Below are 112,261 nucleotides of genomic sequence, written 5' to 3' on the forward strand. Positions count from 1 at the left end.
GCCCAGCATCAGCGAGTACAGCGGCAGGATCGTGGTGTTGCGGCGGATCACGTCGCGGCTCTTGGAGGAGAGCGTCGCCGTGATCGAGTGCGGGTACATGAAGAGCGCGAGCGCGGAGCCGAGGGCCAGGGTCGCGTACGTCCACTGACCGGGCTCACCCGGTGCGAGGCCCGCGACGGGCTTGCCCGCCGCCTCGTTCGTCGCCGTGAACTTGTCGCCCGCCGCCTGGAAGATCTCGTCGAATCCGCCCAGCTTGATCGGGATGTAGATGATCGCGACGGCGATGACGAGATAGATCAGGCCGTCCTTCACGAACGCGATCAGGGCGGGGGCCCGCAGACCCGACGAGTACGTGTACGCGGCGAGTACCGCGAACGCGATGAGCAGCGGCAGGTCCTTGATGAACCAGTTGGTGTCAGGACCGCCGCCGACGCCCATGACGTCAAGGACGGCCTGGATGCCGACCAGTTGGAGCGCGATGTACGGCATCGTGGCGAGGATGCCGGTGACCGCGACGGCCAGCGAGAGCCCCTTGGAGCCGAAGCGGCCGCGCACGAAGTCCGAGGTCGTCACGTATCCGTGCTTGTGCGACACCGACCACAGGCGCGGCAGGAAGGTGAAGATCAGCGGGTAGACGAGGATCGTGTACGGAACGGCGAAGAAGCCGGCCGCGCCCGCCGCGTAGATCGCCGCGGGGACGGCCACGAACGTATACGCCGTGTACAGGTCGCCGCCGAGCAGGAACCACGTGACCCAGGTGCCGAACGACCGTCCGCCCAGGCCCCATTCGTCCAGGCTCTCGGTCTCGGCCTTGCGCCAGCGCGCGGCGAGGAAGCCCATCGCCGTGACGGCGGCGAAGAAGAAGATGAAGACGGCGAGGGCGATGCCGTTGACGCCGCCCGTGTCCGCTGCGAGCTCGTTCATCGGGTCGCACCCCCCTGGGCCTGCTCGGCCTTGCGGGCGCGCTGGTCACGCTGCCACAGCTTGTACGCGATCATCGTGAGGAGGGTGGATATGAGCACCCACAGCATTTGGTACCAGTAGAAGAACGGGATGCCGATGAAGGTCGGTTCGACCTTCGCGTAGGAGCTCACCCAGAGCATCGCCACGAACGGCGCGACGAGACAGAGGGCAATGACCACGCGGACCGGCGTGATCACCGGTCTGCTCACTTCGGGCGCATCTGACACATCTGACACTTCGCGGCTCAGCTCCCTCGCTTATCCCACCTTTAACGTGCGGGAAATCTAAGCGAGAGTCTTGATCTATGGAACCCCCGTCCGGATAACGGACAGGTCAATGTGCCTGTTCAGCGCCGGCTCAGTGCCTGCTCAGCAGCAGCGGAACCCCTGCTTGGGGTCTGACTCCTGCTGATCCGTCCGCATTCGCTCGAACTCCCTCCGGGAGGGCACGGATGCCCCGGGATGCGTCTTCCGCGTGTGCGCGACATACCGGTCGTACGCGGATTCGTCGGTCAACTCCCGTGCGTACCACCGCACCCAGCGCAACCCCCGCAGCACCCAGGTCATTTCGTGAGCTCCGCCTTCTCTTCCTTGGTGGCGATCAGCCCGGCCGGCGCGGTCAGCTTCGACTCGACGTACTCGGCCTCGCTCAGCTCGGACGACTGCGGATTGCGGACGTGTCTGACGCACACCCGCGCCGCGTCCAGGATCACGATGACGATGAGCAGCGCGAGGGCCGCCGAAAGGACGCCGTCCACTGTGGAGTTGGTGACGACGGTGTGCATGTCGTCCATGTTCTTGGCGGGTGGCAGGACCTTGCCCGCGTCGATGGCGTCCTGGTAGTTCGAGCGCTGCTGGAAGAAGCCGACGCGCGGGTCGCTGGAGAACACCTTCTGCCAGCTCGCGGTGAGCGTCACCGTCGCGTCCCAGGCGAGCGGAATCCCGGTGATCCAGGCCCACTTGAGGCGCCCGGACTTCACGAGCAGCGTCGTGCAGACGGCGAGGGCGACCGCGGCGAGCAGCTGGTTGGCGATGCCGAAGATCGGGAAGAGCTGGTTGATCCCGCCGAGCGGCTCGTGCACGCCCACCCACAGGAAATAGCCCCACAGGCCGGTGACGACCGCGCTCGTGATGACGAGTCCGGGCTTCCAACTGACGTTCTTGAAGGGCTTGTAGACGTTCCCGAGCATGTCCTGGAGCATGAACCGGCCCACGCGCGTGCCCGCGTCGAGCGCGGTCAGGATGAACAGCGCCTCAAACATGATCGCGAAGTGGTACCAGAAGGCCCGCATCGAGCCCCCGGTCACCTTCGAGAAGATCTCGGAGACACCGATCGCGAGGGTCGGTGCGCCGCCCGTGCGCGAGAGCAGTGAGGACTCCTCGACGTTCTTGGCTGCCTGCGCCAAGTCCTCGGGGGAGATGGTGTATCCGAGGTTCGCGACGGCCTGGGACGCGGCCTGGACGTTGTCCCCGATGACGCCCGCGGGCGCGTTCATCGCGAAGTACAGACCCGGGTCGATGATGCTCGCCGCGACGAGCGCCATGACCGCGACGGACGACTCCATCAGCATGGAGCCGTAGCCGATCATCCGGACCTGCGGCTCCTTCTGGATCATCTTCGGCGTCGTGCCCGACGAGATCAGCGCGTGGAAGCCGGACAGGGCCCCGCAGGCGATGGTGATGAAGACGAACGGGAAGAGCGATCCCGCGAAGACCGGGCCGTCGCCGCGCGACGCGAAGTCGGTCACCGGGTCCATCTTCAGCGTCGGCAGGGTGACGATGACGCCGACCGCGAGCAGCAGGATCGTACCGATCTTCATGAACGTGGAGAGATAGTCGCGGGGCGCGAGCAGCATCCACACCGGCAGGATCGAGGCGATGAAGCCGTACGCCACCAGCCAGATGACCAGCGTCGACGGTGCGAGCGTGAAGGTGTCGGCGAGCGAGGACTCGGCGACCCAGCGGCCCGCGACGAGCGCGATCAGCAGCAGCGCGATCCCGATGAGGGAGACCTCGCTGACCCGGCCGGGGCGAAGCACCCGCAGGTAGAAGCCCATGAGCAGCGCGATCGGGATCGTCATCGCGATGGAGAAGGTGCCCCACGGCGACGCGGCGAGGGCGTTCACGATGACAAGGGCGAGCACCCCGAGCAGGATGATCATGATGGCGAACGCGGCGAGCAGCGCGGCGGCCCCGCCGAACGGACCGATCTCCTCGCGCGCCATCTGGCCGAGCGACTTGCCGTCACGCCGTGTGGAGAAGAAGAGGACGACCATGTCCTGCACGGCGCCCGCGAAGATCACCCCGACGATGATCCAGATGGTGCCCGGCAGATAGCCCATCTGCGCCGCGAGTACCGGCCCCACGAGCGGCCCCGCGCCCGCGATCGCCGCGAAGTGGTGGCCGAGCAGGACGCGCCGGTCGGTCGGGTGGAAGTCGATGCCGTTGTCGAGGCGCTCCGCCGGAGTGGCCCGGTTCTTGTCGACCTTGAGGACTTTGTACGCGATGAACTTGGAGTAGAAGCGGTACGCGATGGCGTACGAGCCGAGGGCCGCCGCCACCATCCAGGCGGCCGACACCTCCTCGTCGCGCGCCAGCGCGAGCACGGTCCAGCCCGAGGCGCCCACCAGCGCGACGAGGGTCCAGATGACAAGGGATCGAGGATTTGCTCTGCGCACCGGGTCGTCCTCCCGTTCATCATGCGATGACGGGAGGAACGTAGAACAGCGAAGTGATCCGCGCCAGACCTCGGACGGGTGCCGGTACGCGAGGGCGGTGAGTCAGTCCGTGGGCCGCTTGAGGCGGGCCACGAACTTGTACCGGTCGCCGCGGTAGACCGAGCGCACCCACTCCACCGGTTTTCCGCCGCGGTCGAGGGAGTGCCGGGAGAGCAGCAGCATCGGCAGGCCCACGTCCGTGCCGAGCAGGCCCGCCTCGCGCGGGGTGGCCAGGGAGGTCTCGATGGTCTCCTCGGCCTCCGCGAGATGGACGTCGTACACCTCGGCCAATGCGGTGTAGAGGGAGCTGTACTTGACCAGCGAGCGGCGCAGCGCCGGGAAGCGCTTGGCCGACAGGTGGGTGGTCTCGATGGCCATCGCCTCGCCGTTGGCCAGGCGCAGCCGCTCGATCCTGAGGACACGGCCGCCGGTGCTGATGTCGAGCAGTCCCGCGAGGGTGTCGTCGGCGGTGATGTAGCCGATGTCCAGGAGCTGCGAGGTCGGTTCGAGGCCCTGGGCGCGCATGTCCTCGGTGTACGAGGTGAGTTGGAGCGCCTGGGAGACCTTGGGCTTGGCGACGAAGGTGCCCTTGCCCTGGATCCGCTCGAGGCGGCCCTCGACGACCAGCTCCTGGAGGGCCTGGCGCACGGTGGTGCGCGAGGTGTCGAACTCGGCGGCCAGCGTGCGCTCCGGCGGGACGGGGGTGCCGGGCGGCAGGGTCTCCGTCATGTCGAGCAAATGCCGCTTCAGGCGGTAGTACTTGGGCACGCGTGCGGTGCGGCCGACTCCCGCCGCCGAGCCGGTGTCCGTGGCCTCAATGGGCGCTGACGCACCCGCTTCGGTTCCCGTACTCCCCGCCTCGGTGCCCATGGCCCGCCTTCCTGCTGCCGTCACCGGCTCCTCCGTCTGTCGCGGCTCACATCGTGGCACGTGCCGGGCTGAGCAAGCCGTGCCCGCTCAGGTGTCGGTCCGATAACGGACGCGACAGCCCTTCTTATACACCCTTGACACCCCTAAAGGTCTAGGCCAAGCTCCCCGTACTGGTCTACACCATTAAAGACCAGGTTCCAGTCCCACGGGCAGATCTCGGTCCTATTGGTCGCTGCGGGTGGGGGGTTGACTGGCATCCCTTGAGGAGGGTGACGTGAAGCGCAAGCTCATAGCGGCCATCGGTGTCGCGGGCATGTTGGTCTCGATCGCGGCGTGTGGCGACGACGGAGACAAGAAGTCCGGCGGTGCCGACGGCTTCAAGGGTGAGACGCTGACGCTCTGGGCGATGGACGGTTCGACGCCGGAGAAGTGGCAGAAGGACGTCACCGCCGCCTTCGAGAAGAAGACCGGCGCGAAGCTGAAGTTCGAAGTCCAGCAGTGGAACGGCATCCAGCAGAAGCTGACCACCGCCCTCTCCGAGGAGAACCCGCCGGACGTCTTCGAGATCGGCAACACCCAGACCGCCGCGTACGCCAAGACCGGCGGCCTCGCCGAACTCGGCGACCTCAAGGAAGGGCTCGGCGCCGACTGGACCGAGTCGATCAACAAGTCGTCCGTCGTGGACGGCAAGCAGTACGCCGCCCCCTGGTTCGTCCTCAACCGCGTCGTCATCTACAACAAGAAGGTCTGGGCCGACGCCGGCCTCAAGGACACCCCCAAGACCCGCGCCGAGTTCCTCAAGGACCTCAAGGCAATCGAGTCCAAGACGGACGCCGAGCCGATCTACATGCCCGGCCAGAACTGGTACCACTTCGTCGGCCTGACCATCGGTGAGGGCGCCGACCTGGTCAAGAAGGACGGCGACAAGTACGTCTCCAACCTCACCGACCCCAAGGTCGCCAAGGCCATGAAGACGTACAAGGAGTTCGCGGACCTCTCCAAGGCCCCCAAGAACAAGGACGAGGCCACCCCGCAGCAGGCCGAGGTCTTCGCCAAGGGCAAGACCGGCGCCTTCGTCGGCATGAGCTGGGAAGCCGCGACCGCGATCAAGGCCAACCCGAAGATCGAGAAGGACATCGGCTACTTCACGATCCCCGGCGCCACCGCGGACAAGCCCGAGGGCGTCTTCCTCGGCGGCTCCAACCTCGCCGTCGCCGCGACCAGCGAGAAGCAGGAGCTCGCCAAGGAGTTCCTGAAGATCGCCCTGTCCGACAAGTTCGAGGGCGCGCTCGCCAAGGAAGGCGGCGTCATCCCGAACAAGCAGGCCCTGGAGGACCGGCTCAAGGGCAACCCCGCAGCCGAGGCCATGGCCCCCGCCACCGCCGGCGGCGGCACGACCCCGCTGATCCCGGAGTGGGCCGCGGTGGAGAACCCGCCGAACCCGATCAAGAACTACATGACCGCGGTCCTGAACGGTAAGTCCAACGACGAGGCCGCCGAGCAGGTCGAGGGCGAGCTCAACAAGCGCCTGTCGCAGAAGCAGTAAGGACGCGCTCCTGCCGGGGACTTCGGGCCCGGGGTGACACGCACCCCCGGGCCCGGTGCCCCGGCACAGCGCTGCGTTCCGCGATGCCCACGAAAGCGCCGCGTTCCGCGATGCCCACGAAAGAGATGGCGAGCATGACCGTGCAGACCGAACGGCCGCCCTCCGGCCCGACGGACGTCGTGAAAACGGACGGACGGCCGGGAGACACCGGCAAGCCCCGCGAGCGGGCCCGGTCGCTCGCGCCCTACCTGCTACTGCTTCCCGCGATCGCGGCCACGCTCTTGTTCCTCGGCTGGCCCCTGGTCAACAACGGGATCCTGTCGTTCCAGAACCTCAACATGAGGCAGTTCATCCTCCACCTCACGGAGTGGAACGGGATCGACAACTTCAAGGAGGTCCTGTCCGGCGAGGACTTCTGGCGGGTCACCGGCCGCTCGATTGCCTTCACCGCGGTCAACGTCGCCCTGATCATGCTGCTCGGCACCCTGGTCGGCCTGCTGCTCGCACGGCTCGGCAAGCGGATGCGGACGTTGCTCCTGGTCGGACTCGTGCTCGCCTGGGCCATGCCGATCATCGCGTCGACGACCGTCTACCAGTGGCTGTTCGCGACGCGCTTCGGTGTCGTCAACTGGGTCCTGGACAAGGCCGGCTGGCACTCCATGGCCGACTACGACTGGATGGGCAGCCAGTACTCCACCTTCTTCGTGGTCATCGTCCTGATCGTCTGGCAGTCGATCCCCTTCGTGGCGATCAATCTCTACGCCGCGACGACGACGATCCCCAAGGAGCTCTACGAAGCCGCGTCACTGGACGGCGCCGGCGCGTGGAAGCGGTTCACCAACGTCACGCTCCCGTACATGCGGCCCTTCCTCTACGCGACGACGTTCCTCGAGATCATCTGGGTCTTCAAGGCGTTCGCGCAGGTCTTCGCGCTCAACGAGGGCGGCCCCGACCGGCTCACCGAAATCCTGCCCGTCTACGCCTACATCGAGGGCATGGGCAACCAGCACTTCGGCATGGGAGCGGCCATCGCCCTGCTCACCATCGTCATCCTGCTGGCCCTGACCTCCTTCTACCTGCGGATCGTGCTCAAGCAAGAGGAGGACGAGCTGTGACACGCAACGCTTCGTCTCGGCGGCTCCGCCGCATCTGGCCGGGCGCGGTGGCGGTCGTACTCTTCATCGGCTTCGTCTTCCCCGTCTACTGGATGTTCGCCACGGCCTTCAAACCGACCGGCGACATCATCAGCGAGGACCCGGTGTGGTTCCCGACCGACGCGACGTTCGAGCACTTCAAGACGGCCGTCGAGGCCGACCACTTCTGGACGATGGTCGGCAACTCCCTCACCGTCACCGTCCTCGCCGTGCTCTTCTCGCTGATCATCGGCCTCGCGTCGGCGTTCGCACTCGCCCGGATGCGCTTCAAGGGCCGGCGCGGCTTCATCATCGGCTTCATGCTGGCCCAGATGGCGCCCTGGGAAGTCATGGTCATCGCGATCTACATGATCGTGCGCGACGCGGACATGCTGAACAGCCTGGTCCCGCTGACCCTCTTCTACATGGTGATGATCCTGCCCTTCACGCTCCTGACACTGCGCGGCTTCGTCGCCGCCGTGCCGCGCGAGCTAGAGGAGTCGGCGATGGTCGACGGCTGTTCACGGATGCAGGCGTTCCGCCGGGTGATCCTGCCGCTGCTCGCACCGGGCCTGATGTCGACCTCGCTCTTCGGCTTCATCACCGCCTGGAACGAGTTCCCGCTGGTCCTGGTCCTCAACAAGGAGGCCGAAGCCAAGACCCTGCCGGTGTGGCTCTCCGGTTTCCAGACCGCCTTCGGCGACGACTGGGGTGCCACCATGGCCGCCGCCTCACTCTTCGCCATCCCGATCCTTGTCCTCTTCGTCTTCCTGCAGCGCAGGGCCGTCAGCGGTCTGACCGACGGCGCCGTGAAGGGATAACACGCCCTATGTCGACACTCATTCGCCCCACCACTGCATCTAATTCAAACGATGGCCTCACCCGGGACGCCCTGACCGTCCTGCAGCCGGGCTTCGTCGGCACCAGCGCACCGGACTGGCTGCTCCGAAGGATCGGCGAAGGACTCGCCTCCGTCGGCCTCTTCGGCCGCAACATCGCCTCGCCCGCACAACTGGCCGCACTCACCGCCCAGTTGCGCGCCGAACGCGACGACGTCCTGGTCGCCATCGACGAGGAGGGCGGTGACGTGACCCGCCTGGAGGTCCGCTCCGGCTCCTCCTTCCCGGGCAACCACGCGCTCGGCGCGGTCGACGACACGGCACTGACCCGTGACGTGGCCGCCGAACTCGGCCGCCGGCTCGCAGCCTGCGGCGTCAACCTCAACTGGGCACCCTCGGCGGACGTCAACTCCAACCCCGACAACCCGGTCATCGGCGTACGCTCCTTCGGCGCCGACCCGCTCCTGGTGGCCCGGCACACCGCCGCCTACGTCGAGGGCCTGCAGTCCGCCGGCGTCGCCGCCTGCACCAAGCACTTCCCCGGGCACGGCGACACCGCGGTCGACTCCCACCACGACGTACCGCGCATCGGGGTGGACCCCGAGGTGCTCCGGGCCCGTGACCTCGCCCCGTTCCGCGCCGCGATCGCCGCGGGCACGCGGGCCGTGATGAGCGCACACATCCTGGTCCCGTCGCTCGACCCCGAGTACCCGGCGACGCTCTCGCACCGCATCCTGACGGGCGTACTGCGCGAAGAACTGAACTACGACGGCCTGATCGTCACGGACGGCATGGAGATGCAGGCCATCTCCGCCACGTACGGCATCGAACGGGGCAGCGTCCTCGCCATCGCCGCGGGCGCCGACGCGATCTGCGTGGGCGGCGGCCTCGCGGACGACGAGACGGTGCTTCGCCTGCGGGACGCGCTGGTGGGGGCCGTCCACAGGGGCGAACTCTCCGAGGAGCGCCTCGCCGACGCGGCAGCCCGCGTCCGTGCGCTGGCCCACTGGACCTCGGTGTCGGGCGCGGCCGACCGTTCGGGGGGCGCGCCCGACACCGAGATCGGCCTGGTCGCGGCCCGCCGCGCCCTGACGGTCACCCGGGACGAGTCCTACGCCGCCCCGCTCACCGAAGCCCCGTACGTCGCCGCCTTCACGCCGATGGCCAACATCGCGGTGGGCGACGAGACCCCGTGGGGCGTCGCAGCGGAACTGGAACGCCTGCTTCCCGGCACGGAGACGGGCAGCTTCACCGGCGCCGACGCGGGGGCGCTGGCGCTGGCCGAGGCGGGGGAGCGGAGGGTGGTCGCCGTGGTCCGCGACGCCCACCGCCACGCCTGGATGGCGGCGGCCCTGCACACCCTGCTCTCGGCCCGCCCCGACACGATCGTCATCGAAATGGGCGTCCCCCAGTCTCCGCCGAAGGGCTCTGTGCACATCGCAACGCATGGCGCGGCAAGGGTGTGCGGGTTGGCGGCGGCGGAGGTTATTACAGGGGGTTGAGCAGTCCCGTGCCCCGAAGGGGCGCGGGGAACTGCGCGACCAGCCACGACGTACCAGCAGGTGGCCACAGACGGAAGGTGCCGGGCGCCCCCGGCATGGGGGCACCCGGCACCTCCGAGCAACGCCAGCTCCGCCTAAAGCCCCTGCCAGGCCGGCTTGGCCGCATACGTGGCCCTGAAGTACTCCCCAAGTTTCAACTTGGACGCCGCGGCCTCATCCACAACGACAGTCGCATGCGGATGCAACTGCAGAGCCGAAGCCGGAACCACCGCGGCAACAGGCCCCTCCACCGTCGCCGCAACCGCGTCCGCCTTACCCTCACCCGTGGCAAGCAGCACCAGATGCCGAGCCTCGAGAATCGTCCCGATGCCCTGCGTCATCACGTGATGCGGCACCTGCTCGATGTCCCCGTCGAAGAACCGCGCGTTGTCCACCCGCGTCTGCTCCGTCAGCGTCTTGATCCGCGTACGCGAGGCCAGCGAGGAACAGGGCTCGTTGAACCCGATGTGCCCGTCCGTACCGATCCCGAGCAGCTGGAGATCCACACCCCCGGCCGCCGCGAGCGCCTCGTCGTACGCGTCGCACGCCGCCTGCACATCCTCCGCGCTGCCGTCAGGACCCATGAAGGACGCCTCGCTGAGCCCCAGCGGCTCGACGACCTCACGCAGTACCACGGACCGGTAGGACTCGGGATGCCCCGCGGGCAGCCCGACGTACTCGTCGAGCTGGCAGATCCGCGCCCGCGACGCGTCCACGGCACCGGAGGCGACCTTGGCGGCAAGGGCCTCGTAGATGGGCAGCGGGGTGGATCCGGTGGCGACACCGAGCAGGGCGTCAGGCTTACGGCGCACCAAGGCGGCCATGGCCTCCGCGATGAGCTCGCCGCCTGCCTGGGCGTCCGGGACGATGACAACTTCCACGCTGGGCCTGCCGTTCTGGAGAGGGGACTCACAGGGACTATGTGGTATAGACCAATCTAGCAGAGCCGGCCCACCAGAGCCCGGGGTTCTCGAGCCCCAAGTTCCCGCGATCCGCAGTTCCGCGATCCACGCTCAGCCGCTCCCACATCCCATGCTCGACTCTCCACCCAACCCCCGCCCGTCTCCAGCTGCTCGCCTACGAGGTCACCATCGCCCGCGGCCAGGACCCGGACGCGCCCACGCCCTCGCGAAGGTGACGGAGACCCGCTGACGCCGGATGCCATGGGATGTCACAGTCCCAGCGCCGATCCTCCCGTCGCGTCGATGTACTGGCCGGTGATCCAGCGCGCGTCGTCCGAGGCGATGAAGGTGACGATGTCCGCCACATCCGCGGGCTGGCCTATGCGGCCGAAGGCCGAGTATTTCGCCATCTCGCTGTGCTGGCCGTCGGGAATCCCGGCCATCATCTCCGTCTCGATGATCCCCGGCGCCACCGCGTTGACCGTGATCCCGCGCGGGCCCAGGTCCTGCGCCAGGGTGTGCGTCAGGACGTTCAAGGCGCCCTTCGTCATCGAGTATCCGATCGTGATCGGGAAGGCGATCCGGGTGACTCCGGAGGAGATGTTGATGATGCGGCCGCCGTCGCGCAGCCGGTCCAGGCCCTTCTGGATGATGAAGAACGGCGCCTTCACGTTCACCGCGAACACCCGGTCGTAATCAGCCTCCTGGACCTCGCCCACCAGGCTGTAGAGCCCGATCCCCGCGTTGTTCACCAGGATGTCCAGGCCGTCCGCATGCCGGTCGAACTCGGCCCAGAGCGCCTCCGCGTCACCGGGCACGCCCAGCTCCGTGCCGAACGCGAAGGCGGAGCCGCCCGCGGCCTCGATCGTCGCCACCGTCTCCTTCGCGGCCGCCTCATTGCTGCCGTAGTGCACGGCGACCCGTGCGCCGTCCCGCCCCAGGCGCTCGGCGATGCCCCGCCCGATGCCTCGGCTGCCGCCCGTGACCAGTGCCGTCTTCCCTGCAAGCGCGCCCATGGGAGCCGCCCCCTCTTCCCGTCGAAGATTTATCTAGTGATCGCTACAGAAAGAAACGGTAGCCGAGCCCGATCCGTTTTTCTAGTGCCCGCTATAGAATTCACCCCATGGCGACGAAACAGCGTGGACGCCCCCGCTCCTTCGACCGCGAGACCGCGCTGGAGCAGGCCATCCGCACCTTCTGGGAGCACGGGTACGAGGCGACCTCGGTCACGGACCTCACCCGCGCCATGGGGATCGGCGCGCCCAGCATGTACGCGGCCTTCGGCGACAAGCAGTCGCTGTTCGAGGAAGTCGTGCGGGTCTACGGCCAGACGCACGGCGTCTTCGGCGAGCGGGCCTTCGCCGAGGAGTCGACCGTCCGCGGAGGTGTCGCGCGCATGCTGCACGAGGCCGCGGCCAAGTACACGGAAGAGGGGCACCCCCGCGGCTGCCTCGTCATCTACGCGGCGACGAACTGCGCGACGCCGGAGGTCGAGGAGAGCTTGCGCGACCGGCGCAACGCCAACGTGAGCTCCATCGAGGCCCGGATAAGAGCCGCGATCGCGGCCGGCGAGCTACCCTCGACCATCGACGCCCCCGCCCTCGCGCGCTACACCGGAGCCGTACTGCAGGGCATGTCCCAGCAGTCCCGCGACGGAGCAAGCAGGCAGGAGCTCGAAGCCGTGGCCGAACTGGCCATGCGGGCCTGGCCCGAATCTCTGGGGCAGCCCGGGCAGAAGTGAGAGAAATCGACAACAATAAACATCGGCCTACGCATAGACACAGGTGAATGGTCTAGTCCACAATGCGTTGGTAAAGCATCCGCCCTTCCCGCACAGGAGGGCGGACCGAGGAACCGCCACTATCTGCCCTGACTGTGCCGGATCCTCCGATCGGCCGCCGGTACCGCACATTCCGGTGGTCGTGTTCCTGAAGGGCTGCGGTGCCGAGGGTGGGTTGAGGGTCCCGCCCTGGCGCCGCGGCTCGTCGGGAATCGCCCGGGGCGGACCCGCGGTAAGTGCCAGGTACGCTCGCAGACGTGCCCTCCATGAACGACCTCGTCCGCCAGCACACCGCTCTCGGTGACTCCGATCTCGAGTGGTTGCATCTGCTGGTCTCGGAGTGGCAGCTGCTCTCCGACCTCTCCTTCGCCGACCTCGTGCTGTGGGTCCCCACCCGTGACGGCACCCGTTATGTCTCCGTGGCGCAGATGCGGCCGAACACCGGACCCACCTCCTACCAGGACGACATGGTCGGCCACCTCGTCCCGCGCGGCCGCCGCCCGCTCCTCGATGCCGCCCTGGACGAGGGCCGCATCGTGCGCGAGGGCGACCCCGAGTGGCGCGAAGAGGTCCCGGTGCGGGTCGAGTCCATTCCCGTACGCAGGGAAGGGCGCGTCCTGGGGGTCATCGCCCGCAACACCAACCTGCTCACGGTGCGCACCCCGTCGCGCCTGGAGCTGACCTACCTCCAGTCGGCGTCCGACCTGGCCCAGATGATCGCGGCCGGTTCGTTCCCGTTCCCCGGCCAGCAGGTCGACATGGACGCCTCCCCGCGCGTGGGCGACGGTCTGCTGCGGCTCGACGCGGACGGGATCGTCCAGTACGCGTCGCCGAACGCGCTCTCCGCGTATCACCGCCTCGGCCTCGCCGCCGACCTGGTCGGACATCACCTCGGCACGGCGACCGCCGAACTCGCCCCGTCCCGCGGCCCGGTGGACGAGGCGCTCGCCAAGGTCGCCAGCGGCTGGGCGCCCCGAGAGTTCGAGATCGAGGGCGGCGACGGCGTGATCCAGCTCCGCGCGATCCCGCTCAAGCCCAAGGGCCCGCGCATCGGTTCTCTCGTACTCCTTCGCGATGTGACCGAACTGCGCCGCCGCGAGCGGGAGTTGATCACCAAGGACGCGACCATCCGGGAGATCCACCACCGGGTGAAGAACAACCTCCAGACGGTGGCCGCACTCCTTCGCCTGCAGGCCCGCCGTATCGACTCCGCCACTGGACGCGAGGCCCTCGAAGAGGCCGTACGCCGCGTGGGCTCCATCGCCATCGTGCACGAGACGCTCTCCCAGAACCTGGACGAGCGCGTGGAGTTCGACGAGATCGCCGACCGCGTCCTCGCGATGGTGGCGGAGATCTCACCGGGCAAGGTCACGGGTCGGCGCACCGGACGCTTCGGCATCCTGGACGCGGAGGTCGCGACCCCGCTGTCGATGGTCCTCACCGAGATCCTGCAGAACGCCCTGGAGCACGGCTTCCAGGAAGGCGACACCGGAACGGTCGAGGTCTCGGCCGTACGCGGCGGCACCAGCAAGGACGCCCGTCTCCTGATCACCGTCCAGGACGACGGAGTGGGACTGCCCGACGACTTCGATCCGCACCGCTCGGGCAACCTCGGCCTGCAGATCGTCCGCACCCTGGTCGAGGGCGAGTTGAGCGGCACGTTCGACATGGTGCGGGCCCCGGAGCGCGGCACGCAGGTCATCCTCGACATCCCTGTACGCGCCGACAAGTAGCGCCCCGAAGGGCGTACCGCATCCGGTATCCCGCATACGGAAAGCAGTGAGCCCCGGACCGAAGTGGTCCGGGGCTCACTGCTCACGTTGCGATGCGCATCGGGGGTACTGCGCGGCTGCGGCTCGGGGGCGGGAGATGCGTACTCGCTGTACGCGCCGCCGGGCTCAGGCTCGTAGGGGGCGTGAGCGTCAGGCGCTGGCCTGGCGTGCACGGTTGCGAGCGGCGCGGCGCTTCATTGCGCGGCGCTCGTCCTCGCTGAGGCCACCCCAGACGCCGGAGTCCTGGCCGGACTCGAGCGCCCACTGCAGGCACTGCTCCATGACGGGGCAGCGGCGGCAGACGGCCTTGGCTTCCTCGATCTGCAGCAGCGCAGGACCGGTGTTGCCGATGGGGAAGAAGAGCTCGGGGTCTTCCTCGCGGCAAACGGCGTTGTGACGCCAGTCCATGGCTGCTACCTCTCCTAGGTATTACAAGCGGGTTGCTTGTGAATGTGAACGCTTTCACGAATCCCTCGACGACGGAAGGGACTTTCGTCACATACGCGACGATGTCCTGTGCGTTGAGGAGGGGGTTCTGGCTCTCTGTGGGGCCGATGTTGCGGGCCGTCCCGATCGCCATGTAGAGATTCGCAAACCTCGGCGGCGGATACAACCCCTTCAAGGAAGTTTTTTTTGATTCCTCAGTGTCGACTGGGTCACAGCCGTACTTCTATGGGGTGGACCCTGGCCTAAACGTTCGAGTGAAAGGACTTTGGCGCCTTCTGCTCACACAATCACACGCAGTGCACGGCGTACGCCTGTGAACGTCACGCTCGTCCGCAGTCCCAGGTGGTCGCCGTCCATCTGAACGGGGAGCGGCACCTTCGAATGCAAGGTGAAGTCCGTCAAGTCGTGCAGCGTAACCGCGTGCTTACCGTGCGGTCCGCGATCGGGCGTCGAGGTCAGGAGCTGGGTCCCGTACCGAGCCACCGCGGTGGTCGAGAGCTTGCTCAGACCGAGCACGTCCAGGCCGGTGTCGAAGGAGGCCTGCGGGGAGGCGTACATCGGGCGATTGCCCAGGTAGGTGTACGGAGAGGTGTTGCAGACTATGGAAAGGACCAGGTCCTTCACGGGGTCCTCGCCGGCCCGTTCCAGCGTGATCGTTCCGTGCCTGCGGTGCGGCTCGTCGAGGAACTGGCGGAACACCTGGCGCAGATAAAGCGCATGAGTGGACCGTTTCCCGCGTTCCCTTTGCTGTTCGACCCGGCCGACGACTCCCGCGTCGAACCCGAAGCCGGCGGCGAAGGTGAACCAGCGTCCGGGGACGGCTTCGTCCTCCGTGCCCGGAGTGCCCGAGACGCGGCCCAGGCTCACCGTCCGCTCGCTTCCCTCACGCAACGCGTCGAGCAGGGCGCCGGTCGCCTCCACGGCGTCGTTCGGGAGGCCGAGGGCCCGCGCGAAGACATTCGTGGAGCCGCCGGGCACGACGGCCAGGCGGGGCAGCCGGTCCGGGTCGGGGCCCTGGTGCAGCAGACCGTTGACGACCTCGTTGACCGTGCCGTCGCCGCCTAGGGCGACGACCAGCTCGATGTCCTTGCTCTCCGCGGCCTGTTTTCCCAGGTCCCGGGCGTGGCCGCGGTACTCCGTGGTGACCGCCTCGAGCTTCATCTCGCTGGCGAGCGCATGGATCAGTACGTCACGCGTGCGCGCGCTGGTGGTGGTTGCCGCTGGATTGACCACAAGAAGTGCACGCATGCGAAGCAGAGTACCTAGCGGTCTTTTCCTGGCCTAGACCGAGGGTCCGGACCGCGGACAAGACCGTGGATACGCACAGCTACCCTGCAAGGGTGAGTACTGAGCCCAAGCCCACCCCCGAAGCCCCGGAATCAGGCCCGCGCCCCGCATGCCTGACGGCCGCAGCGGCGCTCGCCGCGCTGGAGGGCCTCGCGCTCCTCGCCGGGGGTGCGTACATGCTCCTGATGGGTCTCGCGGGTGACCCCGACGACCCGCAGCAGGCCATCACCGGCGGCGGCACACTCATCGTCCTCGCACTCGTGCCGCTGCTCGCCGCGCGCGGTCTGCTGCGGCAGCGCAGCTGGAGCAGGGGCCCCGCGATCATCACGCAGATCCTGGCGCTGCCGGTGGCCTGGCAACTGCTGCAGGCGGACAGCGTGGCCATTCCGGGCGGCATCGCGCTGGCCGCGGTCGCCGTCACCGCGCTCGTCCTGCTGATCAACCCCGCCACGACCGAGGCCCTCGGCATCCGGGGCCCCGGCAACGTACAGGACGACGTGAAATAGCCGCCCCCCAGTGGTGGCCTACTCCTCGACCAGGAGCTTCTCGCGCAGCTGCGCGAGGGTACGGGCGAGGAGCCGGGAGACGTGCATCTGTGAGATGCCGACCTCCTGCGCGATCTGCGACTGCGTCATGTTGCCGAAGAACCGCAGCAGCAGGATGCGCTTCTCGCGCGGCGGGAGGTCCTCAAGGAGCGGCTTGAGGGACTCCCTGTACTCGACGCCCTCCAGGGCCTCGTCCTCCGCGCCCAGGGTGTCCGCGACCGCCGGGGACTCGTCGTCCGTGTCGGGGACGTCCAGGGACAGGGTGGAGTACGCGTTGGCCGACTCCAGGCCCTCCAGGACCTCCTCCTCGGAGATCGCCAGTTTCTGCGCGAGCTCGTGCACCGTGGGGGAGCGGCCGTGCTGCTGGGAGAGCTCGGCCGTCGCCGTGGTCAGGGCGAGCCGCAGCTCCTGAAGGCGCCGCGGGACCCGGACGGCCCACCCCTTGTCGCGGAAGTGGCGCTTGATCTCGCCGACGACCGTCGGTGTCGCGTACGTGGAGAACTCCACGCCGCGCTCCGGGTCGAACCGGTCCACGGACTTGATCAGACCGATCGTGGCGACCTGCGTCAGGTCGTCAAGGGGCTCGCCGCGGTTGCGGAAGCGGCGGGCCAGGTGCTCGACGAGCGGCAGGTGCATACGGACCAGCCGGTTGCGCAGCTCCGCGTACTCGGGGCTGCCGTCCTTCAGCGTGCGCAGCTCGATGAACATCGCGCGTGCACCGCTGCGGTCCTGCGGATCGTGCCGGGTGTGCTGCTGCTCACCGTGTTCGCTCATGTATCCCGCCCGTTGCGCGCCGCCCCGGACGGAGGGCTGCTCGCGCTCCTCCTGGGCGGTCGGCTCTGCCTGCTCCGACGCGTCGGCCACCGTCGAGGGGCCCGGCTGCTCCGGCTCCTCCGGGTGCGGCCTGGCCTGCTGCTCGGGGATGCTCGCGAGGGCCGGCTCCATGGGCGTCTCGCGCCCCCTGGCCGGCGTACCGCCCCTGCCGACCGGCAGACCTCGTGTGCCGCGCTCTTCGTCCCGCACCGGCCCGTCCCCGTTCCTCACGCCGGCCCGGGTCCCGCGCCGCGCTTCTTGTAGAGGCTGATCGAGACGGTGTTGTCCTCGGCCACCGAGGAGTCGACCTGACCCGCGAGGGCGGACAGCACAGTCCAGGCAAAGGTGTCCCGCTCCGGGGCCCTGCCGTCGGTGGTCGGCGCCGACACGGTCACCTCCAACGAGTCGTCGACGAGGCGGAAGACGCAGCTGAGCACCGATCCGGGCACGGCCTGCTGGAGCAGGATCGCGCAGGCCTCGTCGACCGCGATGCGGAGGTCCTCGATCTCGTCGAGAGTGAAGTCCAAACGCGCCGCGAGACCGGCCGTGGCCGTACGCAGCACCGACAGGTAGGCACCCGCAGCCGGAAGGCGGACCTCGACGAAGTCCTGATTCCCGGGCTCGCCTGCGATCTGGGACACCCTCACCTCCAAGGTGGTACAAGCACTTTCGGGGCTCCAGGTCCACCGCACAGCGGCAGTCCGGTACAGCGTCACACGGGTAACGCGCCACGTAGTTCAGCGGTGACGCTACCGCGCTCCCCTGTTCCGTGTCCCGGGGACCCCGCTCCGTTCCTGTCACTCATAGTAAGCCTACGGGTACGGACAGTGGCTAGGGGTCGCGCGGGCCCAATTGGAGAGTACGGGCGTCGGGTTGACGTACCCAGGCCTCAGACGATCGAACCGTCCACGAAGCACCAACGCCAGCTCTCGCCCGGTTCGAAGGTCCTCATCACCGGGTGCCCGGCGTCCTTGAAGTGCTCCGTCGCATGCCGGAACGGGGAGGAGTCGCAGCAGCCCACATGCCCGCAGTCCAGACAGAGCCGCAGTTGCACCGGGTGACTGCCGACCGCGAGGCACTCCGGGCAGGTATCGGTCAGCGGCGTCGGTTCGGGGTGCGGCAGCGCTGCGACGTGCGGGCACTCGTTCATGATTGCCAGGTTACGACGGGAACCCGTTTCGCGAAGGGCCTGGCCGATGGACGTATTGCCCCTGGTGGCGCTGATCGCGGCGAGCGCGGCGGTGGCCGGCGCCGCCCGGTGGACGCCGGTGCCCGCGCCGCTGCTCCTCGTCGCGGTGGGTCTCGGCGCCGCGTACGTGCCCGGGGTGCCGGACTACCACCTGGACCCGCACATCGTGCTGCCGTTGATCCTGCCGCCGTTGCTGCACACCGCGGCCCTGGAGAGCTCGTACCTGGACCTGCGCGCCAACATCAGACCCGTGGCGCTGCTCTCGGTCGGGTACACGCTCTTCGCCACCCTGTCGGTCGGCTGGCTGGCGTATCTGCTCATCCCCGACCTGCCGCTGACCGCCGCGCTCGTCCTCGGGGCGGTGATCGCGCCGCCGGACGCGGTGGCGGCCACGGCCATCGCGCGCAAGGTGGGGCTGCCGTCGCGGATCACCACGATCCTGCAGGGCGAGTCGCTGGTGAACGACGCGACCGCGATCACCGCCTACAAGGTCGCCCTCGCGGCGGCGGTCGGTGAGGGCGCCAGCTGGTCGGGCGGGATCAGGGAGTTCCTGGTGGCCGCGGTCGGCGGGGTCGGGGTCGGGCTCGTCCTCATGGTGCCGATCCACTGGCTGCGCAGGTGCATGAAGGAGGCGATGCTGCAGAACACGCTCTCCTTGCTGATCCCCTTCGTCGCGTACGCCGCCGCCGAGCAGGTCGGGGCCTCCGGAGTGCTCGCCGTGGTCGTCGTCGCGCTGTATCTCGGGCACCGCTCCTGGGAGGTCGACTTCGAGACGCGGCTCCAGGAGGCCGCGGTGTGGAAAGTGGTCGCCTTCATCCTGGAGTCGGCGGTGTTCGCGCTCATCGGGCTTCAACTGCCGCTCGTGCTCAAGGGGCTCGGCGAGTACAGCGGGGCGCAGGCCGTCTGGTACGCCCTGGGGGTCTTCTTCTTCGTCGTCGCGATGCGCTTCGTGTGGTCGTATCCGGCGACCTATCTGCCGCGGCTCCTTTCACGGCGGATCAGGGAGCGCGAGAGCGACATGGACTGGCGGCGGCCGCTGATCGTCAGCTGGGCCGGGATGCGCGGGGTCGTCTCGCTCGCCATCGCCTTCTCCATCCCCCTCGTCATGGACGACGGGGAGCCCTTCCCCGCACGCAACCTGGTGCTCTTCCTGACCTTCACCACGGTGATCGCCACCCTGGTCGTGCAGGGGCTCTCGCTGCCGTGGCTGATCCGTGTCCTGAAACTGCCGGGCCGGGACACCCAGGCGGAGACCCTCGCAGAGGCGCAGGCCCAGAACGCCGCCTCGCAGGCTGCGGAGCAGCGGGTGGACGAACTGATGCGGGACGAGCGCAATTGCCTCCCACAGCCCCTTCAGGACCGTCTGCGCACCGTTCTCGAACGGCGCCGCAACTCCGTGTGGGAGCGGCTCGGTCAACCCAACCCCGTGACAGGGGAGTCGGCGGACGACACCTACCGCAGGCTCGCCAGGGAGGCGATCGCCGCGGAGCGGGAGGTCTTCGTGAAGATGCGGGACGAGCGGCGCATCGACGACGAGATGATGCGGACGCTGCTGCGCAAGCTGGACCTGGAGGAGGCGGCGGCCTACCGGGAGGTCGAGGACTGAGCCTCTTCCGGCGCCTTGTCCGTTGCCGTGATCACTGCCGTGACGGTGGTGCCGCGGGGAAAAGCGCCCTCTTCGGAGAGGGCGGTCAGCGCGTACAGGAGCTTGGCCACGTAGACGCGCTCCACGGAGAGGCCGTGCCGGTCCTCGAAGTCGTCGGCGAACGCGGTGAGTTCGGGGGTGGTGCGGGCGTAGCCGCCGCAGTGGAAGCGGTCGTCCAGGCGCCAGTTGGGGGTGGGGGCGCCGAAGGTCCGCCGCTGCAGCTCCGTTATGTCGTCGCCGAGAAAGCCGCCCTTCAGTACGGGTATGCCGAGGGCCCGCTGGTCAGGGGCGAGGCCCGCGGCCAGGCCCGCCAGGGTGCCGCCGGTGCCGCAGGCGACGGCCGCGAGGTCCGTGTGGCCGCGCAGTTCCTCGCCGAGAGCCGTACAGCCCTGTACGGCAAGGGGGTTGCTGCCGCCTTCGGGGATGACGTACGAGGCGTCCGCGCCGGTCTCGTGGAGGAGCGCGGCAAGGACCTCGGGCTCCGTCTTGCGGCGATAGGTCGATCTGTCGATGAAGTGCAGGCGCATCCCGTCCGCGGCGCACCGGGCCAGGGAGGGGTTCAGGGGGCGGTCGGCGAGTTCGTCGCCGCGGACTATGCCGACGGTGGGCATGCCGAGGAGGCGGCCCGCGGCAGCCGTGGCTCTCAGGTGGTTGGAGTACGCGCCGCCGAAGGTCAGCAGGGCGGGGTGGTCCGCGGCGAGCGCCGCCTCCAGGTTCAGGGCCAGCTTTCGGTACTTGTTGCCCGGGAGATCCGGGTGGATCAAGTCGTCCCGCTTGAGCGTGAGGCGCACGCCGTGCCGGGCGAAGCGGGCGTCCTCCACCTCCTGGAGAGGGGTGGGTAGGCGCGGGTGCAGGCCTGCCGACGGGGTGGTGCTCACCCCGCCATTCTGCCTGCACCTCGGGCCGGGGCTACTTGAGGCGCTCTCCGATGCGGTCCCTCATCCAGTCCATGGTGAAGCCGCGCGGGTCGATCTTGCCCGGTTGCCATTCTAGGTGGCCGATCACCGAGCGTTCAGTCCAGCCGTGGGGGCGGCAGATGGCTGCCGAGACCCGCTCGATGGCGTCGAGCTGTTCCTCCGGCCACGGATCCTTGCCGTCGCCGAGGTTCTCGCACTCGAAGCCGTAGAAGTGACGGTTGCCGTCGGTGTTCGCCTCGTTGTCCGGGGGGAGCCTCTTTTCGGCGATCACCGCGCGCAGTACGTCGTCGTCGCCCAGGCCCGCGTGGTTGGCGCGGCCGTAGCCGACGAGGTGTACGCGGCCGTCCTTGGTGATGACGCCGTGACAGAGCGGCCCCGGCAGGGACGCATAGCCGTCGCGGCAGATCTCCACCGTCCGTTGGCTGCCGGAGGTGACGGTGTGGTGGATCATCACGCCGTGCACCGGACCCCAGGGGCCCTTGTGGTTGCGGTTGTGGTGCGGCCAGTCGCCGACTTCGACGACCGTCACACCTTCGTCCTTGAGCACGTCGAGGAACCTGCCCGCGGACATGGGTGGGGCCATGGCCGACTCCTTTGCGGAGCACGACGGCCGCCGGTCGCGGACCGTCTTGTATGTCCGCTTTTACCGGAACTACGGTGCCCGGACCAGCCGTTCGGACGGATTCCGTGGCTGTTCGGGCGCCGTGCGAGCCGATTCGGTCAGCCGCGGTGGTCGCCGCCGTGCAGGAACGCGTCCCCATGCGTCGCGATGTGGGCCTCCAACGCCTGCAGGGCCTGCTGGGTGTCCTGCGGCGAGCCGGTGCCGCGCTGCTGCGCGTAATACGCCGCGCCCAGCTTCTTCAGGAGATCGCCGCCCGCGCGCTGCGCCTGGACTTCGTCGAGCTTCTGCTTGCCCTGAGTGAGTCCCCGCTGCGCCTGTTCCTTGGCGCGGTCCAGGAAGCCTGCCATTGCCGTCTCCTGCCGATTGAGCCGATTGATGCGGGTGCCTGCGGTGGTATCTCTCGTGGTCTCTCGTGGTCTCTGTGGCGTCACTCGTTCAACGGGTGCCGGGATCTTGGAGTTCCCCGAACATCCGATACGCGGGGGTTGCCCCGTCCCCAGTGATCCATTCCCGCTCGTTTGTGTAATGGCGCGGCCACTCACCGTGCTGCAAGTGTTGGCGGTGCAGATCAGCGCTTGATCGGGAGGGCATTGCCAATGTCGGTAGGCGAAGAGGTCCGTGCGGAGCAGGCCAAGCCGCAGCAGAGTCTGGGTACTTCGGCCGCACGGAATCTGGCCACCACCACCAAGTCCGCACCGCAGATGCAGGAGATCAGCTCCCGCTGGCTGCTCCGGACGTTGCCATGGGTGCAGGTGCAGGGCGGTACGTATCGAGTGAACCGGAGGCTGAGCTACTCGGTCGGCGACGGCCGGGTCACGTTCGTGAAGACGGGGGACCGGGTCCAGGTCATCCCCGCGGAGCTCGGCGAGCTGCCGGTCCTGCGGGATTACGAGAACCTCGAGGTGCTCGGCGAACTCGCCCAGCGCTGTCAGCAGCGCGAGTTCGCCGCCGGCGAGGTCATCGCCTCCTTCGGCAGCCAGGCCGACGAGGCGTTCCTGCTCGCACACGGCAGGGTCGAGAAGATCGGCACCGGGCCCTACGGCGACGACACCGTCCTCGCGACGCTCGCCGACGGTTCGTACTTCGGCGATCAGTCGCTGCTCGACCCGGAGGCCATCTGGGAGTACACGATCCGGGCGGTGACCGCGTGCACCGTGCTCACGCTGCCCCGCCAGGACCTCGACCAGGTCGCGGAGCGCGCAGACACGCTCCGTGACCATCTGCAGCGGCTGCGGTCCGTCCCGGCCCAGCGGACGAACAAATTCGGCGAGGCGTCCATCGACCTCTCCGCAGGACACGTCGGCGAGGCCGTGCTGCCGGGCACGTACGTGGACTACGAGGCGGCGCCCCGCGAGTACGAACTGAGCGTCGCCCAGACCGTGCTGCGCGTCCACTCGCGCGTGGCCGACCTCTACAACCAGCCGATGAACCAGACCGAGCAGCAGTTGCGGCTCACGGTCGAGGCGCTCAAGGAGCGCCAGGAACACGAGATGATCAACAACCGCGAGTTCGGTCTGCTCCACAACTGCGAGTACGAGCAGCGGCTGCAGCCGCACGACGGCGTGCCGAGCCCGGACGACATGGACGAACTGCTCAGCCGCAGGCGGGGTTCGAAGCTCTTCCTCGCCCACCCGCGCGCGATCGCCGCGTTCGGGCGCGAACTCAACAAGCGCGGGCTCGTGCCGGAGACCATCGACATGGCAGGCAACCGCATCCCCACCTGGCGCGGGGTGCCGATCTTCCCGTGCAACAAGATCCCGGTCAGCGAGGCCCGCACCACCTCCATCATCTGTATGCGTACGGGAGAGGAGGAGCAGGGCGTCATCGGCCTCCACCAGGCGGGCATCCCGGACGAGATCGAGCCGAGCCTGTCGGTGCGCTTCATGGGCATCAGTGAGCAGGCGATCATCTCGTACCTGGTGTCGACGTACTACTCGGCGGCGGTCCTGGTGCCGGACGCTCTCGGCGTGCTGGAGGACGTCGAGATCGGCCGCTGGTCGTGAGTCCGTGTCTGTGGTCGCGCGTACGGGTACACCCACTCCGTACGCGCCCAAAGGCCCAGGAAACGCCACCGTCCGCCTCCTTCCCGGGGTGAGTCCATGACGGACACGACGACGGACATGACGGAGATGGTGCAGGTCACGGCCGATGCGTACGGCATTCAGGAAGGGCCCGACGGGAGCGCGGGGCAGGAAGCGGCGGAGATCCTCGCGGCGGCGCGGCTGTGCGTCGACCCGGAGCTGCGCCGGGCCGTCGACTCGCTGCCCGGATCGATGCGCCGTGTCGCCCTCTACCACTTCGGGTGGGAGCACGCGGACGGCACACCGGCCGCGGGGCACGCGGGCAAGGCCATCAGGCCGGCGCTCGTGCTCGCCGCGGTGCGGGCGCTCGGCGGGGAGCCCGCGATGGCCGTCCGGGCCGCCGCGGCCGTGGAGTTGACCCACAACTTCACGCTGCTGCACGACGACGTCATGGACCGCGACACCACCCGCAGGCACCGGCCCACCGCCTGGACCGTGTTCGGCGAGGCCGACGCGATCCTGGCCGGTGACGCCCTGCAGGCGCTGGCGCAGCGGCTGCTCGCCGAGGACCCGCACCCCGCGGCCCCGGCGGCGGCCGCCCGCCTCGCCTCCTGCGTGGTGGAGCTCTGCGCGGGCCAGCACGCGGACTGCGCCCTTGAGCGCCGGGGCCCCGACGAGGTCACGCTCGACGAGTGCCTCGCCATGGCCGAGGCCAAGACGGGGGCGCTGCTGGGGTGCGCCTGTGCACTGGGGGCGTCGTACGCGGGCGCGGGGCGCGCCGAGGTGGATGCGCTCGACGGGTTCGGCCGCGAGGCCGGGCTCGCCTTCCAGCTCATCGACGACGTGATCGGCATCTGGGGCGACCCGGGCCGCACCGGCAAGCCGGCCGGTGCGGACCTCGCCGCCCGCAAGAAGTCCCTGCCGGTGGTCGCCGCGCTGGCCTCCGGCGCCCCGGCCGCCGCCGAGCTGGCCGAGCTGTACGGGCAGCGGCCCCGCGACGGCGACCTGGACCGCATGGCCCGCGCCGTCGAGGCGGCGGGCGGCAGGGACTGGGCGCTGCTGCACGCGGCGGACCGGATGTCCCGGGCGATCAACCAGCTCGCCGGAGCGGTGCCGGTCCCGGAGGCGGCGGGCGGCCTGCTGGCCCTCGCGGAGTTCGTGACACGGCGTACGCATTGAAAGCAGCGCACGCACAGGACGTACCGAGAGGAGATCCAGGAGGCACACGAGCGACGGGCGACAAGCGAGCCAGTAGGGCCCCGCACTCCGCCGATATCCGGACAGGGTGCGGGGCCCGGCCATGTGCGGGGGCACGATCACTTAGGCTGCAACCGGTGGCGCGGGACACGCAGTTGAGCGTGGCAGGGCGGGCGTGGCCGATGTGCACTCGAGGGGTTAAGGGGCGGGCCGTGGGAGTAGCGATCCGGAGAGCCGGCGAGGGCGACAGGGCGGATGTGGTCCGGTTGCTCGACGCGGCGTTCCAGGACGATCCGGTGAGCGGCTGGGTCTTTCCCGACCGGGAGTACCGCCGCGAGCGGCACGGCGCCCTGATGGCCGCCTTCCTCGACATCGCGCTGAGCGAGGGGTACGTCGACATCACGGAGGACGGCGCGGCCGTCGCCCTGTGGTGGTCCGTCCCCGCGGGCGCACATGAGGAAGGCGAGGACGGGCCTGCGCGGCTCCGCGACGCCGTCGACCCGCGGAACACGCGGATCGAGGTGATCGGCCGGCTGACCGGCGACGCGCACCCCTCCGACCGGGCCCACCAGTATCTGCACATGATCGGCGTGAGCCCGGAGCGGCAGGGCGAAGGGCTCGGTTCCGCGCTGATCAACGACGTACTCGACCGGTGCGACCGCGAAGGGCTGCATGCCTATCTGGAGGCGAGCAACAGCCGCAGCCGTGCGCTGTACACGCGGTTGGGATTCGCTTTCACCGGGAGCGCCATCGATCTGCCGGACGGTCCGCAGCTGTGGCCGATGTGGCGGGAACCGCAGTCGCCCGATTCGGGCCGCGACAGCCGACGATTCGCATAAAGTCGCTACATTGCAGCTGTGTTGTCCGCAGGCGCGACGAAGGGTGTGAATCTCATGTCCTGCGAACTGCTTCACGAGATGCTGGTCGGCACATCCCGCGAGACGAGGGGCACTGCGTCCCGCAACACTTCAAGTACCGCATCCCGCGCACTACTTGTGGCGGAGGCCTTCGTGGAAGTGGCTGACTCCCTGGCCGATGAATTCGACGTCGCCGAGTTCCTGCACAACCTCACCGTGCGCTGTGTGGAACTGCTCGGCGCGGCGGCGGCCGGCGTCATGCTGGCCGAACCCGATGGCCGGTTGCGGCTCGGCGCGGCGTCCAGCGGGCAGCCCTGGGTGCTCGATCTGTTCTCCTTGCAGGAGGCCCAGGGGCCGAGCCCGGACTGCTGCCGGTCGGGCGCGGCACACACGAACATCGCCCTCGGCGGCCGGGAGGCGTCCGTCGTCTGGCCGGAGTTCGCCCGGAACGCGCAGGCGGCCGGATTCTCGACGGCGCATGTGCTGCCCCTGCGGCTGCGGGGCGAGGTCCTCGGCGCGCTGAACCTCTTCCATGGGCGGGGTGATGTGCTGGGCCCCGACGAGGTGGCGCTCGCGCAGGCCCTCGCGGACGTCGCCACGATCGCCATCGTGCAGCGGCGTTCCCTGGAACAGAGCGAGGCGGAGCGCGGCCAGTTGCAGGCGGCGCTCAGCAGCCGGGTCATCATCGAACAGGCGAAGGGCGTGCTCGCCGAGCGCTGGCAGTGCACGGTCGACGAGGCGTTCAAAGCGCTGCGGGGGCATGCGCGGGCGAATCGGCTGCGGCTTTCGGAGTTGGCGAGCCAGGTGGTGAACGGGGAATTTGACACGGACGGAATCCGTCCGGGCGGGCCCCGAAAGGACGGACCCGAAAGGACGGACCCGAAAGGACGCCGGGAATGAAGAGCGGCCGAAGCCGCTGAACGGCTGGACTATCCGCACCGCCCACACCGCCATATCCTGGACGTATGGGCAAGGATGGGAGCCGGTCCCGCGCCCGCCGGCAGGACGAGCCGGTGTGCCCGTCCTGCGGACGGCCCGTGGACACGGTCATCAAGCGGCGGAAGGTGCTCGGGGCGTTCGTCCCCGTGTGGGGCCCCGGCCCGTGCCACAACCCGCAGTGCGAGGCGTGCGTCGACGAAGTCGCGCAGCAGCAGGAGCAGCAGCCGCCGCCCGCGGACGCCGCGCCTGCGCGGTCCGACGAGACGTAGGCGCCGCCACGGCTGACACGTACGACCGGCCATGAGCGCCGTGCCGTACGGACTGAGAGACACAGAAGAATTTGCCGTGCTTCCACGCTGCCCGGGCCGCCCGGGCTAGGTTCGTCGCGTCAGAGTGTCGCCAGGGGAGGGACGGATCGATGAGGCTGCGGGGCGTGACCGGCTGCGCTGTTGCGGGGCTGATGGTGGTGGGACTCGCGGGGTGCGGGTCCGATTCCTCCGGGGCGGGTGCGCAGGACACGCCCGGCGTGCCGACGGTGAAGGATGAGAAGGATCTTCCCGAACTGCCGCTGGACCGCTATGAGTTCAGTCTGCGGGACAACGAGCGGCACACGGAGGCGCAGGCCCGTCTCACACAGCGGTGCATGCGGGACCTCGGCTTCGACGACTTCCCGCTGTATCCGAAGCAGGCGAAGGGCATGCCGTCGGTGACGCTGACCGCCGTGGGGGTCGCGTCGTACCCGTACGGGCCGCTCGATCTCGACGCCGCCCGGCGCTGGGGCTACGGCTACGACCCGAAGAGGTCCGGGGCCGCCGCGGGACGGCCCGAGGGCCGTGCCATGACGGACGAGGAACACGAAGTGCTGTACGGGCTGCGCGGCAAGACCTCCGGAAGCGGTGGTTGCTCCGGTGCGGGCACCAAGCGCCTCACGGCGGGCGTGTCGGACGAGGCGCGCATGTGGACGTACACGTCGGAGCGGAGCCGGCGCCTGGACAAGGCGGCCGCCAAGGACGAGCGGGTGCGCGAGGCGCTCGGCACGTGGTCGCGGTGCATGGCCGACAAGGGCGTCAAGCGCTACAGGACGCCGGGCGCCGCCTTCGGCGACAAGGCCTGGGGCCGCAAGGGCCGCAGCGACGGCAACACCACGCGTACGCGCGGGGAGCTGGCTACGGCGGTGGCCGACGTCGAGTGCAAGCGGGAGCACAACACGGCCGGCGCGTGGTGGGCCGTGCGCAAGGAGAAGCAGCGCGCCGACGTCGCCCGCCACAAGGACGCGTACGAGGCGGTCCGCGCGGACCAGGACCGGGTGCGGGGCAACGTGCGACGGATCCTCGGCGAGAAGTAGCGGACAGCTGCATCATGGGGGCATGGACATGACCGAGCTTGACGACCTGCCGTCCGCCGTCGACGTGGAACGGCTCCTCGCGCTCGCCGACGGCCATCACCCGCGCACCGCAAGGGCGTTGGGTGTCCGCGAGGCCGGCGGGCACCTCGTGAAGGTGTACGCCGTCGAGGCGCCGGGACGGAACGTGACCGGGCGGGACGAGACGGCGGCGCTGCGGATCGCCGGCGCGCACCTCGGCCTGGGCGGGGCCCGCGGATCGGCCGGACTCGCCGTGCTGATCGTGCACTTGGGCGGTGACGGCGACTACGTCCTCGTACAGAGCTGGATCGAGGGATACATGTCGGACCTCGCAGTCTTCGTCGGGCCCGCGGGGGAGCCGGACCAACTCCGGCCGGGGCGAGCCGGGTTGGCGCCCTGCGTGTGGGAGGCCGCCGTGCTCACGCACGAGCGCGACGCGTACGTCCGGTGCGTGCTCGACGGTGGCGGGACCCTGCCGGAGCGGCTCACCGCCTGGGGCAAGGACGTCATCGAGGGGGACCTGCGATGACGGACGGAACGCCTCGCGTACGCCACGCAAAGGACGGCACGCCTCGCGTACGCCATGCACGCCCCGCGGACCTGCCCCGCATCGCCCAACTCGCCGCCGAGCATGCCGTGTACGAGAAGGCCCCGCCGCTCGCCCCGGGCCTCGCCGGGCGCCTGGACGCGCTGCTCTTCGGGACGCCCGCGCCGCGCCTGCGCTGCCTCGTGGCCGAGCTGCCGGACGGCGAGGTCGTCGGCTACGCCACCTGCGCGCCGGAGATCTCCACCTGGGACGGCGCCGAGTACCTCCACATGGACTGCCTCTTCCTGCGCGACGGCCACCGCGGCCTCGGCCTCGGCGCGCTCCTGACGGACGCGGTGACCGCCCAGGCCCGTGCCCTCGGGCTCACCGAGGTCCAATGGCAGACGCCCGTGTGGAACGAGGGCGCGATCCGCTTCTACGACCGGCTCGGCGCGGCCGGTGCCGAGAAGCGCCGCTACACCCTCTCCGTGCCGGATCGCGACGAGGGAATGTGACGGATGGATCAGAACGACGCTCTGGCGGCCCGCTTCGAGGAGCACCGGCCGCATCTGAAGGCCGTCGCCTATCGCATGCTCGGCTCGCTCAGCGAGTCGGATGACGCCGTCCAGGAGTCCTGGATCCGGCTCAGCCGCTCGGACGCCGGGGAGATCGCGAACCTCGGGGGCTGGCTGACGACCGTCGTCGGCCGGATCTGCCTCGACATGCTGCGTACGCGACAGTCACGGCGCGAGGAGTCCCTTGCGCTCTCCCAGGACACCCACGTGCCCGACCCGGTGGTCAGCTGGGGCGAGGTCGTCGACCCCGAGCAGGAGGTGCTGCTCGCCGATTCGGTCGGCCTCGCCCTGCTCGTCGTACTCGAAACACTCGCGCCCGCCGAGCGCCTCGCCTTCGTGCTGCACGACATGTTCGCCGTGCCCTTCGACGAGGTCGCCCCCATCGTCGAGCGCACCCCGGCCGCGACCCGGCAGCTGGCCAGCCGCGCCCGCCGCCGCGTCCAGGGCTCGGCTCCCACGCCCGACAACGACCCCGTGCGGCAGCGCGAGGTCGTCGGCGCCTTCCTCGCGGCCGCGCGGGGCGGCGACTTCGACGCGCTGCTCGAACTGCTCGACCCGGACGTCGTGTTGCGCGCCGACACCGGCGAACTGGCCTCCGGGCTCTCGAAGCTGGTGCGCGGCGCGACGGTGGTCGCCGGGCAGGCCTCGATGTTCTCGAAGGGTGCGCCGCCGACCGCGTTCGCGTTCATCAACGGTCGGCTCGGCGTGGTCGGCGTGCCGGACGGCGAGGTCGTCTCCGTCATGGAGTTCACCATCACGGACGGGAAGATCGTCGAGCTCAACATCCTCGTCGACGCCGACCGCGTACGGGCGCTCGGCCTGCCGCGGTTCACCGCCTGACGCCGGCCACCTCCCGCAGGTACTCCTTGCGGCAGAGCGGATTCCGGTCGGTCCGCCGCCGGGCCGGGGGCTCGCCCCTGACCGGCTGGTACCGCTCGAAGGCCGACTCCAGCTCGCCCTCGCCGCGTGTCAGCGAGGGCAGCAGCTGCTCAAGATCGTGCACGCGGGCGGCCGGGATCTCTCCCTCGACCAGATACGAGGATCCCTGCGCCGTCTGCGTGTGCGGGACCGCCCGCAGCCGCGAGAGCACCGGCAGGAGCTGCCCGAACAGGTCTTCGGGCACGGTGAGTTGGAACCGGTGCAGCGGCTCGTGCACCTGGGTGCCCGCCCGCTGGAGCGCGCTCAGCAGGATCAGCGGGGTCAGCTGCCGGAAGTCACCGGCCGTGCTCGACATGCTCTTGTCGAACGTGCCGTGCGCGTGGCTCTGCCGCGGCCAGTACCCGGAGTGCGTCATGGTGACCACGCAGTCGCCGACCTCCCAGCCGTACACGCCCTGCAGCAGCGTCTCGTGCACGGTCTCCTCGACGGCGCGGAAGAACGCGTACGGCATCGAACCGAGCTCGACCTCCAGGCGGAACCGGACGCCGGAACCGGGCGGACCGGGTTCCACGCGCAGCCCGACCGTCGCCAGGAACGGGTTGTCGCCCTTGTCGATGATCTCGTGGGCGCCGCCGCTGCCGGTCACCCGCTCCACGCAGATGGTCGTCGTCTCGCGGAACTCGACCTCAAGTCCGTACTCCTCGGCGAGCGTCGCCTCGATGACCTCCTTCTGGACCTCGCCGTAGAGCGACACGTACACCTCCTGCCGGACGTCGTCCTGGCGCAGGTCGATCAGCGGGTCCTGCTCGGCGAGCTGGGCGAGCGCGAGGTGCAGCGCGCCCTTGTCGCGGGCCCGGGCGGGCACGACGACGGTCTCCAGGGTCGGCGGCGAGAAGTGGTGCGGAGCGGTCCCGCCGGTGCTCGCCCCCGTGCGCGGTACGCCGATGACGTCGCCGATCCGGATGTCGCCGAGCCCCCACAGTTTCCCGATCTGCCCCGCGGCCACGCCGTCGCGCGGCGCGGCCGACCCGCGGTCGAAGACACTGACCGCGGTCACCTTGCCCTCGCGGCCGCCGGTGAACGGCAGCCGGTCGCGGGTGCGCACCGTCCCCGCGAACATCCGTACGTAGGCGATCTTCTCCCCGGCGTCCCAGCGCTCGACCTTGAAGACGGTGCCGGATGCCGGGGCCTGCGGGTCGCCGTCCTGGGTGGGCAGCAACTCCCGGATGCCCGCGATGAGTTCGGGCACGCCCGCGCCGGTGGCCGCGGAGCCGAAGAACACCGGGTGCACCAGGCAGCGGCCGGTCTGCGCGGCCAGTTCGGCGCGGAGCCGCTCGTGGGTGAGGGCCGCCTCTTCGTCGACGTACGCGGAGAGCAGCGCGTCGTCCTGCGCGGCAAGGACGTCGACGAGCCGGTCGGTGAACGCGGGATCGCCGACGGCACGCGGAACCCACTGGGCGTCCCTGGAGCCGGGATCGCGCACCGTCCCCATGGGCACGACGGCCGCTGCGAGGCGCTCGGAGATGCTGCTCAGCAGGGACTCGTGGCGCGCACCACGCCGGTCGATCTTGTTCACGAAGATCAGCGTGGGGATGCGGAGCCTGCGCAGCGTCCGCATCAGCACACGGGTCTGCGCCTGGACGCCCTCCACGGCCGAGACGACGAGCACGGCGCCGTCGAGCACGCTGAGCACCCGCTCCACCTCGGCGATGAAGTCCGGGTGGCCGGGGGTGTCGATGAGATTGACGGTGACGTCGTCGACGGCGAAGGAGACGACGGCGGACTTGATGGTGATGCCGCGCTGTCGCTCCAGGGCCAGCGAATCGGTCTGGGTGTTTCCGTCGTCGACGCGACCGATCTCGTCGATGACACCGGCGGCGTGCAGCAGCCGCTCGGTCAGGCTGGTCTTACCGGCGTCTACGTGCGCCAGGATCCCCAGGTTCAGGGTGTTGGTCGTGCTCGACGAATGCGTATGCACTGAGCGTCATGTCCTCTGGGTCGACGGCGATTCCCTTCTGGCTGGACATGAACGAACGGCGCATTGCGTCTCCTTTGATGGCCCTGGGTGTACGCGGCAAGTGCAGCAGGGGCGGCGGAGGGCGGCAAGCGAATTAATGGGGCGCACGGCGGCGGCGTACGTCACTAGGGTCCTCGCATGCTCACCGCCACCCTCGCGTTCGCGGGCGTCGCCGCGATCATCAACATCACACCGGGCCTGGACACGCTGCTCGTCCTGCGGACGTCCGTGGCCCACGGCAGGGACGGCGGGGTCGCCGCCGCGCTCGGCATCCTCACCGGCTGCCTCGCCTGGGGCGTGGCCACGGCGGTCGGCCTGACGGCGCTGCTCACGGCGTCCCGGTTCGCCTACGACGTCCTGCGCATCGCGGGCGCCTGCTACCTGGCGTGGCTGGGCGTCTCGGCGCTGTGGCGGGCTCGGCGGAGGGGGCAGGCGCGGCAGGCGGAGCAGGCGAGGCGGCTGGAGGAGCCCGTGGCCGCCTCGCCCCGCAGCCGCCGGGCCGCCTTCCGCGCGGGGCTCGCCACGAACCTGCTCAACCCCAAGGCCGGGATCTTCTACATGAGTCTGATCCCGCAGTTCATCCCGGCCGGCGCACCCGTCTTCAGTACGACACTGCTGTTCACCGCGGTCGACCTCGTCGAACTCGCGCTCTGGTACTGGGTCGTCTCCTACGCCGCGTCGACGCTCGGCGACCGCATCAGGCGCCCCACCTTCCGGCGCCGCCTGGAACAGTTCAGCGGTGTGGCCTTCCTCGGCTTCGCCGCGAATCTGGCCCTGGCCGACCATCGCGCGTGACGTGTCAGCAGGTGAGCTTCTGCGCGTGGGCCGGGTCGAGGGCGTTCAGGACGAAGCGCATCGCCGTCTGGTTGTAGCTGAGGCCGATGTGTTCGGTCAGGTCCAGGGGGCAGTGGTCCTGGAGCTTGCTCTGGGTGACGTTGTCCGCCTTCGCCAGGTAGGACGAGGTGTAGGGGGTGACCACCCAGTCCGTCCTGGTCGCGAGCACCGAGTAGGCGACGGCCGGGTCCGTCTCACCGCCCTCGTTGAGTGCCGTGACGAAGTCGGAGCCGGTCATCTGCTGCCTGCACGCGGGGCAGGCCGCGCCGGTGAGGTCCTCGGCGCCCGGTATGGCCTTGGCCAGTGTGGCGAGGCCGGAGAGCGTCGTGCCGTGATTGTTGGGGGCGAGCGCGACCAGCTTGTCGACCTTCGCGGCGCCGCCCAGTTTCTTGATGTAGTGGCGCGGCACCATGCCGCCCTGGGAGTGGCCGACCAGATCGACGCGGGAGGACCCGGTCCGCTCACGGACCTTGTCGACGAACGCCGAGAGCTGTCCGGCGGACGCGGCCATGTCGCCGATGCCCTGGAGGAGTTGGCCCTCCTTGCCGCCGTAGTTGAGCGCGTAGACGCAGTAGCCCGCGTCCTTGAGCTTCGGGGCGAGGGCGGCCCAGTTCATATAGCGGTTCTCGAAGGTGCCGTGCACCAGGACGACCGGCCTGGGGTGTTCGGTGCTCGGCCGGCACGCCCAGTCGTTCGCACCGGTCGGCACGGCCGCCGGGTGGGCGAGCGCGTACGCGGTCGCTGCGGCGAAGGTCTTCTGCGGCGGGCCGACCTGCTCTTCGGCTGCGGGCGCCGCCGGTGTCGCGGTGGCCTGGTGCGTCACGATGCCGAACGCGCCGAGGCTGACGGCGGCGGCGATCCCGGACACCGCGGCGACGAGGCGGCGGCGTGATGAACGGCCCCTGTGCTTGGGGGAGTTGTGGGTGCTGCGGGAGGTGCGGGTACTGACGGACATGCGGCTCTCACCCTTCACTTCCGTACGGGTCGGGCTCGGTGTTACCGGCGCGTATCGCCGGGCGGCACACGCTGGTTCAGCCGCCGGGCGCGCGCCACGGGCCGGGCCGCGGGGCGCCGAAATCCTGAACGCGCGTGACACTTCCGCGCCCCGGCCACTCACGCCCGTGAGCCCTCGGGAGGCCCGTACGTCACGGGACTGGACCCCGGCGTCCGCCTCCCCACAGACTTACTGCTCGGTAACCGCCGGGTGCCGGGGGAGGGATGGGCTGTGCAGAGCATCGTGGGTACGTTCTCCCGCCGGCCGTGGCACGAGATCCCCGAGGTCTTCGCCGATGTGCTGCGGCCGCGCATCGAGGAGATCGCCGCGGAGATGCTCATGGCGATCCGCCGTGACGTGCGCGTCTACCAGCAGCCGACCGGATCCGCCGTGGGCCGGGACGTGACGGCCGCGGTGCACCGCGCCATGCGCCAGTTCGTGGAGCTCGTCGACGACCCGGAAGGACCGCAGGGCGACCATGAGCTCTTCTTCCAGCGCCTCGGCAGGCTCGAGTTCCTCAACGGCCGCGGCACGGACGGGATCCAGGCCGCCTACCGCACCGGCGCCCGTGTCGCCTGCCGCCGGTACGTCGCGCTCGCGCAGGAGGCCGCCCTGCCTCCGGAGGCCGGTATCGCGGTCACCGAGGCCGTGCTCGTGCACACCGCCGCGATGTCCGACCTCGCGGTACGCGGTCATGCGGCGGCCCGGGCCCGCGCCACAGGACCGACCCAGCGCAGCCGCAGGGCGCTGGCCGCGCAGCTCCTGGAGCAGTCGGCGCAGCCCCGCGGCGAATCGCTCACCACCCTTGCCGAGCAGGCGAGTTGGCGGCTGCCCGAAGCGGTGGCCTGTCTGGTGATGCGGCAGGCGGGCGGTGGCGGGCAGGTGCTCGCCGCCGGTCTCGACGAGGACGTACTGATCCTGCCGAGGGGTGGTGAACTGCTCCTGGTCGTACCCGATCCGGAGGAAGGCGGCCGCGTGGACCGGCTGCGGGCGGCGGTACGCGATCACGCGGCGGCCATCGGCCCCACGGTCGCGCTCGGCGACGCCTGGCTCTCCTCGCACTGCGCGCGGCTCGCCCTCAAGCACCGCCGCAGGCTCGACGCCCCCAGGGGCGAACTGCTCGCTGCCGCCGACCACCTGCTCGACGTACAGCTGCTGTCCGGCGCTCCCATCGGGCGGCTGATGGCGGACCGCGTCACCGACGTGCTGCGGGGCCTGCCACCGGGGAAGGCCGCCCGGCTCGCCCAGACGCTGGAGGCGCTCCTCGCGTCCTGGGGCCGCACGGCCCCCGAGGTCGCCGACGCCCTGGGCATCCACCCGCAGACCGTACGCGGCAGGCTCCGCCAGCTGGACGACCTCTTCGGTGCACAGCTCACCGACGCAACGTTCCGTACCGGCGCGCTGCTCGCGCTGCGCACCCGTGCGCTGACGGGCGCGGATGCGGGGCCGGGCAAGCGGCGGGATCCTGAAAGGGAGGAGTGAGTGCCATGAGGGTCATGTTGAGAGCACGTCTGGACACCCAGATCGCGAACGAGGCGGTCAAGAACGGCACACTGCCCAAGCTCATCCAGGAGATGTCGGCACGCATAAAGCCCGAGGCCGCGTACTTCGGCCCCAGCCAGGGCAAGAGGTGCTGCACCTTCGTCTTCGACATGCAGGAGAGCCCGGAGATGCCGGCGATCGCCGAGCCGCTTTTCGAACTGGGCGCGGAGATCGAGATCCACCCGATCATGAACGCCGAGGACCTGGTGAAGGGTCTCGCGGCGGTTCGGAGCTGACGGAACGCCGAGAGCACCCGGCTCCGCGCGGATGCCGGGTGCTCTCGTCTGCGCAAAAAGCGCTGACCGGAGGGGTCAGGCCTTCTTCGTCTCCCAGAAGATCTTGTCGATCTGGGCGATGTAGTCCAGCGCCTTCTGGCCCGTGGCCGGGTCCGCCGAGGCCTTCGCGGCCGAGAGGGCCTTGAGGGTGTCGTTGACCAGCTGGTGCAGCTCCGGGTACTTCTCGAAGTGCGGGGGCTTGAAGTAGTCGCTCCAGAGCACCGAGACGTGGTGCTTGGCGAGCTCTGCGCGCTGCTCCTTGATGACCACGGCGCGCGTCTGGAACTGCACGTCGTCGTTGGCGGCCATCTTGTCCTGGACGGCCTTGACCGACTCCGCCTCGATGCGGGCCTGGGCCGGGTCGTACACGCCGCAGGGCAGGTCGCAGTGGGCGCTGACCTTCACCTTGGGGGCAAACAGGCGGGAAAGCATGTAGCTGTCCTTCCTCGTGATCGTCTTCTCAGGTGGGACATTACTCCGTGAGGGACGGGTTTTCGCGAGTGCCCCCATGGGCTTAGGACAAAAGTCCAGGGTCAGACTGGGACTGGTGGAGGATAGGACCGGGGAGGTGCCGGTGATGCCGGAGCTGTCGCAGGAGAGCGAACGGAGAAGGGCCATCGTGCCGTTGGGCGTTGCCGAGGTGACCGGGCCGTCGATGGTGCCCACGCTGTACCACGGTGACCGGCTGATGGTGCAGTGGGGCGCGCGGGTGCGGGCCGGTGACGTCGTGGTTCTTCGCCATCCGTTCCAGCAGGACCTGTTGGTCGTCAAGCGGGCCGCCGAGCGGCGCGACGGCGGCTGGTGGGTGCTCGGGGACAACGCGTTCGCGGGCGGGGACAGCACGGACTACGGCACCGTGCCCGAGGAACTCGTCCTGGGGAAGGTGTGGTTCCGCTACCGCCCGCCCCAGCTCAAGTCCGCTCAGCGTTCCCCGTTCGCGCTGCTGCGCTGGGCCGTGTCGGCCGCGCGGCCGGTGCTGTCGGACCGCTCCGTCTCCAAGCGCTTGCGGGCCCGGTAGGCGGCGACGTTGGCGCGGGTCGCGCAGCGGTCCGAGCAGTAGCGCCGGGAGCGGTTGGTCGATGTGTCGAGGTAGGCGTTGCGGCACGGCGCTGCCTCGCACAGGCCCAGGCGGTCCACGCCGTGCTCGGTGAGGTGGAAGGCGAGGCCCATCGCGGCGATCGCGGCGTACCCCGCGGTCGCGTTCGACGGGTGGTCCGCCAGGTGCATGTGCCACAGCGGGCGGCCGTCGTCGTCCCGGTGGTCGTGGCCGGAGATCTGCGGGCTGACCGGGAACTCCAGGAGCAGCGAGTTCAGCAGGTCCACGGCGAGCGTTTCATCGCCCCCGTCGGCCGCTTCGAAGACCGCCCTGAGCCTGGCCCGCACCGAGCGGAAGCGCGTGACGTCGGAGTCCGTGGCGCGCCGTGCCGCCTGCTGATTGGCGCCGAAGAGCTCGCGGACCGCCTCGACCGACGTCAGCGCGTCCTTGTTGCGACCCGGCTCCTCGCTGTTGACCAGACGTACGGCATAGTCCGAGTAATAGGCCAGTTCCACTTGTAGTCCTTACCGGGGCGGGCTATCTTCGTGAGTGCGTGAGTAACGGCTGCGCGTGCTTCGAGGGTATTACGAGAGCGTATTACGTACTGGAGGGGTTCTGATGACGGAAACCGCGCCCGCGACCGACTGGCGTGCCTGGCAGGACAGCTGGGACCGGCAGCAGGAGTGGTATCTGCCCGACCGCGAGGAGCGGTTCCGGGTCATGCTCGACATGGTCGAGGCCACCGTCGGCCCCGAACCGCGCGTGCTCGACCTCGCGTGCGGTACGGGGAGTATTACGGACCGGCTGCTCAAGAGGTTCCCGAAGGCCGTCAGCACGGGCGTCGACCTCGACCCCGCGCTCCTCGCCATCGCCGAGGGCACCTTCGCCGGGGACGACCGCGTCACCTTCGTCACCGCGGACCTCAAGGACCCGGAGTGGACGGCCCAGCTCCCGTATGACACATACGACGCCGTCCTCACCGCCACGGCCCTGCACTGGCTGCACAGCGAACCCCTCACCACCCTGTACGGCCAGCTCGCGGGCCTCGTCAGGGACGGCGGCGTCTTCCTCAACGCCGACCACATGCCCGACCCGGCGACGCCGCGCCTGAACGCCGCCGACCGGGCCCAGCGGCACGCCCGCATGGACGCCGCCAAGGCCGAGGGCGCCCTGGACTGGAAGGACTGGTGGGACCTGGCCGCCAAGGACCCGGTCCTCGCCGAGCCCACCGCCAAGCGCTTCGAGATCTACGGCGAGCACGCCGACGGCGACACCCCGCCGCCGGAGTGGCACGCACGGACCCTGCGCGATGCGGGCTTCGGGGAGGCACGGACGGTGTGGGCTTCGCCGTCGGATGCGATGGTGTTGGGGCTGAAGTAGCGAGAACACAAAGGGGCGGTACGGATCCAGGATCCGTACCGCCCCTTCCACGTATGCGCGTTACAGCACCTTCGACAGGAACGACTGCGTCCGCTCGTGCTGCGGATTGGTCAGTACGTCGCGCGGGTGACCCGACTCGACCACCACGCCCTCGTCCATGAAGACGAGGCTGTCGCCGACCTCGCGTGCGAAGCCCATCTCGTGCGTGACGACGATCATCGTCATGCCGGACTCGGCGAGGTCGCGCATGACGTCGAGGACGTCACCGACCAGCTCCGGGTCGAGCGCGGATGTCGGCTCGTCGAAGAGCATCAGCTTCGGGTCCATGGCGAGTGCGCGGGCGATCGCCACGCGCTGCTGCTGGCCGCCCGAGAGCTGCGAGGGGTAGTTCTTCGCCTTGTCGGCGAGGCCCACGCGCTCAAGGAGCTGTCCGGCGCGCTCCCGCGCCGCGGCCTTCGTCTCGCCCTTGACCTGGACCGGCGCCTCCATGACGTTCTCGAGGGCCGTCATGTGCGGGAACAGGTTGAAGCGCTGGAAGACCATGCCGATGTCCCGGCGCTTGAGGGCGACTTCGCTGTCCTTGAGCTCGTACAGCTTGTCCCCCTTCTGCCGGTAGCCGACGAGATCGCCGTCGACGTACAGACGACCGGCGTTGATCTTCTCCAGGTGGTTGATGCAGCGCAGGAACGTCGACTTGCCGGAGCCGGAGGGGCCGATGAGGCAGAAGACCTCACCCGACTTGACCTCCAGGTCGATGCCCTTGAGGACCTCGACGCTGCCGAAGGACTTGTGGACGCCTTCGGACTTCACCATCGCGGTCATGCGACGCCTCCCTTCGGGCGGCTCAGCCAGAGCATGTTCGCCTTGATCTTCTGGAACGGTGTGGGCGGCAGGGAACGGGACGAACCGCGCGCGTAGTAACGCTCCAGGTAGAACTGTCCGACGCTGAGGATCGACGTCATGATCAGGTACCAGGCGGCGGCGAGCAGCAGCGTCTCCACCGTCGCGCCGGACGAGGTGCCGATGTCCTGGGCGTATCGCAGCAGTTCGTAGTACTGAACCGCGGCGACCAGGGACGTCGTCTTGAGCATGTTGATGACTTCGTTGCCCGTCGGCGGCACGATCACGCGCATCGCCTGCGGCAGGACGACCCGGCGGAGCGTCTTGCCGTGGCTCATGCCGAGTGCGTGCGAGGCCTCGGTCTGGCCCTCGTCGACCGAGAGCAGACCGGCGCGGCAGATCTCCGACATGTACGCGGCCTCATTGAGGCCCAGGCCGAGCAGCGCCGTCAGGAACGGCGTCATGAACTGCGACCACTCGTCCTTGTAGATCGGACCGAGGTTGATGGTGTCGAAGACGAAGCCGAGGTTGAACCAGACGAACAGCTGGACCAGGACCGGCGTGCCGCGGAAGAACCAGACGTAGAACCAGGCGATCGACGAGGTGACCGGGTTCTTCGACAGGCGCATCACGGAGAGGAGTACGCCACCCACGATGCCGATCAGCATCGACAGGAAGGTCAGGACCAGGGTCTCGCGGACGCCCCTGAGGATGCGCTCGTCGAAGAAGTTGTCGGGGATCGCGTTCCAGCTGATGTCGCCCTGCGCGAACGCGAACACGATCGCGCCGAGAGCGGCGATCGCGAGGATCGCGGCGACGTACCGGCCGAAGTGGCGGACCGGGATGGCCTTGATGGCCTCGGGCGAGGAGGACGGTGGGGTGTCCTCAGGGCCCTTCTTGGTGATGTCGGTGGTCACGTGTGAGTGGCCTTTCAGCGACTGAGAGGGGACGCGGTCACTTGCCGCCGTTGATCTTGGCTTCCTCGACCGCGCCGTCCTCGACGCCCCACTTGGAGATGATCTTGTCGTACTCGCCGTTCTTGATGATCGCGTCGAGCGCTTCCTTGATCGCGTCACGCAGCTCGGGGTTCTTCTTGGAGATCGCGATGCCGTACGGGGCGGCCTCGACCTGCTCGCCGACCAGCTCGAAGTCCTTGCCGCCGCCTGAGGTCTTCACCGCGTACGCGGCGACCGGGAAGTCCGAGGAGCCCGCGTCCGCGCCGCCGGAGCGCAGTCGGGTCTGGGCCTGCTGGTCGTTGTCGAAGGACTCGATGGCGATCTTCTTGCCGGCCTTGCACTTCTTCGACTCGGCCTTGGCCAGGTCGTGCGAGACGGTGCCGCGCTGGACGACGATCTTCTTGCCGCACAGGTCCGCCCAGGTCTTGATGCCCTGGTCGTCGCCCTTCTTGGTGTAGATCGAGACGCCCGCCGTGAAGTAGTCGACGAAGTCGACGCCGGTACCGATCTTCTTGCCGGTCTCCTCGTCGACGCCTTCCTGGCGGTTCTTGGTGTCCGTCATGGCCGACATGGCGATGTCATAGCGCTTGGAGCGCAGACCGCCGAGCAGGGTGTCGAAGGTGCCGTTCTCGAACTGGAACTCCACGCCGAGCTGCTTGCCGAGTGCTACGCCGAGGTCGGGGTCGATGCCGACGGTCTTGCCGGACTTGTCCTTGAACTCGACCGGCGGGTACGCGATGTCGGAGCCGACCTTGATGACACCCGCGTCGCGGATGTTCTCGGGCAGCTTGTCGGCGAGCGGCGCGTCCTTGACCTTCTCGCCGCCGTTGTCCTTGGTCTGGTCTCCGCAGCCGGTCAGCAGCAGCGCGCCGGCGACCGCGATCGCGCCGACCGCTGCCATCCGGGACTTCGCGGACTTCCGAGCGGTCGTACGACAAATGGAGCGTGCGGTCATGAGGGTCCTCCGGCGGATGAGGGAGTTGCCGAGTAGGTCGTGCACACACCTCTTCGGGTGTCGCGACCTCGTGTGATGACGGCATCTTGCCATTCGGACCGTCCGATTCTGGGTGCTCGAGATGTCAAAATCGGATAACGGGTGAACCCCGAACCCCAACGGGCCCGCACATCACGGCCGTACCGGCCGGTAGGCGAATGGCCACTATCTGAGATTCTCCGTGAATCTCGCCATCTGGACCGGCGCAATGCACTATTCGGGAAATCCGGACATGGGCCTGGCGTCCGGTCCTGCTGGGCTTCCTGCCGGGGTCGTGCGGCTCTCTAGCGCTCAGTTGTTGGATCAGTACAAGGACCGCGGTCCTTGTGGGTAACCAATCCCACTCGCCCGTGCCCGGCGCTTTCAGGTAGAAAGGCTCTTTACACCCCTCATCCGGGGCCCAGGGCGCGTGTGCGGCGCGCCCGCGTGTCTGTACCTCCCTCCGCCGACAGGCGGGGAACAGACGCGGTGCCCGCCCACTTCTCAACCAGGAGTGGACACCCTCAACTGATGATTTAAGACTTAAGGGGTAAGACAAGTGGCAGCGGAGATCGTCAATCCTCGCAGCGACAGCAGTACGGGTCACGAAGGCGCTGAAGAGCCCTTCGATCCGGCGTTTGCGCTGCACCGCGGCGGCAAGATGGCCGTGCAGGCCACCGTGCCCGTGCGGGACAAGGACGACCTGTCCCTGGCGTACACGCCCGGCGTCGCGAAAGTGTGCACCGCGATCGCCGAGCAGCCGGAGCTGGTGAACGACTACACATGGAAGTCGAACGTCGTGGCCGTCGTGACCGACGGTACGGCCGTGCTCGGTCTCGGTGACATCGGTCCCGAGGCCTCCCTCCCCGTGATGGAGGGCAAGGCCATTCTTTTCAAGCAGTTCGGTGGCGTCGACGCGGTTCCGATCGCGCTCGCGACGACCGATGCGGACGAGATCGTCGAGACCGTCGTGCGGCTCGCCCCGTCCTTCGGCGGCGTGAACCTCGAGGACATCTCGGCCCCGCGCTGCTTCGAGATCGAGCGCAAGCTCCAGGAGCGGCTCGACATTCCCGTCTTCCACGACGACCAGCACGGCACGGCCGTCGTGACGCTTGCGGCGCTGCGGAACGCGGCGAAGCTGACCGGGCGCACGCTCGGTGATCTGCGTGCCGTGATCTCCGGCGCCGGTGCGGCCGGTGTCGCCATCGCCAAGTTCCTGCTCGAGGCGGGCATCGGCGATGTGGCGGTCGCGGACCGCAAGGGCGTCGTGAGCCGGGACCGGGACGACCTCACCCCGGTCAAGCGGGAGCTCGCGGAGATCACCAACCGGGCCGGCCTCAGCGGTTCGCTCGAGAGCGCGCTCGCGGGTGCCGACGTGTTCATCGGCGTCTCGGGCGGCACCGTTCCGGAGCCCGCGGTGGCCTCCATGGCCGAGAACGCGTTCGTGTTCGCCATGGCCAACCCGAACCCCGAGGTGCATCCGGACATCGCCCACAAGTACGCGGCCGTCGTCGCGACGGGGCGTTCGGACTACCCGAACCAGATCAACAACGTGCTGGCCTTCCCCGGCATCTTCGCCGGTGCGCTGCAGGTCAGGGCCTCGCAGATCACCGAGGGCATGAAGATCGCCGCGGCGAACGCGCTGGCCGATGTCGTCGGCGACGAGCTGTCCGCCGCGTACGTGATTCCCTCGCCGTTCGACGAGCGCGTCGCGCCCGCGGTTACCGCGGCGGTTGCGGCTGCGGCTCGTGCGGAGGGTGTCGCGCGTCGCTGAGCGGTGCGAGTGAAGGTGTGACCGCGCCCCGTTCCGTACGTCCTGCGTACGGAACGGGGCGCGGCGCGTGTCACAGCCGTACCTGGTTACGTATCGGCACGCCCCCGGCCTATCGTCGGCCCATGTTCGCCGCCTACGCCGCCCGCATCGACCGTGACCAGCCGCTCAGTGGCCTTGAGTTGGGGGAGCGTCCCGCCCCCGATCCGCGCCCCGGCTGGTCGACCGTGAACGTCAAAGCCGCTTCCCTCAACCATCACGACCTGTGGTCCCTTCGCGGGGTCGGTCTCGCCGATGACAAGCTGCCGATGATCCTCGGCTGTGACGCCGCCGGGATCGACGAGGACGGCAACGAGGTCGTACTCCACTCCGTCATCGGGCAGACCGGGTACGGGGTCGGGCCCCGCGAGGGCCGCTCGATCCTGACCGAGAAGTATCAGGGGACCTTCGCCGAGCAGGTCTCCGTGCCCACGTGGAACCTGCTGCCGAAGCCGAAGGAACTGTCGTTCGCCGAGGCGGCCTGTCTGCCGACCGCCTGGCTCACCGCGTACCGCATGCTCTTCACCAACGCCGGGGTGCGCCCCGGTGATTCGGTCCTGGTCCAGGGCGCCGGCGGCGGTGTCGCCACCGCCGCGATCGTGCTCGGCAAGGCCGCGGGGCTGCGGGTCTTCGCGACCAGCAGGGACGAGGCCAAGCGGAAGCGGGCCCTGGAGCTGGGCGCGGTGGAGGCCGTCGAGTCCGGTGCGCGGCTGCCACAGCGGGTGGACGCCGTCATCGAGACGGTGGGGGCGGCGACGTGGTCGCACTCGATCAAGTCCCTCAAGCCGGGCGGCACCGTGGTGATCTCCGGTGCGACCAGTGGTGACCGGCCCTCGCATGCCGAGCTGACGCGGGTCTTCTTCCTGGAGCTGAAGATCGTCGGCTCGACCATGGGGTCCAAGGAGGAGCTGGAGGATCTGCTCTCCTTCTGCGCCGCCACGGGCGTACGTCCCGTCATCGACGAGGTGCTGCCGCTGGACCGGGCGCGTGAGGGCTTTGAGCGGATGGAGTCCGGCGATCAGTTCGGGAAGATCGTGCTGGAGGTCTGATCCGCGCCGCCTCCCTCTGACTTCCCCTAGCCTCCCCCTGCCTGTCAACTGTGGTTGACATCAGGTCTCCTGTCAACGTAAGTTGACATGCATGACCGAAGCAACGGATCTCGCCGAGCGTGCGGGTGATCGTGATCCACGAGTCGGGCTGCGAGCCGTCACCGCGCTGCGGAAGCTGGTGGAGCAGCTTGAGGCCGTGCAGGTGCGCAGTGCGCGTCAGCAGGGCTGGTCGTGGCAGGAGATCGCCGCGGAGCTCGGAGTGAGCAGGCAGGCCGTGCACAAGAAGTACGGGAGGCAGTGATGTTCGAGCGGTTCACGAAGGACGCCCGCGCCGTGGTGGAGGGCGCGGTCGAGCACGCCGAGCGGACGGACGCCGACGCCGTCGACGACGGGCACATGCTGCTCGCGCTGCTCGACCGCGAGGCGAGCCGGGCGTCCTTCGCCCTGGCCTCGCTCGGGGCCACGCGCCGCCGGGAGTCGATCGAGCGGGCGCTGGGCGATTCGCGCCGCCGCGGCGGGCTCTCGCAGGCCGATACGGAGGCGCTGGCGGGGCTCGGCGTCGATGTGGCCGAGATCGTCTCGCGGGTCGAAGAGGCCCATGGTGTCGGCGCGTTGGCCGGCGGTGGCAAGGGTGGCAAGGGCGGTAGGGGTGGCAGGGGCAGGCGGGTGTGGGCCGGGCATCGGCCCTTCACCCGCGAGGCCAAGGACACCCTGGTGAAGTCCCTGCGCATCGCCACCGCCCGCCGCGACCGGATCATCGGCGACGAGCACATCCTGCTCGCCCTCACCACCCGCCCCGGCACCGTCGGCGAGGTGCTCGCGGACCATGGGGTGACTCATGAGTCGGTACAGCGGGTGCTTTTCGGGGGCGAGGCCGGTGGGGCTGACGGACCCGGCGGAGCCGTGTAGGGCATCGATCCTGAGTAGGTGACTGAGCGGGGGCCCGGAGAACTCCGGGCCCCCGCTCGGCCGTCAGCCCTTAGGGGTACGCAGCGCCGCGCCGATGTGGGCTGCCGCTGCTGACAAGTGGCGGCGGGCGTCGCGGAGTTGGTTCTCTGTTACGCCGTGGTCCCGGGCCGCGTCGCGGATGTCGTCCCGGAAGCGGTCCAGGAGGCGATCCAGGTCGCGGGCCGGGTTGCCGGTGCCGTCCTCCTGGGACCAGTCGGGGACGTACTCGGCGGGGACCGCGTCCTCGCGCTCCACGGTGAACTTGGGCTCCTCGGTGGTGGGACCGGCGCCCTCGCGGCTGCCGGACGTCTTTGCCGTGCCGGATCCCTTCCCGGAACCCTTGCCGAAGTCCTTCCCGAAGTCCTTTCCGAACTCGCCGAACTCCTTGGCCAGTTCCGACAAACCCTCGCGGACGCCCGTCGGCCAGTCGCCGCGCGTGAAGTGGTCCTGCACCTGGTCCTGGACGAGCCGTGCGATGCGCTGCATCTCCTCCTGCGCCTGGGCGCGGACCCGGTCCTGCGCGTCCTGGGCCTGGCGGCGGGCACGCTGGGCCTCCTCGCGGGCTCTGCGGGTCTCGTCCTTCGCGCGGCGCGCCTGCTCCTTCCACTCCTGCTTGGCGCGCTTGAACTCCTCCTTCGCCTGGCGCCAGCTCTCCTTGCTGTCGCCCCAGGAGCTGTCGAAGAAGTCGGAGGGGTCGGGGAAGGCCTTGCCGCCGGTGCCTGAGGTGCCGTTCTTGGTGCCCTTGCCGTCAGATGTGCGGGCCTCTTCTGCGGCCGCGCGCATCTCACGGCGGAGCTCGCCCGCCGCGCCCCGGACGCCGTCGCGGATCTCGGCGGCGAGCTCGGCGACCGACTCGCGGATCTCCAGCTCCAGATCGGCCAACTCGCCGCTGCGGTCGGCCAGTTCGGCACGGCCCGCGTCCGTGATGGAGTAGACCTTGCGGCCGCCCTCCGTGGTGTGCGTGACCAGGCCCTCGGCCTCCAGCTTCGCCAGGCGCGGGTAGACCGTGCCCGCCGAAGGTGCGTAAAGACCCTGGAAACGCTCTTCCAGGAGGCGGATCACCTCGTAGCCGTGGCGCGGGGCCTCGTCGAGGAGCTTCAGCAGATACAGGCGCAGTCGGCCGTGGGCGAACACGGGGGCCATCTCAGAGCACCTTCTTGTCGTTCGGGGCGGCGTCGCTCTGAGCGGTCTCATTCGGAGCGGTGTCGCTCGGGGCGGCGTCGTCGGCCCGGGGAGTGTCCGCCGGAGGGGTGTCCGTCGGAGGCGTGGCCGGTGTAGCCGGTGTGGCCTCGCCGCACGGATTTTCCCCTATCGGATCGTCCTCCGTCGGCGGCCTGCGCAGCAGCGCGATGGACCCTGAGATCGTCGTCGCCTTCAGCTTTCCGCTGCCCGAGCCGAGCCGGCCGGTGATCCTCTTCGCCCCCCACTGTCCGCTGACCCGCAGATCCTCGAACGCGTTGGAGACGGCGCCGCTCGCGGTGTTCGCCTCCACCTCCGCGTCCGCCGGATGGGGCAGCCGGATCGCGATCTCCCCCGATACGTTCGTCAGGCCGATGTCGGTCGGGGCGCCCGCCGGGTCGATGTCCACGATCATGGAGCCGCTCACCGATTCGGCCCGAACGGAGGAGCCCGCTCCCTCGAAGACGGTCAGGTCGCCGGAGACCGAGTTGAACCGCAGGTCGCCGGTGATGCCCTGCGCCTCCACGTTCCCGGAGACCGTGTCGGCGCGGACCGGGCCCGAGAGGCCGACCAGGGTCGTGTCGCCCGTGACGCCCTTGACCTCCGTACGCCCCTCTATGCCCGAGACGACGGCGCCCGCGCCGACTACGCCGACCTCGACGCGCGTGCCCGCGGGGACGGCCAGGGAGACCACCGCGCTGCGCCGCCAGCCCTTGCGGTCGAGCCACTTGAGGAAGCCCTTCCAGGGCAGGTCGTCGTACGCGACGGAGAGGGTGCCGTCCGACTGTGTGACGGTCAGCGGCGGCCCTTCGATCTCGGAGACCTCCAGGCGCGCGGAAACTTCGTCGGTGCCCACGACGTTCACCGTTCCGTTGACGACGCGGACATGGAGTGTCGTCACGGGGGCGTCGAAGGTGAGCTTCTGGGGCTCGGCGACGGACCACTCTGACATCGGGCTGACCTCCTCGGGCGGGCCGGGGGCGGGCAGGCCGGGCGGCCCACGAGCTCCGGACGGAACGCGCCATATCGCGTCTCTGCTACACACGATATATCGCGGATACGGAAAGTCAAGACCGGTCGCGATATCGGCCGCGATGCCGACCGCGATGCCGGCCGTCCGGGCTCGGCCGGTGGCCCACTCCTCTGCGCCGAATGCGCCGTTGTGTCCTAGCGTGGGGCCATGTCGTCCGATGCCTCTGAGCGCGCCGCGGTCGGTGCGCTGCTGCTCTGCCGGGCCGAACCCGACGTCGTCGAGCCCGCCGCCCGGCTGTTGCGCGAGCGGATGCTGCTGGCCCCGGCGGGGCGCGAGTGGAGCGTGCTCGTGCCCGAGGGCAAGCCCTGGGTGCACGGGGACGAGCCGGTGGACCGGGTGCTCACGGGATGGGCGACCGCGCTCGCCGTCGGGGCGTCCTGGCCGGTGCTCGCGCTGTGGTGGGACGCCGACCGTTCCGGCTACATCCTCGCGGCGGGCTTCCGGCGCACGGTCGGATACGTATGGCTGGCGAACGGGACGCCCGTCGGCGAGAGCGAGGCGATGCGAACGTTCGCCGCCCGCCTCGGACTCGACCCCGTCCTGGACATGCAGGCACTGGAGGCTCTGGGAAGGCCGGACTCGGAGGCGGACGCACGAGCGAGACTCCGAGGTCTGCTCGCCGTGCTGACCAGGGCGGGTGTGGCCCTGCCGGCCGGACTGGGCCCCGGGGAGCCGGCCGACCGGCTACGGGCGGTGGCGCACGTGCTGCCGGGTGTCCGCGAGGTCGAGTGGTCGGGGTGGCGGGACGCGGTACGCGCGGAGTTGGACGTCGTGGAGCGCGGCCCCTTCGGCCCGTGGCTGCGGGGCCCCCGCGCTCGCGCCCTGGCCGCCGTCCAGGTGGCATCCGGAGTGCCACTCGCCGTGTGGGGCGTGCGGCGGCGCAGCGGGGGGTGGGTCGTGGCCGGTGTGCTGCTGGTCGTGCATGGGGCTCTGGGTTTCGCGTACGACCGGGTGCGGGCGGCTGACGCCGGGTCTTGGCGGGGGTGAGGGGGCTGGCCGCCGGGACTGTCCGGCACTGGGCGGGACGCGTGGCTCGCGTGCAGGGGCAAGGTCCGGGGGCGGGATCGCGCCCCCTGGGTTTGGGCCGGGAGGTGGGCAGCGTCGGGGACCTGGGTGCCTGGGTGGCAGGCGGGAATGGCATGCAGGGCCGGGTCGGGGGCCGTAATTGAGTCCGGGATTTGGGTGAGAGGCGTGGATCGCATGCCGGGGTTGGCGTCGGGGCGCGGGAGTCGCTTCAGGGTCGGGGTCGGAAGGCGGTAGTGCGTGTGGGCTGGGTGCTGGACGTGGAGCGTGTGCCGGGGTCGGCGTCGCGCGGCGGGAGCCGCTTCAGGGCAGGGTCGGGAGGGGTGGGGCGCGTTCGGTGTCGGTGTCGCGCGGCGGGAGTTGCTCCAGGGCTGGGGGTAGGGGGGGCGGAAGAGCATCTGGAGTGGGTGAGAGGCGTGGACCGCGTGCCGGGGTCGGCGTCGCGCGGCGGGAGTTGCTCCAGGGGCAGGGTCGGGAGGCGCGAAGCGTGTCCAGGTTGGGCGTCGGGAGGCGGAAGCGGATCTGGGATCTGGGTGAGGGGCGTGGATCGCGTGCCTGGGGCGGCGTCGGACGGCGGGAGTCGCCCCAAAGCCGGGCGTCAGGCGGCGTGGATCGCATCCAAGGTCAGGGTCGGGCGGCGTGGATCGCATCCAAAGTCAGGGTTAGGAGGCGTTCCGGCTGGGTCGGGTCTGTTTCTGAGTGGGGGGTTGAAACGGCGATGCCCACCACCAGTTGGACCATGTCGGCGGGCAGCAGGTCCTTGCGGGCCGTGCCCTCCCTCTGGGCCCGGGTCAGCAGGCTCGATGCCGTGTCGCGGATGCGTTGGTGGCAGTCGAAGCCCAGGGCGTCCGGGGTCTCCAGCTCCTCGATCAGCAACGCGCCGCCCAGGCCCTGGTTCACGCGCGCGTGCGCCAGGAATGCGCGGAGCCAGTCGTCCAGGGCCTCGTCTGCGGAGTCTGCCGCCAGGAGTTCGTCGGTGCGGCCGCACAGTGCCTCCACTCGGTCCTTGAGCACCGCCGTCAGGAGCGCGGCACGGCTGGGGAAGTGCCGGTAGAGCGTGCCGGGGCCCACGCCCGCGCGGCGGGCGATCTCGTTGAGCGACGTTTCGGGGCCCGCCTCCGCGTACGCCTCCCGCGCCGCCTCCAAGATCCGTTCGCGGTTCCTGCGCGCGTCCGCGCGGGGCTGCCTCGCGGACCCGTGTGCCTTGGTGTCGTCGTCGTCAGGCATGGACCCATCCTCTCCTCCTGCGCGGAGCCTCCGGGGTGGAGCCTTCCAGGTCGCGGCGGTCAGGGCTAGCTATGCGGAGAGCTTCTCCGTATCGTAGCGCCAGGATCAAATCCGGAGAGGTTCTCCGGATGGTGGGTGATGGGCAGGGGAGTGCGGGATGAGCGGTTCGCCGGGGCGTGTGGGGATCTGGACCTTCGACTTCGAGGGGCAGCCCGCCGGGCGGGTGCGTGAAGCAGCCGCGGAGATCGAGGAGTTGGGGTACGGGGCGCTCTGGTACGGGGAGGCGTTCGGGCGGGACACGGTGGGGCAGGCGTGGCTGCTGCTCGGGGCGACGCGGCGCATCGTCGTCGCGTCCGGCATCGCCAACATCGCCTTCCGGGAGCCGCTCGCCATGGCGACCGCGGAGCGCACCCTGGGGGAGGCGTTCCCGGGGCGCTATCTCCTGGGGCTTGGGGGCCACCGCGTCGACGACACCGTGCCTGAAGTGGACGGCTTCCCCATCCCCACGCGCGGGAAGGCGCTGACGACCATGCGCCGTTACCTGGATGCCATGGATGCTGCCCCCGCGTACGGCCCTGTCCCCGACCCAGCCCCGCGCCGGGTCCTCGCCGCCCTCGGCCCCAAGATGCTGGGTCTCGCCGCGGAGCGCACCTGGGGCGCCCACCCCTATTTCGTGACCGTCGAGCACACCGCGCTCGCCCGCAAGATCATGGGGCCGGACGCGTTCCTGGGTGTTGAGCAGGCCGTCGTGCTCGACACGGACATCGAGCGGGCGCGCGACGTGGCCGCCCAGCATGTCGCGGGCTACATCGCCAACGCTCCCCACCAGGCCGCGAACGTACGGCGGATGGGCTTCGGCGACGAGGACACGGTGGGCGGGCCGAGCCGCCGTCTGGTCGACGCGATCGTCGCCTACGGAGACGTCGACGCCCTCCACGCGCGCGTGCAGGAACATTTCGCGGCGGGCGCGGACCACGTCTGCGTACAGGTGCTCACGGGGCAATCGGGTGCGCTGCCGCTGCCTCAGTGGCGCGAGCTCGCCCCCGCGCTCACCGGATGACGATTACTGGATGCGTACTGGCTGACGCGTACCAGCTGACGCGTACTACTCGTCCTCGTCCTCGTCGTCGAGCCGCGCCAGCCACGTCGCGAGGCGCTCGACCGGCACCTCGAAGTCCGGGTTGAGGTCCACGAAGGTGCGGAGCTGCTCGGCGAGCCACTCGAAGGTGACCTCCTCCTCGCCGCGCCGCTTCTCCAGTTCCTCGATGCCACGGTCGGTGAAGTACAAGGGGGGCTCCGCTGGACTCGAAAACGCTCTGTCTCAGCCAGGATAGGCGTCATTCCCTCGCCCTTGCTCCCTGCATGGAGTTAGCCTGCTCCTCCTTGTCATGGGGGAACGGGGGTCTTTGTGACTAATGGGATCGCGCAGATTCGGCTCGACGACGGCACCGCCGTCTGGGCGCGCATCACCGAGGCACAGGAAATCGACGGCGGCAGCGGCTTCCGGGACACCGGGGTCGGCGACCGCGTCATCGACATGGCGAGCGGACTGAGCGACGTCGTCAGCGGGGTGGTGTGCTCCCTGCGCGCCGGGCTCGCGCCCACCGCCCCCGTCGAGGTCGCCGTGAACTTCGGCATCGAGCTGTCCGCCCAGTCCGGCAAGGTCATCAGCGTCCTCGCCGACGGCGGCGGCAAGGCGTCCGTCTCCGTGTCACTGACCTGGACGGAACCCGCGACAGAACCCGCGACAGAACCCGCGACAGAACCCGCGACGGAACCCGCGGCCACCGCGACTGGCGCGGAATGAGCGCCTTCCAGGGGACAGTGCGCCCCTCACTCGCGCGCATCGTGGAGCCCGGCGAGGGGTATGAGCAGCACGGTGACCACTACTGGGGCTCGGGCTTCTTCATCGCCCCGGAGTGGCTGCTGACCTGCGCACATGTCGTGGGAAAGGGGGGAGCCGCAGTGTGGCGGAGCGAGCAGGCCGTCGGCGTCGTCTGGCAGGGCGGCACCGCCACGGGCAAGGTCGTCCTTGCCAAGCCCCGCCCTGCGGTCCCCGAAGAGAACCGGTCGCGCTGGGAAGTTCCCGACATCGCCCTGGTCCATGTCCCGGACGCGCACGACGCCCCCTGCGTCTGGCTGAGCGAACGGCCGCCGTCCATCCCCGCCGAGATCAGCCTGCACGGCTGGTCACGGGAGACCGGTGACCTCGGAGTGCGCGACGGACTCGGACAGGCCCAGGCGCACGACACCAGGACGCTGCTGCTGACCGGCGTCCTGCCCGTCGAGGGAGTCTCCGGCGGGCCCGTCGTCGACCGGGAGTCAGGAGCCGTCATCGCCGTGGTCAAGGCCGTCGGCCGCACAGAGGGTCTCGCCGTCCCGGTCACCGCGCTGCACGAGCTGTACGACCTGCCGGGCGGCGACGTCCTGCCCACGGTGCTGCGCGAACACGACCGCCACCACCTGCGGCGCTACCGCGATGGCGGCTCCGACGACTGGACGCGCACCCAGCTCAAACTGCGCGCCCGTGGCGCGCCCGGTCTCACCCCGGACCTGCGGGTGCACCTCTACGGCCTGCTCGCCGAGCTCCCGCCGCCCAGCGGTCCCGGCGAGGTCATGAAGCTCGTAGAAAAGGTCAAGTCCCGTGTCCTGGCGGAAGATTTCCGCTCGCCCATCGAGCAGGACCCGCGCACCTGGCGCGAAGGGGCCGGGCTCCTGCACGACCTGCCCGACATCCGGGGAAAGGCGAAGCCGCACGAACTCGACCTCGACGCCGTGCTGTTGTACGCCGCGAAGGTCGCCCGGCACACCGCGCTCACCCGCCGCGAGATGGCCGCGCCGCAAGCGCTGCGCGACCTCGCCGACTGGGTGACCTTCCGGTCCGAGATGGCCCGCGGCCCGATCGCCGAGGAGATCGGCCGCGCCCTAGCCCCGATCCTGAACGGCAACGGCAACGGCAACGGCAACGGCAACGGCAACGGCAACGGCAACGGCAACGGCAACCGCACCGGCACCGGCACCGACGTCGAGCCCCCGCCGAGCGTGACCGTGCGGGAGAACCGCAGCCGGGCCAGGGCCGACGTCCTCGTGGAGGTCGGCGAACCCGACTACGGCGGCCGCTACCCGTGGCGGGTCAAGCTGCTGTTCGACGGCCGCGACGTGAGCCCCTTCGCCGGCGACGACCGCGGCGTGCCGCGCTCCCAGCTGCGCAGGACCCTGCGCGAGCCCCTCGCCGGCGCGCTGCGCCAGGGCGACAGCGGGGAGAACCTCGCCGCCGTCGAGGCCCTGCTGCCACGGCAGTTGTTCGACGAGCCGATCGACGCCTGGCGCCTGATACCCGATGATGCCGACGAGGACGACTACGACGAGTGGGACCCGCCCTACATGCCGCTCGGCCGACGCCGGGTCGTCGTCATCCGCGACCGCAAGCGCAACGCGAGAGAAGCCATACCCGAGTGGCGGCGGCTGTGGAACGCCGCCGACGGGCAGCTGGCCGCCGTGCCGCTGCGCGACGAGGCCGCGGTGTCGGGGCACGGCCCGTCCGTACGTCGCGAGAGCAGGCCCGCGGCGTTCGGCAGGCTGATGGGGGCCGAGCGCGGATCGGTGCCGGTCTACTGCGGGCACGTCGAACACGGCGACGGCTTCGCCGCGATGTCCACCGCCCTCGCCGCCGGACACCCGCTCGCCCTGTGGCGGCGCAACGGCCAGAATCACGACGACTGCCAGGAGTTCCACCACCGGGCCGGGCGGTTTCTGGCCAAGGCCGGCAGTGCCTCCGGACTCCGCGACCGCATCAGGGAACTGCGCGTCCACGCCAGCACCCCGGAACTGGCCGCCGACTCCGGATGGGCCGACGGAATCGCCGTTCTGTTCGACCCGCCGGACCGTCCGCCGTATGGTGCAGAAGCCATCTCGCCGCCACCCATGGAGACTTGATGGACCGTCAAATTTCGGAAGGAGGCCGGAAGGGGACCGGAATCAGGGTCGAAAGACGAGGCAGGTCGGCGGTAGTGTCATCGTCGCCTGTACCCGCTGCGCGGCCTCACCAGAGCCGGGAGGAGCCCAAGGTGAATGACTGGCGGATCTACCGCGGTGTCGGTGAGCCGCACGACGGTGTGCAGCGGTTACCCGCCCCGCCCCCCTGGCGCGACTTCGCCGCATCGGGGCGTGACGCGGATCCGGGCACCGACCCGAGCACCGCCCGCAGGCTCGGCTTCCAGCGCACCCTCGTCGAGAACTACGCACCCAGGCCCGCCGAGACCGACGCCGTCAACGCCGCGCTGTACCTGCGCCGCCCGCTCCTCGCGACCGGCAACCCGGGCACCGGAAAGTCGACCCTCGCCTACGCCGTCGCCCACGAGCTGGGCCTGGGCCGGGTCCTTCGCTGGCCCATCGTGAGCCGCTCCACCCTCCGGGACGGGCTCTACCGCTACGACGCCATCGGCCGCCTCCAGGACGTCCAACTGGAGCGCGCCCAGGGCGAACCGGGGGGTCACGCGGCGGCGCCCGGCATCGGCTCGTACATTCGGCTCGGACCGCTCGGCACCGCGCTGCTCCCCTCCGACCTGCCGCGCGTGCTGCTCATCGACGAGCTCGACAAGAGCGATCTCGACCTCCCCAACGACCTCCTGAACGCCCTGGAAGAAGGCGAGTTCGCGATACCGGAGCTCGAACGCATCGCGGACCGCGAACCCGCCGTCCAGGTGCTCAGCGACGACGGCCGCAAGGTGACCGTCACCGGAGGCCGGATCGCCTGCACCACGTTCCCGTTCATCGTGCTCACCTCCAACGGCGAGCGGGACTTCCCGGCCCCGCTGCTCAGGCGCTGCGTCCAGCTCGAACTGGAGCCGCCGGGCGAGGAACAGCTCAAGTCGATGGTCGAGGCCCATCTCGGCGGCGCGGGCGCCGCCGAGGGCCGGGATCTGATCGACCGGTTCCTGGAACGCGAGCCCGGCGAGGTCATCGCCGCCGACCAGCTCCTCAACGCCCTCTATCTCACCCAGCACGCCCCGAACACCGAGCGCCTCACCCGGGAGCGGATCGCCACCTTGCTCATGCGGCCACTCGACCGTTCGAGGTGATGGCCGGATGCACCGGATGCATCTGGGAGAGCTCATCGGCAGGCTCCGGGACGGCGGCCTCGACCCCACCGCCGAGGAGGTCGCCGACGCCGTCTGGCTCGCCCAGTGGCTCCCGCACGCCGCCGGTCCCGGCGAGCCGGACGCCCCGCCTGCCACCGCCCCGCCGAGGTCCGGCGACAACCGGGAACCAGCGGGGGAGCGGGCCGACGGGACCGCCGCCGAAGCGCCCGAACCGCCGCTCCGGGCGGCGGGATCCGCGGACGTGCCCCTGCACCTGCCGGGCGGCACGGCGGACTCCCGTGACGCGGGACCCGGCCTTCCCGTGCGCGCCCCGGCGGCGGCCGCACTGCCCGGACTGCTCGGCCTGCAACAGGCCCTGCGCCCCCTGCGCCGCTACGCCCCGTACCCCGTCCGCCCCGTCGGCGGCAGTCTCGACGAGGACGCCACCGCCGAACGCTTCGCCATGACCGGCCTCCTCGTCCCTGTCCTGCGCGCGGCCCGCCACCGGAGCGTCGACGTCCAGCTGCTCATGGACACCGGGCCCGCGATGGCCGTGTGGGAGCAGCTGGTCGAGGAACTGCGCCAGGCCTGCGAGCAGTCAGGTGTCTTCCGCGACGTCCAGGTCCACCAGCTGTACGACAACGGCGACGGCGTCCCGCTCGTCGGCACCACCACAGGACCGCACAGCCGCACCCGGCTGCGCTCGGCCGACCAGCTGCACGATCCGGCGGGCCGCCGACTCACCCTGGTCGTCAGCGACTGCGTGGGCCCGTTGTGGCAGAGCGGCGCGGCGCAGCGACTGCTGCGCTCCTGGCCGGGCGGTTCGCCGATCGCCGTGATCCAGCCGCTGCCCTCCAGGCTGTGGGCGCGTACGGCGCTGCCCGCGGAGCCGGGACTCCTCACGCGTACGCCGGAACCGGGCGGCCGAACCGTCTTCGACCCCGACGACGAGCCGTGGGAGCCGCTGCCCCGCGGAGCCAAGGCGATCCCCGTACTGCAGCCGACCCCCGATGCGTTCGCGGCCTGGGCACGGCTCCTTGCCGGTCAGGGCGGACCGGTGCGCGGCTGGGCGGCCTGGGTGACCCCGGCGTCCGACGGCTCCGGAGCCCCGCTCGCCCCCGTACCGCCGGCGGGGCGCAGCGACGACGAACTGCTGCGGGCCTTCCGGGCCACCGCGTCGCCCGGCGCGATGCGGCTCGCCGTCTGCCTCGCGGCGGCCCCGCTCTCGCTGCCCGTCATGCAGCTCGTCCAGCGCACGATGCTGCCCGACACCGGGCCCATGGAGCTGGCCGAGGTCCTGCTCGGGGGGCTGCTCAGGCAGCTGCCGGGAACGGAGGCGCGGCCCTGCTTCGTCTACCCCGCACGCGTCCAGGAGCTGCTCCTCAGCTCCCTCGACCGGGCCGCGGCCGGTCTCGTGCTCAAGCACTGCTCGGCCTATGTGGAACGCCACTTCGACCGTGGCACCCGTAACTTCGCCGCCCTCGCGGCGGCCCGTCTCGCCGGGCACGACGAGCAGGACGGCGAGACGGACACCGCGTCCGGCGCCGACGAGGACACCACGGACACGACGACTTCCGGAGTCGAGTCCGAGCTGTTCGCCACGGTCCCCGCGCGCGTCCTGCGCTTCTATCAACCGGACCTCGTGGCCGCCGAGCCCCTCCTGGAGGCCGAGCGGCTCCTCGCCCGGTGGCACGACCAGGCGGACCCTTCCGTGCTGCTCCGCGCGCGGGCACAGGCCGAGGCGGCGCTGCGGGGCAGCGGAGACGGCGCCGCCGAGGACGCCGAAAGCTCCGTACGGGCCCGCCTCGTCCTCGGCCGGGTGCTGCGCGCCGAGTCCACGACGGCGCGCGTGCGCGGGACCGAGCGCCGCCTCACCCTGCTGCACGAGGCCGCCGCCGTACTCGACGAAGCCCTCCGCACGGCCGCCGACGGCAGCCAGGACCACGCCGACGTGGCGCTCGAACTCGCCGCCGTTCAGCACGAGTTGTGGCGCGCCACGCAGGACGCGCACTTCCTTCGGCGGGCGATCGCCGCGCTGCCGGGGAATCCCGCGCAGTGGCCCGCCGACCGCCGCCGCGCCCTGCTGCTGCGCCGCGGACGCCTCCTGCTCGCCGACGGGAATCCGGCCGCCGCGGCCCGCGAACTCCGCGTCGCCTGCGACATGCTGGACGCCGACGGCGCCCCTGACGGCGTACGCTGCCCGGCCCTGCTCGACCTGGCCGAAGCCCTCGCCGTCGTCGACACCCCCGAAGAGACCGCCGCCGTGTTCGCCAGGGCGGAGCAGGCCGCGGGCACCGACCCGGCGCTGCGCCTGCGCTGCCTCTCCGCACGGGCGGCCTTCCACGAGGCGAACGGCGACCACCTGAACGCCGACCGCGCCTACGAAGCCGCCGCCCGCCTCGCGCCGCCCGACAGTGAGCGCCGCAGCGGACTGCTCACCGTCTGGGGCGAGTCGCTGCTGCGCCGTGCCGCCGCGGAGACCGGCGCGGCGATCGTCGACCGCGCCGAGAACGTGCTGCGCGAGGCGCTCACGGCGCTGCCCGCGCGCGCCCCCGACCGCGGCAGGCTGCTCGGCCTGGTGGGCAGCGCGCTCGCCCAGCGCTTCCGTCATCTCGGCTTCCTGCCCGACCTGTTCGAGAGCCGCCACCTCCTCGGCCAGGCGATCCGGGGTGCGCGCGACGCACGGGTCCGCGCCGAGGGGCGGCTCCAACTGGGTCGCGTCATCGTCGAGTTGAGGCGCCGCACCGGAACTCCTGTGCTCGCTGAGGCGTTGCAGGCGTACGAGCACGCCGAACAGGAGGCCCGGATCGCGTACGGCCGCGCGCCGGGCTCGGTGACGGCCGCGCGTGCGCTGCACGGGCAGGGCGGCGTTCTTGAACTGATGGGCCGCTCGGCGGCCGCGCGCACCGCCTACCGGTCGGCCGCGGACGAGTGGCGGCAGCTGACCGGCGAACTGCGTGAAGTGGACTGGCGGGAAGTCGAGTTGACCCGCGCCAGAGCGGCGGCCGTCGATGCCGACGAGTTCGCCCTCCCCGGTGTCGACCGGCTGTCCGACGAGGACTGGGACCGGGCGTCCCCGCCGTGGTGCACCTGGGGAGGGGCGCGGGCAGTACTCACCGCGTAATACGTGGGCGTGTGGATACGCCGACGTGTGGCCGGAGTTAAGTCGAACAGGTTTCTGTTTCACCGGCCTCGGGAAGAACCGTGCAGCCGTGACGGCCGTACGGGACGGGTGTCGTGAGAGAGGAGCTGATGGTGTCGGAGCAGGTGAAATGGGTGACAGGCCCCGAAGGGGGCCCCGGGCGAGCTCCGCTCCTGCTCGACCTGGCCCACGTGGACCTGCGGACATTGCGTGCCATGGACGATCCACGGCTCGCCGATGCGGTCGAGCGGGTCCTCGGTCAGTCACGGGAGCTCGGCGAGTCCTGGTACGGCCCCACCGACCCCGACCCTGTCCACAGAATCCCCGCCGACCACCAGTTTCCGGCCGGAAGCGGTCGATTGTCGCCCGGTGAGGAAAGGGCGGGGTGACGCTGGCGCCGGTATCCTCCGCGGTCTTCGCAGAGCTGGCCAGGACCAGACCCCTCCCGACGGGTGCGACGGCACTGCGTGCCGGGCTGCACACCCGCCGCATGGTGCTCCTCAAGGCCCTCCTCGCCCGGGTCGACCGGATGGTTCCTGGCGACCGGATGGATCCTGCCGTACGCCGACGGTTCGACCGTGACTGGAAGGTGCTTGAGCAGGCCGAGCGGGCCCGTCCCGCCGTCGTCCGGGACGTCCTGGACTACCCCATGACCGGCGCCTGGCTCGCCGCGAACCTCGCCGCGCCCGACGGGCCCGCGTTCGAACGGCATCTCGCGCACTTCGGCGCCGTCGCCGCCACCGCCGCCGTGCGCGCGGGCTGTCAGGTCACCATGGCCGTCGAGGTTCCCTCGGGGCTGCTCGCGCTGCCGGGGCTCGGGGTGCTTCGCTGCCCGGCGGGCCGGGCCCGGCTGCGGATCCGGGCCGGGCTGCTGCGGGCGGAGGGCGGCGGAATCCCCGGTGGCACCCTCCTGCATGTTCCGCCGGGGGGCCGGCGGCCGCGCGGCGGTGGTCGTGGCTGGTCCGGGCTGCGTGACCTGCCCGACGACGCCGTCGTCCTCGACGACTTGGACCCCTACCGCGTACCGGCCTCCGGCATCGGTCCCGCCGCGCTCCCCGCCGCCGAGCGACGCCACGCGCCGTACCGGTCCTGGGCGGAGCGCTGGCGCGGCGCCCGGCGAATCCTGCTGGCCACCGACCCCGGCCGGGTCGGCGAGATCAGCGCCGTCCTGCGAGCCGTGGTCCCGCTCGGACCCGGTGTCCGCCACAGCGCGCGGCAACCGATGAGCGCCACCATGCGGGCCGCCCCCGGGGCGGTCCTGACCGAACTGCCCGTCAGCGCACAGGAGATGGCGGAAGTACTCGTCCACGAGGCGCACCACACCAAACTGGCCGCCCTGCAAGAGCTCGTACCGCTGTGCGAGCCGGGTGGGGGTGCCGTGCACCGGGTGGGCTGGCGTCCGGACCCCCGCCCCATAGCGGGCGTCCTCCAGGGGGCCTATGCCCATCTGGCGCTCACCGATCTGTGGCGGCGGGCGGGCGCCGGCACGGAAACGCCCCGGTCGTGGCGGCGCCGGTCCACAGAGCAGTTCGAGGCATACCGCGATCAGGTCGAAAGCGCCTTGTCGATCCTGCTCGAATCCGATGAACTGACCTTTGAGGGGCGGGAGTTCGCGCGAGAAATGGGCAAACACCACGCGAGCCTTGGCCGGTACTCACGGCTTCTCGGATGACACTGTGTCCACGATTAGTGGCATTGGGTACGTGCAGGTGCAGAGGGAGTGCAGATGGCGGATGAACGGCGGTCGGGCGGGTCCGGACGACGGACCTCGGACCGGGGCGGCGCGGAAGGGCCGGAGCGCTTCTTGGTGGTCTTCCCCGGCTACCACCGGCCGTGGGCCGCTTGGATCGCCCACCGGCTGGAGAGCCACGGCCACCAGGCCGTCCTCCAGCGGTGGGACCCGCAGCGCGAGGCGCCCCTGGAGGACGCGCTCGGAGACCTGTTGCTCGCCCGTGGGCGGGTGCTCCTCGTCCTCAACGACTGGTTCTTCGAGCTGGGCCCGCGACCGGCCAGCGAATGGAATGACGTACTGCGCGGCTTCGTGGCGGCCAACGCCGACCGGTTCGCCGCCGTCAACCTGACGAACCGCCCCCTGCTTCCGGCCACCGCCGTCCTCGAACCGGCCGCGCTGTGGGGCCTCGGCGAAGAGGAGGCCGAACAGCGTCTGCTCAGTCGGCTCGGCCTGGAGGTCGGGCCCGTCTCCCGCCGGGCCATCCCGGGCCGCGGTGTCCGCTTCCCCGAGGCCCAGCCCGAGATCTGGGGCGAAGTCCCGCGCCGGAACCCCCGGTTCACCGGTCGCGACGACCTCCTCCTCGAACTCCACCAGCGGCTCACCGACGCCGAGCGGGGCAACGCGGCCTGCACGCTCGTCGGCATGTCCGGCATCGGCAAGACCCAGATCGCCGCCGAGTACGCCAACCGCTTCCGCCCCGACTACGACGCCGTCTGGTGGGTCAACTCCGACGACCGCAACATTCAGCGCGACCGGTTCGGTGAACTGGCCGTCGCGCTCGGCCTGAACAGCGGAAACGAGCCCGGCGAACGCATCCGCGCGGTGCGCGACGCGCTGCGGCGCGGCCGGCCGCACTCCCGCTGGCTCGTCATCTTCGACGGCTGGGACGACATCGACGGCGCGAACGTCCTGCTGCCGAACGGCCCCGGCCACGTCCTGATCACTTCGCGCAACCGCGGCTGGGGCGAGGACACCGACCTGCTCGACGTGCCCAGCTTCGACCGGTCCGAGTCCACCGGCTATCTGATGCGCCGCGCCCCGCACGTGACCGCGGAACAGGCCGACGAGGTGGCCGCCGAGTTCGGCGACGTCCCTCTGCCGCTCGTCCAGGCCGCCTCCTGGCTGGGCGAATCGGGCATGGAGGCGCCCGAGTACCTGCGCATGGTGCGGGAGCGGCGGCTTTCCACCGCCGATGAACTCTCCACCGGCGACGGCCTGCCCCACTCGTCGCTGACCTCCTGGTCGATACTGATCAACCGGCTCCGCCGCTCCCAGCCGCAGGCCATCGACGTACTCAACCTGTGTACGTCCTTCGCCCCCGGCCGCATCCCGCTCGGCCTGATCCGCGCCTACCCGCAGGCCGATCTGCCCGAGGAACTGCGCTGGATGGCCACCGATCTGCCCGCCTGGACCAGGGCCCTGGACACCCTCGTCAACTACTCGGTCCTCAGCCGTGAGAACCGGGGCCCGGCCAATGCCGACATGGGCCCGCACCAGGAGTCGGTGCACATGCACCGGCTCGTCCACGACATCGTCACCAGGCTCACCGACGACGAGGGCCGGGAGACCTACCGCAGGGCCGTCCGCAGGTTGCTCGCCGAAGCGGATCCCGGCAACCCCATGGACAGCAGGAACTGGCCGCGGTACGCGGAGCTGCTGCCGCATCTGGAACCCTCGGGCACCCTCGAAAGCACCAGCGACCGGGTCCAGTTGGCCGTACTCAACTGCCTGCGCTACTGCCTGAACAGCGGCGAGTTCAAGGCCGGGCTCGAACTGGCCGAACAGATCCGCCACCGGTGGTCCGGGTTCATGGACCCGCTGGCCCAGCCGATGCTGGACCTGACCAGGCAGGAGGGCAACATCCTGCGGGCCAGCGGCCGCTTCCGGGAGGCGTACGAGCTCGACAAGGGCCAGCTGGAACGGCTGCGCGCCGCGACCCCGCGCAATGATCTTGGCGAACTGCTCACCAACAGCGCCATGGCCGCCAGTCTGCGCCACCTCGGGCAGTACGAGGAGTCCATCGGGCTTCAGGCGAACGTCCTTGAGGAGGCCGGGCGGCTCCTCGGCCCGGACGAGCTGGTCTCCCTCAACGCCCGGCACAACCTGGGCGTCGGCCTGCGGCTGCTCGGCCGCTATCAGGAGGCGTACGACCTCGACGTCGAGACCCTCGCCCGGCGCGAGAGCGTCCTGCGCGCCCGGCACGTCAACACCCTCAACTCCGGCAACGCCTGCGCCCACGACCTGCGGCTGCTCGGCCGCTACCGCGACGCGGTGGCCCGCCAGGAGTCCGTGCTGCGCCTCCATGTGCAGGTGCTCGGGCCGCAGCACCCGCAGACCCTGACCGCGCACGCCCAACTGGCGCTCTGCCGACGCCGCGAGGGCGGCTTCCAGCAGGACGTCGGGGCCACGATGGCCAGCCTCCTCGACCAGCTGGTGCAGGTGCACGGCCGTGGCCACTACCGCACGCTGTCGTTCATCACGGACTACGGCAACTACCTGCGCGAGCACGGGGATCTGAGCCAGGCCAGAGACCTGATCGCCGAGGCGGAGGCCGGCTACCGCGCCCTGCTCGGACCCGCGCACCCCGTCGCCACCGGCATGGTCGCCAACACCGGAATGATCATGCAGGCGGCGGGTGAGCGTGCCGAGGCCCTGTCGATGTTCGAGTCAGCGCTCGGCGGCCTCACGGCCACGCTCGGCGCCGACCACCCCTGGGTGCTCGGCTGCGCGCTCAACGCCACCGGTGCGCGCAACTTCAACGGACGCATCGTGGAAGCCTCCGAGCTCAGCCGCGAAACCCTGCGGCGGGCCCGCAACACCCTCGGCGACGAGCATCCGCTGACCCTGTCCTGCCAGGTGGCGCTCGCCGCCGACCTGCGGGCCCTGCGGGAGCAGGAGGAGGCCGAGAAGCTGGAGGAAGACGGCCTGCTTGCGTTGACCCGGACGCTCGGCGCGCAGCATCCGCACACCATCTCGGCGCGCCAGCGCAACCGCCCGTACTGGGACTTCGAGGCGTACTTGGGATAGCGCCGCCGGGTAGCGCCCCAAAGGGGCGCGGGGAACTGCGCGCTCAGCCACAAAGCACCCGCAGACGAAAAGGGACGGGCCCCGCGGATGAAACTCCGCGGGGCCCGGCCCTCTGCTCACGTCAGCGCGCAGCGCCTACGCCTCGAAGACCTCGTTCACAAGCTGCTCCTGCTCCTGCTCATGCCGCTTCTTCGAACCGACCGCCGGAGACGAACCATGCGGCCGCGAGATGCGCCGCAGACGCTCGCCGTGCGGGATGTCCGCGCCGACCGCCAGGTCCAGGTGGTCGATCAGGTTGAGGGCGATGAAGGGCCATGCGCCCTGGTTCGCCGGCTCCTCCTGCGCCCACAAGTACTTCTCGGCGTTCGGGTACTTGGCGATCTCCGCCTGGAGCTCGGCACCCGGCAGCGGGTACAGGCGCTCGATGCGGATGATGGCCGTGTCCGTGACGCCGCGCTTCTGGCGCTCCGCCTCGAGGTCGTAGTACAGCTTGCCCGCGCAGAAGACGACCTTGCGGACCGCCGCCGGGTCGACCGACGCGTCGCCGATGACCGGGCGGAAGCCGCCCGTCGTGAACTCCTCCGTCTTCGAGGCCGCCGCCTTGAGGCGCAGCATCGACTTCGGAGTGAAGACCACCAGCGGCTTGTGGTGCGGGTTGTGCACCTGCCACCGCAGGAGGTGGAAGTAGTTCGACGGGAGGGTGGGCATGGCCACCGTCATGTTGTTCTGCGCGCACAGCTGGAGGAAGCGCTCGATGCGGGCGGACGAGTGGTCCGGGCCCTGGCCCTCGTAGCCGTGCGGAAGGAGCAGCGTGACGCCGGAGTGCTGGTTCCACTTCTGCTCGGCGGCCGAGATGTACTCGTCCACCACCGTCTGCGCGCCGTTGACGAAGTCACCGAACTGCGCTTCCCACATGACGAGGGACTCGGGGCGGGCCAGCGAGTAGCCGTACTCGAAGCCCATCACCGCGTACTCGGAGAGGAGGGAGTCGTAGACGTTGTAACGCGCCTGGTCGTCCGAGAGGTACAGGAGCGGCGTGAAGTCCTCGCCCGTCTCGCGGTCGATGAGCACCGCGTGGCGCTGACCGAACGTGCCACGGCGCGAGTCCTGGCCCGACAGGCGGACCGGGGTGCCCTCGAGGAGCAGCGAGCCGATGGCGAGGGTCTCGCCCATGCCCCAGTCGATCGTGCCCTCTTCGACCATCGACATGCGGCGCTGCAGCTGCGGAAGCAGACGCGGGTGGACGGTGACCCGGTCGGGGATGTTGACCTGCGACTCGGCGATCCGCTTGACGACCTCCTGGGAGATCGCGGTGTCGACGTTGACCGGGAACTCGGGCTGCGCGGCGGGCACTTCGGCCTGCGCCGGCTGCGAGATGGCCTCACGGACCTCCGTGAAGACCTTCTCCAGCTGGCCCTGGAAGTCCTGCAGGGCCTGCTCGGCCTCTTCCAGGGTGATGTCGCCGCGACCGATGAGGGACTCGGTGTAGAGCTTGCGCACCGAGCGCTTCTTGTCGATCAGGTCGTACATCAGCGGCTGCGTGAACGCCGGGTTGTCCGACTCGTTGTGACCGCGGCGGCGGTAGCAGATGAGGTCGATCACGACGTCCTTGTTGAACGCCTGGCGGAACTCGAAGGCCAGACGCGCGACGCGGACGACGGCCTCGGGGTCGTCGCCGTTCACGTGGAAGATCGGCGCCTCGATCATGCGGGCCACGTCCGTGGCGTACATGGAAGAACGCGACGACTCCGGGGCGGCGGTGAAGCCGACCTGGTTGTTGATGACGATGTGGACCGTGCCGCCCGTGCGGTAGCCGCGCAGCTGCGACATGTTGAGCGTCTCGGCGACCACACCCTGGCCCGCGAAGGCCGCGTCACCGTGCAGGGCGACGGGCAGGACCGTGAAGTCCGTGCCGCCCTTGTTGATGATGTCCTGCTTGGCGCGGGTGATGCCCTCGATGACCGGGTCGACCGTCTCCAGGTGGGACGGGTTCGCGGCGAGCGAGACCTTGATCTGCTCGCCGTCCAGGCCGGTGAAGGTGCCCTCGGCGCCCAGGTGGTACTTCACGTCGCCGGAGCCGTGCATGGACTTGGGGTCCATGTTGCCCTCGAACTCGCGGAAGATCTGGGCGTACGACTTGCCCACGATGTTCGCCAGGACGTTCAGGCGGCCGCGGTGGGCCATGCCGATGACGACCTCGTCCAGACGCGACTCGGCGGCGCTGTCGATGACGGCGTCGAGCAGCGGGATGACGGACTCGCCGCCCTCCAGGGAGAAGCGCTTCTGGCCGACGTACTTCGTCTGCAGGAACGTCTCGAAGGCCTCGGCGGCGTTCAGCCTGCGCAGGATGCGCAGCTGCTCCTCGCGCTCGGGCTTCGTGGCGTGCGTGCGCTCGATGCGGTCCTGCAGCCACTTGCGCTGCTTCGGGTCCTGGATGTGCATGAACTCGATGCCGGTGGTGCGGCAGTACGAGTCGCGCAGCACGCCGAGGACGTCGCGCAGCTTCATCATGGACTTGCCGGCGAAGCCGCCGACCGCGAACTCACGCTCCAGGTCCCACAGGGTGAGGCCGTGCTCGGTGATGTCCAGGTCGGGGTGCTTGCGCTGCTTGTACTCCAGCGGGTCCGTGTCGGCCATGACATGGCCGCGGACGCGGTAGGAGTGGATCAGCTCGAAGACGCGGGCGGCCTTCGTGACGTCGTCGTCGTGCGAGGCGTCGATGTCCTTGAGCCAGCGGACCGGCTCGTAGGGAATGCGCAGCGCCTTGAAGATCTCGTCGTAGAAGTCGTTCTCGCCGAGCAGCAGGTTCGCGACGATCCGCAGGAACTCGCCGGATGCGGCGCCCTGGATGACCCGGTGGTCGTAGGTCGACGTGAGCGTCATGACCTTCGAGATGCCGAGCTTGTTCAGGGTGTCCTGGGAGGTGCCCTGAAATTCGGCCGGGTAGTCCATGGAGCCGACGCCCATGATGACCGACTGGCCGGGCATCAGACGCGGGACCGAGTGGACGGTGCCGAGGCCGCCGGGGTTGGTCAGGGAGACCGTGACGCCGGTGAAGTCGTCCATGCCGAGCTTGCCGTCACGAGCACGGCGGACGATGTCCTCGTAGGCCTGCCAGAACTCGAAGAAGTTCAGGGTCTCGGCCTTCTTGATGCCCGCGACCACGAGCTGGCGGTCGCCGTTGGGCTTCACCAGGTCGATGGCGAGGCCGAAGTTGATGTGCTCCGGCTTGACCAGGGTCGGCTTGCCGTCCTTCTCCACGAAGGAGTAGTTCATCGACGGCATGGCCTTGATGGCCTGCACCATCGCGTACCCGATGAGGTGCGTGAAGGAGATCTTCCCGCCGCGGGCGCGCTTGAGGTGGTTGTTGATGACGATGCGGTTGTCGAAGAGCAGCTTCACCGGGACCGCGCGCACCGACGTGGCGGTGGGGACCTCGATGGAGGCGTTCATGTTCTTCGCCACGGCCGCGGAGGGGCCGCGCAGCGTCACGTACTCCGGACCGGCAGGGGCCTCCGTCGCGGGCGCGGCCTTGGCGGCTGCGGGCTTCGCGACTGCGGGCTTTGCGGCAGGAGCGGCCTGTGCGGTGCCGCCCCCGGCCGGCACGGCGGCAGCGGGCTTCGCGGCCGGGGCCGCGGGCGCTGCGGGCGCGGCCGGAGCCACGGGTGCCGGGGCCGCCGGAGCGGCGGGAGTGGTGGTGGACGCGGCCCCCGCGGCCGCGTCACCCGCCGGCTTCACCGGGGTGGCGGCGGCCGCCGCTACTCCCGGCTTGTAGTCGGCGAAGAAGTCCCACCAGGCTCGGTCAACCGAATTCGGGTCCTGGAGGTACTGCTGATAGATCTCGTCGACGAGCCACTCATTGGGACCGAAGGCGACTGCAGGGTCCTTGCCCTGCCCGTCTTGGTCGGTCGAGATGCTCGAGTTACTGGGGGACTGTGGCGACACGGCGGTAACCGCCCTCTTCCGCTTCACAAGGTGATGGACAGCGGAAATAAAGGCTACGCCTCCAAGGCCGCCAGGTGCAGGCCGGGCCCGTCATCCGTCGTGTAAGTCACACTGGATCGGGGGTTTCGGTGGCGTAAATGGCGGGAAACAAGCCGGGTTCCGCAACGCCAGATGGCCGCGCGGGGCTTCCCCTGCGCGGCGCCTTCACCCGGGCGCGCTTCAGATGCGCCCGCGAATCGCTTCCGCTTCGAACCCTACGTCAACTTCACACTTCGGGCAGGCCCGGAAGAGTGACCTGGATGCGGCAGCCCCGAGGGGATTCGGCCACACCGATGTGCCCGCCGTGCAGATCGACCGCCCAGCGCGCGATGGCGAGGCCGAGGCCGGTGCCGCCGTCGTTGCCGGGGCCCTGGGCGGGGGCACCGGCGTGGCTGCCCCGGTTGAAGCGCTCGAAGACGCGGTGCCACTCCGACTCCGGGATGCCGGGGCCCTCGTCGAGGACCTCCAGGTCCAGGGACTCGGGCCAGGGGCCGCGCCGGGCACGCACGGTGACACGGCCGTGCGGCGGGCTGTGCTTGACCGCGTTGTCGATGAGGTTGGCCACGACCTGGTGCAGCCGCTCGGCGTCCGCGTGCGCGGTCAGCTCGGGCGGTGTCACGTCCAGGTGCAGATGGACGTCCGTACGCGTGTGGCTGCCGGACCCCGATGCGATGCCTGCACGTGCCGAGGCCACCATGTTGGCCTCCTTCAGGACGCCCGACAGGTAGGGCCACACCTCGAAGCGGCGGGCCTTCAGCGGGACGACGCCGTTGTCCAGGCGCGACAGGTCGAGCAGCGTCTCGACGAGGCGGCCCAGGCGCTCCGTCTGCTTCAGCGCCGTACGCATGGTCTCCGGGTCGGCGGCGGAGACCCCGTCGACGACGTTCTCCAGGACCGCGCGCAGGGCCGCGATGGGTGTGCGCAGCTCGTGCGAGACGTTGGCGACCAGCTCCTTGCGCTGCTGGTCCTGGGCCTCCAGGTCGTCCGCCATGCGGTTGATCGTGGTGGCCACGTCGCCCAGCTCGTCGCGCCGGTCGGCGCCGCGTGCCCGCCGCGTGTAGTCGCCGTGCGAGACGGCGCGCGCCACCGCGTTCATCTCGTCGAGCGGCGCGGTGAGGCTGTGGGCCACGAACTGCGTGATGAGCAGCGTGGCGATCACCGAGAAGACGGTGATGAAGCGCAGCTCGGTCTCCGTCTCCATCGCCACCATCAGCAGACCGGTGGTGATGAAGACCGACACCACCACCAGGGTGCCGAGCTTGGTCTTGATGGAGAAGGGCCGCAGTCCTCCGAAAGGCCTGGTCATCAGCTGCCCGGCCTCACGGGGTCGGGGTCTCCAGGGCGTACCCGACGCCGTGCACCGTGCGGATCCGCTCGGCGCCGATCTTCCGGCGCAGCGCCTTGATGTGGCTGTCGACGGTCCGGGTGCCCGACGCGTCCGCCCAGTCCCACACCTCGGCGAGCAGCTGCTCGCGGGAGAGGACCGCACGGGGGGTGTTGGCCAGGCAGACGAGCAGGTCGAACTCCGTCGGCGTCAGGTGTACGTCCTCGGAGCGCACTCTGACCCGGCGCTGCGCGTGGTCGATCTCCAGCTCGCCGAGCCGGAGGATGCCGCTGCGCGGCGTGGTCGCGGCGAGCGCGGCCCGCTCGACCCTGCGCAGCAGGACGTGCACCCGGGCCGCGAGCTCCCGCATCGAGAACGGCTTGGTCATGTAGTCGTCGGCGCCGACGCCGAGCCCGACCAGCATGTCCGTCTCGTCGTCGCGCGCCGTCAGCATGAGCACCGGCACCGGCCGCTGGGCCTGCACCCGACGGCACACTTCAAGCCCGTCGAAGCCCGGCAGCATGATGTCCAGGATCAGGAGATCGGGCTGCCACGCCTGTGCGGTGTCGACCGCCGCGGGACCGTCTCCCGCCGTTTGCACAACGAAACCCTCGGCACGTAGCCGGGCGGCGATGGCGTCGACGATCGTCGGGTCGTCCTCGACCACCAGAACCCGGCGCTGGGCGCCTGGCATCGCCGCCGTCGCACCGTTGTGGGAGGTGTGTGTCTGCTCCATCGCCCCGCCCCTGACACTGATCGCTTGTGTTCGGTCAGCAGGGTACGGGTCGCGAAGGCACCTCGGCTACGCAGCCCTGACGCCGAGATGAACCACGTCGGGTACGCCTCGGGCAACGGGGATCTCTTCCGTCCGTACCGACTGGAATCCGGCATTCCGTAGAGCGAAGTCGAAAGCGGACGAGGGTTGGGCGGACCACACGGCGAGTACTCCACCGGGCTTGAGACGGGCCTGACAGGCAGCCAGACCGGCGGGCGAATAGAGGGAGTTGTTGTCCTCCGTCACCGTCCAGTCGGGGCCGTTGTCGATGTCCAGGCAGAGTGCGTCGTACGTATCGGAGGAGTTGGAGACGTACTCGACGAGGTCGGTGTGCAGGATCCGGGTGCGCGGATCGGTGAGCGCCGCACCGGAGATGGCGGACAGCGGTCCGTCGTTGTGCCAGTCGATGATGGCCTGCTCGCGCTCCACGACGGCGATACGGCCCCAGCGCCGGTCGGCGGCCGCGTGGGCGAGCGAGAAGCCGACGCCGAGCCCTCCGATGAGCACGCTCGGTTCGGGCTGGTCGTCCAGTGCGTCGAGGGCCGCGTCGATCAGGAGGCGCTCCGAGCGGCCGTCCGAAGTGTCCATGAGGAAGCACCCGTTGGCGATGATCTGCAGCAGTTCACCGTGGCGCCGCAGCGCGACTTCGCCGTACGGGCCCTCACGCCGGTCGATGACGACGGGGGCGATGGTGTGGTGGTGCATGGCGGCCAGCGTATGGGGGAGCGGCCGGGCGACGGGGCCCGCCAGGGGCGGACGCGTTTCGACCCTGTGAGGTTGTCCCTCAAGGTGTGATTCGCGTCTCACGTGGCGCCGGTCATAGACAGAGTCCGAAAGATCAGCATTGGGTGGGGCGTGACGGAAGGAGCGCCGCACCGTGAACCGGAGTTCGACGGCTGTCCCCGCGGCACCCGAGGAGACGGTCCGCCCCGCGCTGGACGGCATACCGGGACAAAGGGGACCCGTGACGCGGGCCGCTCCAAGCCGTCCGGCGCCGGAGGCCCCGGCTGCCGACCCCGCGTCCGCGTGGCGCAGGCTGCGCCCCTGGCGGCTGCTCCCGACCCCCACCGGTACGCCCTTCACCTTCGGTTACGCCGTCGTGCTCGCCGGCACCTCGCTGCTGACCCGGTACGCGGACCCCGCCTTCGTCTCGGCCCTGCACCAGGGGTCGAGCACGGACGTCGCACACCTCATGCAGCAGCCGCTGCTCGTCCTCGTCGCGAGCGCGCTGTGGATCGCGGGCGGCATCGCATCGCCGTACGCGATCGGATTCCTGCTCGTCCTGACCGGCCTGGAGCGCCGCATCGGCGCGCTGCGCACCGCGGGGGTCTTCCTGCTCGGGCATGTCGTCGCCACCCTGGCGACCGAGATCCCGGTCGGCTTCTCGGTCCTCGCGGGCCATCTGCCGGACAGCTCCCTGCACCGGCTCGACTACGGCATCAGCTTCGGCGTCGCGGCGAGCATCGGCGCGCTGGCCGGGCTCTTCCGGCCGTGGCTGCGATGGCTGGTGCTTGTCGCCTTCGGCGGGATGCTGGTCGAGGACCTGATCGCGTTCACGGACCCGATGACGAACTGGGGCCACCTTCTCGCGCTGTCGATCGGCGTCGCCACGTGGCCGCTGGTGCGGCGGTGGCGCCGCACGGTTGGTTGAGGATCCTGCCGACGCCTGCTGCCGTACACGTCTGCGGGTGCGTCGTGGCTGGTCGCGCCCACGCGGCGGAGCCGCATATGTCACAGCCCCGCGCCCTCCGAGTCCCGGCTAAGCGGCTACCGCCTCCACCACCGAGGGGAACGCCCGAGTGGCAAGGACCCGCGTCACCGTGAGCCCGGCCTCGCCCAGGAGCCGCGTGAACTCCTCCTCCGTCCGCTCCTGGCCGTCCACGACCGCCGCCATCGCCACGTCGAGGGCCTTGCCCGGGTGCGGATCGTTCCCCGCGGGCAGCACCGAGTCGACGACCAGGACGCGTGCGCCCGGTGCCATCGCGGCGCGGCAGTTGCGCAGGATGCGCAGGCAGGCGTCGTCCGGCCAGTCGTGCAGGACGTGCTTGAGTACGTAGATGTCGCCGCCCTCCGGGACCCCGGCGAAGAAGTCGCCGCTCTCCGCCCGCCAGCGGCCCGTCAGCTCGTCGTCGTCGCCCAGGACGTGGCGGCTCACGGCCGGTGCCTGGTCGAGGAGGACCCCCGTAAGGCCGGGGTGCCGGCGCAGGATGCTCCGCAGGAGACCGCCGCGTCCGCCGCCCACGTCCACCACGGTGCCCCGCTCCGGGAACGGGTACGTCTCGGCGACCACCTCGTCGATCGGGGCCGAGAGCGACGTCATGCCGTCGTCGAAGAGTTCCCGCAGGCCGGGATCGGTCGCCAGGTACGCGAAGAACGGCTGCCCGAAGATCCGCTCGAAGGACGGTCCCGCCTTGCGCACCGTCTCCTCCAGACCCGCCGACGTCCGCTGGAACGTCTCGTCGGTCAGCATCAGCACCATCGCGTGCTGGGAGTGCGGGACGTCCGTGCGCAGCGCCTCCGCGACCGGCGTGAGGCGGAACGCGCCCGCCTCGTCCTCGCGGAAGATGCCGCGCGTGGCGAGGTAGCGCAGGACGCGGCGTAAGTGCGCCGCGTGGGTGTCGGTCAGGCGGGCCAGTTCCTGCGGGGTGCGTGGGCCGGACGCCAGGTGATCGGCGATCCGGCAACTGGTCGCCGTACGCAGCGCCGCAGAGAAGAGGTGCCCCAGGGCGTGCTCCGTCAGCAGGCCCGCGAAGTCGATGCCGAGGCCGGTCTCGTGCTCGCCCGTGACGTTCTCCGGTGTCTCCACGTGGGTCCCTTCCGACGGGATCGAAGTGACGGTCTGACAGTCGAAGTACCCACCGTCTCAGCGATCGCTGACAGCGAACAGACCCCGGGGAACAATCAAGGACTCACGAGCATTGAGTCGGTAAAGCTCAACTTGAATGCCGAAGGGGAGATCATGGCTTCGACGTCCACACCGCTCACTCTGCCCGTGCTGCCGCTCGACGACGAGGTTGTCCTGCCCGGCATGGTGGTTCCGTTCGATCTGTCCGACACCGATGTACGAGCCGCGGTGGAGGCCGCCCAGGCGGCGGCCCGCTCCAGTGGTAGTGGCAGCAAGCCGCAGGTCCTTCTTGTTCCGCGCATCGACGGGACGTACGCCGCGACCGGAGTCCTCGGCACCGTCGAGCAGGTCGGGCGGCTCTCCGACGGCGACCCCGGCGCGCTCATCCGCGGCCGTGGCCGCGTGCGGATCGGTGCAGGGACGACCGGGCCGGGTGCGGCGCTCTGGGTGGAGGGGCTGAAGGTCGACGAGACGGTGCCTGAGCCGCTTCCTGGTGCCGTCGCCGAGCTGGTCAAGGAGTACAAGGCGCTCGCCACCAGCTGGCTGAAGAAGCGGGGCGCGTGGCAGGTCGTGGACCGCGTCCAGCAGATCGAGGACGTCTCTGCGCTCGCCGACAACTCCGGATACTCGCCCTTCCTCTCCACCGGGCAGAAGATCCAGCTCCTGGAGACCGACGACCCGGCGGCGCGTCTGAAGCTCGCCACCGAGCAGCTGCGCGAGCACCTCGCCGAGCAGGACGTCGCCGAGTCCATTGCCAAGGACGTGCAGGAAGGCGTCGACAAGCAGCAGCGCGAGTTCCTGCTCCGCCGCCAGTTGGACGCCGTACGCAAGGAGCTGCGCGAGCTCAACGGCGACAGCAAGGACTCTGCCGAGGAGTCCGACGACTACCGCACCCGCGTCGAGGCCGCCGACCTTCCTGAGAATGTCCGCGAGGCCGCCCTCAAGGAAGTCGACAAGCTGGAGCGGTCCAGCGACCAGTCGCCCGAGGGCTCCTGGATCAGGACCTGGCTCGACACCGTCCTCGAACTGCCGTGGAACGAGCGAACCGATGACGGTGCTTCCGAGTACGACATCAAGGGCGCCCAGAACGTCCTCGACGCCGAGCACGCGGGCCTTCAGGACGTGAAGGAGCGGATCACCGAGTACCTGGCGGTGCGCAAGCGGCGCGCCGACCGCGGCCTCGGAGTCGTCGGCGGCCGCCGCGGCGGTGCCGTGCTCGCCCTCGTCGGTCCGCCCGGCGTCGGCAAGACCTCGCTCGGCGAGTCCGTCGCGCACGCCATGGGCCGCAAGTTCGTGCGGGTCGCGCTCGGCGGCGTACGCGATGAGGCGGAGATCCGCGGGCACCGTCGTACGTACGTGGGGGCGCTGCCCGGACGGATCGTGCGGGCCATCAAGGAGGCAGGGTCCATGAACCCGGTCGTGCTCCTCGACGAAATCGACAAGGTGGGGTCCGACTTCCGGGGCGACCCGGCCGCCGCCCTCCTCGAAGTCCTCGACCCGGCGCAGAACCACACCTTCAGGGACCACTACCTGGAGGTGGAGCTGGACCTGAGCGACGTCGTCTTCCTCGCCACCGCCAACGTCCTGGAAGCCATCCCGGAGGCCCTGCTCGACCGCATGGAGCTGGTCAGGCTCGACGGGTACACCGAGGACGAGAAGGTCGTCATCGCCCGCGACCACCTGCTCCCGCGCCAGCTGGAGCGGGCGGGTCTGGAGAAGGACGAAGTCGCCCTCGACGAGAGCGCGCTGCGCAAGCTCGCGGGTGAGTACACGCGCGAAGCGGGCGTACGCAACCTGGAGCGGTCCGTCGCGCGGCTGCTCCGCAAGGTCGCGGCGCAGCACGAACTGGGCGACAGGGAGCTGCCGTTCACGGTCACGGACGAGGACCTGCGGGGCCTCATCGGGCGGCCGCACCACGTGCCCGAGTCCGCGCAGGACCCGGCCGAGCGGCGCACGGCGGTGCCGGGTGTCGCGACCGGCCTCGCGGTCACCGGTGCCGGAGGTGACGTGCTCTTCGTGGAGGCGTCGCTCGCCGACCCGGAGACAGGGGCATCGGGGCTCACGCTCACCGGTCAGCTCGGCGACGTCATGAAGGAGTCGGCACAGATCGCGCTCTCCTTCCTGCGCTCGCACGGTGCCGAACTGGAGCTGCCCGTCGGCGACTTGAAGGAGCGGGGCGTGCACGTCCACTTCCCGGCGGGTGCGGTGCCCAAGGACGGGCCGAGCGCGGGCGTCACGCTGACGACCGCCCTCGCCTCGCTGCTCAGCGGCCGCCTGGTCCGTACGGACGTGGCGATGACCGGTGAGGTCTCGCTGACCGGCCGGGTGCTTCCGATCGGCGGCGTCAAGCAGAAGCTGCTCGCCGCGCACCGCGCCGGGATCACCACGGTGATCATCCCGAAGCGGAACGAGGCCGACCTGGACGACGTCCCCGCGGAGATCCTGGAGAAGCTGGACGTGCACCCGGTGACGGATGTCCGCCAGGTGCTCGAACTGGCCCTGACCGAGGCCGAGGTGAGGGTTCCGGCCGCCGCGTGACGGAGGTGGCCGGTTAGCGGCCCGGGGCCCCGCGAGGGGTCCCGGGCCCCGTCACGTCATGCGCGCTCAGCCGTTGGCGAGCGCCTGCAGCCTGTCGTAGGCGCCGTTGAACTTGTTGTGGTCCCCGACTGTCGGGCCGGTCGATGTGTACTGCCACATCGTGTAGTAGCCCCAGCCGGCCGGGAGTTCACCCGGCGCGCTGGCGTAACGGGCGATCCACAGCGGGTTGTTGACGGCGAAGCCGCTGTAGTTGCCGGTGCACTGCTTCCACCAGCTGGTGGCCGTGTAGATCACCGCGTGCCGCCCGGTGCGGGCCTTGTACTGGTTCAGGAAGTCACGGATCCAGGTGACCATCGCGGTCTGGGACTTGCCGAAGCAGGCCGCCCCGTACGGGTTCCACTCGATGTCGAGCGCGCCCGGCAGTGTCTTGCCGTCGCGCGACCAGCCGCCGCCGTTGTCCACGAAGTAGTTGGCCTGGGCGGCGCCGCTTGAGGTGTCGGGCGTCGCGAAGTGATAGGCCCCCCTGATCATGCCCACGTTGTACGAACCGTTGTACTGCTGGGCGAAGTAGGGGTTCTTGTAGTACGTGCCTTCCGTAGCCTTGACGTAGGCCCACTTCACGCCGCTGTTCCAGAGGGTCGACCAGGAGACGTTGCCCTGGTGACTGCTGACGTCGACGCCCTCGGTCTGGACGGCGTCGCCACTGGGCGGCAGGCTGCCCTGCCCGTCGTGCTCGATGACGCCCATGCCCATACGGGCTGAGCCGCGGGCCGGTACGTCATCGCCGTCGGCGGCCTGTGCGGCGCCGGGCAGGGTGATGAGGAGGGAGAGGGCGGAGAGGACCGATAGCAGGATTCCGGCCGCTGACCAGCGCGAGCGGCGGGGCGTTCCGGGTCTGTGCACGGGCATGTGCGTGCCTCCGAAGGCCTCGGTTGAGCTGGATGGAGCTCGGTGGAGCTCGGCGAGCTCGGTGGGGGGACCTGTCGACATGTCATGGTGTGAACATGTCATTGACGACGCTACGCACGTAGACCCGTGGCTGGGAAGGGGGCCCGGGAGGTGCCGTTGGTCTACTCCTGCGGCGGTGTCCACGGCACCGTGCGGCGCGGCCGTACGAAATACTGGCCGAGCTGCGGCAATGGGCGGGCGCGCTCGCCGGTCCCGCCGTGGCGTCCGCCGTGCGGGGCGGAAACCTTCACGATCCGGAAAGAAGCGGGCCATGGGTGCTGAAGTGCACGAGAGCGGTGTCGACCGCGAGTTCCTCTCCCTGGAGCGGGAGTTGACCCTGCTCCTTCGCCGGGCCCGCGCCTCGTCCGGCGAGATGGCCCGCCAGGTCCATCCGGACCTGGAGCCCGCCGCGTACGGCCTTCTCGTCTGCCTGGACGACTCCGGTCCGCAGCGCGCCACGGATCTCGCCGCTTTCATCGGCGTGGGCAAGGCGACGATGAGTCGTCAGCTGCGGGCGCTTGAGGAACTGGGGTTGGTGGCCCGTGAGCCGGATCCTGCGGATGGGCGGGCGTGGTTGGTCCGCCTCACGGAGGAGGGTGGGGCTCGGTTCCGTACGGTGCGTGCGGGGCGGCGGGAGCGGTATGTGCGGCAGCTTGCCGGTTGGGACCGGGCGGAGGTTGCCGAGCTGGCTCGGCTGCTGCATCAGTTGAATTCTTCCGCCGAGGGGTAAGGCACCCTGCATCGGGCTTCTGCGGTCTGCCAGGTGTGTTCTCTGTCCGCGGGTGCGTCGTGGCTTGTCGCGCCCACGCGGCGGAGCCGCATATGTCACAGCCCCGCGCCCCTAAAGGGGCGCTCACCCCCCCCGCATCTATCAAGGCTCCGCGTAAACCACCGCCGCGTCGTCGTGCCGCTTCCCCCGCGGGAGCGTCTCGGCCCGCTCCAGCTCCCTCACCCGGTCCACCAAGTGCTGCGGGCCCTCCTTCTGGAGCAAGGTGAAGCAGTCCGTCCAGTCGCCCTCGTGGAACTTCTCCACCCAGCGGCCCACGCCGTCCGTCAGCGCCGCCAGCGCCCTCACCTGCGAGCGCGGGCTCTCCCCGGTGACCGCGCGGGATGCCACCGCCGGGTCCGCGGCCGCCGTGAAGAAGCCGCCCTCCGCGTTGCGCAGCGCCTCGATCGCGGGGGTGCTCCTGCGGACCGACGGCGGCACCTGGTCCAGGCGCTCGTCGAGGACCGCCGTGACCCGGCCGTCGGGGGCCGCCACCAGGAGTGCGGAGTCCGAGAGGACCAGGTGCTCGACCCGCTCGTCGTCCCAACGCACCAGAACCACCGTGGCCTGAGGCGTGCGCGGGTGAGAAAGGTCACAGGTTTGACGATGTGTGTCCGCGGTGCGCTCGATCGCCGCCGCCAGGATCTCAACGAGCGTCATATCCCGCCGTGAAACGGACAGTTCACCCAGTGCGCCGCCGAGCCGTGCCGTGAACCAGGGGACGGAATGCAGACAACCGTCATCCCCGGCGGGCGGAGTCACCCCGTCCAGGAGGACGAGTGAACCGCCCTGTCCGGATGCGGGAAGCATGACCGCGGCATAGTCCTCATTGGGGCGGGTGGGGTCGCCGGGCTCGGTGGCGAGTTCGATGCGCATTCAGCCAGTCTGCACGAGGCCTTCACAAGGTCACCGAGGGGTCGCATATGGCCGCCGATTGGCCCGGACCAGCAGGTCAGGCGCCGGATTTCAGGCGGAATGATCGCCTCCGGCGGTGTGTGGCCGCGCATCCTGCCAAAGCCTGCGGGAGACGTCCAACCGGCGCACCGTGGCCGAGTCTTTTGCTTCAACTCGGGACTTGCTCGCCAACTCCCCGCCGATGTTCACTCCTTCGGGTGGCCAGGCAGGCGATGCGCGACCGCCACTCATCGGCACTGAAAGGGTCAGGAGCCGTACCGGGGGCGCGCGTTCGTTGACGGATCGTCACCCGGGCCCATGGGCAGACGAAAAACAAGAATGCGAGCATCGGTGCAGAAGATGCGGCCTCGGCGCAAAGGCAAGCAGACGGCCTCTGACGGGGCCACGCCGGGCGCGACCACCCCTACGGAGCAGGCGCCCGAGCGCCCGCCCGAGCCCACGGCGGGAGAGCCCGCGGCGAGCGACCACACCCCCGGTGCGACGGTTCCTGACGGTGCGAAGAGCGCCGACGGGAGCGCCGCGCAGCCCACGAAGAGCGCCGCGCAGCCCACGAAGCCCGTCAACTCCAAGCCCACCGCGCGCGTGCGCAACCGGCTCATCGTCGCCGTCGCCGTCGTGGCCGCCGCGATCGCCGGGGCCGGAGCGCCCGCCGTCGTGGCCGCATCCGGGCAACTGAGCGACGCCCAGGACCTTGTGACCCTCGCGGAGCGCACTCAGCAGGCCGTCTCGCTGAGCCACTCCCTCGCCGACGAGCGCGACGAGGTCACCTCGTACATCGCCGCGGGCCGCCCGAAGGGGGGTAAGAGGCTCTCCGAGAGCCGCAGCGCCCGCGTCGACCGCCAGATCGACGAGTTGCGCTCGGCGGACGCCCCGGCCGGTCTGCGCCGCGACCTCGCCGCCATCGCCGCCGTACGCGGAGCGGCGCTCACCGGCAAGAGCAGTGCTCTCGAAGCGCACACGGCGTACTCGGACGTCATCACCGCACTGCACGCCCTGACCCGCGAACTCGCCGAGCAGACACCGCCCCGCGCGGGCTCCGGCGGCTATGCGCTCGCCGACCTCGACCACGCCGTCGAACAGGCCGCCGGCGCCCGCGGCCTGCTCCTCGCCGCCCTCGCCGTCCCCCGCACCACGGAGACGAGCACCACCGTCGACCCGGTCACCGGCCTGCCCACCACGGTGGTCGACGAGTCCTCCGCCAGCAGCAGGACCCGCGACGCGCTGAGCGCCGCCGCCCAGCGCGCCGACGTCCGCGAGCAGGCCGCCATCGCGGACTTCCGGGACACGGCCACGGAGCGCGCCCGCGCGACGTACGACTCGACGGTCACGGGCAACGAGGTCACGACCGCCGAGAAGTACCTCTCCCGGCTCACCGACAAGGCCGCGCTCTCCACCGCCGAGCTGCGCTACGACAGCAAGAAGATCGACGCCGCGCTCTCCGCCCGCATCGAGATGATGCGCGGCGCCGAGTCCTCGCTCACCGTCAAGCGCACCAAGGACCTCGCCCAACTGCGCGACGACGACGTCACGGCCCTCGAGATCCGCGTCGCACTCATCGGCGTCACGCTGCTCGTCGCGGTCGGCGTGACCATGGCGATGGCCCGCACGCTCACCCGGCCGCTCGCCGTCCTGCGCCTCGGCTCCGCCCGCCTCGCCACCGAGCCCGCGCCGCAGGAACCCATCCGCTTCACCGGCCGCGACGACGAGTTCGCCCAGGTCGTACGGTCCGTCAACGCGCTGCACGGCCACGCGGTCGCCCTCACCGAGCGGCTGACCACCCTCGAAGCGGACCGCAAGCACCTCATCGGGCAGCGCACGTCCATGGCCGACGAGCGCGAGAAGCTGCGCGGTGAACTGGCCGAGGCCTCCGCCCACTTGGAGCGGGTGCGGCAGTCCATCCACGGCACGTTCGTGAACCTCGCCCTGCGCACCCTCGGCCTCGTCGAGCGCCAGCTCGCCGTCATCGAGAACCTGGAAGACCGCGAGCAGGACCCCGACCGCCTCGCCACGCTCTTCAAGCTCGACCACTTCGCCACGGTCATGCGCCGCCACAGCGAGAACCTCCTGGTCCTGGCCGGCGCCGAGCACGGCCACCAGCACCCGGGCCCGGTCCCGCTCGTCGACGTCGTACGCGCCGCCGTCTCCGAGATCGAGCGGTACGAGCGGGTGCGCATCGCCACGCTGCCGCCGCACGCGCATGTCGCCGGTTTCGCCGCGGACGACATCAGTCACCTGGTCGCCGAGCTGCTCGAGAACGCGACGTCGTTCTCGCCGCCGGACGCCTCCGTCGAGGTCTCCGGTTGGCTCCTGGAGAGCGGCGAGGTCATGCTCTCCGTGCAGGACGAGGGCATAGGGGTCACCCCCGACCGGATGACGGAGCTCAACTCCCGTCTCGCGGAGTTCCGTCCCGACGACGCGTACGACCAGGAGAGCGGGGACGGGCTCGGGCTCGGTCTGTATGTCGTGGCGCGGCTCGCCGCGCGGCACGGGGCGCGGGTCCGCTTGCGCGAGCAGAAGCAGGGGGGTGTCGCCGCTGTCGTCGTGCTGCCCAAGTCGATCCTCGCGGCGGCGCCGGCTGTTGCGGCGCCGCCGGCGATGGGGGTTCCCCTTGCCGGGGCGGCGCCTGCCATGCACCTTCCGGGCTCTGAAGCCGAGGCGAACTCCAATGTCCTGCCGGGGCGTGCCTCTGCGGGGGATCCGCTGATTGCCGCTGCGGAAGTGGCCGCACGGGAAGCTGAGGCTGAGACCACCCTGGAGCTTGCCCCTCCGGCGGTCGATGAGGAGCCGGAAGCTGGGGCTGTGCCCACCCGTCCCGCCCTGCGGGACGCCTGCCCACAGCCAGGGCAGCCGGAAGCTGCGGCCGAGCCCGAGCCCGAGCCCGAGCCCGAGCCCGAGCCCGAGGCAAAGGCCGCCCCTGCCGAGCCCAAGTGGGAACGCGTCACCGACAAGGGGCTGCCCAAGCGCACGCCGAAGATCACCGCGCCCGAGCCCACCGTGCCCAAGGCGCGCAGCGGTTCCGTCGACGCCGAAGCGCTGCGCAAGCGGCTCGGGGGCTTCCACCAGGGAGCCATCAGCGGCCGTCGCGACGTGGCGGCCGAGCTGAACGAACGTAACGAAGAGACCGAAAACATGGGGGAATCAGTCGAGGAGGCAAGTAGTTGACTGCGCCCATGCGCTCGCCCAGTTCGTCCGCAGGTGGCACCGCCACCGGGTTCGGCCTGAGCAGCGAAGCCCGCAACCTGCACTGGCTGCTGACGAATCTCGTCGAGGAGGTGCAAGGTCTGCTCTCGGTCGCGGTGGTCTCATCCGACGGCCTGCTCCTCCTCTCCTCCGACCCCGCGCGCAACAACGCGCAGGCGGTGGACAACAGCGCGGGCCCCAAAGGGTCGAGTGCCGACCTCGCCACCATCGTCTCCGGCCTCGGTTCCCTCTGCATCGGTGCCGCCAAGCTGATGGACGCCGGAGCGGTCAAACAGACCGTCGTCGCGATGGAGGAGGGCAGCCTCTTCGTCATGTCGATCAGCGACGGCTCGCTGCTCGGCGTGCACGCGACCCCGGACTGCGACATGAGCGTCGTCGCGTACCACATGGCGCTCTTCGTCGGCCGTGCCGGGCATGTCCTCACCCCCGAACTCCGCAGTGAGCTGCGCCAGTCGATGGAGAGCGTCCGATGAGCAGTAAGCCCGGCAAGTTGCCCCAGCGGGGCGCCGACCGCAAACCCGCCCGAGTACGCCCGTACTCGCTCACGGGCGGCCGCACCCGCTTCGGCCACGTCCTGCTCGTAGAGACGTTCGTCGCTGCCCTCGAAGCCCCCGAGGAACGCCTCGAACTGCCGCAGGGCAACCTCTCCATCCGCGTCATGCCGGAGCTGCGGGCCATCGTCGAGATCTGCCGCCGTATGCGTACGGTCGCGGAGATCGCCGCGCTCCTGAAGATGCCGCTCGGCGTGGTCCGCGTACTGCTCAGCGACCTCGCAGACCAGGGAAAGATCCGCGTGTACGGAACGGGCCACGGCCCGGGACAGCCGGACCGCGCACTGCTCGAAAGGGTGCTGAGTGGACTCCGCCGTCTCTGAACTCCGCCACCCGGGCCCCGACCCGGACGAGAACCTCCAGGCCTGGCAGACGGACCGCAGCCGTGCCCCGATCGCGACGAAGATCGTGGTGGCGGGCGGGTTCGGTGTCGGCAAGACGACCCTGGTCACCGCGGTCTCCGAGATCACGCCCCTCCAGACGGAGGCGCTGATGACGCAGGCGAGCGAGGACACCGACGACCTGACGTCGACCCCGGACAAGACCACGACCACGGTCGCCATGGACTTCGGCCGGATCACGCTCGACGACGACCTGGTGCTGTACCTCTTCGGTACGCCGGGGCAGCAGCGCTTCTGGTTCATGTGGGACGACTTGGTGCGCGGCGCGATCGGCGCGGTGGTCCTCGCCGACACCCGGCGCCTGCCCGACTGCTTCCCTGCGCTCGACTACTTCGAGAGCTGCGGTATTCCGTACATCGTGGCCGTCAACCACTTCGACGGCACCGAGGAGTTCGAGCCCGCGGACGTCCGCGAGGCGCTGACGATCCCGCCGCGCATACCGGTGCTGATCATGGACGCGAGGCAGCGGATATCGGTGATCGAGTCGCTCCTGTCACTGGTGGGCCATGCCCTGGAGGCAACGCCCGAATAGACCCACCCCCCGCAACTTTCTTTCTGTTTTGGTCAGTACGTAGGAGAAGCAGCCGCATGCGGAAGATACTCGTCGTCGGAGCCGGTCAGGCCGGGCTCCAGATCGCCCTCGGGCTCCAGTCGCAGGGGTACGAGGTCACCCTGATGTCCAACCGCACGGCGGACGAGGTCCGGTCCGGCCGGGTCATGTCCACGCAGTGCATGTTCGACACGGCGCTGCAGCACGAGCGCGACATACAGGCCAACTTCTGGGAGTCCCAGGCCCCGAAGATCGAGGGCCTCGGCGTCTCGGTCGCCGGTCCGGATTCCTCCCGCGTCATCGACTGGGTCGGCAAGCTCGACGGGTACGCCCAGTCCGTCGACCAGCGCGTGAAGATGGCGGGCTGGATGGAGACGTTCGCCCAGCGCGGCGGCCAGCTGGTCATCCATGGCGCGGCGGTCTCGGACCTCGACTACTTCTCGCGCACGTACGACCTGGTCCTGGTCTCCGCGGGCAAGGGCGAGCTGGTCTCGATGTTCGAGCGCGACGCCTCACGCTCTCCGTACGACACCCCGCAGCGGGCGCTTGCGGTCGCGTACGTCCACGGGATGGGCCCGCGCCCCGAGCACCCCGAGTTCGACGCGGTGCGGTGCAACCTGGTGCCGGGGGTGGGCGAGCTCTTCGTCATGCCGACGCTGACGACGTCCGGGCGCGCGGACATCCTCTTCTGGGAGGGCATTCCGGGCGGCCCGCTGGACGTCTTCCAGGGCGTCAAGGACCCCTCCGAGCACCTGGCGCTGACCCTCGAACTCCTTGAGAAGTTCACGCCGTGGGAGTACGCGCGGGCGACCAAGGTCGAACTGACGGATGCGGGCGGCACGTTGAGCGGTCGGTACGCGCCGACCGTGCGTAAGCCCATCGGCCGGCTGCCCGGCGGCGGCCTGGTCCTCGGTGTCGCCGACGTGGTCGTCGCCAACGACCCGATCACCGGGCAGGGATCCAACTCCGCCTCCAAGTGCGCCGCTTCGTACCTCTCCTCGATCATCGAGAACGGTGAGAGGGAGTTCGACGAGGCGTGGATGCAGTCGACGTTCGACCGCTACTGGGAGACGGCGCAGCACGTCACCAAGTGGACGAACGCGATGCTTTCCCCGCCGCCGGAGCATGTCCTGAACCTGATCGGCGCGGCGGGCCAACTCCAGCCGGTGGCGGATCGCTTCGCCAACGGTTTCAACAACCCGGCGGACTTCGAGAACTTCTTCTATGAGCCGGAGAAGACGGGGGCGTACCTTGCCTCGCTGGCGGGGGAGTAACTAACCCCTGGTGGGGGCTTCGGCGTCCCGGCGTCGAGTCGGCGCCGGGGCCGCCCGCTGTTACGAGGTTGGCGGTTCCGGGCCGGGTATCAAGGGCGCTCCTTCGTCGCGTCGGCTGCGCCGATTCCGCTTCGCTTCACCCTTGACACCCGTCCCTCCACCGCGGGTGGACGTCGATCGGGCGGCCCAGGAAGCGGGCCTCTCGGGGCAGCGGGGATGGGTCATCCGGCTTCGCGGCCGGGTGCGGACTGGTTCGGAGCAGCGCGCCGGGTGAGAGGTGCACGCGGTCCGCTCGGGGATGGGTCCCGGCTTCGTCAAGCGTCCGCCGACCGGATCTTCCGGGGCGAGGGCGCCGGGTGTCAGGTGTGCAACTCACCAAAGCCGATGGCCAGTTGACCCCCGGGGATTGGCTGGCTCGGGGGGGTGTGGGGAACCTACTTCGGCAAAGTTGCGTTTCGAATCCCGCGCGCCCCCCTTGTGCCAGAACACAACTTTCCCAAAGTAGGTCCCCCACCCCCAGCCCACGCGCCGACCCGCCCGGTCGAGCCCGACCCCGCCGGACTGCCAGTCGCGGCACGGCACGGCTCCCCGCGAACCCGAACCAAACCCACACCCACGCCCACACCCACAAGGGCCGGTCCGCACCCGCTTGACGAAGCCGGGACCCATCCCGGAGCGGCCGCGTGCCCCTGACCGTGACGGGCAGCCGGGGAGATCCGGTCGTCGGACGCTTGACGAAGCCGGGACCCATCCCCGGACCGGCCGCGCATCCCGCCAGCGGGACGGCACGTGAAACGAACTAGTCCGCACCCGGCCGTGAAGCCGGATGACCCAACCCCCAGTCCCCGTGAGCCCCGCTTCGTGGCCGCCCGGTCATCTCGCTTCTCGCGGTGGAGGGGTGGGTGTCAAGGGTGGAGCGAAGCGGAATCGGCGAAGCCGACGCGTAGCGCAGCGGAGCGCCCTTTACACCCGGCCCGGAACCGCCACTCTCGGGACAACCGGGCGGCCCCGGCAACAATCAAAGCCTCCGGAGGCGGAGATGATCAAGGGCGAGCGGTAGACACGGCCGTGTCGCTGCCCTCCTTCGCGCCGCGCGGCAGCTTCGGCGGGGTGTAGTCGCGCATTGCCTTCGAGCCGGGGTCCGGGCGGACCGCGCCCAGGATGGGGTTCGAGGCGATGGGGGAGACCTTCACCTTGGAGCCGGGGCGCGGGGCCTGGACGATCATGCCGTCGCCCAGGTACATCGCCACGTGTGTCGCCTTGGGGAAGTAGACGATCAAGTCGCCGGGGCGGAGCTTGCGCAGGGGGATGTGGGGGAGTTCCGCCCACTGCTCCTGCGATGTGCGGGGGATCTCCTTGCCCGCTGCTGCCCATGCCTCTGATGTCAGTCCCGAGCAGTCGTACGACTTGGGGCCCTCCGCGCCCCACTTGTACGGTTTGCCGATCTGGCGGACCGCGTAGTCGAGCGCCGAGTTCCCGCGTCGGGACGGCGCCGTCGCCGAAGCGCCGCTCAAGGCTCCCGACGCCAGGAGCTCGCGCTGGGCCTCGGCCGTGTCCGACTCCTCCGCCCGGGCCAGTTCCGCGAGCTGCTCCGGAGTGAGAGAGGCGAGCAGTTCCTCGACCTCTTTGAGTTGGCCCCGGACGGTGTCCCGGGCCTTCTTCTGCCGGGCGGCCAGCGCGACTTGGGTCCCGAAGGCGCGCTTCGCCGTGGCTGCCAGATCCGCTGCCTTCTTCTCGCCCCCGGCGAGCCGCTTCACCGTCGCCGCCCGTTCCGCCGCGACCCGGCCGATCACATGCCCCTGGTCGAGCGCCTGCTGCGGATTGCGGGCCAGGAGGAGACGCACGTAGGGGGAGAACTCCGTGGTGCCGGTGCCCTGGTACTGCTGCCGTGCGAAACGGCCCGCGTCGCCCCTGCTGTCCCGAACCGAAGCCCGCGCCTTGGTCAGGCCGCGGTTGAGGCGGGTGACCTCGGCGCGCTGTTTCTTCAGCTTCTCCGAAGTCGCGTTGTATGTCTCCGTCGCCTCCTCCGCCTTCTGGTAGATGTCCTGAAGGTCCGTCAGGAGTTCGGCGACGGGGCGCTCGCCCGTGCCGTCCGGGCCCGGAACGGCGTACACGGGGGAAGTCGTGGCCAGCAGCGCCCCGACCGCCGTCCCCGTACAAGCCCATCGCAGCAGCCTGCCTGACATGCCATCACCTCCGGTGCGGTGACGGCTCGTCCGTCCCGCACCGCGAGCATCGACCGGTCCGGTGGGGCCCGCCTCCGGGCGGTGGGCGGGTTGGTGGAATTGCGTCACTCGTCCAGGGAGCCGCGGCGCGGCGCCCTTGCCCCCGTCAACGATGCCTCGGCTACTCCTCCGGCTTGCGCTCCGGCTTCGACCATGGCCACTTCAGACCCGACCCGGCCTTGTCGCCCTCGGGGTCGTACTCGTACTTCCAGCCCGGGTGGAGTCCGAACCGCTTCCCCGCGGCCTTGGCCACGCGCCGGTACACGAGCACCGTCGGCTCGCCTCCCGCCTCGTCCGGGACCGGGACCCGGTACACCTTCGGCGGGTGGCCGGTGGGGCCGAGCAGGATGGGCAGGACACGGCCGTCCAGGGGGCCACCCACGAAGGGGGTGTCTTCGCTCTTCACCGCACCAGTGTCACAGCCGGTCCTGCCGCCCGCTCACAGCAGGTGCGCCGCGTCGCTCACCACGGGCAGGACGCGCCGCGCGAGCGACCCGGCAGGGCCGTCCGAGGTCTCCATGGCCAGCGCGGCCCGCACCGCCTCCGCCGTCTGCGGGTCACGGCCCGCCGCGGCCACGAGTACCGCCATGAACTGTTCGACGAGCCAGTCCCGCAGCTCGTCCAGGGGCGGCTGCTTCTCCTCGTCGAGCCAGATGAGCGACGCCGCCTCGACGGAGGTGATCCACATCCGGACGGTCATCCGCAAGCGCGGACCCGAGGCCCCCGCGACCTCCAGGTGGGCGAGTATGTGCTCGGCGGCCGCCCTGCGCACCCCGTCCACGATGGCCGTCGTACGCGAGGTCTCCACGACGCTGCCGCCCTGGAGCAGCGCGCTGAACCCCGCGTCGTGCTGGTCGACGAAGGCGAGATAGCGGTCGAGCGCGTTGCCCAGGCGCAGGGTGAGGGGGCCGTCCGGCGGCTCGGCGAAGCACTGCTCAAGATCGGCGGCCGCCGAGCGGAGTGCCGCCTCGTACAGCTGCTGCTTGCCGCCCGGGAAGTAGCGGTAGACCAACGGCCGGGACACCCCGGCCGCCTCTGCCACGTCGTCGAGGGAGACCTCGTCGGGCGCGCGCACCGCGAAGAGGGAGAGGGCGGCCTCGAGCAGCTGCCGCCGCCGCTCCTCGACGCTGAGGCGCCGGTACGCGCGGGCGGGAGCAGGCGAGGTCATGCCCCGCAGCGTATCCGCCCTTTCGAACAAGCGCCCCGAAACAGCCTCAGGCAAGCAGCCCCGAGCTCTTCCACAGTCGGCGCCCCGCGCCCCGCAGTACCCCGATGTCGTCCAGGAAGTCCGTGAGGCGTTTCGCCCCCGTCTGCATCACCTCGCGGCGGTGGCCGCTCGCCTTCACCTGGGCCATGGCCTCGCGCTTGTCCAGGCCGACGTTCGTGTACACCTCGGGGTTGATGAAGGCGATGGAGAAGATCCGCGCGAACTCGCCCGATGTGAGGCGGGTGAACTCCTGGGACCAGCGCGGGGCGGTCACCATCTGGCGGCGCAGCTCCTCACGGGCGTACCGCACATGGCGGGCCTCCTCCACGACGTGGATCCGCGTGACCCCTCGGACGAGGGTCTGGACGCGCTCGTCCGGGAACGTGAGGCGCTGCATCCAGTCCAGGATCTCCTCGCCGAGCAGCGTCGCCGTGAATGAGCCGGGTGTCGTGGAGATCGTTTTGAAGAGGCGGCCGAGGTTCCGGTGGACCGTGCTGACCGGGTAGTACGGGGTGTCTCCGCGCGTGATCAGGCGCGCGAACATCTTCGAGTGCCGGCACTCGTCCTCGATCTCCGTGAGCGCGTAGCGGACGTGCGCGCTCGTCGCCGGCTTGTCGTAGATGTGCCGTACGAGGAGCTGCATCAGGATCAGTTCGAACCAGATGCCCAGGGAGGCAAGCGCCGCCGCCTCGTGCTGGGAGAGCGCGATGCGCTGCTCCTCGCTCATCCGCCGCCATATCGGGGTGTCGTACAAGGACAGCAGCTCCGGCGGCCAGAACCACTTGCCCTCCTCGAAGGGCGCCGCCCAGTCGAGCTCCTTGTCGGGGTCGAAGGAGTGCTTGGCGGAAGAGTCGAGCAGCCGCTCGGCCACCTGCTCCCGGTCCTTGAGGAGGCCGAGCGCGTCCCGCAGTCCTTCGAGTGTCGCGTCCTCCGTCGTGGTCGTCATGACTGTGTCCCTGTCTCGTCGTCACGGTTACCGGGGGTCACGTCTTATGAGACTGCCTGTCAGCAAGGCCGTCAATCCCTTGCGCACGACTTGTTGACCCGGCGTCAGAGAGCGTGTGAGCCTGCCAACTGGGGACGAGCGCAAGGCGGTACGAGGTTTGTCCAAGGCCACCCCTAGGAGCCGTCAGTGTCCACGCACGAGCTGTACACACACGCCCCGGACGACACCGTCTGGCAGATACCGGCGAACGGCGCGGCCCGCTTCAGCTGGGAGTATGACGAAGGCCGCGAGCGCCTCCTCGCCCTCTATCAGAAGGGCAAGGACAAGCAGTGGGACGGCGCCAAGCGCATCGCCTGGGACCTGGAGGTCGACCCGCTCGACCCGCTCGGCACCCCCGACGAGTCGATGTCGCTGTATGGCACCCGGCACTGGGACCGGATGACCGAGCGCGACCGGGGCGAGCTGCGGAAGCACTACGCCTCCTGGCAGTTCAGCCAGTTCCTGCACGGCGAGCAGGGCGCGATGGTGTGCGCGGCCCGCATCGTGGAGTCCGTCCCCGACCTGGACGCGAAGTTCTACTCCGCGACCCAGACCATGGACGAGGCGCGGCACGCGGAGATCTACGGCCGCTTCCTGCACGAGAAGATCGGGATGCTGTACCCCATCAACGACAACCTCAAGTCGCTGCTCGGCGACACCCTGCGCGACTCCCGCTGGGACATGCCCTACCTCGGCATGCAGGTCCTCATCGAGGGTCTCGCGCTCGCCGCGTTCGGCATGATCCGCGACACCACGGACAAGCCCCTGCCCAAGCAGATCCTGGCGTACGTGATGCAGGACGAGGCCCGGCACGTCGCCTTCGGGCGGATGGCCCTGCGCGACTACTACAAGCAGCTCACCGACGCCGAACGCCGCGAGCGCGAGGACTTCGTCATCGAGGGCTGCTACCTGATGCGCGACCGGCTGCGCGGCGTCGAGGTCCTGGAGAACTTCGGCATCCCCAAGGCGGAGGCCGAGGAGTGCAGCGAGAACTCCGAATTCCTCGCTCTCTTCCGGCAGTTGCTGTTCAGCCGCATTGTGCCGTGCGTCAAGGACATCGGCCTGTGGGGCAAGCGGCTGCAGGAGGCGTACGTCGACATGGGCGTCTTCGAGATGGGCAACGCCAACCTCGACCAGCTGATGGCGCAGGACGAGGAGATCGCGGAGAAGCTGGACGCGGAACGGTTCGCTGCCGAGGAGGGCGAGCGGGTGGCGGAGGTGGCGGACGCGATCGCGTCCGGCGAGACGGGCTGACGTCCCGCCCTCACCGCCGTCGCGGCCACGGGGTGAGGGCCTGGGAACCGATGCCTTACGGCCGCGAAACCGTAGGCCGGACAGGGGCTCTCTACCGTCGCCTGGCATGACGGGGAACGCAGCCCACCGGCCCGACCGCGCCGGACACACCGCCCGAACCCTCCGACTCCACACCCTGGCCGCCCGCGCCCTGCCGGGCTGGGGCAGCATCCGCGGCCGGGTGGCCGTCGTGCTCGCCGTGCCGACCTGCCTGCTGCTCGCGCTCACCGGACTCGGTGTCGCCGACCGGGCGGAGGACTGGTCCGCCGCCCGGGAGGCCGGCGATCAGGTCGCCGTCCTGCTGCGCGCGCAGGACCTGGTCCGTGAGCTGCAGCGCGAACGCGGCCTCACCAACGGCCTGTTGGGCGGGGCGGGGCAGTACCGCGACGACGTGGCCGCGCAGCGGGAGCGTACCGATGACGCCCGCTCCGAACTGGGAGCGATACTCTCCGACGAGAGCGCCGACGACGCGAAATCCACCGCCGCCGCCGTCCAGGACGCCCTCCTTCCGCTCGCCACCCTCACCACCACCCGCAGCGACGTCGACGACGGCACCGCGAGCCGCTCCCGCACCCTCGCCTTCTACACCGAAGCCGTCACCGCGCTCCTGGACGTACCGTCCGCCCCCGCCCGCACGACCGCGGCCACCGACCGCCGCGTCACCGACGGCACCGGAGCCCTGCAATCCCTGAGTCGCGCCACCGAAGCCGTCGCCCTCGAACGCGGCTCCCTCAACGGCGTGTTCGCCGCGGGCCGCTTCCGCACCGGCGAGTACCTGGACTTCACCGAGCTGCGCGCCACGCGCCTCGCCGCCCTGCACCAGTACGCCGAACTCGCCGCACCGGAGCAGAAGTCGGCCCTCGACCGCGTCTTCAGGACCGACGCCGCCCGGCGCGTCTCCGCCTACGAGAAGCGCGCCGAGGGCGGCGCCGACCGCTCCGCCCTCGATGTCGACCCCGCCCGCTGGTGGACGGCGATGACCACCCTCGTCGACGATCTGCACGACGTGCAGCGCCAGGTCGGCGACGACGTCCGCGCCCACGCCGCCGACAGCGGCACTGAGGCCACCCGCCAGCTCGCGGGATTCCTTGCGCTCGGCGGGCTCATCCTCGTCGTCGCCACTGCGCTCGCCCTGTTCTCCGCGCGCTCCATCACCCGGCCGCTCGGCGCCCTCGCCGACGAGGCCGACGCCGTCGCGGGCAGCCGTCTTCCCGACGCCGTACGACGCATCCAGGAGGCCGAAGCGGACGACGAGATCACCCACAAGGCCGCGGACGGACCCCAACACCCCGGCAGCGCACGGGAGATCACCCGCCTCGCCGCCGCTCTCGCCAACGTCGAACGCACCGCCACCGACCTCGCGGGCGAACAGGTCGTCCTGCGCCGCAACAGCACCGAGTCCCTCGCCAGCCTCGGCCGCCGCAACCAGGCCCTGCTCGGTCGCCAACTGGGCCTCATCACCACCCTGGAGAGCCAGGAACTCGACCCCGACGCCCTGGCCGAACTCTTCGAACTCGACCACCTCGCCACACGGATGCGCCGCAATGCCGAGTCCCTCCTCGTCCTCGCCGGGGAGGAGAGCCCGCCCCGCGCCTGGCCCGGCACCGTCCCCGTGAGCGAGGTCGTGCAGTCCGCGGTCGCCGAGGTCGAGCAGTACCAGAGGGTGCGCACCGTGGAGGTCGAGGGCGCCCGCATCCGCGGGCACGCCGTCGCCGAGGTCTCCCATCTCCTCGCCGAACTCATCGAGAACGCCCTGGTGTTCAGCCCGCCGCTGCACCCCGTGGAGATCTACGGCTGGCGCGACGGCACCGAGTACTGCCTGGCCGTCGTCGACCGCGGCATCGGCATGACGGAGGAGAACCTGACCCGATCCAACGCCCGCCTCTCGGGCCGCGAGCCCTTCCTCATCGCACCCACCCGGTTCCTCGGCCACTACGTCGTCGGCACCCTCGCGGCCCGCCTCCGCGCCCACGTCGAGCTCCGCCCCACCGAAGGGTCCGGCATCACCGCGTATGTGGCGCTGCCCGCCGCGCTCCTCCAGGAGCCGCAGCAGCAACCGGCTGCCGCCCACGTACCCGGATGACATTCGACGGATGACGACTACGACCCGTCCAGGACCGCCTCCATCACAGCCTTCGCGATCGGCGCCGCGCTGCCGCCCCCGCTGATGTCCCCGCGGTCCGCCGCCGCGTCCTCCACCACCACCGCCACCGCCACCGAGGGCTCCGCCCGGTCCTGCTTCTGGGCCCAGGAGATGAACCAGGCGTACGGCGTACCGGAGTTGTCGATGCCGTGTTGGGCCGTGCCCGTCTTGCCGCCGACCGTCACGTCGGGGATCGCCGCGTTCGTGCCGGTGCCCTCCTCGACGACGTCGGTCATCAGCTCCCGCAGCTGCATCGCCGTTGCGGGGTTCATCGCCCGGCGGAGGGTCTCGGTGCCGTGGGTGGCCACCACGTCGCCGTCGTCGGTGGTCGTGCGGTCCACCAGGTAGGGGGACTGGACCGAGCCGCCGTTGGCCACGGCCGCCGAGACCATCGCCATCTGCAGCGGCGTGGCCCGGGTGTCGTACTGGCCGATGGAGGAGAGCGCGAGCTGCGCCTGGTCCATGGACGTGTCGAAGTTGCTGGCCGCGACGGAGGAAGGGATCTTCAGGCCGGTGTCGTTGAAGCCGAAGTTCCGCGCCGTGCTCACCATGTCGTCGAGGCCCGTGTCCGCTCCCAGCTTGGCGAAGACCGTGTTGCAGGACCACTCCAAGGCGTACCGGAGGGGCGCGTTCGTGCAGCCCTCGACCTCGTTCGTCAGCTTCGTGGTGGTGCCGGGCAGCCTGTAGGGGCTGGGGGACTTCGTGGCGGCGTCGAGGTCAGTGACCGTTCCCGAGTCCAGGGCCGCCGCGGCCGTCACCACCTTGAACGTCGAACCGGGCGGATACGTCTGACGGATCGCGCGGTTCAGCATCGGCTTGTCGGCGCTGTTGTTCAGCGCCGCCCAGGACTTCGCCACCGACGAGCTGGTGCCGGAGAGCCGCTCGGGATCGTAACTGGGCGTGCTCACCAGGGCGAGGATCTTCCCGGTGGACGGCTCGATCGCCGCGACGGCACCCTTCTTGCCGCCGAGCCGGGCGTACGCGGCCTGCTGCGCCGCCGCCTTGATCGTCGTCTGCACCTTGCCGCCGGGGTTCTGGTCGCGGCTGACATCGTTCCAGAAGGGGAGCGGGGCGAGCATCGGGTCGGTGCCGGAGAGGATGTCGTCCTCGGCGTTCTCCAGGAGGGTCGTGCCGTAGACCTGCGAGGCGAAGCCGGTCACCGGCGCGTACAACGGGCCGTTCTTGTACGTCCGTTCATAGCGCAGCTGCTCCCCGGTGTCCTTGGAGCCGGTCACCGCGTGGCCGTCGACCATGATGTCGCCGCGCGGCTGGCCGAACCGGGTGATGGCCTGGCGGCGGTTGGCCGGGTTCTCGTCGAGGGAGTCGGACTGCACGATCTGGACCCGGGTCGCGTTCACGAGCAGGGCGATCAGCAGCAGCGCGCAGAAGGCGGCGGCATGGCGGATGTACCGGGTCACGAGGGCTCCGGGGGGAGGGGCTGGCTGCGTGCCGAGTCGCTGGCCCGGATGAGCAGCGCCACGATGATCCAGTTGGTGACGACCGACGAGCCGCCCTGCGCGAGAAAGGGCATCGCCATGCCGGTGAGCGGGATCAGACCGGTCACGCCGCCCGCGATCACGAACACCTGGAGCGCGACGATCGAGGCGAGCCCCACCGCGAGCAGCCGCCCGAAGGCGTCCCGCAGGGCAAGCCCGGCCCGGAAGCCGCGCTCCACCAGAAGGGCGTAAAGAAGGAAGATCGCGGTGAGTCCGACGAGGCCGAGCTCCTCGCCCGCGGTCGCCAGGATGAAGTCGGACTTCGCGGCGAAGCCGATGAGGATGGAGTGCCCGTCCCCGAGCCCGGTGCCGAGCATGCCGCCGGCCGCGAACGCGAAGAGGGACTGGGCGAGTTGGTTCGGCCCCTCGCCCGCGTCGATGGAGGCGAAGGGGCGCAGCCAGTCCTCGACCCGGCTGTGTACGTGGGGTTCGAGCGAGCCGACCGCGAACGCGCCGACCCCGGCGAGCAGCAGGCCGACCGCGATCCAGCCGGTGCGCCCGGTGGCCACGTACAACAGGATCACGAAGAGCCCGAAGAAGAGCAGCGAGGTCCCGAGGTCCCGTTCGAGGACGAGGACCCCGACGCTGAGCAGCCAGATCGCCACGATCGGGCCGAGCACCCGGCCGGTCGGCAGCTGGAGCCGTTTCAGCTTCCAGACGGTGCGGCCGGTGTAGGCGAGCGCGTTGCGGTTGGCGGCCAGATAGCTGGCGAAGAAGATCGCGAGCAGGATCTTCGCGAACTCGCCCGGCTGGATGGAGAATCCGCCGATCCTGATCCAGATCCGGGCGCCGTTCACGGCCGGGAAGAAGATCGGCACGATCATCAGGATCAGCGCGGCGACGACGGAGATGTACGCGTACCGCTGGAGCACGCGGTGGTCGCGCAGGAACACCACTACGGCGATGAAGAGCGCCACGCCGACCGTGGACCAGACGAGTTGGGTGGGCGCCGCCTCGTCGCCCGGTGTCTCCAGGTCGAGCCGGTAGATGAGCACCAGACCAAGGCCGTTGAGCAGCACGGCGATCGGGAGCAGCAGCGGATCGGCGTACGGCGCGCGGAAGCGGACCGCGAGATGGGCGAGGAGCGCGAGCACCCCGAGCCCGGCGCCGTAACCGGCGGCGCCGGGCGGGACGGTGCCGTTCTTGGCGAGGCCGACATCGCAGTAGCCGTAGACCGAAAGCAGGACGGCCATGACGATCAGGGCGAGTTCGGTGCCACGGCGCCGGGGGACGCGAACAGCGGGTACGGAGGGTGGTGCCGAGCCCACTGTTGTTCCGGTCATGCCCGGAACGTAGCAAGCGATAGGCCCTCATGTCCGTCTATGTCACCGTGCCCTTGCGATACGTCAGCACCAGCGGGGGGCGGGCCCGATGTTCTTGATGTAGTGGGCGGAGCCCCACGCCCAGGTGCCGTCGGTGAGCAGATACCAGCGGTTGTTGTGGTGCACCGTGTCGCCGGTCGTCTTGCAGAAGATGTGGACGACCTTGCCGTACGGCTCGCTGCGGATCACCCGGCTGCCGCGGGTGGGAGCGGTGCGGAGCAGCAGCCCCGACTTGGCCGTGACGCGACCCTTGTAGAGGCGCGGGTGATCGTTGTTCGCACCGTCGGCCGCGATGGCGGGGCCGGTGACGGTGAGCGCGGCGAGTGCGCCGCCGGCGGCGGCTATGCCGAGCCGGGTGAGGGTCGCGGTGGGCCGAAGGGACATGGGGCCTCCTCTAGTGATGGCATAGGACCAGAGCGACCCATAGGCCGCAATTCACACTAAAAGTGGCACGGTGTGCGCGCAAAAGGTCACGCGGCGTCAAACCGCCCGTCAGACCGTCCCGTCGGCACCCTTGGTGCCGGTCGCGTCGGACTCCGCGTACGGCAGCGTCAGCGTCGCCACCGCGCCGCCGTCCACCGCGTTCGCGAAGGTGAGGCTCGCGCCGAGGACCGCCGCCTGCCCCAGAGCGATCGTCAGACCGAGCCCGTGACCCTTGCTCGTGCCCTCCGTGCGGAACCGCTGCGGCCCGTGTTCCACCAGGTAGTCGGGGTAACCGTCGCCGTGATCGCGCACCGAGACGACCGGCCCGTCGACCGTCACGACGACGGGCTGCCGCCCGTACTTGCCGGCGTTGGACAGCAGATTTCCGAGCACCCGCTCCAGGCGCCGACGGTCGGTCAGGACACAGACATCGCGTACGACGACGAGCTCGGCCCCGAGCCCGGAACCTCGCACGGCACGCTCGGCCAGTGGGGCGAGATGGTGGTCGTCGAGCTCGACCCGCTCGCTCTTCGCGTCGAGCCGGGAGATCTCCAGGAGGTCCTCGGTGAGGGTGCGCAGGGCGGCCACCCGGTCGCGCACCAGCTCGGTGGGCCGGCCCGGCGGCAGCAGCTCGGCCGCCGCGTGCAGACCGGTCAGCGGGGTGCGCAGCTCGTGCGCGACATCCGCGGTGAACCGCTGCTCGCTCTGCAGCTTGCCCTGTATCGAGGACGCCATCGTGTCGAGGGCTCCTGCGACCGCCGCCACCTCGTCCTGATGCCGCTGCGGCTCCTGCGTCCGCGGATCGTTCACCCGGGCGTCCAGGTCGCCCCCGCTGATCCGGCGCGCCACCGTCGCCGTCTGGTGAAGGCGCCGCGTCACCCGTGTCACGGCGAACGCGCCGACCAGGAGCGTCGCCCCGATGGCGAGCACCGACGAGCCGAGGATCGCCCGGTCGAGCCCGTCGATGGTGCGGGCGCCCTGGGCGTAGTCGACCTCCACGGCGATGGCACGGCCGCCGTCGGCGGGACCCGCGGCCCACATCGTCGGCCGGGAGCCGCCGTGCGGGCCGACCATCGTCGCCCGCTCGCCGCCGATCGCCAGTTCACGCAGCCGCGGGGGCAGACCGGGCGGGTCGACGCCCGCGCCGGGTCCCATCCGGTCGCCCGCCTCGTACGCCTTGGTGACGTCCTCGAGCCGGGTGAGGGCGCGTTCGCGGGCCTGGCCCACGGTCTGGTTGGTCACCGAGACATGGACGAGCGCGCCGAGCAGCGCGGCGAGCGCGCAGCACATGACCACGATGAAGAGCGCGGCCTTCCAGGTGAGGGTCGCCGTCCAGGCGGGGAGCCGCGGCCCGCGCGGCTGCGCGTGACTCATGAGCTGTCGCTCGGGGAGGGCGTGGGGGCGGGCTTCTCCCTCGGCGTCTCTGTCGGCGTCTCTGTCGGCGTCTTCGTCGGCTTCTTGGTGGGCTTGGCCGAAGGGGCGTCCGTGGACCGTACGATCTCGTCGCTCGTCGGCAGCATCGTCTTCTGGTGGGAGTCCCAGGCCCAGACGGTGCGGTACTCGTACCCCGGCTGGCTCGAGACGGCGCGGATGATCACGTCATGGCCGGCCAGCTCGACACCGAGGACCGCGTCACCCGTCTCCATGATCTGGGTCAACTGCCGCTTCTCCAGGGCGTAGGCGCGGATGTCCAGATTCTCGTCGTGCCCCTCGACCAGCCGGATGCCGACGATGAGGTCGTCCCTCCCGTCGCCGGTGAGGTCGCGGTAGTAGGCCTTGAGCACGGGGCAGTCGTCGTCGCTGCCGTGGCCGCAGGTCCGGAGCTTGGCGAGGGTTTCCTTGTACGTGTCGTCGGAGCGGCTGTAGAGCCCCGGATTCTTGTCGAAGTCGGTCCGTGCGACGGTGACCGGATCGACCTTGTGCAGATCTCCGTCCGGTACGTGGACGCCCTTGACCGGCAGACTCTCTATGACGCCGTAGTCCTCGGCGGGCGCCGACGGGGGCGGCAGCTTCGGCCACAGGTGGGTGGGGCCGTCGGCGGTGGGCGTCGGGCCCGCGCTGCGCAGGTCGCCGGGGTCGCCGCAGCCGCCGGCCAGCAGCACCGCGGACAGGCTGAGGGCGGCGACGAGCGCGAGACGGCTCCGGTTCACTGCACTCCTGCCTGCGGGATGGGCTACGGCGCGAGATCGGCGTAGAGAATGATGTTGTCGGTGCGGTGACCATTCTTGATCGGTCCGCCACAGGTCAGCAGGCGCAGCTCGGGCCGGTCGGTCGCCCCGTACACCTTATGGGTGGGGAAGTTCTTTTTGTCCACCTGCTGAATCTCCCGCACCTTGAAGGTCGCGGTGCTGCCGTCGGCCCGCGGCACCTCGATCTCGTCCCCCATTCTGACCTTTGCCACATCCTTCATCAGCGCGGGGCCCCGTGCCGTGTCGTAGTGCGCGACAAGGACGGCCGCCCCCTTCTCGCCGGGGGTGACACCTCCGGTCCACCAGCCGGGCTCCTCCGCCTTGTCGACGGGCGGCACGTCGAGCGCCCCGTCCGCGCCCACACCCAGGTCGAGCATCGACGTCGCGTCGACGCCGGCGGCCGGTATCCGCAGCCCTGTCGGCCGGGACTTCTCCAGCGGGGCCCGGGGCTGCGAGGCAGGAGCGGTGGCGGCGTTGTTCACCTTCACGTCCGGCGCGGGATCGCCGGACCCCTGCCCGCAGGCGATGAGCCCGACGCCGAGCGCACCGGTCAGCACGGCGGCGGCGACGATACGGGCGGTGGGGCGGCGCTTGGCGGGGGCTTCGACGGCGGCTTCTTCGGTGGGCGTGCTCACGGAGGCTCCTACGGTGCGTGGGGGACTCCTGCGAGGTTAAATGTCCGCCGTTGCGGCGATTCGGCGGCTATGTAACGACGACCCATAGATACGCGGCGTGCCCGGTAGATACGCGGGGTGCCCGGGTGGGTGGGCGGGAAATGCTTGTTCGTCGGAGCCGCCCGCCGGGCACGGTCTGCGTATTGCCCAAGGCGCGCCCCGGCTGGTCCCATGGTCGAGGGGTGATGGCATGACAGGACTGCGCGTCATACCGGCCTGGCGCCACGGCCAGGAAAGGCTGTACGTCTGCCTCGCGGACGGCAGGAACGTCGCCTGGTACGACAGGGAATCGGCCCGCGTGAACCTGCTGAGCGAGGACCGCAGGGATGACGTCCTGCATGTCCTCGCCCCGTTCCTGACCGGCGACTTTTCGGTCGGCCCGCCAGCCGTGCCGACCCCGTCCGAACTGGCACGCCTCGCGCTCCACCCGGACGACGACCTCGCCCCGAACCGCCCCGGCGAGGCCCTCCTGATCGCCCTGGACCGCGACCCGGCGCCCGCCCGCAGGCTGCGCGCCGACCCGCGGCGCCGCGCGCTCGCGGCGGAGCAGGCCGTCGGCGAGGTGCTCGACGGCCTGGAAGCGGCGGGCTGGAACACCCTGCACTCGGTCCCGCTGCCCGGCGGCGCCCGCATCCACCATCTGGTGATCGGCCCCGGCGGCCTCTTCGCCATCCGTACGCTCGCGGCCCGCAAGCAGCGGGTGCGGATCGCCGACCCGATGGTCGCGGTCGGCCGCGCGGACCCGCGGCCGCTCCTGCGGGAGCTGCGCGCCGACGTGGACCGGGCGTCCTTCGCGCTGACCGCCGAGATCCGCCCGGTGCTCGCCGTGTCCGGGGCGGCGGACATCGCCGTGGCCGAGCCGCCGCGCGGGGTGCGGATCGTGCGCGACGAGGAGGTCTCCTCCCTCGCGGGCACCGGCGGCGTCCTGAAACCGGCCGATGTGGCGGCGCTGCACGCGATGGCACGCGACCGCCACACCTGGCTGCGGGTCTAACGCCTCACAGGTTGTCCCCCCAGCCGCCCTGGATCATCGTCTGGAAGGCCCAGGCGCCGCCCCGCTTCACCAGGATGTCGGCGTACCGCAGCTGCTGCGTCTCGCCGTTCGCGGTCATGACCGAGTCGGTGAAGACCACGGCCATGGCGGGGGAGAGGAAGACGGGCGTGCGCGTGGACTCGAAGGTGATGTCCTCGCTCCCGTCGCCCATCACATGCGTCATGGTCGCGACGAACTGTTCCCGGTCCCACTGCGCGGAGCGCGCGTCGCCCGCGGAGTCGTCGCTGACCAGGTTGAGCGGGAAGACGGCCAGATCGGCCATGCGCTCCACATCGCGCTTGGCGCTGTGTGCGTCGTACTCGGCGAACCAGGCGGTCAGGCTCGCGCGGTCCTCGTCGGTCGGGACGTATCCGGTCTCGGGCAGAAAGGTCACGCGGTCTCCTCATCAAGCTTGACTACTTACGAAGGAAGGTATGCTCGAATCGCCCACTAGTCAAACTTGATTAGCAGTGATGTGGGTCACTCTTGCGTTGAGGTCGACGGGGTCGGTCAGCGGAAGCGGACCACCGTCGCCGTCGCGTGCCGGGTCGTGTTCTGCCGGACCTCCACGGTGACGGGCGGGTCGGACGGCAGGGCGGCGTAGGTGACCTCGCCGATCCCGATGGCGGTCGCCGTCCCCTCGCCCTTCGCCTCGGGCAGCGCGGCCGCGGCAGCAGTCTGCAGTCCGGGAGACAGCGGCGACGACACCACGGGCGTGCCGTCGCCCGGCAGCACGAGCACCAGCGCGTGCGGCCGGGCCCGGCTCCCCGTGAAGCCGATGACGGCCGCGTCCCGGGTGTCGCTGTGCCGCAGCTTCAGCCATGCCCGCGCGCCGCCCCGGTAGGCCCCGTCGAGCCGCTTGATCACCAGACCTTCGACGCCGGTGGCGGTCAGGGTCTCGTACCAGGTCAGGGCGAGCTCGCGGTCGGTCGTCATCGGCACGGGCTGCAGGGGCGGGCCGAGCGGTCCGAGGATGCGTACGAGGCGTGCGCGCCGCTCCTCGTACGGCAGGGCGCGGCAGTCGTCGCCGTCCTCGGCGAGCAGATCGAAGGCGGCGTAAGAGGCGGGGATTTCGCGCGCGAGCAGGGCGGCACGCGCGCGTGTGGCGTTGGCGCGCTGCTGCACGGCCCCGAAGTCGATGCCCTCGTCGACCCAGACGACGACCTCGCCGTCGAGCACGGTCCCCGCGGGCAGCCGGCGCGCGGCCTCGGCGAGGTCGGGGAACGCGGTGGTGACCAGCCGGCCCGACCGGGCCTGCAGCATCACCCGGCGGCGCTCGGCGATGACGACGATCCGATGCCCGTCGAACTTGGGCTCGAAGGCCCAGCCGGCCCCCTCGGGCAGCGAGGTGACGGACTCGGCGAGGGCGACCTTGACCGGAAGGGTGATCATGAGGGACCCGATCGGGGGAGCGGCCGGGCGCGGTTCGCGTTGATGAGTGGGCCAAGCAGATCCCCGTACCGCTGAAGGCGTGGCGCGATGTCCGCCGCCCGGAAGTCGAGCTGCTCCGGGGTGCCGCACTCCTCCACTTCCTCCCAGGTCACGGGGGTGGAGACGGTCGGCTCCCGGCGGGCGCGCAGGGTGTACGGCGTGGCAGTCGTCTTCGCAGCGGCGTTCTGGCTGAAGTCGACGAAGACCTTGCCGGGGCGCAGGTTCCTGGCCATCCGGTGGACGACAAGGGCGGGCAGCGCGCGCTCGGCGTCCTTGGCGAGTCCCTTCGCGTACGCGGTGACGTCATCGGACGGCGTCGGCTCCAGCGGGCAGAGCAGGTGCAGGCCCTTGGAGCCCGAGGTCTTCGCGTACACGTACAGGCCGTCGGCCCGGAGCCGGTCCCGCAGCCAGAGGCCGGCCCGGCAGCACTCGACGACCGTGGCGGGGGCGCCGGGGTCCAGGTCGAGGACAAGGCGGTCGGCCATGGCGGGGGCGTCCGCCTGCCACTGCGGTGTGTGGAACTCCGTGACGAGGTTGGCGGCCCACATGAGGGTGGCGAGGTCGTTGACGACGATCTGCCGGGCGTTCCCGTCCGAGCGCGGCACGTCGGCGGTGCGCACCCAGGACGGGGTGCCCGGGGGCACGTTCTTGGCGAAGAAGCGCTGGCCGTCCGGGCCGTCCGGGAAGCGGAGGAAGGAGACCGGGCGGTTGTAGAGGTGGGCGAGGAGGGAGCCCGCCGTGCTGGCGTAGTAGTGCAGCATCTCGCCCTTGGTGAAGCCCGTGGCCGGGTACAGCACCTTCTCCAGATTGCTGAGGGCCAGCCGCCGCCCCTCCACCTCGGTGATCGGCGTCATACCATGAGAGTCGCATGAATCGGAACAAACCACCCCGAAGTGTCACCCCGAAGTGCCCCCGAAAGTACTCGTCGGCTGAGAGGTGCCTGACGTGCGATCCATATGGAACGGTGCGATCTCCTTCGGTCTTGTCAGCATCCCGATCAAGCTCGTGAACGCCACCGAGAGCCACTCGGTCTCCTTCCGGCAGATCCATCTGGAGGACGGCGGCCGGATCCGCTACCGCAAGGTGTGCGAGCTGGAGGAGAAGGAGGTGACGTCCGCCGAGATCGGCAAGGCGTACGAGGAGGCGGACGGGTCGATGATCCCGATCACCGACTCGGATCTGGCATCGCTGCCCATTCCGACCGCCAAGACGATCGAGATCGTGGCCTTCGTGCCGGGTGATCGGATCGATCCGTTGCAGATGGACGCGGCGTACTACCTGTCGGCGAACGGGGTGCCTGCAGCCAAGCCGTACACGCTGCTGCGGGAGGCGCTGAAGCGCAGCCAGAAGGTGGCGATCGCCAAGTACGCGCTGCGGGGGCGGGAGCGGCTCGGGATGCTGCGGGTGGTGGACGACGTCATCGCGATGCACGGTCTTCTGTGGCCGGACGAGATCCGGGCCCCCGAAGGGGTCGCACCCGAAACCGAGGTCAAGATCCGTGACGCGGAACTGGATCTGGCGGACGCCCTGATGGACACGCTCGGCGAGGTCGACATGTCGTCCCTCCACGACGACTACCGCGCGGCGGTGGAGGAACTCATCGCCTCCAAGGCGGAGGGCAAGACTCCGGCGGAGCCGGCGGCTGTGGGTGGGGGCGGCGGCAAGGTCATCGACCTGATGGCCGCGCTGGAGAGCAGTGTGCGTGCGGCGCGGAGTGCGCGGGGCGAGGAGGGGAAGGAGGGGAAGGAGGAGGCGGCCGAGGTCACGTCGCTGTCCTCGCGTCGGAAGCGGGCTCCGGCCGCGCCCAAGCAGGTGGGTGGGAAGAAGTCCGTTTCGGCGGCGAAGAAGACCACTAAGAAGGCAGCCGCCAGGAAGTCGACCGCTACGAAGTCGACCGCTACGAAGTCGACGGCCACGAAGTCGACCGCTACGAAGTCGACGTCGGCGAAGAAGGCCGCGACGAAGAAGGCTGCGCCCAAGAAGCGGGCATCGGCGTAGTGGTCGGGCGTAGTGGTTGTACGTGATCAGGTGCAGGTCTCCCCGTCAGGTGGTCGTGCAGGTTGTGACCGTGAAGAGGCCCAGCTTTTCGCTGCGGGTTGATGTGGCCGTGAAGCCTGCGGCTTTGGCCCAGGACTCCGGCTCTTCGGCCGGGCGGCACTTCATGACCCACAGGTCGCCGTTCCGGTTCGGCAGGACGTTGGCGATGAAGTCCAGTTGCGGGTGGTGCGTCTGTGTTGTGAAGACGAGTGTTCCGCCGGGGGCCAGGAGGGTCCGGAGGCGGTTGAGGGAACGTTGGATCGTCGCGTCGTCGAGCAGGAGCTCGTACAGGCCCGAGACCACGATGACGTCCGGTGGGCCCTCCGCCGGTGTTCGGGGAGCCAGCGCGTCGCCCATTTCGTACGCGATGTTCTGGAGTCCGCGCTCGCGGGCCAGTCGTTCCCCCTGCCACAGGCCAGGGCCCGCCAGGTCCCGGCAGAGGACGCGGACCCGGCCGGGCGGGTACGGGGCGATCAGGTCCTGAAGGTAGCGGCCGGGGCCCGCCGCCACGTCCAGGATGAACACCTCTCGGCCGGGGCGTCGCGCGATCTCCTGCCGCAGGACCTCCTGCAGCAGGTCCCGGCGGGCGCGGATGGCGCGCCAGCCGATGGCGTTCAGGTAGACGCGGTCGATGAGGCGGCCGATGCCGAGCAGGCCACGGGCCCGGTTCACGTATACGTAGTCCAGCATCGTGCCGCTGTCGAAGCCGTGCCGGTAGCCGGTGCGGATCCCCTTCGAGGTCCGTCCGACGGTGCTCAACAGGGTCCGGATCACAGACCACTGAGTACCCCGCCTGGCGCCTCCAGGCTCGCCAGGAAGCCGTACCGCGGGAACTCTGGAGGAATGACCCAGGACAAGCAGACCGGATATCCGGAGATCTCGGCGGAGAGCCACCCGTTCTACACGGGCCGGGCCCGTGCTGTGGACTCCGAGGGCCAGGTGGCGAAGTTCGAGCGGCGCTTCGGGGACGGGGCATGACCGATCTGCAGGCGCTGGCGGCCGAGGCTTATGTGTACGGCTCCCCGATGGTGCTCAGCCTCGATGAAGTCGACCGCTTCACCCGCAAGGGCATGGCCTCGGTGGCGCCCGCCCCCTTCAACGAGTTCAGCCACGGCAGCAAGCTCGCCGGGCCCGGCGACAGCTTCGTGAGCGTCAACAACGACACGCTGTACTCCATGGCGCAGATCGACCTGTCCGGCGGGCCGCTGCTGCTCACCGTGCCGGACACCGCAGGGCGCTACTACGTCCTGCAGTTCGTGGACGCCTGGACCAATAATTTCGCGTACGTGGGGCGCCGGGCGACCGGCACCGGGGCGGCGAGTTTTCTGCTCACGCCGCCGGGGTGGGAGGAGGTCGTGCCCGCCGGTGCCACCCGGATCTCCGTGCCGACGACGGTGGCGACGATCGTCGGGCGGTGGGCCTGCTCGGGGCCCGACGACGTGGCGGCGGTGCGGGAGCTTCAGGAGGAGACGCTCCTCGAGCCGTACTGGACGGCGTCCGGCGAGCCCGTGGGTCTGCCGACGCACGCGTACACCCCCGACGGCGAGCCGGAGCTGCTGTTCTTCGAGAAGCTGCGGGCGCGGATGGCGGCCTTTCCGCCCGCGGCGCCCGAGGTGGCGTATCAGCAGAGGTTCGCCCCGCTCGGCCTCCTTGACCCGCAGAGCCCGTACGGGCAGGCCACGCCCGAGCTCGCCGAGGCGCTGCGCGCCGGATTCGCCGCGGGCAAGGAGCAGGTCGAGCAGGCCACGACGGAGGGTGGGGCTCCTGAGCAGAACGGGTGGAAGCTGGCGTATCACGCGTTCGACTACAACGCCGATCACTTCGAGGTCGGCACGCTCAAGGATCCCCAATGGGTGTGCAAGGACCGGGAGTTGGGGCATGTGATGCGTGCTGCGGCCGCCCGTGCCGGGCTCTGGGGCAATCACGGGTACGAAGCGGCGTACGCGGTGACGTGGAACGACGCGGACGGCGAGCCGCTCGACGGGTCGCGCTCCTACACGCTGCGGTTCGAGAAGCCGCCGCCCGTCGACGCCTTCTGGTCGGTCACGATGTACGACCTGCCGGACTACCACCTGGTCGACAATCCCGTCGACCGGTACTCGATCGGCGATCGCACCCCGGGTCTCGCCCACGGGGACGACGGCTCGCTCACGCTGCGCCTCCAGGCCGGGCGGCCCGCCGACGACAAGACGGCCGCCAACTGGCTGCCCACGCCCGAAGGGCGCTTCCGTCCTGTGGTGCGGATGTATACGCCGCGCGCCGCGGTCTTCGACGGGACCTTTTCGCTGCCGCCGGTGCGCCGTGCTGAGGACGGCGCGGGCGGCGGTCAGGTCTCGCAGGAGTCGTCGACGTAGGTGCGCGCCAGCGCGCTCGCGCGCGTGCACCAGTCGGAGAGCACGGCGATCTCTTCGGGTGTGTAGTCCGCGAAGAGTTCTTCCAGGAGTGCGTAGTACGGGCCGTAGACGCTCCGCACCCGCTCGGCCGCGGCCGGCAGGGCGGTGACGCGCACCCGGCGCCGGTCGGCGGGGTCCGGCTGCCGGGTGACGAACCCGCCGCGCTCCAGGCGGTTGATGATGCCGGTCACCGCACCCGTCGTCACATGCGCACGCCCGGCCAGATCGCCCGCGGTCACCGGGGAGTCCCCGGCCTGCAGGATGTACGAGAAGCAGGCGAGGTCCGTGACGCTCAGGCCCAGGTTGCGGGCGAATTCCTGCTGTCCGATGACGCTCGTCGTGACGAGGTCGTCCATCGCGCCGAGCACGTCCTGGACGGAGGCGGCGGGGCGGTCCTTGCCCTCCATTGAAACCTCTTAGTGCGTAAGATAAATTCCTCACTTGCTAAGGCATCATAGGTCTTGCGCCGGTGGCTCGACCACGGCGCGCCGTGGCGCGGGGGCACCGGCGGCGCGAGGAGGCAGGCACGTGAGCACGCACGACGACGGTCACACCATCGCCGGCTGGGTCGGCTGCACGATCGGCACGGTCGGGGCCCTGGTCGCCGGAATGGGCGTCACCGGCTGGGACCCGGGGATCTGGCTCGGGCTCGCCATCATGGTGGTGGCCCTCCTTGTCACATGGGCGCTGCACCTCGCGGGCTGGGGCAAGCCGCCGGGCCCGCGGCCCGTCGGCCTGCGCACCTCCCGGACCCGGGACCACGCCGCGCGCGAGGGGCACGAGGACTGCCTCGGGTGCCGACTGGCCGGACGGCGCGGGGCGCGGGTGCGGCGCACGCGGGACGTTTCCTGAGTCCCCGTTCCTTACCGCGACTTGAGCGTCATAGGGCCAGAATTGCCTGAGCGTCGTACGACCGAACCGCCTGAGCGCCGAAGGACACGTAGGTGACCGCGAAACCCGAGACCGGCCCGTGGATCCGCAGGTACCGCCCTGCCCCCAACGCGCGGGCGAGGCTGCTGTGTCTGCCGCACGCCGGCGGCTCCGCGCCGTTCTATCTCCCGTTCGCCCGCTCCATCGGCCCCGACGTGGAGGTGCTCGCCGTCCAGTACCCGGGGCGCCACGACCGGGACGACGAGCCCGGCGTGGACTCCATCCACGGCCTGGCCGACGCGCTGCTCGCCGAGGTGCTCCCCTACGGGGACCGGCCGCTCGCGATCTTCGGGCACAGCCTGGGCGCCATGATCGCCTTCGAACTCGCCCTGCGCCTTGAGGAGAAGGGGGCCACGCCGCTGGTCGTCTTCGTCTCCGGCCGGCGTGCGCCGTCCCGGCGGCGTGCGGACGACCGCGCCGTGCATCTGAGCGACGAGGAGGTCCTGATCGCGGAGTTGCGGGCGCTCAGCGGCACCGACGCGCGGGTGTTCGAGAACAAGGAGCTGTTGCGGATGGCGCTGCCCGCGATCCGCAACGACTACAAAGCGGCCGAGACCTACCGCTACGTCCCGGGCCCCCGTCTCGCGGCTCCCGTGCGCGGGTATGTGGGCGACGACGATCCCAAGGCGACCCTGGACGAGGTGCGTTCGTGGAGCGAGCACACGGACGGCGGCTTCGAGATGAGCACCTATCCGGGCGGCCATTTCTATCTGAGCGACCAGATGCAGGTCGTCGCGGCAGCCGTGCGCGGGCAGATCGCGGAAGTCCTTGCGAACGCCACGAGGTGACGGCAACGGCCCCCGCTGCCCGGCCTTCGGGCCGGGCAGCGGGGGCCGCCGTGCTCCGCGTCAGGCGAACGTCACCCGCGCCACCGGATCGAGCAGCCCGTCGTCGAGCAGCGCCCGGCAGCGGAACCGCTGGATCTTGCCGCTGGGCGTCTTCGGCAGCACGCCCCGCTGCAGGAACAGGCACTCCGCGAGCGCGACCCCGGCCCGGTCCATCGCCAGGGACGCCGCCTCCTCCGCGATGGGCCGGAAGTCCCGCGGGTTGCCCTGCGGCTCCAGCATCAGCACGAGCCGCGTCATGCCCGAGTCGCCCGCGTCGACGACCGCCGCACAACCCTTGCGTACGTTCTTCAGCGAGTCGACCGCCGACTCGATCTCCGATGCGTACACCTTCCGCCCGCCCACCGACAGCATGTCGTCGGCCCGGCCGAGGACATGCTGTCGCGCTGGAAGCCCAGGTCGCCGGTGAGCAGCCGGCCGTCCTTGAAGCGGGCGGCCGTGCGCTCGGGGTCGGCGAAGTAGCCGTCGGCCAGGCTCGGCGACGCCACCTCGATCTCCGCGATCGTGCCGGAGCCGCCCGCCCACACCGAAACCCCGGGCAGCGTGGGGCCGTTGGAGACGAGCCGGGTCGCCCGCGGATGGTCCGGCGCCACCTCGGTCACCACCCCCTCGACGAGCGCGGGCCCGTCGAAGGCGAGCGCCCTGGGCGCCTGGTCCCAGGGCTTCCCGGTCACGGCGAGCGTCGCCTCCGCCATGCCGTACGCGGGCTGGAACGCCGTGTCGGTCAGGCCGAAGGGCCGGAACTTCTCCGTGGCCGCTTCGAGGGTGTCCCAGTCGACCCGCTCCGCGCCGATCACCGCGGCCCGCAGCCGCAGCTCCTTGGGCAGCGTCCCGCGGCCCTGCGCGCGGGCCGCGAGATACACGGCGGTGCTCGTGCCCGCCGTCATCGTCGCCCCGTACTCCGACATGTCACGGAACCAGGTCCGCGGGGCCATCCCGAACCGGTCGGGCGATGAGAGCACGAAGTCGAAGTCGTACGCCCACGAGTACAGCAGGCAGCCGAACATCCCCATGTCGTGCGAGAGCGGAAGCCATGACGCGACCGTGTCCGCGCCGGGCCTGCCACCCGTCAGATGCAGGATGATCTGCAGCTGCTGCTCGATGGAACGGGTCGTCAGGGCGCACCCCTTGGGGGTGCTCGTGCTGCCGGACGAGTACTGGATGAACGCCACGTCGTCCGGTCCCGGCGGGCTCGGCTCGAAGCGCCCGGAGCCCGCAGCGCCGTCCGGTGCGGGCCAGCCGTGCACCGGAAGGTGCCGGCTCAGCTCCTGCGGGACCATGGCCGTGAGCCAGTCGTCGAGGAGCAGGAGCGTCGGGTCGAGCCGGGCCGAGAGGGCGACGAGCTGCTCGCCGTACGCCTCGTGGCTCTGGCCCCGGGTCGGCAGCGGCAGCGAGGCCACCGCGCCGCCGGCCAGCCAGATCGCGAGCAACCCCCGTACGGCGTCAGGGGTGTTGGTGAGGATGGTGGCGACCCGGGTGCCGGGGCCGACACCGAGGGTGCGCAGTCGGGCGGCCATGCCGTGCGCGTCCTTGACGACGTCGCGCCAGGGTGTGTGCGCGAACTCGTCGCCGGTCCACTCGTGCAGCACCCCGTGCGATGCCGGGTTGGTCAGGGCGTTGAAGAACTGCATGTACGTGTTCCCCGTCTTCTCTGCATTTCTGCGGATCTGTGGATCTGCGGATCTGCTGATGTGCGCCGTCGCCCGTGCTACTCCACGTCCACGAGGGAGGTGTCGGAGTCGCGGCCCCGCTCGGCCATGGGGGCGAGCTTCTGCTGGCTCTCCAGGAGCTCCTTCTTGTCGAGGGAACTGCCGCTGACCCGGCTGATGTTGGCCTCGCGCATCGTCATCCGCTCGGGGTCGATGCGGACGACCTTCCAGGCCAGGTGGGTCTTCTCCAGGCTCCAGATGAGGATGGCGCTGAGGTCGATCTCGTACCACTTCATGCCGTGCCGCGCGGAGCGGGGGAACGCGTGGTGGTTGTTGTGCCAGGCCTCGCCGAACGACGGGATCGAGAGCCAGGCCACGTTGCGCGACTCGTCGGTGGTCTCGAAGCGGCGGCGGCCGAAGACGTGGCCGATCGAATTCACCGCGTACGTCATGTGGTTGATGAGGAAGATGCGGACGAGACCGCCCCAGAGCATGCCGGTCAGGCCCGCCTGGACGGAGCCGCCGGTGATGCCGAACGCGATCAGGCCGGGCAGCACGACGCTGGCCGCGACGACGAGCAGGAGGTTCTCGCTCAGCCAGCGCAGCGGCTTCTCGCGGACCAGGTCGGGGCAGTAACGCATGGGGTCGGACGTGAGGTTGACGTTGAAGAGCCACCCCAGGTGGGCGTGCCACAGACCGGCCATCGTGCCCTTGAAGCCCGGCTCGAAGTCGAGGTGCGGGCTGTGCGGGTCGCCTTCCTTGTCGGCGACGCGGTGGTGCTTGCGGTGGTGGGCCGCCCAGATCAGCGGCGGGCCCTGGCCCGCCATGACGCCGGCCGTGGCGAGCGCGACGCGGATGGGCTTGTACGTCTCGAACGACCGATGGGTGAGCATGCGGTGGTAGCCGGTGGAGATGCCGAAGCCCGATATCGCGTACATGATGACCAGGACGACGACGTCCGACCAGCTGAAGACCTTGTTCCAGAGCAGCGCCATGGCTCCTAACACGGCGATCAGCGGGATGACGGACGCGCCGAGAATGAACCAGCGATGCTTCCTGCCGTCCATGTACCTCTCACTTCCGGGAGTTGACTGACTGGTGGGTGCGGGTGACGCGGGCGCTGTTCAGTTCGCGGCGTTCCAGCGCACGGCCGCCGCCGCGGCGAAGTCTCCGGCGTGCGCGAAACCGGACATCACGACGAGGTCGCCGTCGCGCAGGTCACCCGCGCGCGCCGCCTGGTCGAGAGTGATGGGCACGGCGGCCCCGTAGAGGTTGCCGAACCGGTCGAAGGTGTCGAAGTGCCGCTCGGCGTCGACCTTGAGGGCCCGGCGCCAGTTCTTCAGGAAGATCCGGTTGGGCTGGTTGGTGACCAGCACATCGATGAGCGACGGCTGTTCGTCCAGGTCGGTGCAGAGCTCCGAGACGAGCTCGGGCACGAGCCTGTTGCCGCGCTCCAGGATCTCGGCCGTCTTGGTGCTGTCGAACCTGATGTCCGTCTGGCCGGTGCCCGGCTCCCAGTACTTGCGGCCGTCGGGGGCCGAGAGGCCGAGATCGTCGGCGTACGAGGGGATGGAGCGGGTCCGCACGCCGAGCACCGGCGAACCGCCGCCGGCCTCCAGATAGGCGACCCCGCAGCCGTCGCCGGGGATCGCCGCGTGCGACTGCGTGCGCACATCGGACTGGGCGAACATCTGGCCCGCGGTGTTCTGCACATTGGCGATCAGCGCGGTGCGCGCGGCGCCGTCGGCCATGATTTTCTGGGCCAGTTGGACCATGTACATGAACGAGGCGCAGCCGCCGTTGTGCAGGTCCACGATCCACTCGGGGTCGATGCCGAGCCGGTGCGCGGCCTGGGCGCCGACGCCCATGAAGGGCTCGTCCGGCAGCAGCACGTTCGTCAGGAGCACATCCACCTGACCCGCGGGCTCCTTGCCGAGCCGCTCGAAGATGGGCCGGGCCGCCTTCGCGATCATGTCGGACGCCCGCTCGTCCGGGGCGACATGGTGGCGGGCCGGTGGTACGCGGAACAGCGGGGTGTTGGCGAGCGGGTCCACCGGGGCGTTCTCGTCCAGGAAGAACTCGGGGCCCACGACCTTCTCGGGCAGATAGCTCCCGAAGTCGACTATGCCGACGGGCTGCATAACAGTCTCCTCGGAGCTGTCGGATGAGTCGGAGAGATGGGGCAGAGATGGGTCGGAGTACGGAAAACACCTCGTGCCCCTTTCCGCCACCAGGATCAGGATCGGGCAAGGGCAATGCCCTAAAGGGCAATGGCGGCCCGTCGGTTGGCCTCGGTAGGGTCGAGGTTCCCGAGTCCTGGATCCCGGACGGCGGCTCAATAATTCTCAGGCAATCCATCACTCGTAGCGGAAAGGCTGCCCTGTGATCACTGCTGAAGAGGTCTGCGCGCGCATCGCCAAGAAGCTCGGCAGTAAAGCCAATTCATTTACGCTCAACGCCGAGACCTCGTTCGACTCGGTGGGTCTTTCGAGCCTGCAAATAGCCGACATCGTCTACAGCATCGAGGACGACCTCGAGATCGAGTTCGACGAGAGCCGGGCCGCGGGCGTGAAGACCGTCGCCGACCTGGTGAAGCTGGCGGAGGAGACCAAGCAGGGCAGCGCCGCGGCGTGACCATCGATTACCAGGGCGCGACGGCCGAGTCCATCAAGCACCACTACGACGTCTCCAACGACTTCTTCGCGCTGTGGCTTGACGCCGATCTCACCTATACGTGCGCCCTGTGGGACGAGGGCGACACCCTGGAGAGCGCGCAGCAGCGCAAGCTCGACCATCTCATCGAGGGTGCGCGGGCCGGCGGCGCCCGCCGGGTCCTCGACGTCGGCTGCGGTTGGGGAAGCCTGCTCGGCCGGCTCGTCCACACCCACGGCGTGCAGCAGGCGGTCGGCCTGACGCTCAGCGACAGCCAGGCGGAGCGGTTGCGTGAACTGGCCTTGCCGCGCACGGAAGTTCGGGTGGAGAACTGGCTCGACCATGAGCCCGAAGAGGGCTACGACGCCATCATCTCCATCGGCGCCTTCGAGCACTTCGCACGCACCGGCCTGTCCCGGACCGAACGCGTCGCCGCCTACCGTGAGTTCTTCGAGCGCTGCCGCGACTGGCTGCCCAAGGGCGGACGCCTGGCGCTGCAGACGAACATCAAGGGCAACAACGTCCGGATGGACCGGCAGACCGTGCGCGACCTCCTGTTCATCATCGACATCATCTTTCCGGAGTCCGAGATTCCGGCGCTGTCGGAAGTGATCGAGGCCGGCGAGAAGCGCTTCGACGTCGTCTCGCTGCGCAATGACCCGGACCACTACAGCCGGACCTGCCAGGAGTGGCTGAACCGGCTGCGCGCCAACCGTGAGCAGGCCGTGAAGTGCGCGGGCGAGGAGAACGTGGCCAACTACGAGCGGTACTTGGGTGCGACGGTGGGCCATTTCGCCAACCGCCACCTGGGTCTGTCGCGCATCATCCTCGAAGCCGTGTGACCGTGTGACCGTGTGACCGTGTGACCGGGGAGCAACCATTGAACGCGTACAAACACGTCGTGTATTGGCACGACACGGAGCAGGTGACTCTCGGGGAGCCGCTGCGGGAATCCGTCGAATGTGATGTGTGCATTGTCGGTGGTGGGTACACCGGTCTGTGGACCGCCTACTTCCTCAAGGAGGCGGAGCCCGCGCTAGACATCCGTGTCGTCGAGGCCAACCACTCCGGATACGGGGCCTCGGGTCGCGCCGACGGATTTGTCACGCCAACCATCGGCAAAGACATTCAAGCACTGGTCAAGGAATTCGGTCTGCAGCGTGCACTCGACGCGTCGAAGGCGGTCGGCAGGTCGATTCTGGAAATCGGCAGATTCGCCCGCAGGAACCGCGTAGACATCGAGTACGAGGCCAATGACTACCTGATGGTCGCCACCGACGAGGCACAGCTCAAGCGCCTCGAGCACGACCGCGACCTGGCCGAACGGATGGGCGCGGCGCAGCCGGAGATCCTGTCGCGCCAGGACTCGCAGGACATCATCGGGTCGCCCGCGGTGCTCGCGAGCATGCGCACCGGCGGCGCGCTGGTGAACCCGTTCAAGCTCGCCCGCGGCATCGCCCGCGTCGTACGCGACAAGGGCGTGACGATCTACGACAAGTCGCCCTGCCTGCGCGTCGAGCCGGGCGTGCGGCCCACCGTCGTGACGGCCGGCGGCCGGGTGAAGGCCGACAAGGTCGTCCTCGCCACCAATGTGCACATGGACGCCTTCCCGCCGTTCCGCAACAAGGTCGTGCCGATCTGGACGTACGCGATGGTCAGCGAGCCGCTCACCGACGAGCAGCTGTCCCGCGTCGCGTGGGCCGGGCGCGAGGGCCTGGTCGAGGCCAAGTCCCTGCTGACCTGCGCCCGTTTCACCCACGACAACCGGCTGATGTTCGCGGGCGGTCCCGCGCCGTACTACTACGGCCGCGACAAGCGTCAGCGCAACATGAACCGTCCCGAGGTCTACCGCGCCATCCGCCAGGAGTTCCTGCGGTTCTTCCCGATGTGGGGCGACATCGAGTTCACGTACGCATACGGCGGCACCGCCGATGTCGTGCGCGACTACGCCCCGCACTTCGGCACCCTGAACGGCGGCAACATCCTTTACGGGTACGGCTATTGCGGCAACGGCATCGCGGCGACCCACACCGGCGGCAAGGTCCTGCGCGACCTGGCGCTCGGCAAGGACACCGACTACTCCCGGCTGCTCTTCGTGGACGACGAGCGGCGCAAGCCGCCCGCGTCCTTCCCGCCCGAGCCCGCGCTCTACGTCGGCGCCCGCGCCGCGGCGCGGCTCATGGACTGGAAGGAGTCCCGGGCATGAGCGCGCGTCGAACCGTCCTGCTCACCGGGGCGTCCGGTGTCGTCGGCCGCTCCGTCCTGCGCGAGAACGCCCGGGACGGGGAAGGGCCGCGCATCATCGCCGCCACGCACAGCGCTCCCGTGCCCGAGGCGACCGAGCCGCCGGTGCGCTGCGACATGACGGCGGACCGCTTCGGGCTCGACGCGGACAGCTATGCCGCGCTGGCCGGCGAGGTCGACGTCGTCATCCACTCCGCGGGCCTGACCGAGTGGGGTCTGCCCGCCGAGCGCTACGAGCCGATCAACATCGAGGGCACCCGGCGTGTCATCGACTTCGCCCAACAGGCGGGCGCCACCGTCCACTTCATGAGCACCGCCTTCGTCGCGGCGCTCGCGGACACCGCGCCCGTGGAGCTGTCCGCGGACAACGTCTGCCGCAACTACATCCGCTCCAAGCAGCGTGCGGAGCAACTCCTGCGCGACAGCGGTGTGCCGCACACGATCTTCCGGCCCACCAACCTCATCGGCGACTCGTCGACCGGCTGGACGTCGCAGGGCCAGATCGTGCAGCTCATGTCGGACTGGCTCGGCCGGGGCAGAGCCCCCTTCATCCCCGCGCACCCGGGCATCCGCATGGACTTCGTACCGCAGGACCTGCTGTCCCGTGCCGTGCTCGGTGCCATCGAACTCGGTGACGACCAGGGCGAGTTCTGGGTGACGTACGGCCCGGAGGCGATGGACATCGAGACCTGTCTGCAGCTCCTGGTCAAACATGCGGCCGAGCGCGGCCGCGCACTGTCCCTGCCGCCTGTGGTGAACGCCGACGAGCTCGACCCCGAGGCCATCGCGTCCACCGCCCCGATGACCCGCTCGTACCTCTCCGTGCTGCGGGACGTCAGCGAGGTCACCAGATGCAGCGGCGGCGTACTGCCCACCTCCATGCCCCAGTTGCGCGAGCGGTACGGCATCGGGCACGTCGACGACACGGCGGCCTATCTGACGAGCCTGGAGTACGCGGCGGCGCACCTCGGCTAGCGCGAGCGGCACATCGGCCGTCGGGCCGGAGCGAACGTGAACGAACGCGAACGGAAGGAAC

At 70.1% G+C, this 112,261-nt stretch carries 107 protein-coding genes and 1 pseudogene (1 of these 108 cut by a window edge); 55 read left to right on the top strand and 53 right to left on the bottom strand.

Annotated elements, in window-relative coordinates; translation table 11 throughout:
• From mctP to AB0O76_RS08275, 5 genes are all read right to left on the bottom strand, one after another.
• Positions 1-924 carry the 5' portion of a monocarboxylate uptake permease MctP gene (gene mctP, locus AB0O76_RS08255; RefSeq protein WP_365486693.1) on the bottom strand. The gene continues 738 nt to the left of window position 1, outside the view, so only the first 924 of its 1,662 coding nucleotides appear in the window; the start codon lies at positions 922-924; the stop codon falls past the left edge of the window.
• Entirely contained in the window at positions 921-1,190 is a 270-nt protein-coding gene (locus AB0O76_RS08260) for a DUF3311 domain-containing protein (protein ID WP_160507149.1), read from the bottom strand. Before AB0O76_RS08260 ends, mctP begins: the two co-directional genes overlap by 4 nt.
• Before the next feature lie 141 nt (positions 1,191-1,331).
• Positions 1,332-1,529, bottom strand: coding sequence for a YbdD/YjiX family protein (locus AB0O76_RS08265; protein WP_365486694.1), 198 nt, complete (start codon positions 1,527-1,529; stop codon positions 1,332-1,334).
• The gene (locus AB0O76_RS08270; protein WP_365486696.1) at positions 1,526-3,640 is read right to left on the bottom strand and encodes a carbon starvation CstA family protein; all 2,115 of its coding nucleotides are present in this window, start codon (positions 3,638-3,640) and stop codon (positions 1,526-1,528) included. Before AB0O76_RS08270 ends, AB0O76_RS08265 begins: the two co-directional genes overlap by 4 nt.
• Before the next feature lie 102 nt (positions 3,641-3,742).
• Positions 3,743-4,549: a GntR family transcriptional regulator gene (locus AB0O76_RS08275; protein ID WP_365487091.1), complete on the bottom strand. Its 807-nt coding sequence runs from the start codon at positions 4,547-4,549 to the stop codon at positions 3,743-3,745.
• 274 nt (positions 4,550-4,823) lie between these two features.
• On the opposite strand from AB0O76_RS08275, the gene AB0O76_RS08280 reads away from it, so the two are divergent.
• The 4 genes from AB0O76_RS08280 (at position 4,824) to AB0O76_RS08295 (ending at position 9,569) form a co-directional block, all read left to right on the top strand.
• Positions 4,824-6,095, top strand: a complete 1,272-nt coding sequence (locus AB0O76_RS08280; RefSeq protein ID WP_365486698.1) for an extracellular solute-binding protein — start codon at positions 4,824-4,826, stop codon at positions 6,093-6,095.
• A gap of 134 nt (positions 6,096-6,229) precedes the next feature.
• Complete coding sequence (locus AB0O76_RS08285; RefSeq protein WP_365486700.1) at positions 6,230-7,210, top strand: sugar ABC transporter permease; 981 nt, start codon at positions 6,230-6,232, stop codon at positions 7,208-7,210.
• Between the two features lie 32 nt (positions 7,211-7,242).
• Positions 7,243-8,049: a carbohydrate ABC transporter permease gene (locus tag AB0O76_RS08290; RefSeq protein ID WP_365487093.1), complete on the top strand. Its 807-nt coding sequence runs from the start codon at positions 7,243-7,245 to the stop codon at positions 8,047-8,049.
• A gap of 8 nt (positions 8,050-8,057) precedes the next feature.
• Positions 8,058-9,569: a glycoside hydrolase family 3 protein gene (locus AB0O76_RS08295; RefSeq protein ID WP_365486702.1), complete on the top strand. Its 1,512-nt coding sequence runs from the start codon at positions 8,058-8,060 to the stop codon at positions 9,567-9,569.
• 134 nt (positions 9,570-9,703) lie between these two features.
• Here AB0O76_RS08295 and nagB read toward each other — a convergent pair whose 3' ends face one another.
• A complete protein-coding gene (gene nagB / locus AB0O76_RS08300) occupies positions 9,704-10,489 on the bottom strand; it encodes a glucosamine-6-phosphate deaminase (protein ID WP_361811866.1) in 786 nt (261 codons plus the stop codon).
• A 290-nt stretch (positions 10,490-10,779) separates the two neighbouring features.
• The gene (locus AB0O76_RS08305; RefSeq protein ID WP_365486704.1) at positions 10,780-11,526 is read right to left on the bottom strand and encodes an SDR family oxidoreductase; all 747 of its coding nucleotides are present in this window, start codon (positions 11,524-11,526) and stop codon (positions 10,780-10,782) included.
• Between the two features lie 107 nt (positions 11,527-11,633).
• On the opposite strand from AB0O76_RS08305, the gene AB0O76_RS08310 reads away from it, so the two are divergent.
• Both AB0O76_RS08310 and AB0O76_RS08315 read left to right on the top strand, forming a co-directional pair.
• Complete coding sequence (locus AB0O76_RS08310; protein ID WP_365486706.1) at positions 11,634-12,251, top strand: TetR/AcrR family transcriptional regulator; 618 nt, start codon at positions 11,634-11,636, stop codon at positions 12,249-12,251.
• Between the two features lie 305 nt (positions 12,252-12,556).
• Positions 12,557-14,023: a PAS domain-containing sensor histidine kinase gene (locus AB0O76_RS08315; protein WP_365487095.1), complete on the top strand. Its 1,467-nt coding sequence runs from the start codon at positions 12,557-12,559 to the stop codon at positions 14,021-14,023.
• A 189-nt stretch (positions 14,024-14,212) separates the two neighbouring features.
• Here the strand turns inward: AB0O76_RS08315 and AB0O76_RS08320 are convergent, their stop codons facing one another.
• The gene (locus AB0O76_RS08320) at positions 14,213-14,470 is read right to left on the bottom strand and encodes a WhiB family transcriptional regulator (RefSeq protein ID WP_016639615.1); all 258 of its coding nucleotides are present in this window, start codon (positions 14,468-14,470) and stop codon (positions 14,213-14,215) included.
• Between the two features lie 318 nt (positions 14,471-14,788).
• Positions 14,789-15,757: a diacylglycerol kinase family protein gene (locus tag AB0O76_RS08325; protein WP_365486708.1), complete on the bottom strand. Its 969-nt coding sequence runs from the start codon at positions 15,755-15,757 to the stop codon at positions 14,789-14,791.
• Between the two features lie 92 nt (positions 15,758-15,849).
• Here AB0O76_RS08325 and AB0O76_RS08330 point away from each other — a divergent pair, with 92 nt between their 5' ends.
• Complete coding sequence (locus AB0O76_RS08330) at positions 15,850-16,302, top strand: hypothetical protein (protein WP_365486710.1); 453 nt, start codon at positions 15,850-15,852, stop codon at positions 16,300-16,302.
• Between the two features lie 18 nt (positions 16,303-16,320).
• On the opposite strand, the gene AB0O76_RS08335 is transcribed toward AB0O76_RS08330, so the two are convergent.
• The 3 genes from AB0O76_RS08335 to AB0O76_RS08345 form a co-directional block, all read right to left on the bottom strand.
• A complete protein-coding gene (locus AB0O76_RS08335; RefSeq protein ID WP_365486712.1) occupies positions 16,321-17,385 on the bottom strand; it encodes an RNA polymerase sigma factor SigF in 1,065 nt (354 codons plus the stop codon).
• Complete coding sequence (locus AB0O76_RS08340) at positions 17,382-17,795, bottom strand: anti-sigma regulatory factor (RefSeq protein ID WP_135332116.1); 414 nt, start codon at positions 17,793-17,795, stop codon at positions 17,382-17,384. Before AB0O76_RS08340 ends, AB0O76_RS08335 begins: the two co-directional genes overlap by 4 nt.
• 248 nt (positions 17,796-18,043) lie before the next feature.
• The gene (locus AB0O76_RS08345; RefSeq protein ID WP_365486714.1) at positions 18,044-18,304 is read right to left on the bottom strand and encodes a UBP-type zinc finger domain-containing protein; all 261 of its coding nucleotides are present in this window, start codon (positions 18,302-18,304) and stop codon (positions 18,044-18,046) included.
• A gap of 46 nt (positions 18,305-18,350) precedes the next feature.
• On the opposite strand from AB0O76_RS08345, the gene AB0O76_RS08350 reads away from it, so the two are divergent.
• A complete protein-coding gene (locus AB0O76_RS08350) occupies positions 18,351-19,949 on the top strand; it encodes a Na+/H+ antiporter (protein ID WP_365486716.1) in 1,599 nt (532 codons plus the stop codon).
• Here AB0O76_RS08350 and AB0O76_RS08355 read toward each other — a convergent pair.
• The 3 genes from AB0O76_RS08355 to AB0O76_RS08365 all read right to left on the bottom strand — a co-directional run bounded on the left by AB0O76_RS08355 (position 19,928) and on the right by AB0O76_RS08365 (position 21,874).
• Complete coding sequence (locus AB0O76_RS08355; protein ID WP_365486718.1) at positions 19,928-20,866, bottom strand: pyridoxal-phosphate dependent enzyme; 939 nt, start codon at positions 20,864-20,866, stop codon at positions 19,928-19,930. The genes AB0O76_RS08350 and AB0O76_RS08355 overlap by 22 nt on opposite strands.
• A gap of 31 nt (positions 20,867-20,897) precedes the next feature.
• On the bottom strand, positions 20,898-21,488 hold the full coding sequence (locus AB0O76_RS08360) for an N-acetylmuramoyl-L-alanine amidase (RefSeq protein ID WP_365486720.1): 591 nt from the start codon (positions 21,486-21,488) through the stop codon (positions 20,898-20,900).
• 137 nt (positions 21,489-21,625) lie between these two features.
• A complete protein-coding gene (locus tag AB0O76_RS08365) occupies positions 21,626-21,874 on the bottom strand; it encodes a hypothetical protein (protein ID WP_365486722.1) in 249 nt (82 codons plus the stop codon).
• A 249-nt stretch (positions 21,875-22,123) separates the two neighbouring features.
• Between AB0O76_RS08365 and AB0O76_RS08370 the strand changes: the two genes are divergently transcribed.
• The 9 genes from AB0O76_RS08370 (at position 22,124) to AB0O76_RS08410 (ending at position 29,845) form a co-directional block, all read left to right on the top strand.
• Complete coding sequence (locus AB0O76_RS08370; protein WP_365486723.1) at positions 22,124-23,530, top strand: family 2B encapsulin nanocompartment shell protein; 1,407 nt, start codon at positions 22,124-22,126, stop codon at positions 23,528-23,530.
• A 126-nt stretch (positions 23,531-23,656) separates the two neighbouring features.
• A complete protein-coding gene (locus tag AB0O76_RS08375; protein WP_365487097.1) occupies positions 23,657-24,727 on the top strand; it encodes a family 2 encapsulin nanocompartment cargo protein polyprenyl transferase in 1,071 nt (356 codons plus the stop codon).
• 230 nt (positions 24,728-24,957) lie between these two features.
• Positions 24,958-25,584: a GNAT family N-acetyltransferase gene (locus tag AB0O76_RS08380; RefSeq protein ID WP_365486725.1), complete on the top strand. Its 627-nt coding sequence runs from the start codon at positions 24,958-24,960 to the stop codon at positions 25,582-25,584.
• 171 nt (positions 25,585-25,755) lie between these two features.
• The gene (locus AB0O76_RS08385; RefSeq protein ID WP_365486727.1) at positions 25,756-26,502 is read left to right on the top strand and encodes a GAF and ANTAR domain-containing protein; all 747 of its coding nucleotides are present in this window, start codon (positions 25,756-25,758) and stop codon (positions 26,500-26,502) included.
• Positions 26,503-26,567: 65 nt separating this feature from the next.
• Positions 26,568-26,810: a hypothetical protein gene (locus AB0O76_RS08390; RefSeq protein WP_365486728.1), complete on the top strand. Its 243-nt coding sequence runs from the start codon at positions 26,568-26,570 to the stop codon at positions 26,808-26,810.
• Positions 26,811-26,959: 149 nt separating this feature from the next.
• Entirely contained in the window at positions 26,960-27,886 is a 927-nt protein-coding gene (locus AB0O76_RS08395; RefSeq protein ID WP_365486730.1) for a hypothetical protein, read from the top strand.
• Positions 27,887-27,908: 22 nt separating this feature from the next.
• Positions 27,909-28,433, top strand: coding sequence for a hypothetical protein (locus AB0O76_RS08400; protein WP_365486732.1), 525 nt, complete (start codon positions 27,909-27,911; stop codon positions 28,431-28,433).
• Entirely contained in the window at positions 28,430-28,945 is a 516-nt protein-coding gene (locus AB0O76_RS08405; protein WP_365486734.1) for a GNAT family N-acetyltransferase, read from the top strand. Before AB0O76_RS08400 ends, AB0O76_RS08405 begins: the two co-directional genes overlap by 4 nt.
• Positions 28,946-28,948: 3 nt before the next feature.
• Positions 28,949-29,845: a sigma-70 family RNA polymerase sigma factor gene (locus AB0O76_RS08410; protein WP_365486736.1), complete on the top strand. Its 897-nt coding sequence runs from the start codon at positions 28,949-28,951 to the stop codon at positions 29,843-29,845.
• On the opposite strand, the gene AB0O76_RS08415 is transcribed toward AB0O76_RS08410, so the two are convergent.
• Positions 29,835-31,862, bottom strand: coding sequence for a translation factor GTPase family protein (locus AB0O76_RS08415; protein ID WP_365486738.1), 2,028 nt, complete (start codon positions 31,860-31,862; stop codon positions 29,835-29,837). The genes AB0O76_RS08410 and AB0O76_RS08415 overlap by 11 nt on opposite strands.
• A 177-nt stretch (positions 31,863-32,039) precedes the next feature.
• Between AB0O76_RS08415 and AB0O76_RS08420 the strand changes: the two genes are divergently transcribed.
• Positions 32,040-32,696 (top strand): LysE family translocator, encoded by a 657-nt coding sequence (locus AB0O76_RS08420; RefSeq protein ID WP_365486740.1) that lies wholly within the window; start codon positions 32,040-32,042, stop codon positions 32,694-32,696.
• 4 nt (positions 32,697-32,700) lie between these two features.
• Here the strand turns inward: AB0O76_RS08420 and AB0O76_RS08425 are convergent, their stop codons facing one another.
• Positions 32,701-33,690: an alpha/beta fold hydrolase gene (locus AB0O76_RS08425; RefSeq protein ID WP_365486742.1), complete on the bottom strand. Its 990-nt coding sequence runs from the start codon at positions 33,688-33,690 to the stop codon at positions 32,701-32,703.
• 270 nt (positions 33,691-33,960) lie between these two features.
• Here AB0O76_RS08425 and AB0O76_RS08430 point away from each other — a divergent pair, with 270 nt between their 5' ends.
• Positions 33,961-35,211 (top strand): helix-turn-helix domain-containing protein, encoded by a 1,251-nt coding sequence (locus tag AB0O76_RS08430; RefSeq protein ID WP_365486744.1) that lies wholly within the window; start codon positions 33,961-33,963, stop codon positions 35,209-35,211.
• 14 nt (positions 35,212-35,225) lie between these two features.
• Entirely contained in the window at positions 35,226-35,507 is a 282-nt protein-coding gene (locus tag AB0O76_RS08435) for a hypothetical protein (RefSeq protein ID WP_365486746.1), read from the top strand.
• Positions 35,508-35,582: 75 nt separating this feature from the next.
• Here the strand turns inward: AB0O76_RS08435 and sodN are convergent, their stop codons facing one another.
• Complete coding sequence (gene sodN, locus AB0O76_RS08440; RefSeq protein ID WP_360767449.1) at positions 35,583-35,978, bottom strand: superoxide dismutase, Ni; 396 nt, start codon at positions 35,976-35,978, stop codon at positions 35,583-35,585.
• Positions 35,979-36,123: 145 nt separating this feature from the next.
• Between sodN and sodX the strand changes: the two genes are divergently transcribed.
• Positions 36,124-36,564: a nickel-type superoxide dismutase maturation protease gene (sodX, locus tag AB0O76_RS08445; RefSeq protein ID WP_365487099.1), complete on the top strand. Its 441-nt coding sequence runs from the start codon at positions 36,124-36,126 to the stop codon at positions 36,562-36,564.
• Here sodX and AB0O76_RS08450 read toward each other — a convergent pair.
• A complete protein-coding gene (locus AB0O76_RS08450) occupies positions 36,468-37,097 on the bottom strand; it encodes a CGNR zinc finger domain-containing protein (RefSeq protein WP_266870684.1) in 630 nt (209 codons plus the stop codon). The two genes, sodX and AB0O76_RS08450, sit on opposite strands and share 97 nt — an antisense overlap.
• 103 nt (positions 37,098-37,200) lie before the next feature.
• On the opposite strand from AB0O76_RS08450, the gene AB0O76_RS08455 reads away from it, so the two are divergent.
• Positions 37,201-37,962 carry a class I SAM-dependent methyltransferase gene (locus AB0O76_RS08455; RefSeq protein ID WP_365486748.1) on the top strand — a complete coding sequence of 254 codons (762 nt, stop codon included), beginning with the start codon at positions 37,201-37,203 and terminating at the stop codon, positions 37,960-37,962.
• Between the two features lie 60 nt (positions 37,963-38,022).
• On the opposite strand, the gene AB0O76_RS08460 is transcribed toward AB0O76_RS08455, so the two are convergent.
• From AB0O76_RS08460 to AB0O76_RS08470, 3 genes are read right to left on the bottom strand one after another with little or no spacing between them, the layout of a single operon-like run.
• Entirely contained in the window at positions 38,023-38,784 is a 762-nt protein-coding gene (locus AB0O76_RS08460; protein WP_365486750.1) for an amino acid ABC transporter ATP-binding protein, read from the bottom strand.
• Positions 38,781-39,719 (bottom strand): amino acid ABC transporter permease, encoded by a 939-nt coding sequence (locus AB0O76_RS08465; RefSeq protein ID WP_365486752.1) that lies wholly within the window; start codon positions 39,717-39,719, stop codon positions 38,781-38,783. Before AB0O76_RS08465 ends, AB0O76_RS08460 begins: the two co-directional genes overlap by 4 nt.
• 37 nt (positions 39,720-39,756) lie before the next feature.
• Positions 39,757-40,713 (bottom strand): ABC transporter substrate-binding protein, encoded by a 957-nt coding sequence (locus AB0O76_RS08470; protein ID WP_365486754.1) that lies wholly within the window; start codon positions 40,711-40,713, stop codon positions 39,757-39,759.
• A gap of 577 nt (positions 40,714-41,290) precedes the next feature.
• On the opposite strand from AB0O76_RS08470, the gene AB0O76_RS08475 reads away from it, so the two are divergent.
• From AB0O76_RS08475 to AB0O76_RS08490, 4 genes are all read left to right on the top strand, one after another.
• Positions 41,291-42,505, top strand: a complete 1,215-nt coding sequence (locus tag AB0O76_RS08475) for an NADP-dependent malic enzyme (protein WP_365486756.1) — start codon at positions 41,291-41,293, stop codon at positions 42,503-42,505.
• 122 nt (positions 42,506-42,627) lie between these two features.
• Positions 42,628-43,590 carry a zinc-binding dehydrogenase gene (locus AB0O76_RS08480; RefSeq protein ID WP_365486758.1) on the top strand — a complete coding sequence of 321 codons (963 nt, stop codon included), beginning with the start codon at positions 42,628-42,630 and terminating at the stop codon, positions 43,588-43,590.
• 91 nt (positions 43,591-43,681) lie between these two features.
• Positions 43,682-43,891 carry a helix-turn-helix domain-containing protein gene (locus tag AB0O76_RS08485; protein ID WP_266870691.1) on the top strand — a complete coding sequence of 70 codons (210 nt, stop codon included), beginning with the start codon at positions 43,682-43,684 and terminating at the stop codon, positions 43,889-43,891.
• Positions 43,891-44,499, top strand: a complete 609-nt coding sequence (locus AB0O76_RS08490) for a Clp protease N-terminal domain-containing protein (protein ID WP_365486759.1) — start codon at positions 43,891-43,893, stop codon at positions 44,497-44,499. The genes AB0O76_RS08485 and AB0O76_RS08490 overlap by 1 nt, the downstream gene beginning before the upstream one ends.
• Before the next feature lie 63 nt (positions 44,500-44,562).
• Here AB0O76_RS08490 and AB0O76_RS08495 read toward each other — a convergent pair whose 3' ends face one another.
• Positions 44,563-45,681 carry a helix-turn-helix transcriptional regulator gene (locus tag AB0O76_RS08495; RefSeq protein ID WP_365486761.1) on the bottom strand — a complete coding sequence of 373 codons (1,119 nt, stop codon included), beginning with the start codon at positions 45,679-45,681 and terminating at the stop codon, positions 44,563-44,565.
• A gap of 1 nt (position 45,682) precedes the next feature.
• Positions 45,683-46,669 carry a DUF4097 family beta strand repeat-containing protein gene (locus AB0O76_RS08500; protein ID WP_365486762.1) on the bottom strand — a complete coding sequence of 329 codons (987 nt, stop codon included), beginning with the start codon at positions 46,667-46,669 and terminating at the stop codon, positions 45,683-45,685.
• Between the two features lie 228 nt (positions 46,670-46,897).
• Between AB0O76_RS08500 and AB0O76_RS08505 the strand changes: the two genes are divergently transcribed.
• Entirely contained in the window at positions 46,898-47,737 is an 840-nt protein-coding gene (locus tag AB0O76_RS08505; RefSeq protein WP_365486763.1) for a hypothetical protein, read from the top strand.
• Between the two features lie 660 nt (positions 47,738-48,397).
• Here the strand turns inward: AB0O76_RS08505 and AB0O76_RS08510 are convergent.
• Positions 48,398-49,000 carry a TetR/AcrR family transcriptional regulator gene (locus tag AB0O76_RS08510; protein WP_365486765.1) on the bottom strand — a complete coding sequence of 201 codons (603 nt, stop codon included), beginning with the start codon at positions 48,998-49,000 and terminating at the stop codon, positions 48,398-48,400.
• A 157-nt stretch (positions 49,001-49,157) separates the two neighbouring features.
• Between AB0O76_RS08510 and AB0O76_RS08515 the strand changes: the two genes are divergently transcribed.
• A complete protein-coding gene (locus tag AB0O76_RS08515) occupies positions 49,158-50,060 on the top strand; it encodes a TIGR03620 family F420-dependent LLM class oxidoreductase (RefSeq protein ID WP_365486766.1) in 903 nt (300 codons plus the stop codon).
• 45 nt (positions 50,061-50,105) lie between these two features.
• Here AB0O76_RS08515 and AB0O76_RS08520 read toward each other — a convergent pair whose 3' ends face one another.
• A complete protein-coding gene (locus AB0O76_RS08520; RefSeq protein ID WP_003961784.1) occupies positions 50,106-50,288 on the bottom strand; it encodes a DUF6104 family protein in 183 nt (60 codons plus the stop codon).
• A 120-nt stretch (positions 50,289-50,408) separates the two neighbouring features.
• Between AB0O76_RS08520 and AB0O76_RS08525 the strand changes: the two genes are divergently transcribed.
• From AB0O76_RS08525 to fxsT, 7 genes are all read left to right on the top strand, one after another.
• Positions 50,409-50,807: a CU044_2847 family protein gene (locus tag AB0O76_RS08525; RefSeq protein ID WP_365486768.1), complete on the top strand. Its 399-nt coding sequence runs from the start codon at positions 50,409-50,411 to the stop codon at positions 50,805-50,807.
• A complete protein-coding gene (locus AB0O76_RS08530) occupies positions 50,804-52,936 on the top strand; it encodes a trypsin-like peptidase domain-containing protein (RefSeq protein ID WP_365486769.1) in 2,133 nt (710 codons plus the stop codon). Before AB0O76_RS08525 ends, AB0O76_RS08530 begins: the two co-directional genes overlap by 4 nt.
• 131 nt (positions 52,937-53,067) lie before the next feature.
• Positions 53,068-54,081, top strand: a complete 1,014-nt coding sequence (locus AB0O76_RS08535) for a MoxR family ATPase (protein ID WP_365486771.1) — start codon at positions 53,068-53,070, stop codon at positions 54,079-54,081.
• A 7-nt stretch (positions 54,082-54,088) separates the two neighbouring features.
• The gene (locus tag AB0O76_RS08540; protein WP_365486773.1) at positions 54,089-57,205 is read left to right on the top strand and encodes an SAV_2336 N-terminal domain-related protein; all 3,117 of its coding nucleotides are present in this window, start codon (positions 54,089-54,091) and stop codon (positions 57,203-57,205) included.
• A 131-nt stretch (positions 57,206-57,336) separates the two neighbouring features.
• Positions 57,337-57,612: a hypothetical protein gene (locus AB0O76_RS08545; protein WP_365486775.1), complete on the top strand. Its 276-nt coding sequence runs from the start codon at positions 57,337-57,339 to the stop codon at positions 57,610-57,612.
• Entirely contained in the window at positions 57,609-58,895 is a 1,287-nt protein-coding gene (locus AB0O76_RS08550; protein ID WP_365486776.1) for an HEXXH motif-containing putative peptide modification protein, read from the top strand. Before AB0O76_RS08545 ends, AB0O76_RS08550 begins: the two co-directional genes overlap by 4 nt.
• Positions 58,896-58,949: 54 nt before the next feature.
• Complete coding sequence (gene fxsT, locus AB0O76_RS08555) at positions 58,950-61,982, top strand: FxSxx-COOH system tetratricopeptide repeat protein (RefSeq protein WP_365486777.1); 3,033 nt, start codon at positions 58,950-58,952, stop codon at positions 61,980-61,982.
• Between the two features lie 135 nt (positions 61,983-62,117).
• On the opposite strand, the gene AB0O76_RS08560 is transcribed toward fxsT, so the two are convergent.
• The 4 genes from AB0O76_RS08560 to AB0O76_RS08575 form a co-directional block, all read right to left on the bottom strand.
• Positions 62,118-65,927 carry a multifunctional oxoglutarate decarboxylase/oxoglutarate dehydrogenase thiamine pyrophosphate-binding subunit/dihydrolipoyllysine-residue succinyltransferase subunit gene (locus tag AB0O76_RS08560; RefSeq protein WP_365486779.1) on the bottom strand — a complete coding sequence of 1,270 codons (3,810 nt, stop codon included), beginning with the start codon at positions 65,925-65,927 and terminating at the stop codon, positions 62,118-62,120.
• A gap of 265 nt (positions 65,928-66,192) precedes the next feature.
• On the bottom strand, positions 66,193-67,272 hold the full coding sequence (locus AB0O76_RS08565) for a HAMP domain-containing sensor histidine kinase (protein ID WP_365486781.1): 1,080 nt from the start codon (positions 67,270-67,272) through the stop codon (positions 66,193-66,195).
• Between the two features lie 13 nt (positions 67,273-67,285).
• Positions 67,286-68,026 carry a response regulator transcription factor gene (locus AB0O76_RS08570; RefSeq protein WP_135330435.1) on the bottom strand — a complete coding sequence of 247 codons (741 nt, stop codon included), beginning with the start codon at positions 68,024-68,026 and terminating at the stop codon, positions 67,286-67,288.
• Positions 68,027-68,092: 66 nt separating this feature from the next.
• Positions 68,093-68,770, bottom strand: coding sequence for a spermidine synthase (locus tag AB0O76_RS08575; protein ID WP_365486783.1), 678 nt, complete (start codon positions 68,768-68,770; stop codon positions 68,093-68,095).
• A 172-nt stretch (positions 68,771-68,942) separates the two neighbouring features.
• Here AB0O76_RS08575 and AB0O76_RS08580 point away from each other — a divergent pair, with 172 nt between their 5' ends.
• Entirely contained in the window at positions 68,943-69,716 is a 774-nt protein-coding gene (locus AB0O76_RS08580; RefSeq protein ID WP_365486784.1) for a rhomboid-like protein, read from the top strand.
• Positions 69,717-69,824: 108 nt separating this feature from the next.
• Here AB0O76_RS08580 and AB0O76_RS08585 read toward each other — a convergent pair whose 3' ends face one another.
• Positions 69,825-70,823 (bottom strand): methyltransferase, encoded by a 999-nt coding sequence (locus tag AB0O76_RS08585; protein ID WP_365487101.1) that lies wholly within the window; start codon positions 70,821-70,823, stop codon positions 69,825-69,827.
• Positions 70,824-71,024: 201 nt separating this feature from the next.
• Between AB0O76_RS08585 and lon the strand changes: the two genes are divergently transcribed.
• Entirely contained in the window at positions 71,025-73,448 is a 2,424-nt protein-coding gene (gene lon / locus AB0O76_RS08590) for an endopeptidase La (RefSeq protein ID WP_365486786.1), read from the top strand.
• A gap of 66 nt (positions 73,449-73,514) precedes the next feature.
• Here the strand turns inward: lon and AB0O76_RS08595 are convergent, their stop codons facing one another.
• Together AB0O76_RS08595 and AB0O76_RS08600 are read right to left on the bottom strand one after the other, a co-directional pair.
• Entirely contained in the window at positions 73,515-74,357 is an 843-nt protein-coding gene (locus AB0O76_RS08595; RefSeq protein WP_365486788.1) for a lysozyme, read from the bottom strand.
• A gap of 161 nt (positions 74,358-74,518) precedes the next feature.
• Positions 74,519-74,647 carry a hypothetical protein gene (locus tag AB0O76_RS08600; RefSeq protein ID WP_365486790.1) on the bottom strand — a complete coding sequence of 43 codons (129 nt, stop codon included), beginning with the start codon at positions 74,645-74,647 and terminating at the stop codon, positions 74,519-74,521.
• A gap of 20 nt (positions 74,648-74,667) precedes the next feature.
• Between AB0O76_RS08600 and AB0O76_RS08605 the strand changes: the two genes are divergently transcribed.
• Positions 74,668-75,126 (top strand): MarR family transcriptional regulator, encoded by a 459-nt coding sequence (locus AB0O76_RS08605; protein WP_365486792.1) that lies wholly within the window; start codon positions 74,668-74,670, stop codon positions 75,124-75,126.
• A gap of 141 nt (positions 75,127-75,267) precedes the next feature.
• Here AB0O76_RS08605 and AB0O76_RS08610 read toward each other — a convergent pair whose 3' ends face one another.
• The gene (locus AB0O76_RS08610; protein ID WP_365486794.1) at positions 75,268-76,038 is read right to left on the bottom strand and encodes a protein phosphatase 2C domain-containing protein; all 771 of its coding nucleotides are present in this window, start codon (positions 76,036-76,038) and stop codon (positions 75,268-75,270) included.
• Positions 76,039-76,416: 378 nt separating this feature from the next.
• Between AB0O76_RS08610 and AB0O76_RS08615 the strand changes: the two genes are divergently transcribed.
• The 5 genes from AB0O76_RS08615 to AB0O76_RS08635 are packed head-to-tail and all read left to right on the top strand — an operon-like array spanning position 76,417 to position 82,054.
• Positions 76,417-79,239 carry a nitrate- and nitrite sensing domain-containing protein gene (locus AB0O76_RS08615; RefSeq protein WP_365487103.1) on the top strand — a complete coding sequence of 941 codons (2,823 nt, stop codon included), beginning with the start codon at positions 76,417-76,419 and terminating at the stop codon, positions 79,237-79,239.
• A gap of 8 nt (positions 79,240-79,247) precedes the next feature.
• Positions 79,248-79,751: a roadblock/LC7 domain-containing protein gene (locus AB0O76_RS08620; protein ID WP_365486795.1), complete on the top strand. Its 504-nt coding sequence runs from the start codon at positions 79,248-79,250 to the stop codon at positions 79,749-79,751.
• Positions 79,748-80,152: a DUF742 domain-containing protein gene (locus AB0O76_RS08625; RefSeq protein ID WP_365486797.1), complete on the top strand. Its 405-nt coding sequence runs from the start codon at positions 79,748-79,750 to the stop codon at positions 80,150-80,152. Before AB0O76_RS08620 ends, AB0O76_RS08625 begins: the two co-directional genes overlap by 4 nt.
• Positions 80,133-80,762, top strand: coding sequence for an ATP/GTP-binding protein (locus AB0O76_RS08630; protein ID WP_365486799.1), 630 nt, complete (start codon positions 80,133-80,135; stop codon positions 80,760-80,762). The genes AB0O76_RS08625 and AB0O76_RS08630 overlap by 20 nt, the downstream gene beginning before the upstream one ends.
• Positions 80,763-80,818: 56 nt before the next feature.
• Positions 80,819-82,054: a styrene monooxygenase/indole monooxygenase family protein gene (locus AB0O76_RS08635; RefSeq protein ID WP_365486801.1), complete on the top strand. Its 1,236-nt coding sequence runs from the start codon at positions 80,819-80,821 to the stop codon at positions 82,052-82,054.
• A gap of 1,043 nt (positions 82,055-83,097) precedes the next feature.
• On the opposite strand, the gene AB0O76_RS08640 is transcribed toward AB0O76_RS08635, so the two are convergent.
• The 4 genes from AB0O76_RS08640 to AB0O76_RS08655 all read right to left on the bottom strand — a co-directional run bounded on the left by AB0O76_RS08640 (position 83,098) and on the right by AB0O76_RS08655 (position 86,432).
• Positions 83,098-84,240 (bottom strand): NlpC/P60 family protein, encoded by a 1,143-nt coding sequence (locus AB0O76_RS08640; RefSeq protein ID WP_365486803.1) that lies wholly within the window; start codon positions 84,238-84,240, stop codon positions 83,098-83,100.
• 160 nt (positions 84,241-84,400) lie between these two features.
• Positions 84,401-84,685: a hypothetical protein gene (locus AB0O76_RS08645; RefSeq protein WP_365486805.1), complete on the bottom strand. Its 285-nt coding sequence runs from the start codon at positions 84,683-84,685 to the stop codon at positions 84,401-84,403.
• 33 nt (positions 84,686-84,718) lie between these two features.
• Positions 84,719-85,447, bottom strand: a complete 729-nt coding sequence (locus tag AB0O76_RS08650) for a helix-turn-helix domain-containing protein (RefSeq protein ID WP_365486807.1) — start codon at positions 85,445-85,447, stop codon at positions 84,719-84,721.
• 46 nt (positions 85,448-85,493) lie between these two features.
• Positions 85,494-86,432 carry a diiron oxygenase gene (locus AB0O76_RS08655; protein WP_365486809.1) on the bottom strand — a complete coding sequence of 313 codons (939 nt, stop codon included), beginning with the start codon at positions 86,430-86,432 and terminating at the stop codon, positions 85,494-85,496.
• Between the two features lie 186 nt (positions 86,433-86,618).
• Between AB0O76_RS08655 and AB0O76_RS08660 the strand changes: the two genes are divergently transcribed.
• Complete coding sequence (locus AB0O76_RS08660; RefSeq protein ID WP_365486811.1) at positions 86,619-87,725, top strand: ferritin-like domain-containing protein; 1,107 nt, start codon at positions 86,619-86,621, stop codon at positions 87,723-87,725.
• 106 nt (positions 87,726-87,831) lie between these two features.
• Positions 87,832-89,847, top strand: coding sequence for a nitrate- and nitrite sensing domain-containing protein (locus AB0O76_RS08665; RefSeq protein ID WP_365486813.1), 2,016 nt, complete (start codon positions 87,832-87,834; stop codon positions 89,845-89,847).
• Positions 89,848-89,864: 17 nt separating this feature from the next.
• Here the strand turns inward: AB0O76_RS08665 and AB0O76_RS08670 are convergent, their stop codons facing one another.
• The 6 genes from AB0O76_RS08670 to AB0O76_RS08695 all read right to left on the bottom strand — a co-directional run bounded on the left by AB0O76_RS08670 (position 89,865) and on the right by AB0O76_RS08695 (position 95,972).
• Positions 89,865-91,325: a penicillin-binding transpeptidase domain-containing protein gene (locus tag AB0O76_RS08670; protein WP_365486815.1), complete on the bottom strand. Its 1,461-nt coding sequence runs from the start codon at positions 91,323-91,325 to the stop codon at positions 89,865-89,867.
• Positions 91,322-92,686, bottom strand: coding sequence for an FtsW/RodA/SpoVE family cell cycle protein (locus AB0O76_RS08675; protein WP_365486817.1), 1,365 nt, complete (start codon positions 92,684-92,686; stop codon positions 91,322-91,324). The genes AB0O76_RS08670 and AB0O76_RS08675 overlap by 4 nt, the downstream gene beginning before the upstream one ends.
• A 63-nt stretch (positions 92,687-92,749) precedes the next feature.
• Complete coding sequence (locus AB0O76_RS08680) at positions 92,750-93,109, bottom strand: SH3 domain-containing protein (protein WP_365486818.1); 360 nt, start codon at positions 93,107-93,109, stop codon at positions 92,750-92,752.
• Between the two features lie 108 nt (positions 93,110-93,217).
• Complete coding sequence (locus AB0O76_RS08685; protein WP_365486820.1) at positions 93,218-94,522, bottom strand: HAMP domain-containing sensor histidine kinase; 1,305 nt, start codon at positions 94,520-94,522, stop codon at positions 93,218-93,220.
• The gene (locus AB0O76_RS08690) at positions 94,519-95,298 is read right to left on the bottom strand and encodes a hypothetical protein (protein WP_365486822.1); all 780 of its coding nucleotides are present in this window, start codon (positions 95,296-95,298) and stop codon (positions 94,519-94,521) included. Before AB0O76_RS08690 ends, AB0O76_RS08685 begins: the two co-directional genes overlap by 4 nt.
• A gap of 23 nt (positions 95,299-95,321) precedes the next feature.
• Positions 95,322-95,972 carry a class F sortase gene (locus AB0O76_RS08695; RefSeq protein ID WP_365486824.1) on the bottom strand — a complete coding sequence of 217 codons (651 nt, stop codon included), beginning with the start codon at positions 95,970-95,972 and terminating at the stop codon, positions 95,322-95,324.
• Positions 95,973-96,201: 229 nt separating this feature from the next.
• On the opposite strand from AB0O76_RS08695, the gene AB0O76_RS08700 reads away from it, so the two are divergent.
• Positions 96,202-97,005: a nuclease-related domain-containing protein gene (locus AB0O76_RS08700; protein ID WP_365486826.1), complete on the top strand. Its 804-nt coding sequence runs from the start codon at positions 96,202-96,204 to the stop codon at positions 97,003-97,005.
• 4 nt (positions 97,006-97,009) lie between these two features.
• Here AB0O76_RS08700 and AB0O76_RS08705 read toward each other — a convergent pair whose 3' ends face one another.
• The 3 genes from AB0O76_RS08705 to ligD form a co-directional block, all read right to left on the bottom strand.
• Entirely contained in the window at positions 97,010-97,438 is a 429-nt protein-coding gene (locus AB0O76_RS08705) for a DUF4440 domain-containing protein (protein WP_365486828.1), read from the bottom strand.
• Between the two features lie 116 nt (positions 97,439-97,554).
• Positions 97,555-98,436, bottom strand: a complete 882-nt coding sequence (locus AB0O76_RS08710; RefSeq protein WP_365486830.1) for an RNA ligase family protein — start codon at positions 98,434-98,436, stop codon at positions 97,555-97,557.
• The gene (gene ligD, locus AB0O76_RS08715; protein WP_365486832.1) at positions 98,433-99,329 is read right to left on the bottom strand and encodes a non-homologous end-joining DNA ligase; all 897 of its coding nucleotides are present in this window, start codon (positions 99,327-99,329) and stop codon (positions 98,433-98,435) included. Before ligD ends, AB0O76_RS08710 begins: the two co-directional genes overlap by 4 nt.
• 91 nt (positions 99,330-99,420) lie before the next feature.
• Here ligD and AB0O76_RS08720 point away from each other — a divergent pair, with 91 nt between their 5' ends.
• Positions 99,421-100,473 carry a Ku protein gene (locus AB0O76_RS08720; protein ID WP_365486834.1) on the top strand — a complete coding sequence of 351 codons (1,053 nt, stop codon included), beginning with the start codon at positions 99,421-99,423 and terminating at the stop codon, positions 100,471-100,473.
• A gap of 45 nt (positions 100,474-100,518) precedes the next feature.
• Here AB0O76_RS08720 and AB0O76_RS08725 read toward each other — a convergent pair whose 3' ends face one another.
• Positions 100,519-101,406: a class I SAM-dependent methyltransferase family protein gene (locus AB0O76_RS08725; protein WP_365486836.1), complete on the bottom strand. Its 888-nt coding sequence runs from the start codon at positions 101,404-101,406 to the stop codon at positions 100,519-100,521.
• On the opposite strand from AB0O76_RS08725, the pseudogene rpmE reads away from it, so the two are divergent.
• Both rpmE and AB0O76_RS08735 read left to right on the top strand, forming a co-directional pair.
• Positions 101,386-101,490 (top strand): annotated as a pseudogene (rpmE, locus tag AB0O76_RS08730) (50S ribosomal protein L31); the annotation flags it as partial. The gene AB0O76_RS08725 and the pseudogene rpmE overlap by 21 nt on opposite strands.
• A complete protein-coding gene (locus tag AB0O76_RS08735) occupies positions 101,487-102,866 on the top strand; it encodes a DUF1254 domain-containing protein (RefSeq protein WP_365486838.1) in 1,380 nt (459 codons plus the stop codon). The pseudogene rpmE and the gene AB0O76_RS08735, both read left to right, overlap by 4 nt.
• On the opposite strand, the gene AB0O76_RS08740 is transcribed toward AB0O76_RS08735, so the two are convergent.
• Positions 102,839-103,312, bottom strand: coding sequence for a MarR family transcriptional regulator (locus tag AB0O76_RS08740; protein ID WP_365486840.1), 474 nt, complete (start codon positions 103,310-103,312; stop codon positions 102,839-102,841). The genes AB0O76_RS08735 and AB0O76_RS08740 overlap by 28 nt on opposite strands.
• A gap of 121 nt (positions 103,313-103,433) precedes the next feature.
• On the opposite strand from AB0O76_RS08740, the gene AB0O76_RS08745 reads away from it, so the two are divergent.
• Both AB0O76_RS08745 and AB0O76_RS08750 read left to right on the top strand, forming a co-directional pair.
• Positions 103,434-103,757, top strand: coding sequence for an HGxxPAAW family protein (locus tag AB0O76_RS08745; RefSeq protein WP_365486842.1), 324 nt, complete (start codon positions 103,434-103,436; stop codon positions 103,755-103,757).
• Between the two features lie 92 nt (positions 103,758-103,849).
• Positions 103,850-104,623, top strand: a complete 774-nt coding sequence (locus AB0O76_RS08750) for an alpha/beta fold hydrolase (protein WP_365486844.1) — start codon at positions 103,850-103,852, stop codon at positions 104,621-104,623.
• A gap of 60 nt (positions 104,624-104,683) precedes the next feature.
• On the opposite strand, the gene AB0O76_RS08755 is transcribed toward AB0O76_RS08750, so the two are convergent.
• The 4 genes from AB0O76_RS08755 to AB0O76_RS08770 form a co-directional block, all read right to left on the bottom strand.
• Positions 104,684-105,010, bottom strand: coding sequence for a hypothetical protein (locus AB0O76_RS08755; RefSeq protein WP_365486846.1), 327 nt, complete (start codon positions 105,008-105,010; stop codon positions 104,684-104,686).
• A complete protein-coding gene (locus tag AB0O76_RS08760; RefSeq protein WP_365486848.1) occupies positions 104,971-106,311 on the bottom strand; it encodes an AMP-binding protein in 1,341 nt (446 codons plus the stop codon). Before AB0O76_RS08760 ends, AB0O76_RS08755 begins: the two co-directional genes overlap by 40 nt.
• Before the next feature lie 77 nt (positions 106,312-106,388).
• Complete coding sequence (locus AB0O76_RS08765) at positions 106,389-107,396, bottom strand: acyl-CoA desaturase (protein ID WP_360767278.1); 1,008 nt, start codon at positions 107,394-107,396, stop codon at positions 106,389-106,391.
• 57 nt (positions 107,397-107,453) lie between these two features.
• Complete coding sequence (locus AB0O76_RS08770; protein WP_365486850.1) at positions 107,454-108,470, bottom strand: 3-oxoacyl-[acyl-carrier-protein] synthase III C-terminal domain-containing protein; 1,017 nt, start codon at positions 108,468-108,470, stop codon at positions 107,454-107,456.
• Between the two features lie 241 nt (positions 108,471-108,711).
• Here AB0O76_RS08770 and AB0O76_RS08775 point away from each other — a divergent pair, with 241 nt between their 5' ends.
• Genes AB0O76_RS08775 through AB0O76_RS08790 form a run of 4 tightly spaced genes read left to right on the top strand, consistent with a single transcriptional unit; the run spans position 108,712 to position 112,200 of the window.
• Positions 108,712-108,963 (top strand): acyl carrier protein, encoded by a 252-nt coding sequence (locus AB0O76_RS08775; RefSeq protein WP_365486852.1) that lies wholly within the window; start codon positions 108,712-108,714, stop codon positions 108,961-108,963.
• The gene (locus tag AB0O76_RS08780) at positions 108,960-109,823 is read left to right on the top strand and encodes a cyclopropane-fatty-acyl-phospholipid synthase family protein (protein ID WP_365486854.1); all 864 of its coding nucleotides are present in this window, start codon (positions 108,960-108,962) and stop codon (positions 109,821-109,823) included. Before AB0O76_RS08775 ends, AB0O76_RS08780 begins: the two co-directional genes overlap by 4 nt.
• Before the next feature lie 38 nt (positions 109,824-109,861).
• Positions 109,862-111,187, top strand: a complete 1,326-nt coding sequence (locus AB0O76_RS08785; RefSeq protein ID WP_365486856.1) for an FAD-binding oxidoreductase — start codon at positions 109,862-109,864, stop codon at positions 111,185-111,187.
• Positions 111,184-112,200 (top strand): SDR family oxidoreductase, encoded by a 1,017-nt coding sequence (locus AB0O76_RS08790; RefSeq protein ID WP_365486858.1) that lies wholly within the window; start codon positions 111,184-111,186, stop codon positions 112,198-112,200. Before AB0O76_RS08785 ends, AB0O76_RS08790 begins: the two co-directional genes overlap by 4 nt.
• Positions 112,201-112,261 lie beyond the last annotated feature (61 nt).

It is taken from the genome of Streptomyces sp. NPDC086554, assembly GCF_040686095.1.
Taxonomy (GTDB): Bacteria; Actinomycetota; Actinomycetes; order Streptomycetales; family Streptomycetaceae; genus Streptomyces.

What these genes read in the sequence shown, in the direction of transcription:
- AB0O76_RS08265 (WP_365486694.1), bottom strand. Translation starts at nt 1,529, where the DNA reads ATGACCTGGGTGCTGCGGGGGTTGCGCTGGGTGCGGTGGTACGCACGG.
- AB0O76_RS08275 (WP_365487091.1), bottom strand. Translation starts at nt 4,549, where the DNA reads ATGGGCACCGAGGCGGGGAGTACGGGAACCGAAGCGGGTGCGTCAGCG.
- AB0O76_RS08285 (WP_365486700.1), top strand. Translation starts at nt 6,230, where the DNA reads ATGACCGTGCAGACCGAACGGCCGCCCTCCGGCCCGACGGACGTCGTG.
- AB0O76_RS08295 (WP_365486702.1), top strand. Translation starts at nt 8,058, where the DNA reads ATGTCGACACTCATTCGCCCCACCACTGCATCTAATTCAAACGATGGC.
- AB0O76_RS08305 (WP_365486704.1), bottom strand. Translation starts at nt 11,526, where the DNA reads ATGGGCGCGCTTGCAGGGAAGACGGCACTGGTCACGGGCGGCAGCCGA.
- AB0O76_RS08310 (WP_365486706.1), top strand. Translation starts at nt 11,634, where the DNA reads ATGGCGACGAAACAGCGTGGACGCCCCCGCTCCTTCGACCGCGAGACC.
- AB0O76_RS08315 (WP_365487095.1), top strand. Translation starts at nt 12,557, where the DNA reads ATGAACGACCTCGTCCGCCAGCACACCGCTCTCGGTGACTCCGATCTC.
- AB0O76_RS08320 (WP_016639615.1), bottom strand. Translation starts at nt 14,470, where the DNA reads ATGGACTGGCGTCACAACGCCGTTTGCCGCGAGGAAGACCCCGAGCTC.
- AB0O76_RS08325 (WP_365486708.1), bottom strand. Translation starts at nt 15,757, where the DNA reads ATGCGTGCACTTCTTGTGGTCAATCCAGCGGCAACCACCACCAGCGCG.
- AB0O76_RS08345 (WP_365486714.1), bottom strand. Translation starts at nt 18,304, where the DNA reads ATGAACGAGTGCCCGCACGTCGCAGCGCTGCCGCACCCCGAACCGACG.
- AB0O76_RS08350 (WP_365486716.1), top strand. Translation starts at nt 18,351, where the DNA reads ATGGACGTATTGCCCCTGGTGGCGCTGATCGCGGCGAGCGCGGCGGTG.
- AB0O76_RS08360 (WP_365486720.1), bottom strand. Translation starts at nt 21,488, where the DNA reads ATGGCCCCACCCATGTCCGCGGGCAGGTTCCTCGACGTGCTCAAGGAC.
- AB0O76_RS08365 (WP_365486722.1), bottom strand. Translation starts at nt 21,874, where the DNA reads ATGGCAGGCTTCCTGGACCGCGCCAAGGAACAGGCGCAGCGGGGACTC.
- AB0O76_RS08370 (WP_365486723.1), top strand. Translation starts at nt 22,124, where the DNA reads ATGTCGGTAGGCGAAGAGGTCCGTGCGGAGCAGGCCAAGCCGCAGCAG.
- AB0O76_RS08375 (WP_365487097.1), top strand. Translation starts at nt 23,657, where the DNA reads ATGGTGCAGGTCACGGCCGATGCGTACGGCATTCAGGAAGGGCCCGAC.
- AB0O76_RS08390 (WP_365486728.1), top strand. Translation starts at nt 26,568, where the DNA reads ATGGGCAAGGATGGGAGCCGGTCCCGCGCCCGCCGGCAGGACGAGCCG.
- AB0O76_RS08395 (WP_365486730.1), top strand. Translation starts at nt 26,960, where the DNA reads ATGAGGCTGCGGGGCGTGACCGGCTGCGCTGTTGCGGGGCTGATGGTG.
- AB0O76_RS08400 (WP_365486732.1), top strand. Translation starts at nt 27,909, where the DNA reads ATGGACATGACCGAGCTTGACGACCTGCCGTCCGCCGTCGACGTGGAA.
- AB0O76_RS08405 (WP_365486734.1), top strand. Translation starts at nt 28,430, where the DNA reads ATGACGGACGGAACGCCTCGCGTACGCCACGCAAAGGACGGCACGCCT.
- AB0O76_RS08410 (WP_365486736.1), top strand. Translation starts at nt 28,949, where the DNA reads ATGGATCAGAACGACGCTCTGGCGGCCCGCTTCGAGGAGCACCGGCCG.
- AB0O76_RS08420 (WP_365486740.1), top strand. Translation starts at nt 32,040, where the DNA reads ATGCTCACCGCCACCCTCGCGTTCGCGGGCGTCGCCGCGATCATCAAC.
- AB0O76_RS08425 (WP_365486742.1), bottom strand. Translation starts at nt 33,690, where the DNA reads ATGTCCGTCAGTACCCGCACCTCCCGCAGCACCCACAACTCCCCCAAG.
- AB0O76_RS08435 (WP_365486746.1), top strand. Translation starts at nt 35,226, where the DNA reads ATGTTGAGAGCACGTCTGGACACCCAGATCGCGAACGAGGCGGTCAAG.
- sodN (WP_360767449.1), bottom strand. Translation starts at nt 35,978, where the DNA reads ATGCTTTCCCGCCTGTTTGCCCCCAAGGTGAAGGTCAGCGCCCACTGC.
- sodX (WP_365487099.1), top strand. Translation starts at nt 36,124, where the DNA reads ATGCCGGAGCTGTCGCAGGAGAGCGAACGGAGAAGGGCCATCGTGCCG.
- AB0O76_RS08455 (WP_365486748.1), top strand. Translation starts at nt 37,201, where the DNA reads ATGACGGAAACCGCGCCCGCGACCGACTGGCGTGCCTGGCAGGACAGC.
- AB0O76_RS08460 (WP_365486750.1), bottom strand. Translation starts at nt 38,784, where the DNA reads ATGACCGCGATGGTGAAGTCCGAAGGCGTCCACAAGTCCTTCGGCAGC.
- AB0O76_RS08470 (WP_365486754.1), bottom strand. Translation starts at nt 40,713, where the DNA reads ATGACCGCACGCTCCATTTGTCGTACGACCGCTCGGAAGTCCGCGAAG.
- AB0O76_RS08480 (WP_365486758.1), top strand. Translation starts at nt 42,628, where the DNA reads ATGTTCGCCGCCTACGCCGCCCGCATCGACCGTGACCAGCCGCTCAGT.
- AB0O76_RS08485 (WP_266870691.1), top strand. Translation starts at nt 43,682, where the DNA reads ATGACCGAAGCAACGGATCTCGCCGAGCGTGCGGGTGATCGTGATCCA.
- AB0O76_RS08490 (WP_365486759.1), top strand. Translation starts at nt 43,891, where the DNA reads ATGTTCGAGCGGTTCACGAAGGACGCCCGCGCCGTGGTGGAGGGCGCG.
- AB0O76_RS08495 (WP_365486761.1), bottom strand. Translation starts at nt 45,681, where the DNA reads ATGGCCCCCGTGTTCGCCCACGGCCGACTGCGCCTGTATCTGCTGAAG.
- AB0O76_RS08500 (WP_365486762.1), bottom strand. Translation starts at nt 46,669, where the DNA reads ATGTCAGAGTGGTCCGTCGCCGAGCCCCAGAAGCTCACCTTCGACGCC.
- AB0O76_RS08505 (WP_365486763.1), top strand. Translation starts at nt 46,898, where the DNA reads ATGTCGTCCGATGCCTCTGAGCGCGCCGCGGTCGGTGCGCTGCTGCTC.
- AB0O76_RS08510 (WP_365486765.1), bottom strand. Translation starts at nt 49,000, where the DNA reads ATGCCTGACGACGACGACACCAAGGCACACGGGTCCGCGAGGCAGCCC.
- AB0O76_RS08515 (WP_365486766.1), top strand. Translation starts at nt 49,158, where the DNA reads ATGAGCGGTTCGCCGGGGCGTGTGGGGATCTGGACCTTCGACTTCGAG.
- AB0O76_RS08530 (WP_365486769.1), top strand. Translation starts at nt 50,804, where the DNA reads ATGAGCGCCTTCCAGGGGACAGTGCGCCCCTCACTCGCGCGCATCGTG.
- AB0O76_RS08540 (WP_365486773.1), top strand. Translation starts at nt 54,089, where the DNA reads ATGCACCGGATGCATCTGGGAGAGCTCATCGGCAGGCTCCGGGACGGC.
- fxsT (WP_365486777.1), top strand. Translation starts at nt 58,950, where the DNA reads ATGGCGGATGAACGGCGGTCGGGCGGGTCCGGACGACGGACCTCGGAC.
- AB0O76_RS08565 (WP_365486781.1), bottom strand. Translation starts at nt 67,272, where the DNA reads ATGACCAGGCCTTTCGGAGGACTGCGGCCCTTCTCCATCAAGACCAAG.
- AB0O76_RS08570 (WP_135330435.1), bottom strand. Translation starts at nt 68,026, where the DNA reads ATGGAGCAGACACACACCTCCCACAACGGTGCGACGGCGGCGATGCCA.
- AB0O76_RS08575 (WP_365486783.1), bottom strand. Translation starts at nt 68,770, where the DNA reads ATGCACCACCACACCATCGCCCCCGTCGTCATCGACCGGCGTGAGGGC.
- lon (WP_365486786.1), top strand. Translation starts at nt 71,025, where the DNA reads ATGGCTTCGACGTCCACACCGCTCACTCTGCCCGTGCTGCCGCTCGAC.
- AB0O76_RS08595 (WP_365486788.1), bottom strand. Translation starts at nt 74,357, where the DNA reads ATGCCCGTGCACAGACCCGGAACGCCCCGCCGCTCGCGCTGGTCAGCG.
- AB0O76_RS08605 (WP_365486792.1), top strand. Translation starts at nt 74,668, where the DNA reads ATGGGTGCTGAAGTGCACGAGAGCGGTGTCGACCGCGAGTTCCTCTCC.
- AB0O76_RS08610 (WP_365486794.1), bottom strand. Translation starts at nt 76,038, where the DNA reads ATGCGCATCGAACTCGCCACCGAGCCCGGCGACCCCACCCGCCCCAAT.
- AB0O76_RS08615 (WP_365487103.1), top strand. Translation starts at nt 76,417, where the DNA reads ATGCGGCCTCGGCGCAAAGGCAAGCAGACGGCCTCTGACGGGGCCACG.
- AB0O76_RS08620 (WP_365486795.1), top strand. Translation starts at nt 79,248, where the DNA reads ATGCGCTCGCCCAGTTCGTCCGCAGGTGGCACCGCCACCGGGTTCGGC.
- AB0O76_RS08625 (WP_365486797.1), top strand. Translation starts at nt 79,748, where the DNA reads ATGAGCAGTAAGCCCGGCAAGTTGCCCCAGCGGGGCGCCGACCGCAAA.
- AB0O76_RS08635 (WP_365486801.1), top strand. Translation starts at nt 80,819, where the DNA reads ATGCGGAAGATACTCGTCGTCGGAGCCGGTCAGGCCGGGCTCCAGATC.
- AB0O76_RS08640 (WP_365486803.1), bottom strand. Translation starts at nt 84,240, where the DNA reads ATGTCAGGCAGGCTGCTGCGATGGGCTTGTACGGGGACGGCGGTCGGG.
- AB0O76_RS08650 (WP_365486807.1), bottom strand. Translation starts at nt 85,447, where the DNA reads ATGACCTCGCCTGCTCCCGCCCGCGCGTACCGGCGCCTCAGCGTCGAG.
- AB0O76_RS08655 (WP_365486809.1), bottom strand. Translation starts at nt 86,432, where the DNA reads ATGACGACCACGACGGAGGACGCGACACTCGAAGGACTGCGGGACGCG.
- AB0O76_RS08665 (WP_365486813.1), top strand. Translation starts at nt 87,832, where the DNA reads ATGACGGGGAACGCAGCCCACCGGCCCGACCGCGCCGGACACACCGCC.
- AB0O76_RS08675 (WP_365486817.1), bottom strand. Translation starts at nt 92,686, where the DNA reads ATGACCGGAACAACAGTGGGCTCGGCACCACCCTCCGTACCCGCTGTT.
- AB0O76_RS08680 (WP_365486818.1), bottom strand. Translation starts at nt 93,109, where the DNA reads ATGTCCCTTCGGCCCACCGCGACCCTCACCCGGCTCGGCATAGCCGCC.
- AB0O76_RS08685 (WP_365486820.1), bottom strand. Translation starts at nt 94,522, where the DNA reads ATGAGTCACGCGCAGCCGCGCGGGCCGCGGCTCCCCGCCTGGACGGCG.
- AB0O76_RS08700 (WP_365486826.1), top strand. Translation starts at nt 96,202, where the DNA reads ATGACAGGACTGCGCGTCATACCGGCCTGGCGCCACGGCCAGGAAAGG.
- AB0O76_RS08710 (WP_365486830.1), bottom strand. Translation starts at nt 98,436, where the DNA reads ATGATCACCCTTCCGGTCAAGGTCGCCCTCGCCGAGTCCGTCACCTCG.
- ligD (WP_365486832.1), bottom strand. Translation starts at nt 99,329, where the DNA reads ATGACGCCGATCACCGAGGTGGAGGGGCGGCGGCTGGCCCTCAGCAAT.
- AB0O76_RS08735 (WP_365486838.1), top strand. Translation starts at nt 101,487, where the DNA reads ATGACCGATCTGCAGGCGCTGGCGGCCGAGGCTTATGTGTACGGCTCC.
- AB0O76_RS08740 (WP_365486840.1), bottom strand. Translation starts at nt 103,312, where the DNA reads ATGGAGGGCAAGGACCGCCCCGCCGCCTCCGTCCAGGACGTGCTCGGC.
- AB0O76_RS08760 (WP_365486848.1), bottom strand. Translation starts at nt 106,311, where the DNA reads ATGCAGTTCTTCAACGCCCTGACCAACCCGGCATCGCACGGGGTGCTG.
- AB0O76_RS08765 (WP_360767278.1), bottom strand. Translation starts at nt 107,396, where the DNA reads ATGGACGGCAGGAAGCATCGCTGGTTCATTCTCGGCGCGTCCGTCATC.
- AB0O76_RS08770 (WP_365486850.1), bottom strand. Translation starts at nt 108,470, where the DNA reads ATGCAGCCCGTCGGCATAGTCGACTTCGGGAGCTATCTGCCCGAGAAG.
- AB0O76_RS08790 (WP_365486858.1), top strand. Translation starts at nt 111,184, where the DNA reads ATGAGCGCGCGTCGAACCGTCCTGCTCACCGGGGCGTCCGGTGTCGTC.